Origin of the sequence: Bacillus sp. FSL W7-1582 (assembly GCF_038593325.1) — a bacterium.
In the GTDB taxonomy this organism is placed as follows: Bacteria; Bacillota; Bacilli; order Bacillales; family Bacillaceae; genus Bacillus; species Bacillus altitudinis.
The window spans coordinates 991,030-1,106,372 of sequence record NZ_CP151987.1; the positions used below are offsets into that span (position 1 = coordinate 991,030).

Below are 115,343 nucleotides of genomic sequence, written 5' to 3' on the forward strand. Positions count from 1 at the left end.
TTTCATTGTTATCTGCTTGTTTTTGATCAAGCAGTTCTTTTTTCAAGTCTGCTTTCATGTCATCGTATTTACCGCGTTCTTCGGTCTTTTTAATGATATGGTAACCAAATTGAGATTTTACTGGTTTGCTGATTTCATTTACTTTTAGTTTGAAGGCAGCTTTACTGAAGTTCTCATCCATTTGGCCATCTTTTGCGAACCAGCCTACATCGCCGCCTTGTGCTGCTGAAGCAGTGTCAGTTGAATATTCAGATACAAGGTCATCCCATTTTTCGCCTTTATCTAATTTCTTTTCTACTTCATCTGCTGTTTTCTTGTCAGCAACTAAAATGTGGCTTGCACGGATTTTCCCTTTTAGGTCATCATAATACGCTTTTACTTCTTTGTCAGTGATTTTGATGTTAGCTTTGGCAGCCTTTTGAGTCAGCAGCTCATATTTTACTTGATCTTTGATGTAATCTTTTCCGAATTCATCTTGAAGTTGTTTTAAACGATCTTCACCAAGTGTCTTTTTATATTCTTCCAATTTCTTATCAATTTCTTTATCTGATACTTTGTATTTGTCAGCAAGAACCTTTTGTTGAACAAGTAGGTTTAAAGCATCTCCACCTGCTTGTTTTTTAAGTGTTGTGTAAAGCTCTTCTTTTGTGACATCTCCTGATTTTGTTGTTGCGATCACTTCTTTGTCACCGCTACTGCATGCGCCAAGAGTTAAAACACTTACTGCTGTTACAGCTGCTAAAGCCATTTTTTTCATTCAAAAAACACTCCTAATCTTTCCAATTTATTTATCATTGCTTGTATCATAACATATTGTGACATGCTGTAAAAAGAAATGCAAATGGGAGGGCATTCGTCTAGTCAAATTTTTGCGACCAACATACACATATATTGATCACAAAAAGGAGGCTGAATTATATGGGAGCAGGATATTCTAATGGGTTTGCTTTATTGGTCGTGCTATTCATTTTGCTGATCATCGTTGGTGCAGCATATCTTTATTAATTAAATCGCTGTTACAGAAAGGAGCCGTCCTGCCATGCGTGCGGGCGGTTCTTTTTTAAAACGATGACAAGTGCCTAAACGTTTTAAAATTTTCTGCATACACTGAGCTTAGAACAGAGGAAGAACTGGCAGGAGGTGTTTTCACATGGGAGGAGAAGTCTTTGCTGGCGGTTTTGCACTAGTCGTCGTATTATTCATCTTATTGATCATTATCGGTGCATCTTGGATTTGCTAATAGATCATCATACACAAAAAGCTGCCATCAAACAGGCAGCTTTTGCTTTGATCTTAAATAGATATGGTAATTTCAACAAATGATGAGATCAGTAAGATCAGTATCGATACATTGATAAAGCGAAACACCTTATCTTGCCGTTCTTCAGGAATCTCTCTGACAAGGCATAATGTATTAGTAAGCCTGTTTATTGAATACACAATAAACGCGGCAAAGACGATGAAGTAAAATAAAACTATCGGAGATCCCCCCTCTCTATGCTATTCCCATACTACATTACCAAATTTTTTATGAAAAAGATAGAAGTTGGCTTTAAAAACCTCATGATGAGGAAGTTGGGTCAACTAAAATATCAAACTCGTCTTGGGCTTGATCAATGATGCATGATTTTGGCGCTTTTAGCAGTTTCCAAGCAAATAAAAAGTCAGGCAAACAATAGCCTGCATGAATACTTGCGATCATAATAAAATAGTGTGCGTACATTGGAAATGCCATTCCTAAAACAAAGTAAACAGGTGAGATGACACAAAACGGGCTGAGCAGTGAGAAAAGCATCACTCTCTTAGGCACGCGCTGCCAGCAATTTCGTTTAAATAACGTCATTTTTTTCTTATGTTTCATGACTGGGATCAAGTGAACCACGCGGTGGACAAGCAATGTCGCAAGTAAAAGCACGACAAAAAGTGGTGCATTGTGACTGCTGAGTCTCGTTTCAGGATGAGTCAGTTGAAAACATAAAAATGCCATAATGAAAAAAAATACAGTAAGACATATGGCTGAAATCATCATTCTCGTATAACCATAATCCTTTTCAAGATTAATGGTCTTCCAACAATTCATTTTTCATCCTTCCAATCTCAAAAAAACTAATTGAATATCTCAAGATAATTTACTCTTCCTGAGGATAAAAATCAATGGTTTTCATGAAAAAAAATAAATTGTTACATTCATATGGAATAAAGAGAGGAAACTTTGGGTTTTTCAAGAAAAAAAGACATAAGAGGGAGGTTCGTCTCTTTCGTCAATGAGTAATTTCGGCTAAAATAGAGTGACTAAGAGAAAGAGGGAACGTACATGAGTATTGAGGAACGAATGAGCCAGCTCGAATATTATATGGAACTGTTACTGACGGCAACAGATATGAGCCGTTATCCATATTATGCGCTATTGATCCGGCAGCGTGTATCGAAAGAAGAGGCAAAGGACATTGAGCGTATTTGTGCTGAGCTCTCAGATGAAATGGACAAGCAAAAAGCACAAGGCTACGTCATGTTCGACGATCTCCTTGCGCTGTTTGCGGGACAGTTAATTGAAAAGCTGGATGTTCATGAGACGATTTTTGCTTTGCATGATCAAGGGCTGTTTCAGCCGTTAATGAATGAATTTATAAAGATCATTAAACAATTTGATTTGCTTTAGAAGCTTTTTCCTCTGCTGAGTCTTCAAGTTCTTCAGGCTTTTTCGTGACTTTCCCACGTTCATTCAAAAAGTCCTTCTCAATGTTTGAAAACGATTTCTCAAAAATCTCCATGAAATCCTCACCATAAATGTTTCGGATAATACACATCATTTCTAAAATTTCAGGGAACTTTCCGTAAATGTCATGAAGCGGCTGTGCGCCTTTGACAATACCAGTTCGGGCCGGGTCGTAATCTTCGAGTAGTTTATGGAATGTCTCTTCGCCTTTTGGCGTTAGTTCAATATACGTATTGCGTTTATCGTTTAACTTTTTAGAAAATTTTAAAAATCCTCTTTCCTCTAATTTTTTAGAGAAGTTAAACGCCGTTGATACATGCATGACGCCAAACTTTGCAATTTCTGATATTGAAGCTCCTTTTAATTGATACGCAATCCACAAAATATGATGTTCATTGATATTTAGGTTATACGGTTTGATCCACTGCTGCCAGTCCTTTTCAATGGATTTCCAAAGAGCTTTGCTCAATTGGGCCATTCTTTGACTGAATAAAAGTGCTTCTTTTACATCGAAAGGCTGTTCCGAATGATTCATCCATTTCACCTACTTCTCTTTTTCTTGTAATTCTATTATGCCAATAAAATAAAGATTAATAAAGCTGAAAATTCAAGAATTTTTAAAAGTCATGAAAAACATTGACAAAATAACCTTTTTTCAACAAAAAAAGTGCGGGATACGCACCCCGCACACTTTTGTAAACGAATATTTTTTTGTGAGTATATTAGTTTTGTAAGGTTTTCTCCAGTTGTTTGAGCTTTTCCTCAATTTCCTGAATTTCCTTTTGTAAGTCCTGCTGATGAGGTTTGATTTCCTCGCGCCATTGCTGTATCGATGTTTGTAATTCAGTTCCGACCTCTTTAATGACTTCAGCACTTTCTTTTGCGGTTTCAACAATCTGCTCTTTTAAAGCTTGTCCATCTCTTTTTAATCTTGTCAGCGTATCTTCGAATTTGTCATAGCCGTCTTTCATCTTTCCGCGTACATCTCTGCCAGAAGAGGGAGTCGTCAGGAGCACTGCCGCACCTCCGAGGAGACCGCCTACAAATAATCCTGTTAATAAAGAACGTCCACTAGCCATTCCAATCACCTCTAGTCAAATTTTACACATTCGCATGTTCTCTCTGAGCTGACGATCAGCTTCATTGAACTTCCATACATAGCTTGCTTTATTTTAGCATACTTTTGAAGAAAAGGGAGGGGAGAAGGTTGTCTGTCTTTCTGTTCGTTTTTACGTGTATGTGTGTGATTTTCGCAGGTGGTTCTATTCATTATGTAAGGCAGCTTGGGTATGCAGGGTCTTATCCGCCAAAACATGTATTAAGACAAAAAGCAATTGTGTGTGCAGCAGGTGCAGGGATTTCGCTCTCCATTTTGCTGCTTACCCTTTTTCTTTTATAGAAGCATGAAAAAAAACTCTTCATCTAATGAAGAGGTTCCAGCATGTAGACAAACCCTCGCATTCGTTGTCAGTCCTGCGTGCAGGTGCTCACGAATGTCAAATTCGCTCCGCGCCAGTACTCGTCCTTCCTAGACTTCAAGGGCTTTCAATCATGCTGAAAAGAAGACAAAGGGCTAAAATAAAGAATCATTTTAGCCCTTTGTCAACAATATGAAAAAAACCTCTTCATCTAATGAAGAGGTTCAGTTATTCGTTAAGCGACTTCAATCATTCTTGCGCGCTTTAATATGGACTGAGCAATCGGGAAGACAAATACCATAGCTATCGTATTGATCACAGTTGCTGGCAGGACAACACCTACAAGAAGTGCTGGTAACGCAGCCGGCAGTCCAGTAATCAGTAAAGCGGCAGATAGGAAAATCACGCCCGATACGACGGTCCCAACAGCGGTGAGTACAGCGGTCAGAACGACTTTGTTCTTGATCTTCAGGCAAGATAAGAAAAGGGCTAAGAAGATAAAGGCTGTCACCGGTTTATCAATCATATTTGGAATTTGTCCGCCTGGAAAACCTGTTGTCAAAGCGGAAATGACCCCAGTGACTAGGGCGATCACAACGACATGCTGTACCTTCGGAAAAAGGATGATGCTTAAAAACATCATAACCAGCATCATATCAGGTTTCATTCCGAAAAAGATGGGCGGGAAAATCGTATGCAAAACAGCTCCCATTGCTGCAAGCAATGACATAATCACTAATTCTTTTGTTTTCATTTCTATGCTCTCCTCTGCTAAGCTCTTAGAACTCTCCAATAATATGGCTGATCATTTATTGCAAGAGTCATGACTTTATATTTCTCGTTATTATAACAAATTTATTTCACGATAGAAAAGCCTTTTTACTCATTTTCTTGCTGGAACTTTTTCATAAAGTCCGCAAGCTTTTGGCAGTCTTCTATAGAGACGGCGTTGTAAATCGAGGCTCTGCATCCGCCAACAGAACGGTGGCCGGCGAGTCCAACCATTTGTTCTTGTTTTGCTTTCTCCACAAAGGATGCAGTGAGTGCATCATCACGCAGGGTAAACGTGACATTCATATGCGAACGGCTGTCAGCACGTGCATGTCCTTTGTAAAAACCGCCGCTTTGATCAATCGTATCATACAGAAGTGCTGCTTTTTGTTCATTGCGTTTTTCTGCTGCTTCTACACCGCCCGCCTGTTTCACTTGCTCCAGGACAAGGGACAGCATATAAATCGCAAAAGTCGGTGGTGTGTGATAAAGAGAATTGGCTTTGGCATGTGTTGAATATTTTAAAATTTTAGGTGTGCCGCTTTTTTCTTTCTCTAATAAACGTTTGCGCGCGATCACAATCGTGATACCAGAAGGCCCTAGATTTTTTTGTGCCCCGGCATAAATGAAATCAAATGAAGACACGTCTATTTTTTTGCTGAGAATATCACTGGACATGTCGGCAATAAGCGGGAGTGACGTGTTCGGGAACGTTTTCCACTGAGTACCGAAAATGGTATTGTTCGATGTGATGTGCAAGTAAGCACCGTCATTTAAAACGGACGCATCTACATCTGGAATATACGAATAGTTGTCGTCTTCACTTGAGGCAAACACTGATGTTTCACCAAACCCTTTTGCTTCTGACAAGGCTTTCTCTGACCAAGCACCTGTTTGGATGAAATGAGCCGTTTCGCCTTCATGTAAGAAGTTCATCGGAATCATTGCAAATTGAAGACTTGCCCCGCCTTGTAAAAAGAGGACCTCATAATCTTCTGGAATGTCCATCAATTCTACCAAGAGTGCTTTCGCTTTATTGTGGACTTCTTCATACTCACCGCTGCGATGAGAAAGTTCCATCACAGACATCCCGGTTTGTTTAAAATCAACAAGTTCTTCCTGTGCTTTTTGAAGCACTTCTAGCGGCAGCGCCGCCGGACCAGCATTAAAATTCGTCGTTCGCTTCATCACAATCTCTCCCTATTTCTCGCGTTAATGGATCAAAAGATAAAACCATCCTATCACAAATTTGAAGCATTTGGACAAAAAATTTGAATCGTCCTAAATATCTTACGATTCAGAGGATAAGCTCAGAAAAGAGGCGAAAAAAAGAAAAACCTCATCAATTAAGATGAGGTAAGGCGCGTATGGATGGCAGAAGAAATGTCTTTTAAATCCTCTGATGTATATTGATCTTGGTGTGATTTCCATACGGCACCAAAGCCGTCGCCTTTGCCATAACGCGGAATAATATGCATATGGTAATGGAACACAGATTGTCCAGCTTTTTCACCGTTGTTGTTCAGAAGGTTTAAACCAATTGGTTCAAATTCTTGTTTGATGGCTCTAGCAATTTTCGGAATCGCTTGGAAGTAATGATTAGACACTTCTGGTGTCATGTCATAAATGTTTTCTTTATGTATTTTCGGGATTACAAGGGTATGTCCTTTTGTTACTTGGCTGATATCAAGAAAAGCCAATACATGCTCGTCTTCATATACTTTTGCACATGGAATGTCTCCATCAATGATCTTGCAAAAAATGCAGTCGCTCACGCCATGTCACTCCTCATTATTTTTCCTTTATCGTATCACAAAAAGAAGCAAAAAAGAAAACAGGACAAGCGAACTCCTTTGGTCGCTCATCCTGCTCCTGCAGAAGAAATGCTGATGCTTTCATTTGATATGCCTTTTGAATTCTCTATTTACTGAAATAAAGAATTCATATGCCTGCTATTTCTGCCGTAAACACCTCATTTGACGTTTTGGTTCGTCGTATACATATTTGTATAGGACACAAAAATCAAGAATCAGTGAAGCAAAACAGAAGCTAAGGTTTTTAGATGAAAAACCAACTTGTCATGCGGTTATTGCCTTTAACAAACACCTCATTTACGTATTGGTCATCAAGTTCATTTCTTCTACATACATTATGATGACCAGTATGCCGATGTTTTATTCATGAGTTGTCTATAGGTAAACATTTCAAATTGTCTTTCGTTTTTGGTACTATAAAGGAAAAAAGAAAGAAAGGAACGAACTGATGTCCCTTCTAACTGTAAAAGATGTAACGGGTGGATATACAAAGAATCCCGTTCTGAAAAATATTTCATTTGAATTAGAAAGAAACCAAATCGTTGGTCTCATTGGCTTAAACGGGGCGGGAAAAAGTACAACCATTCGTCATATTATTGGATTAATGAAACCTCATAAAGGGGTCATTGAGCTGAACGGACGAACCCTTCAAGAAGATCAAGAGGCGTATCGTTCACAATTTACGTTTATTCCAGAGACACCTGTCTTATATGAAGAATTAACGTTAAAAGAGCATTTAGAGCTGACAGCGATGGCTTACGGCCTTTCAAAAGAACAATTAGAAGAACGTCTGCCGTCTTTGCTGAAGGAATTCCGAATGGAGAAGCGATTGAAATGGTTCCCTGCTCATTTTTCTAAAGGGATGAAGCAGAAGGTGATGATTATGTGTGCGTTTCTTGTGGAGCCAGAGTTGTATATTATCGATGAGCCGTTTTTAGGGCTTGATCCGCTTGCGATCAACGCATTATTAGAACGGATGAATGCGGCGAAACAAAACGGTGCAAGTGTTCTGATGTCAACGCATATTTTAGCCACAGCGGAACGTTATTGTGATTCCTTTATTATTTTGCATGAAGGGGAAATTAGAGCGAAAGGAACACTGACAGAACTAAGAGAGCAGTTCAACATGAGAGATGCGACACTCGATGATCTTTATTTGGAATTAACAAAGGAAGAAAGCTATGAGTAAAACAACGCAAACCATTTGGAAATCACGATTAGAAGAACACGTACAAGAAACAAGAAAATATTTAAAATATATGTTCAACGATCATCTTGTGATTGTGCTCATTTTTTTCCTTGCAGGCGGGGCGAGCTGGTACAGTAATTGGCTGAAGCATATTCCAGCTCACTTCCCATCCTATTGGGTCATGGCAGTTGTTTTCTCATTGGTCCTGACTAGTTCTTACGTGCGAACGTTGATCAAAGAGGCAGATCTTGTGTTTATGCTTCCTTTGGAAGCTAAGATGGACCCTTATTTAAAACAAGCGTTTAACTTTAGCTTCATTTCTCAGTTATTTCCTTTGATTGCCGTGTCCATTATTGCACTTCCGCTATATTCGGCTGTCTCCTCAGGCGATCTGATGCTATATGTGCTCATTTTGGCGCAAATGATCTTAATAAAAGGTCTGAATACAGCGATTCAGTGGAGAATCACTTATTTTCAAGGGAAACATGTCAGATGGATTGATGCAGTGATTCGTTTTCTGCTCAATACAATGTTAATGTATACCGTTTTACAAGCAGCTTATGCCATTGCCATCGTTTTTTATCTTTTATATGCTGTCTATCTCATTTACTTAACAAATGCAGTAAAAAAACAGCCTTTTCAATGGGAATTGCATATTTCTGATGAGTTAAAACGAAAACAGCGTTTTTATCGCTTGGCAAACTTATTTACGGATGTCCCTCATTTAAAGAAACAAGTGAAAAGAAGGGCGTATATGGACTGGGTCTTGCAGTTTGTCCCTTATGAACAGCGTAAAGCTTTTTCTTATATGTATGTGAGGGCGTTTTTACGTTCAAATGACTATTTTGGTCTTGTGTTTAGGTTAACGGTCGTGTTTGTGCTCATCCTCTTGTATACAGGTGCAGCAGGCTGGGTGGGGGCATTACTTGTCTTGTTTACAGTCTTTATCACAGGTGTACAGCTTGTCCCTTTAACAAAGCACTTTGCTCATCTGTCGTTACAGGCACTTTATCCTGTGTCTCAGCAAGAAAAAGATCGAAGCTTTTTTGTTCTCGTACGAAATGTACTCATCATCCAGTCAATTGTACTGAGCTCCGCCGTTTTCCCAGCAGGTGGATGGAAGGGAAGCGGACTTGCTCTTCTCATTTCATTGGTATTTGTGCTTGTCCTCTTCAAGCCTTACGTACAAAGCAGATTAAAAAAGATGAGATAAGCGGAGAATTGTTTTTTACAGCGAGCGAATGATGTCACCAAGGAGGGAACTGGGATGAATGCAGCTGAACGGGAACTGTATGAAGAGGCCATTTTTTTTCAAATGCGTTTTTTAAGAAAACCATCCAAGATCGAGCGGTTTTCAAAAGGCGTTCAGCAGCAAGTGAATCGCCGAATCCCTGCTCGATTTCATCAAGTCATCACAAGTGCGGTGAAAAAAATGGTTGAATCCACCGTATCAGGAAGCCATTTTACTTCATTTACAGTCATTGATGAACAATTGTCTATTGTAGAGCGAAATGAGCTGGCAAAGGAAAAGGTGACATATTATCAAAAGGCCGCTGCGATTGAAGGAATTGGCACAGGTGCGGGTGGATTGTTTCTCGGAATGGCGGATTTCCCTCTCCTTTTGAGTATTAAAATGAAATGTCTATATGAGCTTGCTTGTATATATGGATTCGATTTGTCTCAAAAAGAGGAAAGACTCTTTTTGCTTTGTATTTTTCAACTCGCCTTTTCAAGCAGTACACACCGTCAAAAAATGATGAAACTCATTGAAGAATGGGAAACAACCCGGGAAGAGATGGATTGGTATAGCTTTCAGCAGGAATATCGAGATTATATTGACCTTGTGAAGCTGTTTCAATTAATGCCTGTGGTCGGTGCCGCTGTTGGTGGGGTGGCAAATCATCAGCTGACAGGACAGCTTGGTGAAGTCGCACGCCATGTGTTTCACTTGCGTGTGTTGAAGGAATTGAAATAGAAAAGCCGCTGTTGGGCAGCGGCTTTTTTTCATTCATCGTAGGAAAGGACGGCATGAGCGAGTACCTTTGCTGCGACAGGCATTGCGTTTTCGTTAATATCAAATTTCGGATGGTGGTGTGGATACACATCTTGGCTGTTTTCTGGCATAGCGCCTGTGTAGAAGAAAGTACCAGGAACATGCTGAAGGTAGTAAGCAAAGTCTTCTCCGCCCATTTGGGTTTCTGCTTCTTTTACTTCTGTGACTCCTTCTGTCTGTTTGGCTATTTCTGCTATATATTCAGTTGGTGCAGGGTGATTTTTGACTGCAGGATAGCCTCTTACATATTCATAAGTATAAGAGGCATCGTGCATGTGGCAGACACCTTTCACTACCTGTTCAATTTCACGTTCAATGATATGGCGTGCACTCTCTTCAAAGGAACGTGCAGTACCTGTTAGCACGGCCGAATCTGCAATGACGTTAAAGGCATTTTCAGCGACAAATCCCCCTACAGATACCACCGCAGAATCAATCGGGTTGACTTTACGGGCCACGACCTGCTGAAGATTGGCTACAATTTGTGAACCGATGAGTACGGCATCTTTCGTCAGGTGCGGCTGTGCGCCATGTCCGCCTTTCCCTTGCACTTGAATAGAGAAACGATCGGCGGCTGCCATAAAGTTCCCGCTTTTATAAAGAACAGTGCCGCATGGCTCTGAGGACCAAAGGTGGGTGCCGAAAATGACGTCAACACCGTCTAAACAGCCATCTTCAATCATTGGTTTCGCACCGCCGGGGGCATATTCTTCAGCGTGTTGATGAATGAGGACGATTTTTCCTTTTAATTGATCTCGGTGCTCATGTAAGATCTTCGCTAAGACGAGAAGTGTTGCTGTGTGGCCATCATGACCGCATGCGTGCATGACGCCAGGTTTTGTTGAACGGTAAGGTACATCCTTTTCATCATGAATGGGAAGTGCATCAAAATCAGCTCTCAATGCAATGGTCGGTCCAGGGGAAGCTCCTTCAATAAAAGCGAGTACACCATGTCCGCCTACATGTGTGCGTGTTGGGATATGTAATCTGTCATAATATTGAGCGATGTAAGCAGCTGTTTCCTCTTCCTGAAAAGAAAGTTCTGGATTCATATGGAGATGGCGTCTAATTTCAACCATTTCCTCATAATGTTCATCAAGACGTTCATTGATCCTTTTGTGTAAAGTGGATACTGTCATTGATCCGAAAACCTCCTTTAAGCTCTTTTACTGATTGTATGGTAATTGTTAGAATCTTTCAACAGAAGAGGATGTCGAGAATGACAGAAAAGGTCATTTTACATAAAAGTCGAAGGTTAAGTATGAAGCTTGAAAAGGGGGAGTGGCATTGGGAAGCTGTCCAAATTGTTCAAAAGCATTTTCTTTCGTCGAAAAATTTCATTTATCGCATACGAGAATGATGCTTTGTCCAAGCTGCCGGCATCAAATCAAAGAAACGTTCGTTTCGAAGATGAGCTTTTTGATGATTTGTTTGATTCCACTGTTGGTACTACTTATTCAGATGAAAGGTGCTTCACCTATGCTCAAATGGCCCATCTTATTAGGATGGATCTTGCTGAATTTTTATGTACTTCAGCCAATCATTCATCGGTACGAGCTTAGAGATAAGCGTTGAAAGCCCAGCAGAAGGGCTTTTTTTTATGAAAAAAAGAAGTGCGAAGAGCAGCACTTCTTTAATGGTCTATGACGGCATGATAGGATGTCAGATAGGCAGGACGAGAGAAGATGGAGCCAGTATCCTCGTGCGGCTGAAAGAAGGCTTCTGACTCTTGAAAGTCTTGAAATAAGTCTTCAGATTCCCAAAGGGTCAAAATTAAGTACACTTCTTCATCCTTTTTTGGTCTTAACACACGAAGCGCCTGAAAGCCGCGCTGGTGTTCTGACATATTTGTTTTTTTCTGAAAGGTGGATTCAAAAAGTGCTCTGCTTTCGAGCTTTACAGGGATATGATTCAGCGTGACAAAGCCAGATTGGACGAGCTCACCTTTTGTATAAATCACATCATAGGCATGGGGTGCTTTAAAGACTGTCTCACCCTCCGTTTCATGAAAAAGAGCCGCTTGTTCCTTACCGACCGTATAAAGCAGATTTTCAAGATGATGTTTTTTTGCGATTTTTTGCAAAAAGTCTGCTGTTCCATATGTAATATAGAAATTCATCTAAACCGCCTCCTGCTTGATAGTATAACAAAAGAATGATATATAATTCTTTGGTAGTCAATCCATAAAACATATTATGAAGCAATACATCCCATACTATCCGTATAAAGGAATGAGGTGACCTAATTTGAAGAAAAAGAAGATAATCATTCCATTAGTCATTGCAGGAAGTACAATCGTGCTTTCATTTATTGGCTATCTGACCATTTTATTTTTAGGACATTATGTCATAGACGAAAAGAAGCTCGTTTTTCACGCTTCCTCGAAAATCATTGATCAGAATGGAAAAGAACTCACAAGCATGTATTCAGAAAATCGGGACCCTGTGTCATTAAAAGAGGTCCCAGATAAAGTGGCGAAAGCTTTTGTTGCTGTAGAGGACAAGCGCTTTTATGAGCACCACGGAATTGATGCACAATCGATTTCAAGGGCGGTTTATCGAGATATATTAGCAGGTGGAAAGGTAGAAGGCGGCAGTACCATCACCCAGCAGCTCGCCAAAAATATCTTTCTCACAAATGATAAAACGTTTCTTCGAAAAACAAAAGAAGTCATTATTGCGATCAATTTAGAAAGAGATTATTCAAAGGACAAGCTGCTTGAAATGTATTTGAATCAGCTTTACTTTGGTCATGGCGTCTATGGGATCCAAGCAGCGGCCAATTACTATTTTAGTAAAGATGTAAAAGATCTCACTGTCAGTGAAGGAGCTACACTTGCTGCCATGCCAAAGGCACCTTCAACGTATTCCCCTGTTCTACACCCAGATAAAAATAAACAAAGACGGGATACCATCCTGAATTTAATGAATGAACAAGGATATTTGTCTTCTACAGAAACAGTTGAAGCAAAAGGAAGAACACTTGGTATTCATTTAAAAAAGAAATCAGAAACCCCTTGGGTGGACAGTTATGTAGATCTCATGATTAAAGAAGCAGAATCACAGTATTCGATTTCGCATGAACAATTGCTTCAAGGCGGCTATACTATTACCGTACCAATCGATATGAATTTGCAAAAAGTTGCCTATGATGCGATGAAAAACAATCGTTATTTCCCGGGAAAAAGCGGGTCACCTGAAGGCAGCGCTGTGTTTATTGACAACGCATCTGGTGGTGTAAAAGCAGCAATAGGCGGACGAGAATATCAGGCAAGAGGCTATAACAGAGTCACAGCTGTTAGACAGCCTGGTTCTGTCTTTAAGCCGATCGCAGTATATGGTCCAGCGATGCAGGAGAAAAAATTCAGACCGTATTCACTGCTTGAGGACAAGGAAAAAAGCTATGACGGCTATTCTCCAAAGAACTACGATGGACAGTACGAAGGCAGGGTCACGATGGTAGAGGCTCTCATGAAAAGTAAAAATACATCTGCCGTATGGACGTTAAGCCAGCTTGGCATCGATACGTCTAAATCCTATCTTGAGAAAATGGGAATGGATATTTCGGATAAAGGACTTGCCATAGCGCTTGGCGGTTTAGAAAAAGGGGTTTCTCCGTTGCAGATAGCTGGAGCATTTCATACATTTGCAAATGAAGGCGTCTATAAAAAGCCGTTCTTCATTCAGAAAATCACGAATGATGATGGTGAAACCGTTGAAAAAAATCGAAACAAAGAAGAACGAGTGTTTAGCGTACAAAATGCTTGGAATATGACAAGAATGCTTCAACAGGTCGTCAAAGGCGGAACCGCTCAGAGCGGATCATACGCTGGAGATTTGGCTGGTAAAACAGGCACAACTACGTATGCCGGTGTCAAAGGGGCAACGAAAGATGCTTGGTTTGCTGGCTACACGCCTAGTACAACAGGGGCAATCTGGATGGGGTATGACAAAACGGATAACAGTCATTATTTAACTGGCGGCAGTCAGTATCCAGTGCAGTTAATGAAAGATATTTTAACGACAGCCCAAATAACCAATGAAACATTCCAAAAACCAGAGGGAATTAAAGAACTTCAATCGCCAATCCATTTAGAAGGACTGTCAGGCTTTGAAGCACGTTATGCATTTAAAATCAAAGGGCTCTTTACATTGGAGCTGTCATGGGATGAACAGGAAGACAAACGCGTTGAATATCGTATTTATGAAAAGAGAAATGGAAGCGAGACCCTGATCGATTCTGTAACGGGAACAAACAGCTACACAATGCCGTATGCAAATGTGTTTTCAGATGTGCAGTATAAGGTTGTTCCATACAATACTCAAACACAAGAAGAAGGCGAAGGTAGTGCTTATATCAAGCCAGAGGCTTTTGGACGTTAATATTCGGCGATTTTTTGAACATTGAGCCGCTTTAGTATACCGAGCCTTGAAAAAGCGGTATAGTAAAAGCAGTGTTTGAGCCTTATACAAAGAGAGTGTGAGGCGAAAGGTGGAATGAAAGGTAATGGGAAAAACGAAGGCTTTTAATGACACGTTCTTAAAGGCGTGCAAAGGGGAAAAAACAGACCATGTACCGGTTTGGTATATGAGACAGGCAGGACGCTCGCAGCCTGAATATCGTGCCCTTAAAGAAAAATACGGGCTATTTGAAATTACGCATCAGCCAGAGCTATGTGCTTACGTAACAAGACTTCCTGTAGAACAATATGGTGTAGATGCCGCTATTTTATATAAAGATATTATGACTCCGCTTCCAGCTATTGGAGTGGATGTTGAAATTAAAAATGGAATTGGACCAGTGATTGACTCGCCTATTCGGACAAAGGCAGATATCCAGCGTCTTGGAGAGCTTCATCCTGAAGAAGACCTGCCATATGTGCTTGATACGATCAAGCTGTTAACAGAGGAGCAGTTGAATGTTCCGCTGATTGGTTTCGCAGGTGCACCTTTTACGATGGCAAGCTATATGATCGAAGGCGGTCCATCTAAAAATTATCATAAAACAAAGGCGCTCATGTACAGTGAGCCAGAGACATGGATGCTTTTGATGAATAAATTAGCCGATATGACGATCACATACATACGCGCTCAGGTAAAAGCAGGCGTCCGAGCATTTCAAATCTTCGACTCTTGGGTTGGCGCTTTAAATGCAGCAGATTACCGGACCTTCATTAAGCCTGTCATGCAGCGTATTTTCACAGAGCTGAAGTCTGAAAACGTACCAATGATTATGTATGGTGTCGGTGCGAGCCATCTGGCGAAAGATTGGCATGACTTGCCGCTTGATGTCGTTGGACTGGATTGGCGTATGAGTATAGACGAAGCGCGAAAAGAAGGCTTAACAAAAACGTTACAAGGAAACCTTGATCCAACGATTTTACTTTCTCCTTGGGAAGTGATTGAAGAAAGAGCAAAAGCGATTTTAGATCAAGGAATGAAATCTGATCAATTCATCTTTAACTTAGGTCACGGGGTATTTCCTGATGTCTCACCAGACACGTTAAAGAAGCTGACTGATTTTATTCACGATTATTCAGCTAAACATAAAAAGACATCCATCTAAATGATTTCAAATGATCCGAAGGAGTGTTGGTTGTGGAGAAAAAGAAAATGGGGCTACTTGTCATGGCATATGGCACCCCATATAAAGAAGAAGACATTGAACGTTACTATACACATATCCGCAGAGGCAGAAAGCCAGAGCCGGAGATGCTGCAAGATTTAAAGGACCGCTACAAGGCAATTGGCGGCATTTCTCCTTTATCAAAAATTACAGAACAGCAGGCAAATGGTTTGTGTGAACATTTGAATGAGATCCAAGACGAGATTGAATTTCATGTATACATTGGGTTAAAACACATCGAGCCTTTCATTGAAGATGCTGTCGCTGACATGCACCGAGATGGTATCACAGAAGCGGTGAGTATTGTCCTAGCACCGCACTTCTCCACATTTAGTGTGAAATCGTATAACAAACGTGCACAAGATGAAGCAGAAAAGATTGGCCATCTGAACATTACTTCTGTTGAAAGCTGGTACGATGAGCCGAAGTTTGTGGACTATTGGGTGAAACAAGTGAAAGAGACGTATGCATCCATGAGTCAGGAAGAGAGAGATTCAGCAGTGCTGATTGTGTCTGCACACAGTCTTCCTGAAAAAATTATTGCAGCAGGGGACCCATACCCTGATCAGCTTGCACAATCTGCAAAAATGATTGCTGAAGGTGCAGGAATTGAGCATTATGAAATTGGCTGGCAAAGTGAAGGCAATACGCCTGATCCGTGGCTTGGACCAGACGTACAGGATCTCACGCGTGACCTATTTGAGCAAAAAGGCTATAAAACATTTGTATACGTGCCTGTTGGTTTTGTCGCTGATCACCTTGAAGTGTTATACGACAATGATTATGAATGTAAAGTCGTCACGGATGAAATTGGTGCAGCTTACTATCGTCCAGAAATGCCAAATGCGAAACCAGCATTTATTGATGCACTGGCAGCAGTCGTATTAAAGAAGCTTAATGAAAGCAAGTAATCATATAAAAGAAGGCGATCCTATGCATGACAATCAAAAACACCTTGTCATCATTGGCGGTGGCATCACAGGTTTGGCCGCCGCCTTCTATTTGGAAAAGGAAATTGAAGAAAAAGGCCTTCCTATCCAAATATCTCTTATTGAAGCGAGTCCTAGGCTAGGTGGAAAAATTCAAACATTATATAAAGACGGTTATATCATTGAACGTGGACCCGATTCATTTTTAGAAAGAAAGGTCAGTGGACCCCAGCTGGCAAAAGATGTTGGCCTATCTGATCAGCTCGTCAATAATGAAACAGGGCAAGCGTATGTATTAGTCAATGAAACCCTTCATCCGATGCCAAAGGGCGCTGTCATGGGCATTCCAACTCAAATCAGTCCTTTCATTACAACTGGGCTTTTTTCAGTTGCCGGAAAAGCACGTGCAGCGATGGATTTCGTTTTGCCAAAAAGCAAACAGACAGAAGATCAGTCTCTGGGGGAATTTTTTAGAAGACGTGTGGGTGATGAAGTGGTGGAGAATTTAATTGAACCGCTACTATCAGGCATTTATGCTGGTGACATTGATCGCCTGAGCTTAATGTCTACCTTCCCGCAGTTCTATCAAACAGAACAGAAGCATCGCAGTTTGATTCTTGGGATGAAAAAATCACAGCAGCATGCAAAAGCGCAACAAGTGACAGCGAAAAAGCAAGGACAGTTCCAGACAATCAATCAAGGGCTGCAAGCACTTGTTGAAGCGGTCGAAAGTAAACTCAAGCTGACGAAGATTTACAAAGGGACAAAAGTGACCCAGATCGAAAAAGCAGAGGGAGGCTATGGCGTTCAATTAGACAGCGGTCAAACGCTTTTTGCAGATTCTGCCATTGTGACAACTCCTCACCAATCGATCTATTCCATGTTTCCAAAAGAAGCAGGGCTTGAGTACTTGCATGACATGACATCGACTTCTGTTGCAACAGTTGCACTCGGATTTAAAGAAGAAGATGTTCACAATGAATATGATGGTACTGGTTTTGTCATCTCAAGAAATAGTGATTTCTCCATTACAGCATGTACGTGGACAAATAAGAAATGGCCTCACACTGCACCTAAAGGAAAAACATTGCTCCGTGCATACGTTGGGAAAGCTGGCGATGAATCAATTGTTGAACAGTCTGATCATCAAATCGTGAGCATCGTGCTGGAGGATTTGAAGAAAATCATGGATATTAAAGCAGATCCAGAGCTGACGACAGTGACTCGCTGGAAAACAAGCATGCCGCAATATCATGTGGGTCATCAAAAAGAGATTTCGACGATGAGAGAAACGTTTAAGCAATCATATCCTGGTATTTATATCACGGGTGCTGCATTTGAAGGTGTTGGGATTCCTGATTGTATTGATCAAGGAAAAGCTGCCATCTCAGAAGCTGTATCTTATCTATTTTCATAAAAAACAAACTCCCTTTTCTGTCATGGAAAGGGAGTTTTTCATGTTCGTATGTTTAGAAAAGAGTGGTGAATAATAAAATTGAACAAAGTTGTTGCATCTGACGAAAAAGATGTGGTATATTACTTTCTGTACTTAATGACCGAAACGTTCAAATAGTCATTTTGGGAGTGAGATCATGAGTGTTGATAGGAGACAAATGATTTTAGATGGAGCAACAAAGGCGTTTACCCAGTTCGGGTATAAAGCCACGACAATGGACCTTGTAGCAAAGCTTGCTAACGTCGGAAAAGGAACGATTTATACCTTTTTTAAAAACAAAGAAGAGCTGTTCGATGAAATTTTCACATCACTGTTAATGGAGATGAGGAAAATTGCAGATGAAGCAATAGATGAGAAGAATAGTTTCTCAGAAAATCTTCACTTAGCACTCTTTGCAATATTAGAATTTCGAAAAAACCACCAACTTACAATTAAAATCTTTCAGGAAAATGCGGAGCTTGGCACATCAGCAGTGAAAGAAATGATTGAAAAAATGGAGCAGATGATCATTCGCTATATTAAAACAAAAGTAAAAGAAGCGATTGAAAAAGGCGATATCAAGCCCTGTGATCCTGAATTGACGGCATTTGTGATGGTGAAACTATATATTGCACTTATTTTTGACTGGGAAAAGCGATATGAGCCTTTAACAAAAGAAGAGGTCGCTGAATCGCTCGAGCTTTATGTACTAAAAGGACTGTCTGCAACAACATAATTTTTTTTAAGTTCAAATGACCGAATTCTTAATTTAGTCATTCATCAATGGGAGGAAAACAGCAATGAATGTAATTCGGAATCAATGGAAAGACATTGTGACGAGCAAAAAACTACTGATCCCGATTTTAGCTGTCTTATTTATTCCACTGATTTATAGTGGTGTATTTTTAAAAGCTTACTGGGATCCATATGGTACAGTTGATCAATTACCTGTAGCGGTTGTCAACTTGGATGAAGGTAGTCATTATGACGGCAAAACCCTTCAAGTGGGCGATGATTTAGTGAAGGAATTGAAGAAAAACGATAGTTTCAAATGGCATTTTGTTGATAGTGAAGAAAAGGCCATCAAAGGGTTAAATAACGAAGACTATTATCTCGTCGTCGAGATTCCGAAAGATTTCTCGAAAAATGCGAGTACAGTACTAGACAAACATCCGAAAAAATCGAATCTGAAATATTATACGAATCCAGGCGCAAACTATGCTGCGTCTCAAATTGCGAATAACGCCATTATCAAATTAAAAGATTCGGTTTCAAAGGAAGTCACAGAAAATTATGCAGAGGTCATCTTTGATAACTTCAAAACGATTGCAAAAGGATTAGATCAAGCAAGCGATGGAGCGAAGAAAATTGATGACGGAACAAAAAGCGCAAAAGACGGTAGCCAAAAGTTAAAAGACAATTTGGCGAAATTGGCAGAAGGAACGTTAACGTATAGCGAAGGTGTTCATCAGTTTGCAGGAAAAATGGGTGAACTGAACACTGGAATTCAATCTCTTGATAGCGGTCTTGGTCAGCTCTTAACAGGCTATCAAACGATTGATCAGAAATTTGGTGAGCTTGGCACAGGAATTGATACATTGACCGAAGGGTTAAACACAAGCCGTGAAGGACATGAGCAGCTTTCTTCTAAAATGCCGCAATTCACAGCAGGCATTGAGCAGCTGAACAATAAAGCACAGTCATTTTCAGAAAAAATCGCTGCTGTGGAGAAAGTATTGTCTTCACCTGAATTAGCGAATCTTGAAAAGATGGCGCCTAAGATTGATCAGGTGAAAAAAGATGCAAAAACGTTTAGTAACAAACTTGCTTCTTTAAAAGAAGCATTATCTAATCGAGATGCAAAAGTAAAAAGTATTATTCAAAACAGCTCGATGACAGATGAAGAGAAAAAGGCGGCAATGGATCAACTAGACAGTCTTCCTACAATCGAACTGCCTGATTTGTCTGGGCTTGAGCAAAGTTTAGCGGCGCTGCAGGAACTGCCTGACGCAAGTGAAGTTCAGTCTGCGGTTGCATCTGCAAAAGCACAGTTACAGCAAGTCAAGCAGCTGCCAGAGAAAACAGAACAGCTGTATACATCAACAGTCGCCATACAAAATGCGATTGATCAAATGACATCTGGTACGAATAAATTGTATCAAGGTGCACTGAAGCTTCAAACGGGTCAAGGGAAATTACAAGATGGCCTGCAAACAGCAAATGGAAAGCTTGATACAGCGAAAAGTGGTGCGGATAAACTGGCAAATGGTTCAAGCCAGCTTAGTGCAGCATTGAATAAACTAGAAAGTGGATCAGCGAGTATCCAAAGCAACTCATCTAAACTGGCTGAAGGGTCAAAATCCCTTGATAAAGGATTAGGTGACTTAAAAAGTGGGACTGGAAAGCTTTCTGATAAGCTAAAAAGCGCTGCAGATGAAACAGGAGACATTGATGCGGGGCAGGACAACTACAATATGATTGCAAGCCCAGTCAAAACAGAGAATGATACAGCGAAAAAAATTGATAACTATGGAACAGGGCTCACACCATATATTTTATCAATGGGACTCTTTGTTGGAGCTCTTATGCTGACTGTTGTATTCCCAATGAAAGATCCTGCAGGACGCCCTAGAAATGCGTTTGAATGGTTTGTCAGCAAATATAGTGTGCTTCTCTTAGTCGGTATCTTGCAGGCAGTGATTGCAAGCTCCATGCTCATCTTTGGACTTGGACTTGAAGTGGAAAGCCTCTGGCGCTTCTATCTCTTTGCGATCATCGTCAGTCTGACATTCCTAGCGATCATTCAGCTTCTTGCGACGACGATGGGGAACCCAGGACGCTTTATTGCCGTCATTATCTTGGTTCTTCAGCTTGCAGCAAGTGCTGGTACATTCCCGCTAGAGCTTGTACCAAAATTCTTCCAAGTCATTCACAGTCTGCTTCCAATGACGTATACCATCAACGGATTTAGAACGATCATTGCCAGCGGTGATAACAGTTATTTATGGCACCAAGCAGCGATTCTTGGAACAGTAGCCATCATCATGATGGCTGCAACAACAGCATACTTTGCTTGGAACATAAGAAAAATGAAACAAGAAGAAGCTTAATCAAAAAAACCTTTCTCTTCCATGAGAAAGGTTTTCAGCGTGTAGACAAACCCTCGCATGCGGTGTCAGTCCTGCGCTTCGGTGCTCACGAATGTTAAATTCGCTCCGCCCCGATGCTCGTCCTTCCTAGCATGCAAAGGTTTTCTATCACGCTGAAAAGAAGACAAAGGGCTAAAATCAAGTTCATTTTAGCCCTTTGTCAACAATCTGAAACCTTTCTCTTCCATGAGAAAGGTTTTTTTGATTAGAAATTAGACATCAGGAACCCGAAGCGATATATTTTAAGAAGGATGCTGAAAAAAGGCATGCTTGGAAAGAATTTCTTTTAGATGAAGGAGGATATGCCGAATGACAACGGAAGTAAATGAAACGGTTCAGCTTATTCAAAAGCTTGTGTCAATCCCAAGTCCATCAGGAAATACTGAGAAAGTGATTGGCTTTGTCGAACGTTTTTTACAAGATTTACATATTGAAACGAAGCGAAATCGAAAAGGCGGATTAATTGCCACCCTAAAAGGAACAGATGACAAGGAACACCGCATGCTGACAGCACATGTCGATACGCTCGGTGCGATGGTCAAAGAAATTAAATCAAATGGCCGGCTGCGTCTTGCACTCATTGGAGGCTTTCAATATAACTCGATAGAAGGCGAGTATTGTGAAATTGAAACAGTAACAGGCCGTACATACACAGGTACCATTCTGATGCATCAAACGTCCGTTCACGTATATGAGGATGCTGGAAAAGCGAAGCGAAATCAAGAAAATATGGAGATTCGCTTAGATGAGAAAGTGAAAAATGCAGACGATGTGCAAGCACTCGGCATTCAAGTAGGAGACTTTATCTCATTTGATCCTAGAGTGGAAGTGACGTCTTCAGGTTTTATTAAATCAAGACACCTTGATGATAAGGCAAGTGTGGCGTTGTTGCTGAGATTGATTCACCGCATTCAAACAGAGAACATCACATTGCCGCATACGACACATTTCTTAATTTCAAATAATGAAGAAATCGGATACGGTGGGAACTCGAATATCCCGGAAGAAACGGTGGAATATTTGGCTGTTGATATGGGAGCCATCGGTGACGGTCAATCAACCGATGAATACAGTGTGTCGATATGTGTGAAGGATTCTAGCGGTCCTTATCACTATGGTCTCCGCAAACATTTAGCAGCATTAGCTGAGGCAAATAAGATCGATTACCGCCTTGATATATACCCTTATTATGGCTCAGATGCGTCGGCAGCGATTCGAGCAGGGCATGATATCATTCATGGACTGATTGGACCTGGCATTGACTCTTCGCATGCCTTTGAAAGAACCCATGAAGACTCATTGATTCATACAGCCAATCTTCTGTACCACTATGTTCAAAGCAAATTAATCACAGCATAAAAAAAGAACCCCGCGATCGGGGTTCTTTTTGATTAGCTTGAAAGTTGTGTTGGCTCAGGTACATCTTGTCCAGTCATCACGCGGTGTCCTTTTTCAGGGTCATATTGCCCTTCCCATTTAGACATCACGACAGCTGCAAGTGCATTACCAGTTAAGTTGACAACGGTTCTTGCCATATCCATGATACGATCAACACCTGCAATAAAGGCTAGACCTTCAGCAGGAACACCGATCGTTCCAAGTGTTGCAAGTAATACAACAAATGATGTACCAGGAACGGCAGCCATTCCTTTTGATGTCACCATCAGTACAAGGATTAGTGTGAGCTGCTGTACGATTGTGAGGTCAATGCCATATACCTGCGCTAAGAAAAGCGCCGCAATGGCTTGATACAAGACGGAGCCGTCCAGATTAAACGTATAACCAATTGGGATAACAAAAGAAACAATTCCTTTTGGACACCCGATGCGCTCCATTTTATCCATGACTCTCGGTAAAACTGTTTCAGAGCTGGATGTACTAAAGGCGAGAAGCATTTCGTCTTTCATGTAAGCAAGAAATCTGAAAATATTGACGCCAATCATCTTTCCAATAATTCCGAATACAACGATAAGGAAGAGAGCGAGCGCAAAATAAACAAGACCTACGAGCTTACCTAATGAAACAAGAGATTCAAGACCAAATTTTGATACTGTCACACCAATGAGCGCGAACACACCAAATGGTGCAGCTTTCATCACAACATTGACGACATGGAACATCGCATGTGACACACCTTCAAAGAAGGCGAGAACTGGTTTGCCGCGTTCACCAATCGCTGAAACGCCAAGTGCGAATAATACAGTGAAGAAAATAATCGCAAGCAAATCACCTTCCGCCAATGATTGGAAGAAGTTCGTCGGAACGATATGAAGGAACGTATCAGCAACTGATTTACTGCTTTGTTCTTTTTCCGTTTCAACATACTGGCTAATATCCTGTTTTTCTGTATGTCCAAAGTCAACGCCTGCACCTGGTTGAACAAAGTTCGCAAGCACAAGACCAAGGATGATCGCAAACGTTGTGATAATTTCAAAATAAAGAATGGTTCTAAAACCAAGCTTCCCTACTTTTTTACCATCACCCGCACCTGCAACACCTAAAATTAAGCTAGATACGACAATCGGAATGACAATCATCTTAATGAGTCGTAAGAAGAAGTCTCCAATTGGTTTTAAATATGTCTCAACACCAGGGTTACCGAAAAAGATCGCACCAACCACGACACCGAGAATAAGACCGATTAGGATTTGAGTAGCTAATCCAAATTTTAATTTTTTCATAGATTTCCTCCCTAACTTATTCATTAAAGGAATATTCCCATTATATTAAGTTTTAATATATGAATTAAAGTATAACTAAAATTAAAGAGGTTCGTCCACGATTAAATTATATTAAGAAAATACAAAATTATTTGAAAAAATGGACACTTCGAACCCCCTTCGTTGTTTTAAGTCAATAAAAAGTGCCTTCCGAACTAAAAGTCATCATATGAAAATACTAAAAAACCCTTCTGTACCAAGGGTTTTACCTTTTTACCTATTTTTCAGAAAAAATAAAAAGCACTTTTGACTCCAACTGACGACGGAGGAAAAAAGTGCTTTTTTATTCTATTTATTTCCTTATTTAAGATAACTTACTTGTGAGCATTCCTCACATTCATTACCGTAACACTCGTGCTGTTCCATTAAATCATTTCCACATTTTGTGCATTTTTTTGAAGGCAAATTTCTAAAAAACTCAGTGATTTTTCCTAGCATTTGTCATCCTCCAATACGTTTTATTGCTATCATTGTATTATAACAGATTAATAATTGTCAATCTGTTTTGTAACAATAGGCAAGAAGAATGCTTTTTTTATGAAAAATGGGTATATTGTAAGAAGGGGATTTTTTGAAAAGGAGGAAATATGACGATGAAATTAACCGTGATTGGCTGCTACGGAGGATTTCCAGCAGCTGGTGAAGCCACATCAGGTTATCTTTTTGAATCAGATGGTTTTCGTCTGCTTGTCGACTGCGGGAGCGGAGTTCTGTCAAAGCTTCAGCAATACATTGATATAGAAGAACTAGATGCTGTACTCCTTTCTCATTATCATCACGATCATATTGCAGATATCGGACCTCTCCAATATGCGAAGCTAGTGGGTTATCATTTAGGAAAAAGCAGTGGTCCGCTGACGATCTACGGACACACCGGGGATCAAGCAGCATTTCAGCGGCTCTCTGATGATGTACATACAAAGACAAAACCTTATCACCCGGAAGAGGGCATTCAAATCGGACCATTTCAAATTGATTTTTTGAAAACGGTTCATCCGGCAGAATGCTATGCGATGAGAATTCAGGCAAATGAGGCTGTGGTGGTGTATACAGCTGATTCCAGCTATCAAGATGCATTTATCCCTTTTAGCAAGGATGCAGACTTACTTATTGCCGAAAGCAACTTTTACGCCGGACAAGACGGATCGGGTGCAGGACATATGAACAGCACTGAAGTAGGGAAGCTGGCAAGTGAAGCAAATGTTGGAGAGCTCATCATCACCCATCTGCCTCATTTCGGTCGGCATAAAGACCTAGTCAATGAAGCACAGGCGTTATATACTGGCAATATACAGCTTGCCCATTCAGGGCTTATATGGAACAAGGAAGGAAGATAGAGATGCTGTTTATCGATAACGAGCAACATTATGACCCAATGATTAATTTAGCCATTGAAGAGTATTGCTTAAAATATTTAGATCCAGAAGAAACGTATTTGCTGTTTTACATCAACCAGCCGTCCATTATTATTGGAAAGAACCAAAATACAATAGAAGAAATCAATACAAAATATGTCGAAGACAATGGCATCAAAGTCGTTCGCCGGTTATCTGGCGGTGGTGCGGTTTACCATGACAAAGGAAACTTGAACTTCAGTTTTATTACAAAAGACGATGGGGACAGCTTTCATAACTTTAAAAAATTCACCGAGCCAGTCATCAAAGCGCTTGAAAAGCTTGGCGTCAAAGCGGAATTAAGCGGCAGAAATGACATCATGGCAGATGGGCGTAAAATTTCGGGGAATGCTCAATTTGCTACACGAGGACGTATCTTCAGTCATGGCACCCTATTATTTGATTCAGAAATTGAACATGTTGTCTCGGCATTAAATGTGAAGAAAGAAAAGATCGAATCAAAAGGGATTAAATCCATTAGAAGCAGGGTCGCCAACATTAGTGAACTGATGGATCAAAAAATGACAACAGAAGAATTTAGAAAAATTCTTTTAAGCTATATTTTTGACACGAACGGAGACGTGCCTGAGTATCAGCTGACAGAAAAAGATTGGGAGAAGATTCATGAGATTTCTCGTGATCGATACCAAAAATGGGAATGGAACTACGGCCGTTCTCCTAAGTTTAACTTGCAGCACTCTAAGCGTTTTCCAGCTGGATCGATTGATCTTCGATTAGAAGTGAAAAAAGGCATCATTCAAGACTGCAAAATTTTTGGTGACTTCTTCGGTGTAGGAGATATTGCTGATATTGAGAAACGACTCATTGGGCAGCAATATGATCGCAAAACCATTAGTGATGTATTAGAAGACATGGATATGCGCCATTATTTTGGTAACGTATCAAAAGAAGATTTTCTGGATTTGATTTATTAAGCAAGGACAAGCACGGCTAGAGATAGCGGTGCTTTTTTCTAATGATAGGGATGAAAGCGGTTTACATTTGATCTTGTGAATTTTTTCGATTGTCTATTATAATAGAAAGGAGGAATGTTTGGTCATAAAATGAATGGCTATTCATTCATTGATGAAGTATAAGGGGTGGGAGAATGGATTTGATCAAAAATCTTGAGCAGACTGCGATGACCAAGGGAGAGAACGTCGCACTGATCTTTGAAGGGAACAAGTGGACCTATCAAGAACTGATGACAAGTATCGAACGTTTCGCAGATGGTTTAGTGAGCGAAGGGTTTCAAGCGGGAGATCATATCGCGCTGATTTTAGGAAATTCACCGCATTTTGTGATTTCATTTTTTGGTGCATTAAAGGCAGGGCTTGTTGTTGTACCTGTCAATCCAACATATACGCCAAGTGAAATCGGCTACATGCTGGTCACTGGTGATGTAAAAGGGATTGTTGCACCGGATCAGCTTCTGCCGATATACGAGCAGGTGTATGAACAGCTTCCAGCGATTGAACGAGTCATTATTTGTGCTCAAAATGAATCTGCGTGCAGGTCAAGTTTAAAAGAAGTATCTGATCGTCTTGTTTTCTTCGGAAAGCTTGTGTCTGGAGATGCACCAGAAGCTGAGCATCCTGCCATACAACCTGACGATACGGCCGTTATTTTATTTACATCTGGCACAACAGGAAAACCAAAAGGGGCAATGCTCACTCATGTTAACCTTTATTCAAATGCAAGAGACATTGCGGAGTACCTGTCAATTGATGAGAAGGACAAGGTGATTGCTGCTTTGCCGATGTTCCATGTGTTTTGTTTGACCGTCTGTATGAATGCCCCTTTGATTCATGGAGCGACCATCTATGTCCTGCCGCATTTCAGCCCATCAGAGCTTTTACGAATGATGGAGAAAGAAAAACCAACGCTATTTGTTGGTGTTCCAACCATGTATAACTATTTATACCGCCAGGACGGTCATGAGGAAGCGATGAAGTCGGTGAGGATTTGTATATCAGGCGGTGCGTCCATGCCTGTTGCTTTACTTCACGGTTTTGAAGAAAAGTTCGGTGTCACGGTGCTAGAGGGTTACGGATTATCAGAGGCTTCCCCAGTGACGGCATTCAATCCCCTTGATGGAAAAAGAAAACCAGGCTCGGTCGGCACTGATATTATGAATGTGAAAAATAAGATTGTGAATGAACTTGGAGAGGAAGTTGGACCAAACGAAGTCGGAGAACTCATCGCAAAAGGGCCAAACATTATGAAAGGCTATTATCAAATGCCAGAAGACACAGAGGCGGCCCTGAAAGACGGCTGGCTGTACACAGGAGATTTGGCGAGAAGAGATGAAGACGGATATATTTATATCGTCGATCGAAAAAAGGATATGATTCTCGTTGGTGGGTATAATGTCTATCCAAGAGAAGTAGAAGAAGTGCTTTATCAACATGAAGCTGTAGCAGAAGCCGTTGTCATCGGTGTGCCAGATCCAAACACAGGAGAGGCTGTTGTCTGTTACATTTCCCCTAAGAAACATGCTCACATCAATCAAGAAGACATCATCACACATTGTTCACGCTATTTGGCGAAATATAAGCAGCCCCAAACGATCCATTTCATTGATGATATTCCAAAAAACACGACTGGTAAAATTTTAAGAAGAGCGCTAAAAGACAAGTACCAAGCAGAAACAAGTAAATAAAAAGGGAGCCTCTTGAAGAGGCTCCTCAGATTGTTGACAAAGGGCTAAAATGTTGTTTATTTTAGCCCTTTGTCTTCTTTTCAGTGTGATAGAAAACCTTTGAAGTTTAGGAAGGACGAGTACTGGCGCGGAGCGAATTTCACATTCGTGAGCACCAGCACGCAGGACTGACAAAGAATGCGAGGGTTTGTCTACACGCTGGGGAGTCTCCTATGAAGAGTCTCCTTTTTGAATCGCTTCTTGTACCTGTTTTCGAAAGGAATTTGACTGTTTTTGATTTAATTCATAATAGGTGCCGTCTACTAAAAAAACAACTTGAGAGCGGTTGGTCCATAGCTGAAAAGAAGTGCCATTTGTCCGTCCGAACATGACCTTGGCGATATAATCTGGCTTCTTTACATTCTTTTTGAGATGGCTGCTTGTTTGTTTCCCTTTGTTTAATTGTTCAATTAGATCCTCAGTTGTATCTTTATCATCTATTTCATAAGAAATAGACTGGTTCGTCGGTGAAAGCAATAATTTCTCTGCTCGATTTTCATCGAAGATGTCACTTGTCCGGCTGAACACATAAAAGAAGGTAATCAGTAAAAGCCCAAAGATCACAATTCCTGCAAGGATTTTCTTCATGATGAACCTCCAACTCACTTTTTTATGGTTAGTTTCTCCGATTTTTGAACAGCATAATCATTTTTTTCACTCAAGCTTTTTCAGATAGGGCATGCTATGATGGAGCCACATGAGACAGGTTCTAAACAAAAACGTGCGTGATTACAATAGAGAGAGAAATGGAAAGGAGGCTGACCAGTGCGAGTACGCAAATGGGTAGCTCTTGCAACGGTAGCATACATATTGTACGGTCTTTTTATTTATTCTTACTTATTTCTAATGGGGGATTCATCTGTCCCTGACAGTGTGAAAGGGACAAGTGCAGACCCGCATACATTTATGACAAGCCATGAGCTTGTGATTAGTGGAAGTTACTCGAACATTCGTAACCTGTTGTACTTTATGACAATTCCTTTAGATTGGTATGTCTTTTTCCTTTTGCTCATTTCAGGGTTTTCAAGGAAATTAGCAGATTGGAGCTTGGCAGCAGCTCGTTTTCATCTTTTGAGCAAACTTGTGTATGTGTTTGTGCTGTCATTTTTGACGATGCTGATCACATTGCCGGTCAAGTGGGTGAGCTACCAGTTGTCCTTGAACTACGGTGTTTCAGCACAAAGCACGGCAAGTTGGCTAAAAGACCAAACGCTTGATTTTTGGATTCAATATCCACTGCTTGTTCTATGCGCGATTGTGTTCTTTTGGCTCATTCAAAAGAAAAGGAAGTATTGGTGGCTGTATGCTTGGTGTTTAACCGTTCCAGTTACTCTATTTCTCTTCTTTATACAGCCGGTCGTTATTGATCCACTCTACAATGATTTTTACCCATTGAAGGATCAAGCGCTTGAGAAAAAGATATTAACTCTTGCAGAGAAAGCACACATTCCAGCAGATCATGTATATGAAGTCAACATGTCAGAGAAAACAAACACGATGAATGCTTACGTCACAGGAATTGGTGAAAATAAGCGTATTGTTTTGTGGGATACGACACTTCAAAAGCTGAAAGACCGTGAAATCTTATTTATCATGGCGCATGAGATGGGACATTACGTGATGAAGCATGTGTATATCGGTTTAGCAGGATATTTAGTGCTGTCTCTGGTTGGATTTTTTGCCATTGACCGTCTTTATTTTTACCTTTACCAAAAAGGCGCTTCTCCATTTCGTCTGAAGGCACCACATGACGTTGCTGCTCTTCCGCTTCTGTTGATCATTGTATCTATGCTGTCATTTGTTGCTTCTCCTTTTACAAATGCTGTGTCAAGGCATCAAGAACGTGCAGCTGATGAATACGCCGTGAACTTGACGAAAGATGGAGAGGCGGGGGTGACGTCATTTCAAAAGCTTGCAAAATCAGGGCTTTCCCAAGTCAATCCGCCACTTTTAGTGAAAATCTTCCGCTATGGACACCCGACGATGATGGAGAGAATCTTCGATATGGAAAAAGCCGCAAAAAAAGAGGAAACATCGAAAAAGCAATAAATAAAAAATCCGGCTCAGTTCGCCGGATTTTTTTGTCACACTTATTTTAGTTAGAAGCCGCTTGAACGTTAATTAATCCTTTTCCATAATAGAACGAATTACCAAGCGGTGTTGCCGTATTTTCTAAGCGCTGACGAACCTGAGACGTTGATAGATTCGGATACTTAGAAAGGATAAGCGCTGCTGCTCCTGCTACATGAGGAGATGCCATTGATGTTCCCGTATAAGACGTATATCCACTGCTTGGTACTGTACTTAAAATCGATGTACCAGGTGCAGAAACATCTAATTCAGGACCTGCGCTAGAAGACGAGTTTCTGACATTGTTGCTGTTCACGTTGGCAACAGCAATTGTAGAGTCGTATTTTGCAGGATACCCTACGGTGCTAGTAGAGCCAGTTGAACCTGAATTCCCTGCTGCGGCAACGACAACTACTCCGCGGTTATTCGCTGTGTCTACAGCATTTTTAAGCGCTGTGGAGCCGTTTGGTCCGCCTAAGCTCATATTGATGACATCCATGTTATTGGCAACAGCCCATTCAATACCGCTGATAATCCAGCTGTATTGTCCATCGCCGTAACGATCTAATACTTTAACGGCATACAAGGAGGCGCTTGGCGCAACCCCAAGAACACCAATCGTGTTATCAAGGGCAGCAATGGTTCCGGCTACATGAGTTCCGTGTGATTGAAAGTCTTGTGTGGCATTTGGCTCTGAAGGGACGAAGCTAGCACCGCCTGCAACATTTAAGTCAGGGTGTGCGGCGTGGATTCCAGTATCAAGGACAGCTACTTTGACGTTAGCACCTTTATAACCTTGAGCGTGTACGGCTGGAGCTTTGATTTGAGGGATACCATAAGGGACGGTTTGGGCATATGCTTCTGCTTTGTGGTCTTCTTCTACATAAGCAATGCTAGGGTCGTGTTCAAGTTTTTTTGCGGCTTGTTCAGACATCTTCACTTGTGCAGCATTAATGAGGCGGTATTGTTTTTCTAATTTCCCACCATTTTGTGTCACTGCCTGTTTCTTAGAGCTGTTTGTGGTGGCAGAAGCTTTAAAGCCAACGATATAGCTTTTTTCGCTTTCTGACTTTGAGGCAGTTTCGGCATTTGCCATCGAGCCTCCAAACCCTGCTGAAAACAGAAGAGGGACAGCCAATAAAACACTTGTCATCACATTTTTCTTTTTCACGCACATTCCACATCCCTTTTTCTTATTTCAGAATAATCATCCGTAGTCTATTAGAATGATCCGTTTGATTATTCTGTATTTTCAGTTTAATAGAGATAGGCAAATAAGAGTAGACCTGAATTTTTGTGGAAGTCCTAGCGAAAAATAGGGAATTAAGTCACTTGGAAATGATGGTAAAATATGTTTATTTTATATTTCCAACGGTTTTCTATTAAAAAGGAATCGTGCTTTTTTTCTCATGATCCATTTGAGGATAAACATTCGATACCCGAAATGCCATAAAATAGGTAGAAAAGGCTATCATCTATTTCGAATTTCGATATAAAAAAATATTATTTTATCATTGTTTTTGACATGAAAAAGAACCTGCTATGAAAACAGGTTCTTTAAGAAGGGGCAGATTGTGTTAAATGGCTGACCACGTTGTAATCGTTCACCTTCCATTCACCATCTGTCCATTCCACATAATTTAAGCAGGCATTCTCAAGTCTTGTATCCTTAATACCCATATGTTTGTCAGCTAGTGAGGTGAGTAAGGCATGGATGGCAGCACCGTGTGCTACGATTAGTACCCGTTGATCTGGGTAGGTTGCTCTCACTTTTTCAATACCTTCTAGCATTCGATCTTGAAGTGCCGATAGTGGTTCCATATTTGGATACTGTTTATTTGGAAACAGTTTCTGACGTTCCTCAAATGACATGCCTTCAGCGTCGCCATAGTCACGTTCAATAAAATCGTCCATGATCACGAGCGGTGCATGTACATGCTGTAAAATCAAATGAGCTGTTTCTTTTGCCCTTGATAGCGGACTGGAAATGACAACATCCCAGTGGGCATTTTTTAAGTAAAGACCGGTTTGTTCCGCTTGCCATTTACCAGTGTCATTTAAAGGGATATCTGTTCGTCCTTGAATTCGTTTTGCTGCATTCCAATCGGTTTCTCCGTGTCTGACTAGGCAAATTGCTGTCAATCAAATCCCGCCTTTTCTATCTTTTCCTCTATTATACTAAAACAGAAGAAGAATGACTGGATCAGTGATTTGTCAGACTCGTTAAAGACTCGACCGAACTTGCCACTTGGGACACTGTTTGTTTGACTTCTTTCAATTCGTTTAGGAATGTTTGCAAATCTATTTCAATTTTTCCGTTTTGGTTTTTGCTTAAGTTCATGCTGCTGACGATATCATCGAATAGCGAGTTGATTTGGGTCATTTTTTCTTTACTGTCTGTCACAAGTAAATTCACATCAGCAATATGCTGTGACACAATGGAGATTTGTGAATTTGTGTTGTTGACGAGCTCAGATACAGTTGAAACCGTTTTCTTTGTATCCTCTGATAATTTGCGAACCTCATTTGCAACGACAGCAAAGCCTTTGCCATGTTCACCTGCTCGAGCTGATTCGATTGAAGCGTTTAAAGAGAGTAAATTCGTTTGCTCCGCAATACCTGTGACGATCCCAAAAATTTGTTCAATTTGTTTTGCAATTTCTTCTAAGCGTTTAATTTCTGTTTCAATCTTTGTCATACTGCCGTCAATTTGGTTCATTTGCGTCTGCTGAATTTCTAACTCTTTTTTACCGCCAATTGATTTCTCTTCAACTTGTGCTGAAATCTTTGTGCCAGCCTGTGACATATCCGCCATCTCATCAGATTTTGATACAAGTTTGTCCACTGCATTTGTTGTGTTTGAGAAGAGAGAAGCAAGTGAATTAGATGTTTCTGTAATTTTTGTATGAAGCTCTTTTTGCTGTAGTTCTGCTTCATCACGAACTTTAGAGTATTCATTTTGGAACGTATCTAGGACAAGCTGCTGTTCTAGATTTAAAATTTTCGTCGTCGCTTTCACTGCCGTCTGATATTCTTTGAAATCTTGGATATGCTGGGCAAATAAATCCATAATGGATAGCAATAGGTCTTGGAAGGCTGCCATATACCATTTAGGTTGAAGTCCAATTCTTAAATGAACTTGTGCAATTTTAATTCTTTTGGCCACATAAGATTCGTCAATCACACCAGCAAACATTTCACTAATATGAATGCGTAGTGTTTTCTTTAGACGCTCGACTGAGCTGTTATCTTGAATGATGTGCATCAAGGAAGACTCGACTTCTAGGTTTTTATAAAATTTATCGACGATATGTTCAATTTCATCTTGAACGATTGGATTCAGCTGTTTCAAGATAAAAAGGTCTTGCTGCGTCAAATCAATCATTTTAATTTGTTTGGCAATGTCCGTATTCTCCGGAAAATTGATTCGTTTTATCCCATCATCCTGCTGTGTGAAAAAAGCAGTGTTTTTCTTTTTACTCTCTTTTTTAAATAACAATGTGTTTGTCCCCCCATGATCATCAAAAATATCAGACTTTATGTTTTTTATCGGATAATATTGGATTTTTTAAAGGGGAAACAGTGAAATTTTACTGTTCTTTATATGACCTTTTTAGTGGTTTTTTCGCCGGACCTTCTACTACTTCTCCCGTAATGGAGAAACGAGACCCGTGACAAGGACAGTCCCACGTGCGGTCACTATTATTCCACGCGACTTCACAGCCTAAGTGAGTACAGGTTGTATCGACAAGAAAGAGATCGCCGTCCTCTGACTTAAAAGCGCCACATTTTTTATGCTCATAAGACACAATCCCGCCTTCACCCGGTTTTAAATCATCAATTGTTTGATCAGCTCGCTTTAATTTACCGCTGATCAGCTTCGCTGCAACATTGGTGTTTTCTTTGATAAAGTCTTTTACGAATGCGTCTGACACGAGTCTTGATGGAGTAAAGATGGATTCGTAAGGATTCGATTTTCCTTCGATCAAATCTCCGATCAGTGTTGCTGCTACGTGGCTAGTGGTCATGCCCCATTTTCTAAAGCCTGTTGCCACAAAAATATTCGAATGATGTGATGTCAGGCGGCCAATGTATGGGATTTGATCCATTGTGACCATATCATGCGTGGACCAGCGGTAAAGGACTTCCGTTATGCCAAGGGTCGCTTCACCAAACTTTTCTAGTGCTTCATAGTGTGCGGATTCATCTCCGCCTTGTCCGGTTTTATGGCCTTGTCCACCGATGAGCACGACGTCTTCTCCATGGAATTTTGCTGTTCTTAATGAATGGGCAGGCTGATCAATTCCTAAGTACATGCCGTCTGGAAGCGGTTTTTTTGTTTTGGCTGCGACGACATAAGATTGCTCAGGATGGATTCGCGTGAAATACAGTCCTTTGCCATCGTAAAAAGGAAAGTGTGAGCATGAAATGATAGAGCGCCCCATCAGATGATGGCCACTTTTTGTGATGACAGCAGGGTGTTTTCCTTCTTTTACATCGACTGCCGTTGTCTGTTCAAATATGCGCACGCCTCTGTCAATGAGCTGATCGATCAGTGCATGAAGATAATGAAGAGGATGAAATTGTGCCTGCTGCGTCATGGCGAGGGCTGCCTTGATGCCAGCATCAAACGGGAGCGCTGTTTTCCATTCGCGATCGATACCGAGCTGTTTGTACGCATCTAATTCCTTCTTTAACTTTTTGACGCCGTTTTCTTCTGTTGTATAAAGATAAGCATCTTTTACCTCAAGATGACAATCAATGTCATACTCTTTCACACGTGCTTGGATGAGTTCCTTAGCTTTTTCATTTGCTTCTACATATAAACGGGCTTTCGGCATACCAATATGTTGAATCAGATCATGATAGTACACATCATGCTGGGAGGTAATTTTCGCTGTTGTATGTCCGGTGGTTCCTTGCAATACTTGATCAGCATCTATGATGATGACATCCAGTCCGCGTTCTGTCATTTCAAATGCAGTAGCGATACCGGTAATACCAGCACCGACAATGATGACATCTGCTGTAAGATCTTCGCTGACAGTAGGAAAAGAGGGCTTCTCACTATCAGCTAGCCATAATGACTTTGCTTGTTCCGATCCTTTATGTTCTTGTTCCATGTTGTCGCCTCCAGTCACTTGTTGTGTATAATTTTTCCACGATGCTGAAAATCATACATTTTAATGAAAACAAGAGCGAAATACATAAAAAAATGAGCAACACATAAAAATAAACGAGATAAAAAGGAAGGAGTGGTCTGACGTGTCAACAAAGCAGCCAAAGAAAACGTTACCGCCTCAGCATCAGAACGAACGTCCAGGACTTGAATATAAAATGAACCCTAGACCTATCTTTGATCGAGAGGTGCAAGGCAAAAAGCTGACAGGGAAAACGGCGATTGTCACAGGTGGAGACAGCGGGATTGGAAGAGCAGTATCTGTCTTATTTGCGAAAGAAGGAGCCAATGTAGCGATTGTTTATTTGAATGAACATCGTGATGCGGAAGAAACGAAGGACTATATTGAAAAAATGGGAGGTCGCGTTATCTTAATAGCAGGCGATCTAGGCGATGAAGCTTTTTCACACGAGGTCGTCAAACAAACAAAAGATGCTTTCGGTTCGATTGATATTTTGGTCAACAATGCAGGTGAACAGCATCCGCAAAAAAGCATTGAACAGATTACCTCTCACCAGCTTCTTCGGACATTTCAAACGAATATATTTGCCATGTTCTATTTAACAAAAGCGGTGCTCCCTCATTTAAAAAAAGGAAGCAGTATTATTAATACAGCATCGGTCACTGCTTATAAAGGTCATGAAACCTTAATTGATTATGCATCGACAAAAGGGGCGGTTGTAACGTTTACAAGATCATTATCTCTATCTCTTATCAAACAAGGGATTCGGGTAAATGGGGTAGCGCCTGGACCGATTTGGACACCGCTGATTCCATCCACATTTACGGAAAAGGAAGTGTCTGAATTTGGTGGTGATGTCCCAATGGAGCGGCCTGGTGAGCCAGTAGAGTTAGCACCGAGTTATTTATTTTTAGCGAGCGAAGACTCTTCTTATATGAATGGACAAATGATTCATGTGAATGGCGGAACCATATTAAATGGATAAAAACAAAAAACTTGCGGTAAAGAGACAAGTTTCTGTCTCTCTGCCGCAAGTAAAATCATCATGATTGATGTAAGCAATGTTCTGCATATTGAGCTGACAGGTCATTAAAACGCTTTTCATCACGCTGATCTAGCGCCTTGTCAATCTCTTCTCTAAGGAAGGTTAAGCGCTGTTTATAAAGCGCCTCATCTAAAACCATTTGAATATAAATGTCTAAAATAGTAACGCCATTCTCTTCGGTTTTTTGGGTGTTGCGGGACTTCATGAGCTCAGCATACGTTTTTTTCTCTTTCATAAAGAATCCCCCCGATGCCTTTTTTATAGTATATGGATTGGCGGAGAAAAAATCAACAAGAATTTATAATTTTTAGACAATTTATTTTTGAGCCATATCGACACCACTTGTCCAGTCGACAAGATGCGATATATCTTTAAAAATGGCTTTTAGATAGATCGAATGTACTAAAAAACATGATAAAAAGATAATTTTAAATAAATATTGAAAAAATCCTGTCGTTTCTTATACGTTGGTGATAGATTAATAGTATCTAAAATAACCAAAAATTAACACAGGAGGAAATGAAGTGTCAGGAATTAGTGAAACACCATTAGATTCATACGTCATTAATCAAACAACAATGGCGGTCCTTCCGGTTGAAGAAGGAAAACGAGTATATTCAAAAGTGATCGAAAGAGAGACAAGCTTTTACGTTGAATTAAAGCCGCTGCAAATTATAGAACGCAGTTGCAGGTTCTTTGGCTCAAGCTATGCAGGCAGAAAAGCGGGAACATACGAAGTAACAGGTATTTCCCACAAGCCTCCCATCGTGATTGACTCATCCAATCATCTGTATTTCTTCCCAACCTATTCATCCAACCGCCCTCAATGCGGATGGATCTCCCACAAATACATTCATATCTTTCAGGAATCATCCCTCGGAGACACGGTTGTTACTTTTACAAATGAGCAATCGGTCAAATTAGATGTCTCATATAAGTCATTTGAGAGTCAGGTACACCGAACAGCGTATCTCCGAACGAAATTTCAAGATCGACTTGATGGAGGTCTTCCTAAGAAACAAGAATTTATGCTGTATCCAAAGGAACAGCAGCTCAACCTTGTGTATGATTTTATCTTAAGAGAACTTCGTAATCGTTATTAGTGAGAGACCAGCGGCAGACAGCCGCTGGACTGCTTACTCATCGTCATCACTTTTTTGCAGAAAAAACCATTGATTATCGTATAAAAAAATATATAATTTATCTATATCATATAATTTTTTATATAACGAAAGGGGTCATGGGGATGATGTATGAAGAACTGGATACGCCGGCACTACTCATTGATAAAAGGGTGATGATGGAGAATGTAGTGGCGATGCAGCAATACGCAGACCGTCAGCATGTCAAATTGCGCCCTCATACGAAAACTCATAAAACGCCTGCACTTGCCAAGCTGCAGGAAGAGAAAGGTGCATCTGGCATTACGGTGGCGAAAGTAGGAGAGGCTGAAGTAATGGCAGCCCATGGGCTCAAGGATATTTTTATCGCCAATCAAATTGTAGGTGAGATTAAACTCAAGCGGATTCGTAAACTGGCAGAGTTGATACAGATTTCATTCGGTATAGATTGTGTTGAGCATGTGAAGCAGATTGAGCAAGTCTTTTGTGAATCAGAGAAAAAAGCGGAGGTTTTAATTGAGATAGAGGTTGGAGAGGGAAGGTCTGGTGTCATTGAAGAACATGATTTCTGCCACATATTAGAGGCGATTCAAACAAGTGATGCCGTTCATTTAAAGGGGATTTTTTCTCATGATGGTCATACGTATCAAGCGGAAAGTAAAGCACATTGCCGGACATTATACAAGGAGGCTGTAAATCGAACGCTCCGTTTTGCGCAGATTGCAGAAGAAGCTGGTATGCCGCTAGAGGTCGTCAGTATTGGATCAACACCGCCATTTTTATTTCAATTTGATATTCCAAAAGGAGTCACAGAAATACGGCCAGGCACATACATCTTGATGGACGCTTCCCAGTCCAATGTAATCGGCACATATTCACATTGTGCAGCATCTGTGCTGACAACGGTCATTAGTAAACCGACAGAGCGCCGGGTGATTACAGATGTAGGGGCCAAGGGGCTGACGGCACAAACACGTACAAAAGGGCTGACCAAAACAGAGGGCTTAGGCAAAGTGAAAGAATATGATGATGTATTTGTTTCAAGCGTATTTGACGAGCATGCCATTATCTATCATGAAGGCTTTCGTCAAAGTGTACAGATCGGTGAGAAGGTGCAAATTATTCCGAATCACATCTGTCCTGCTGTGAATCTTCATGAAAAAGCATACCTCATTCAAGATGGCGAAGTGGTAGAAGAGCTGGAGATTGCTTGTAAAGGAAAGCTGCAATAAATGGGTAGGATCATAAAAGGCGCCGAAAGGGGTCTTTTTTATTGGAGAAAAAATGGCGAAGATGAATTAGATTGAAACCAAATGTGCCTTTCTCGTCGTCTATTGACTGTATCATCATGAAATGGCAGGGAAATGTGAACCATTAGAAGGATTTTCATTCATTTCCGCATAAATCACAGAAGTGATACATGCGGTCTGTTACAATAAAAATAAGTCATTTCTTGCAAGGTGTTCGTATGAGGTAAAAGTTGATCATATTTGACCGATATGAACAAATGGGAAAGAGAAATGGGGGCCGTGTATGAAAAAACGATGGCATTTGATGCTGCTATTTACCGTGACAGTGACACTACTCACAGCCTGCAATCAAGCAGGTCAGCCGCCTTCAAAACAAAACACAAAAGAAGCTGCGTATGAACAATGGGTTCAGCGTTATATGGATGAGTTAAATGAAGCATATGAAAACATGACCGATCAATTTATTTCAGATGGACACGGAAAAATTCAAGTGAATGAAAAATTGACAAAAGCGACGAAAGCATTCGACCGTGTCATTCAAAAAGGGCTTACTCATCAAGAAGTGCCAGCTGTGTATCAAAAGGCAGACAAACAATTAAAGACAGGTCTTGCTTCATTTGAAAAAGGAATGAGCAAGGTAGAGCAGCTGTTGAAGCGTCCTGATCAAGAAAAGCTGTTTATGTCAGCCACTCAATATTTTCAAGATGGATTGCAAGAGACAGCCTCTTTCATTGAAGAAGTGGGAAACGTTCAGCAATCACAATGAAAAGCCTGGAAGAGAGACTTCCAGGCTTTTTTAGATGTGCAGTGTTTGCTTTAATCGGCGTACACCTTCTTGAATCATGGCTTCATCCGTACAGGCAAAACCAAGCAGCAACCCTTTCCTTTTGCTTTCATAACAATAGGGGCTTAATGGATAAATGCCGACACCTGCCGCTTTTGCGGCCTCAATCGTACCTTGTTCATCAAAGTCTGATGTTCCTTCCAAAAAGACGTGAAGGCCTGTATCGGTTCCATATAAACGGAAGTGTTTGTCAAAGTGATGTGTCAAAAGAGCATCCATCATCGCTGCCTGCCGTTTTTTATACACCTGTCTCATCCGCCTGACATATCGCGTAAACTCGCCTTCTCTGAAAAAAGAGGCAAGAGTGATTTGCTCCATGATCGGCAGCTGTCTTTGAATAAGTGATTGCAGTGCAGCGATTTCTTTGATGACTGCTTTGGAGCCGATGATGGCAGCAAGGCGGATGCCTGGTGCAAGCACCTTGGAAAAACTGACAATATAGATCACATGATCGGGTGCTTCTGAAAATAAAGAAGGAAGCGGTCCGCCATGATAACGATAATCCCCATCAAAATCATCTTCTAATATGTAAGATTGAGCCTTCGCAGCAAACTGCAACAGCTCCCGTCTTCTATTGACGCTCATACAGACACCGGTTGGCCGCTGATGAGAGGGCGTTACAGCGATCAGCTTTGTACGTTCTGGCAATGTATTCACCATCATTCCTTCTTCATCGACTGGTGCGGGGTAAATAGTCATTTCGCGATGTAAAAAGGACAACCTAGCTCCAGGAAAACCAGGATCTTCAACAGCGACTGTATCTCCTTTTTTGAGCATGACTTGTGAAATTAAGTCAATGGCTTGCTGTGTGCCCCCTGTTAACACCATTTGGTCTTCTTCTATATCAATGCCGCGTTCAACCGATAAGTATTGGCGAATTTCTGAACGCACTTCCCATAATCCATGCGGAGAAGAATAGCCCCAATCCTTCATATTTAAGCGCTGTAGTGCTTTTAGAAGCGAGCGTTTCCATATGTTTTGAAAATGGTCGTCGATGGCTGGTTCTTGATGGCGGAAATCAATCTCAAGTGTGTCATGAAATTGATTGGCCGAGAGCCAGTGATCCATTTGTTTTTCAGCCTCGTCAAAGTGAGGTCTTGTCGGAAGTGCAAAAGGCGGTTCGTTTTGATGTGGGGGAGAAGCAGCATAGTGATTACTTGAAATGACCTTTGTCCCGCCTCTTCTAGAGGTGCTGACATAGCCTCTTGCTAGCAGTTCATCATAGGCAAGCTGTACGGTGGATCGAGATACGTTGAGCTCTTGTGCTAATACTCTTGTCGGAGTCAACTGATCATCAGGATTCAGTGTGTTTGTATGAATTTTTTGAATGATGCCATTGACGATTTGCTGCCAGAGCGGGGTAGAGCTGGAACGGTCTAAATGAATGTACACAGTGCACCTTCTTTCCTTTGTCATGTCATCATTGATGATGACATGGAATTATGGACTGGTCAATAGCTTCATTTTTGGATGTGGGAAGAAATCCAAATGATGTGTACACTGGTTCATATCATTTACACAGAGGAGAGAGTCCCATGATTCCTGCATCAAAAGAAGAAACAGCACAGCTATCCATGATTCCGTTTGTGTTCGTTTTATTTAGCCTTTTTATGATTACAACAGCAGTGAACCTGCAAGTCCCTCTTTATACGGAATATGCAGAGCAGGCAGGATACGGAAAGGCGTCAACAGCCCTTGTGTTTGCTGCGTATGTTTTCGGACTGATTCCAGTATTACTGTTACTTGGCGGCATGTCTGACCGGGCTGGACGAAAACCGATTTTATTGATCGCTCTTTGCTTTTCATTATGTGCCACCCTGCTCATGATCGTGCATCCGACCATACAAATGCTCTTTGTCGCCCGGCTGCTGCAAGGAGTGGGACTTGGGTTAAGTGTTGGCACATGTACTGCCTACTTGATTGCTTTATATCCAGAGAAATCGGGCTGGATCCCAACGTTTATCGCATTATGCAGTTCAATTGGATTTGGTGGAGGTGCTCTTTTTACAGCGATTCTTTCTTTTGAGCAAGTGTCACTGACGCCTCTTAGCTATTGGATTGTGTTGGTCTTGATTATGTTGACGATTGTTGCTGTATTCTTTTTGGTGCCGCCTGTACAAGGGGATGCAAGTAAACCGCTCATGAACATGCCGAGGTTTCCAAAAGGGACAATGCCTGCGAACATAGCCATTGCTATCGCATGGTCTGTGTGCGGTCTTGTCATTTCGATTTTGCCAGCACAGCTTAAATTAAATGGCTATGAATTGTGGGTAGGCCCGGCGCTGTTTTTTATTAATATGGCAGGTGTTCTGATGCAGCCTTTTGTCCGAAAGATGAATAGCAGTGCAGCGCTTCGTATCGGTTTTATTTGTCTTCCGTGCGGATATGGCCTGCTGTTATTCGGTGCTAATAGCGGGTCTATATTCCTTGTCCTTGCTGGAACTCTTTTAGCGGGCACAGCTTGCTATGGATTTACTTACTTAGGCGGTCTCCAGCTGATTGTTGAGAAAGGGAAGAAGGAAGCGGCTAGAGCCGTTGCTGGATATTACTTGTTTGCGTATCTAGGTCTTGGCATACCAAGTGTGTTCGTTGGTCTCTTTGCTGATATGTACGGTACTCAGACAGTGTTAACGATCTTTTTCATGCTCGTGCTGGCAGCCTGTCTGATCTTGTTTAGTTTAAGTTTCAGAGAGAGGCAAAAGTGAAATGGATTCTTTCTCTTTCCTCTCCAATTCGTTTAAAATAAAGACAGAAGAGGGGGAGGGAAATGAAAAAAGTACAGCTAAATGGAGCGATGTGCAGATCACAAGAGGAGCTTCATGATCAACTAAAAACAGTGTTACAACTTCCTGATCATTACGGGAAAAATCTTGATGCCCTTTGGGACTGTTTAACAGGAGAAGTGAGCTTGCCTGTAGAGCTTACATGGATTCATTATCAAGCAAGCAAAGACGAGCTTGGTGATTATGCAGAGAATTTGCGGCAGTTATTTCAAGAGGCTGAAGAGGAACTGCAAGGGCAGTTTCAATTGAATATTGAAGTGTAAAAAAGCAGCTGATCCCAAAAGCTGTTTTTTTATGCAGTTTTCACCCTTTCTCATTCTACTATTGAATATTTCACTAAATATGATAATATATGAACTGCCGTTAATTGATAATGATAATCATTTGTGGCAGAGAGCTTGATAGAAAGTGTGAACCCTGTATGAAGTTGTACCAATTAAGTTTGTTGTTTGTGTGTTTGGCATGTGCGTCGCTGTTTGTCGGAGTACAGGACCTGTCTCTTTTACAGTTGTTTCATCTATCAGATGAACAAATGAACACTTTATTTTCAAGTCGCATCCCGCGGCTGATGAGTATTGTGCTTGCTGGCATGAGCCTGAGCTTATGCGGTTTTATCATGCAAAGCATGACGAGAAATAAATTTGTCTCTCCAACGACTGCAGGAACAATGGATTGGGCCAAGCTGGGTATTTTAACCGCTATGCTTGTTTTTACACAGGCAAGCCCGCTGATGAAAATGGCGATTGCGTTTTTATTTACGTTAGCTGGCAATCTATTATTCTTAAAAATTCTACGCCATATTAAGGTGAACGATACGATCTACGTACCGTTAGTCGGCTTAATGTTTGGCGGAATTGTTAGTTCAATTTCCACGTTTATAGCCTATAAATATGATTTGATCCAAAACGTATCCGCATGGCTGCAAGGGGATTTTTCTCTTATTGTTCAGGGGCGTTATGAACTGCTCTATGTGAGTGTTCCTCTATTGATCATCGCGTATTTATATGCTGACCGCTTTACAGTGGCTGGTATGGGTGAGAGCTTTGCCGTCAATTTAGGTTTAACGTATAAACGTGTCATGGCAGTTGGTTTGGTGATTGTTTCGATGATTACTTCTGTAACGATTTTGACTGTTGGCATGCTGCCATTCCTTGGCTTAATCATTCCGAATATTGTATCGATCTACCGAGGGGATCACTTGAAAAAGAGCCTGCCGCATACGGCTTTATTAGGGGCCATTTTTGTGCTCATATGTGACGTGCTCGGACGGGTGATTATTTATCCATATGAAATATCTGTCGGGCTTATGGTCGGCATTATTGGAAGTGCGATCTTCCTGTACATGTTATTAAGGAGGAAGCGCTATGCATAAGAAACGAACATTATTTCTCATTGCAGCCATTGCAGCCGTATTCGTTGTCATCTTCGTCACCTTTCAAATGGGGTACTGGGAGTACACAGTGCCGAGCCGTTTAAAAAAGGTGCTTGCCATGACTTTGACAGGAGGCGCGATTGCCTTTTCCTCTGTTGTGTTTCAAACATTGACCAATAACCGAATCTTAACGCCAAGCATTTTAGGGTTAGACGCGCTTTACTTGTTTTTGCAAACGGCGATTATTTATCTTTTTGGTTCGACCAACTTGATGATCGCGAATAAGAACCTGAATTTCTTTCTCTGCGTTGGATTAATGATTCTGTTTTCTGTGCTTCTCTATACGGTCATGTTCAAGCGCAAAAACAAGCATATTTTCTTACTCCTGCTTGTCGGGATTGTGTTTGGAACATTGTTCAAAAGTCTTTCTTCCTTTATGGAAATGCTCATTGACCCGAATGAATACCAAGTCGTACAGGACAAGTCCTTTGCCAGCTTTAATCACATGAACACAGATATTTTACTCTTCGCTTCTCTTTTATTTGCGGCGCTTTGTCTTTATATTTGGACCTTCCGCGCGAAATTAGATGTCATGTCGTTAGGAAAGGAACAGGCTGTGAATCTCGGGATTGACTATGACGGGATCACAAAAAAGATGCTGATCGTCATTGCCGTCCTTGTTTCTATTGCGACGGCCCTCGTCGGCCCGATTACGTTTCTTGGCTTACTCGTTGTAAATGTGGCAAGAGAGCTGTTTCGTACATATCGGCACACGTACTTGCTATTAGGCTCGTTTTTCATTAGTGTCATTGCGCTTGTAGGCGGGGAATTTCTTGTGGAAAAGGTATTTACGTTTCAAACACCGCTTAGTGTGCTGATTGATTTAGTCGGCGGACTGTATTTTATTTATCTACTTTTAAAGGAGAGTCGTTCATGGTCGTGATGAAGGGAGTTAGTAAGACATATAACGGAAAAACAGTGCTTCACGAAACAACTGTCAGTGTAAAAAAAGGACAGCTGACCTCTCTCATTGGTCCAAATGGCGCAGGCAAAAGTACGCTTTTGTCCATCATGAGCCGCCTGATTCAACCTGATACTGGGGAAGCTTATTTAGAGGACAAACCTTATCGTGCGTACTCTCCTCAGGAGCTTGCGAAAAAAATGAGCATCTTGAAGCAGTCGAACCACATGAGTGTGCGTCTGACCGTTCGTGAGCTTGTCAGCTTTGGCCGCTTTCCTTACTCTCAAGGCCGCTTGACAAAAGAAGATGAGAACATGATTGATGTGTCGCTTCAATACATGAGACTCGTCGAAATCCAGCATCAATATTTAGATGAACTAAGCGGCGGACAAAGGCAGAGAGCCTTTATTGCCATGGTGCTGGCTCAGGATACGGATTATATTTTCTTAGATGAGCCTTTAAATAATTTAGATATGAACCATTCAGTTGAAATGATGAAGCTGTTTCAGCAGCTCGTGAAAGATCTTGGAAAAACGATTGTTGTTGTTCTCCATGATATTAACTTTGCATCTGTCTATTCAGATCACATCGTCGCCTTAAAAGAGGGTCAGGTAATCAAAGAAGGAAGCGTTGATGAAGTGATTCAAACAGAAGCACTTGAACACATTTATGACATGCGCATACCGATCGAAGTCATTCGTGGTGAGCGTATTTGCTTATATTTTTCTTGAAAAAATGAAGAGGTGATCAATCATGAAAAAATGGATTTGGATGATAACAGTATTAACAGCGATTGCTGTCCTTGCTGCCTGTGGTAACCAAGGAAAAACAGCGGGAACGAATGAGGAAACCGTAACAGTAAAGGATATGTTGAATAAAGACGGTGTGAAGATCAAGAAAAACCCGAAAAAAGTCGTCGTTTTTGATATGGGAAGTCTCGATACACTTGATAAGCTTGGTGTCAACGTGACAGCCTTACCAAAACAAGTGATTCCTCACTATTTATCTAAATATGAAAGTGACAAATATGAGAATGTCGGCGGGTTAAAAGAGCCAAACTTTGAGAAAATTGCAGAGATGAAGCCTGACTTGATCATTATTCAGCACCGTCAAGCAGATGCATTTGATGAATTTTCTAAAATTGCTCCGACGATTTATATGGATGTAGATAATGCAAACTATATGGATTCATTTAAAAAGAATGCTGAAACATTAGGGAAGATTTTTGATAAGGAAGACAAAGTCAAAAAAGAACTTTCTGCCATTGACCAAAAAGTGGCTTCATTAAAGAAACAAGCCAAAGAGTTAAAGAAAAATGGTCTCGTCATCATGGCGAACGACAGCAAAATGACGGCATTTGGTCCTAAGTCAAGATATGGTCTGATCCATGATGTATTTGGGATCACACCAGCAGATCAAAAGCTAGAGCCATCTGATAAACACGGACAAAGCATTTCGTATGAGTATATGGTCAAAACGAACCCAGATTACTTATTTGTCGTGGATCGCGGCGCGGCGATTGGAGAAGAAACGTCTGCGAAACAGCTTGTTGAAAATGATTATGTGAAATCAGTCAAAGCGGTTAAAAACAATCATGTGGTGTATTTAAACTCTGACATGTGGTATTTAGCAGGCGGCGGCCTTGAATCATTGAATGCGATGATTGATGAAGTGAAAAAAGGAATTGAACAAAAGTAATGGATGAAAAGCTGCTCATTTTGAGCAGCTTTTTTATTGTGGATACATAAAAATATGTTGCATGCAGGAAACTTTCATCAAAATATGTTATAGTGGAACCTACATTGTGAGACTAAGATAGAGTGAGGGTTCGGAAAGGATGAAGGAGAAAACAAGATCAAAAAGAAGGCTAAGACCTTGGGTGAAAGTCGTGCTGTTTATCATGGCATTTGTCATGATCATGGCAGTATCTGTCACAGGATACGCATACTATAAAATTTCAAAAGCGTCGAATAAAGCGCAAGTATCTTTAGAAAGAGGAGAGACCTCGCAAAAGCGTGTGAAAGCTTTTGATCCAGGAAAGGATAGCTTTTCGGTGCTGCTCTTAGGGATTGACAGCCGTCCAGGTGAAACGGTAGACGAAGCAAGAAGTGATGCGGTCTTACTGGCGACGGTGAATCGAACAGACAAAACGATCAAGCTCCTAAGTATTCCTCGTGATTCTTATGTTGATATACCGGGGAGAGGATATGATAAAATTGCTCACGCCCATGCGTTTGGGAGTGCAGATTTATCAGTCAAAACGGTAGAGAATTTGTTAAACATCCCGGTAGACTATGTGATTGCAGGAAACTTTAAGGCGTTTCAAGACATTGTCGATGAGCTAAATGGAATTGACGTAACGATTGAAGATGAAGGCATTGCAAAACAAATGGAAAAGGATTCAAAAGGAAAAGTTCATGTGGAAACAGGCACGCATACGCTCAGTGGTGAAGAAGCATTAGCGTTTGTGAGAACGAGAAAGGCAGATAGTGATCTCATGCGCGGAAAGCGCCAAATGGAAGCACTTCAAGCCATCTTTGAAAAATCCAAATCCATTTCTTCCATACCGTCTTATGACAACATCATTGATACACTTGGGGATAACGTCTCCACCAATTTATCCATGAAGCAGTTGATCGGTCTATTCCCTTTACTGAGTTCATTAAAATCAGTGGATACCATTCAGTTAAAAGGGCACGATTACCAGCCTGGGAATGTGTATTACTTTGAGTTAGATGGACCAGGATTAGAAGAAGTGAGACAAGAGCTGAGAAAACAGCTCGAATTGTCATAATGGAGAAAGAGCCTGCCGCTATGGCAGGCTTTTTTTAATAGTAGAGGGTTGCAGGCATCGTTGGGTACCACACACCATTTAAAGCAAGCGCCCAGCCATACACCTTTTGACCTGATTCAATCTTGTCCTTTACCGAAGTGAGCGCTTCGTATGAAAAGACTTGATAAGCCTGTCCGGTTTTTTTAGCGACAATGACCGATAGAATATTGTCATTGAATACACTTGGCTCTTCGTCCGTACTCGTCCAAGCAATTCGATTATAGTAATTCATGTTGAAAGGATTTTCGAGTGCTTTCACTTCAAACTTTACTCGTTTTCCAACGATAGAAACCGTTGTATAGGCTACACTTGTTATTTGTGTAGATGCTGCTGGGGCTTGTTTTCCTGTTTGCAGTGGTTCTAATGCTGACACTGTGCTTGGCACAAGTAATCCTGCTGCTAAGGTAAGTGCTGTTATTTTTTTGAACATGAGTTGGAACCTCCTAATTTTTGGTATAATAATCAATTCGCCAAAAAGTGAAGAGTTCCTTCTATAAATGTAAAATATAACCATATTATTTTCCTGAATGGAGGAAATAATGGGTGAGCATTTCCTCTACACGATGACGTATACGGGGATTAAAATATTTATGCTTTTCTTCATAGCCATTGATCAGAAATAAATATGTCGTAAATCCTTCATCGTGTTCAATTTGCTGTACGTTCATTTTTTCTTTACGTAACTGTTGTTTCAGTTGATAAAGGGCTTTTTGTGCTTCTTTTAATGAAGAGGTGACTAGCTGAATATATGGTTCATTTAGTTTGAATGTTTGATGTTTTTTAAGGTGCGTCAAATCACGATTGAGGATGGAGATGACCATTGGAAGAAAGATGGCTTGTTCCATCATCTGAAGTTGTACGCTTGATAATCTCGTCATGTCCATGCCTGCTTTCTTTATATATAGAACATTTGTTCTTATTTATTATATCGGATGAGTTAAAAAATCTCAAGGGGGGGCTGAGAGGGATTCATTTGTATATTTTTATGTTTTCCATGTAAAATGAAAGATAGACAAACCTTGAAGGAGTCAAACAAGTTGCCATTATTTCTTTCTATATTTACTCATGAAAATATCACATCATTTTTTGAAAGCTACAAGGCTTTTGGACCCATTGTGGCTATATTACTCCCTTTAATAGAAGCATTTCTACCGTTTTTACCTCTCGTGGCATTTGCGGTGGCCAATGCAAATGCTTTTGGGCTATGGGAAGGCTTTTTATTGACCTGGATTGGTGCAAGTGCAGGATCTATCCTTGTCTTTTTACTGATCAGAAAATTTGGACAGATGAGGATGCTGAACTTTATTAGCAGACACCCTTCTATTCAAAAGCTAATGCTTTGGGTTGAAAAGCGGGGATTTGGTCCGTTGTTTATTTTACTCTGCTTTCCTTTTACACCGTCTGCTGCCGTTAATGTCGTAGCAGGTCTATCAAGAATCAGCGTCTGGCAGTTCTCATTAGCCGCTTTATCAGGGAAGTGTGTCATGCTCTTTATTATTAGTTTTATCGGCTATGACATTTCAGCTTTAGTAAAGAATCCGTTAAGAAGTGTTTTTGCGGTTCTAGTCATTGCTTTATTATGGTATGTTGGAAAGAGAGTAGAAAATAGGTTGAATATTCGGATGAGTCAGCGTGAGGACAAAGGAGGCTCTTAATGAAAAAGAAGCCATTGCTATGGTTCATGATTATTACATGCATCGTCTTGTTGTTCCAAGTAAAGAATTTCATGTTTGTCACGTACAAAGTAGAAGGGGTTAGTATGGACCCTACATTTACAGATGGAACAGAATTATTAATTAACAAGTTCTCGCCAAAACTCACGAAAATTAGCCGGTTTGACTATGTATTATTTCATGGCCCTAAAAATCAAATCTTGATCAAACGGGTCATTGGACTTCCAGGAGAAACAATCAAATATGAAGATGATCAACTGTTTGTTGATGGTGTAAAATGGAAAGAGCCGTATTTAAAAGAGCAGAAAAAACATAAAATGGGCAACGTCCTAACAGGTGATTTTCAGCTGAAAGCCATCACCGGTCGTCAGAACATACAAAACAATCATTACTTCGTGATCGGAGATAATCGAATACATAGCTTTGACAGCCGGCATTTTGGAACGATCTCAAAGGATCAAGTAGTCGGTGTAAAAAGGAATCATGATGAATAAAAAAGAGCCGCTCTGGATAAGTAGAGCGGCTCTTTCTATTTAGCGGTTTTATAATCAGTCTGTCTTTTTGCCCAGACATGATGTAAGAATCGAAAAAACGGTGGTAACATGGCGATGACCAAAATAATTCTAACGACTTGTACAGCCACAACAAAGGTGGAATCCTCATGAAGTGTAACAGCTGTTGTGGCCATTTCTGCAATACCGCCAGGCGAAAAAGCAAGAATGGCTGTAATGACAGAAATACCTGTTATTTCTGCAATGGCAATTGAACTGAGAACGGTCGCAGCAATCAATCCGGCTGAGCTGACGACTGCCACAATCAAGGTATTTTTTAACCCGACAAACATTTGTTTATTCATTTTTGACCCGATGGTTGCCCCTAGAAATACCTGTGACGCAATGTTTGCTTGGGCTGGCCAGTAAGGAATAAAATCATGACCTGTCAAGGCGCCTGCCCCTACTTGGAGAGCTGCCACACCTAACATACTGCCGATGAGCCAAGGGGCGGGAAAGTGAAGACGCACGGCTAGGCGAGACATCAGCCATGCCCCTAAAATGAGTGCAGCAGTCCAAGAAATGTTTGATATTGTGAAAACGCCTGATGAGAAGGCGCTGCCTTGGGCGACTACCACATCTGATTGGCTTTTTGTATTTAAATAAAATACCGTAAATGGAATGGTCAGTACGACCATTAACACACGTATCGTTTGTACAAGACTCACTACAGCTGTATTTGCTCCAACCTCTTGGGCGATGCCCGGCATAGCGGAAAGACCGCCGGGGGCAGTGCCGACAAAGCTGGTCAGCATATCTGTTTTACTCAGCTTCCATAAGACAAACCCGGAGAGCATGGCTAATAAAATAGAAAAGACGAGCATGAAACTCACGGGAAGCCAATTTTCAGCGAAAATGTGAAGGACTTTCATGTTCATTTTTTGTCCTAGTTCGATTCCGAGAATGAATTGACCAAGGAGTAGCCATCTACTGTGAATACGTAAGGTATTCTTTCCTTTACGCTGAAACAGGGCGGGACGGCGCAGGGCAATAAATGCAGCTGTCATTAATGTGCCAATCATCCAGCCGATAGACATCCCTGTTAGAGACAAAAGGAATCCACCTAAACCGCTTACCGCAATCAAAATGAGATCGGTTCGAAGGCTGTTTCCTTGCTTCATCACATATAAACCTTCTTCCTGTATATTTGTTCAGTAAGTGAAATGTTGTTATCTTCACTATAATACAAAAGTCTCTATAAATAAAATACGAATTTTTTTAGTATTTTCATAAGATTATCTTATGGTTAACTCTGTTAGAAAAAAGATTGTTTTTGATATAAATGACATATAATTTTTGCCAAAAACAAATACAATATACAACGATTTTCCCCTATTTTTGTTATCAGTTGACTATCATTTTCAATTACACTACACTACATAGTGTGAGGTGATGACATGAAAATTCCTTCTTTTAAATATAACGAAAAGGGATTGAACCGCTTTTTCGGTCCTTTAGAAGGAAGGATTATGGAGATCCTTTATCAAGGTGAGGATATGCCGATTAAAGAGGTACAGCAGAAGCTGTCAGATGAGAAGCCAATTAATTTCAACACGGTCATGACGGTACTCAATCGATTAACCGAAAAAGGAATTGTGGAAAAGAAAACAAAAGGGCGTTCATCTATCTATAACCCTGTTTTAACAAAAGAAGAATTTCTAAATGAGCAAACGAAATGGATTACTCAAGGACTGATGGATGATTTCGGCCCCCTTGCAGTCAATCATATGGTGGACGCAATTGAAAGTGCTGATCCTGAATTACTGAAGGTACTCGAAGCAAGGCTTGCATCCAAAAAAGAGGAGAAACGACATGATTAAAATGAAGTCGAGTCTGCTGTTTTTAGGCGGTATATTGATTGGCTTAGTGATCTTTTACCAGATGGGCTATTATGTACTCTCAAGCTTTTTTGGCTGGAATCAAGCATATAACCTGATCCATGTATGTCAATCTGTTCTCGAATTTTATGGATTCACTCCTTTAAAGTATTTTCTGGATGCGTTCGTCTTGTATACGCTTGGTTTTGCCGTTTTCTATATGACAAAGCAGATCAGAAAGTATCTTCATTTCAAAAGAAATATGATGATGGCAGTCGATCAACATTCAACGCAAAGTCTATCAGACAAGTATAGAAATGAGATCATTGTGTTTCATTGCCATGAACCGCTTGCTTTCGCAATGGGGATGCTTCGGCCAAAAGTGTATCTCTCAACAGCGCTTATAGACATGCTGGATGAAGGAGAAATCGATGCGGTTGTCTATCACGAATTACATCACAAATACAGCTACGATCCTTTAAAGACTTTCGCTTTCTCTATGCTCACAAAAGTGATTTGGTACATTCCTGTGTTAAAGCATATGAGACAAAGTTACTCCGTTTTTCGTGAAGTCATTGCAGATGACTATGCCATTCAGCAGACAGGGACTGAGCTTGGAGTAGGGCAAGCCCTTTTGAAACTCATTAAAAATAGAACCCAGTTTCAAAAACAAACGAAATTTGCCGTGTCCTTTGGAGACCGAGCATTGAATTTAAGAATCCAAAAAATCTTAAACCCAACATACAACATACCGTTCAATGTACCACTTATCCCAATTGTGACATCAACCATCCTCATGTTGGTCTTAATGATTATGCTCAACTTAAATTACTAATTTTTTTTACGAATGAACATTACATGATGTAGTGTAAAAATGGGAGGAAATCACTATATGAAAACAAATCAAGAAATAGGAACACTTTTTGTACGCGTCATCTTAGGCATTATTTTCTTTTTACATGGGCTTCAAGCATATCAAGGTGGACTAGGAGGCACTGCTGCATTTTTTGGTCAAATTGGTGTTCCTGAATTTATGGCCTATATTGTCAAAACAATTGAACTGGTTGGTGGAATTGCCCTGATTCTAGGTTTAGGCACACGTCTTTTCGCAGCTTTATTTGTGCCAATTATGGCTGTAGCCATTATCACAGTTGGTTTTGCAAGAGGATTTGTGGGCGGTTATGAATTTGAACTTTCTTTAATGGTCATGGCGCTTTACTTGACACTTAGTGGCAGCAAGATGCTATCGATTGATGGATTGTTAAAACAACAGCAGCAAAGCAATGAAGCAAAATTTCATTAAATAACAAAAAACTCCTTCTGCGATTTGTAGCAGAGGAGTTTTTTTATGGTCAAAAGGTCGTTTTATCATTAAAAAAGGAAAAGCGAAGAGTCGTTTTGATGATGACAGCCCTTTATTTCACATATTGAATGAGCAAAAAAGCAATTTCATTTTTTGACGGAACATACGATCTCCTATTAAAATAGGGGTAACTAAGAAACATGGTGCGTTAAAAGATATAGAAACCAGACAGCATGCTGCTGTTCATCTTGAGCAATACGCTTCATTAATTCCTTTGTTCCTTGATCACGGACATAGTCTGATACCGTTAAGTAAAAATCGACTGTTTTTTGTTCGTCTTTAAAGGCAAATAAGAGACCTTCCCTAAATTGGTCTGGACAAGGCTCTGTTATGCTTGGTTTGTGGTTTTTACCAGTCAAAGAATAGTATAGCTTTGTAAATAGCTGATAATGTCTGACTTCATCCTGACGTATTTCTTGAATGATTTTTTTCGCTTCAGGATTTTTTGCTTTTTGTGCAAGTTTTTCATAGCATTGGATCGCAGAATATTCGCCATTGATGGCCTTTTCAAGGTCTGCAATGATCCTTGTGTTTTGGCGCATGTCATATGGCGAGTAGTCATAATAACCGTAATACATGATATTGCCAGCCTCCTTTTAGATCATGATGGTTTATGATATGAAAAGAGTCGGGAAAGGTGCCTATTTTCTTTTCAATTGGAGGAGAAAGGGAAGGTGATAGGAAAATAGCTATTTACCTTTATTTTCGCTAGAATATGAGTACATAAGAAAGGTGTTGTGGAACGTGGAGATTCAGTTTTTAGCAGGCAGATCGGGGAGTGGAAAAACGACTGCAATTCTAGAAGAAATCAAAGAACAACTTCGGCTTGATCCGCTGGGTCCGCCAATCATTTTTTTAGTCCCGGATCAAATGACATTTTTAATGGAATATGAGCTTGCAAAAACATCTGAAGCTGGTGGAATGATCAGGGCCAAAGTCTTTAGTTTTACTCGGCTTGCCTGGTCTATATTACAGCAGACTGGCGGTGCGAACCGTCAATTTGTCACAAGCACAGGGATTCAAATGCTCTTAAGAAAAGTAATAGAAGAACAGAAAGACAAGTTTAAGGTATTCAAAAAGGCGAGTGATAAACCGGGATTTGTTGAGCAAATAGAAAAGACGATGGCTGAATTCAAAAGGTACTGTATGATGCCAGAGGATATTGAAAAAATCTCGGCATCCAGCATGCATTCAGAGTATACAGAAGAAAGACGTGCGGCGGAAAAATTGCATGATCTTCATGTTCTTTATCAGCAGATGGAGCAGCATCTGCAAGATGAGTATGTGCATTCAGAGGATTACTTGACACTTCTGGCTCAGCAAATTCCTTTATCAGAAGAATTGAGAGGGGCACACATTTATATAGATGGTTTTTATCAGTTTACCCCCCAACAGCTTCTTGTCATTGAACAGCTTTTGCTACATGCAGAAAAAATAACAGCTGCATTCACAGTGGATCGTTCCTATCATGACACGCAGCCAAATGAACTTGATTTATTTCGCATGACAGGTAAGACATATTCCCAGCTTTATCAGCTGGCAAAAGAGTGCGGAGCGGCTATTTCTGAGAACATTTTGGAGAGAAATAAGCGGCATCTTCATACCCAAGATCTAGCTTATTTAGAAAATCAATATGAACAGAGACCTTTGCAGCCGTATCAAGAAGAAACGCCTCACCTTACCGTATCGAAAAGTGCAAATAAACGAGCTGAAATTGAGGGAGTAGCGAGAGATATTCTTGATTTAGTAAGAGGGGAAGGTCTTAGGTTACGAGATATCTCAATTGTTGCAAGACATGTAGACGACTATAAAGATACGTTAAAAGAGGTGTTTCGAGATTACGATATTCCTTTCTTTATTGATGGAAATGAATCGATGCAGTATCATCCGCTCATTGAGTTCATTCGTTCGAGCCTCGATGTCATAAAAGGGAACTGGCGGTATGAGGCGGTGTTTCGCTGTGTGAAAACGGAGTTCTTATTTCCGCTTGAACTCGCCAAAAACAAAGCAAGAGAACAGGCAGATCAGCTTGAAAACTATTGTATTGCTTACGGTGTAAAAGGTGAACGCTGGACGAATGGTTCACGATTTCATTATCGCCGCTTCCAATCACTAGATGAAGATTTTGGACAAACCGATCAAGAAATAGAAATGGAGCAAATGCTGAATGATGTAAAAGAATGGATTGTTCCACCTCTCTTTCAATTGCAAAAAAGATTGAAAAAAGCGCAAAAGCTAAGAGACATGGTGGAGGCAGTGTATGTCTTTCTAGAAGAAGCCCAAGTGCCAGAAAAGCTTGAAAAGGCAAGGCTTGAGGCAGAAGAAGCAGGCAGGTTAGCTGAAGCGATGCAGCATGGGCAAGTATGGGATGCTGTCATTCAATTAATGGATGAATTTGTTGAAATGCTGGGCGAGGAGGAGCTCTCATTTCCATTATTTCAACAGATGATGGATACAGGACTGTCCTCTCTCAAGTTCGCTTTGATTCCCCCTTCACTTGACCAAGTGTTTATCGGAAGTATGGATTTATCCAGAATGTATCAAGTAAAGTGTACGTTTCTCATTGGAGTAAATGATGGGGTTATACCTGCGCGGCCCTCTGATGAAAGTGTATTGTCTGAGGACGACCGGGAATGGTTAAAACGTGCAGGAGCAGAGCTGGCAGAGACAGGGAAGGAACGGCTGCTGGATGAACAATTTTTGATTTATCAAGCGCTGTCCAGTCCATCGCACTACCTGTATTTATCCTATTCAGCTTCAGATACGGAAGGGCGATCTCTTTTGCCTTCGACCCTCATCAAGTATTGTGAGGAACTGATGCCAAACCATCAGCAAGCCCTCTATGTGTTAGATCCAGAGCAGTTGAATGATCAGGAGCAATTAAAATTTGTAACAAACGAGCATGTCTCGTTATCCTATACCGTTTCGCAGCTGCAACAATGGCTCAATCAATATCCGATCAGCGGCGTATGGTGGAGTGTATATAATCATTTGATGACCTCGTCCAACCGCGACGTATCAAAAAAAATCATGTCCAGCTTGTTCTTTACAAATAGAGCGAAGCGTTTAAAGCCAAATGTCACAAAAGAACTTTACGGTGACCATATTCAGGGCAGTGTTTCAAGAATGGAGAAATTCAATGCATGTGCATTTTCTCATTTTGCTTCCCACGGGCTAAAACTAAAAGATCGACAATTTTACAAATTAGAAGCACCTGATATCGGCCAGCTCTTTCACTCGGCTTTAAAACTGATTTCAGATACGCTTGTTGAACAAAAAAAGGATTGGAAAAACTTAACGAAGGAAGATTGTGTGACCTACTCAAGGCATGCAATCGAACAGCTGGCTCCACGTCTGCAAAAAGAAATTTTATTAAGCTCTAATCGGCATGCTTATATAAAAGAAAAGCTCCAAAAAATCCTCATCAGGGTGTCTTCTATATTAAGCGAACATGCAAAAGTGAGCGGATTCTCTCCGGTTGGACTTGAGTTAGGTTTTGGAGGTCAAGGACCTCTGCCGCCGTTTACTTTTCAATTAAAAAACGGCTGCACGATGGAGCTTGTTGGAAGGATTGACCGAGTGGATAAAGCAGAAGGATCAAAAGGACTTCTTTTAAGAATTGTCGACTATAAGTCCAGTGAGAAGGGGCTTGATCTAGCAGAAGTTTACTACGGTTTAGCCTTGCAAATGCTCACTTATTTAGACCTGACCATTACGTATTCTAAAGAATGGCTTGGCATGGAAGCGACACCGGCAGGAATTTTATACTTCCATATTCATGACCCGCTGATTCAAGCGCCTATTCCGCTAGCAGAGGATGCAATTGAGCAGGAAATATTGAAGAAATTTAAAATGAAGGGTCTATTGCTCGAAGATGTGGAAGCAGTGAAGTTGATGGATCAAACACTCGAATCAGGAAGATCACAAGTCATCCAAGCTGGTTTGAAAAAGGATGGTTCTTTCCGATCTGACTCTGCGGTATTAAGTGAAGATCATTTTCACATTCTCACAAAACACGTTCGGCGAACCTTTGAAGAGGCAGGAGAAAGAATTACAAGCGGTGAGGTAGAGATAAACCCATATAAATTAAAGGATCAAACCCCTTGCCGTTTTTGCTCCTTTAAGTCTATTTGCCAATTTGATGAATCAATAGAAGATAATGAATTTAGGGTGCTCACCTCTGAGAAGGATGATGTCATGTTAGACCGGATCAAAAAAGAAGGGGATCAGTATGCAAATACCAAAACCGAATAACAGTACTTGGACAGATGACCAATGGAACGCCATCGTTTCAGAAGGACAAGATATTCTTGTTGCTGCGGCGGCAGGGTCAGGGAAAACAGCGGTCTTGGTTGAACGGCTCATTCGAAAAATGACTCGGCCGGAGCAGCCAGTTGATGTGGACAGGCTGCTCGTAGTGACTTTTACCAATGCTTCAGCAGCAGAAATGAAGCACCGGATCACTGAAGCACTTGAAAAAGAACTATCTAAAAACCCTGGTTCCCTTCATATGCGGAGACAGCTGTCACTTATGAATCGTGCCAATATTTCTACCTTGCACTCCTTTTGTTTGCAAGTTCTCCGTACCTTTTATTATAAGATTGACCTTGATCCAGGTTTTCGTTTGGCTGATCAAACAGAAGGAGAATTATTAGGAGATGAAGTGTTAGATGAACTGTTTGAGGATGAGTATAAGGCTGGAAAGCCGTCATTCTTTGAACTCGTTGATCGTTACACATCTGATCGGCATGATTTAGATCTTCAATGGCTTGTCAAAAGAATTTATGAGTTTTCTAGGTCACATCCAGCGCCCGAACAATGGATGCGGGCATTCCTTTCTCTTTATGATGTGGATACACAGACAAAGGTAGAAGAGTTACCCTTTTATCCATATATCAAAGAGGACCTTTCTCTCGTTTTAAGAAGCTGTCAGGAACTGCTGGAACAAGCGCTCACTTTATCAAAAGAGCCGGGCGGTCCAGCACCGAGAGCAGAGAATTTTATAGATGATTTAGAGCAAGTAAATGAATTAATAAGGCATCAAGATGATTTTGGAACACTTTATGAGCTTTTGCCAAACATCAATTTTAAAAGGTTAAAGACTTGCAAAGGGGATGACTATGACCCGGCTCTGTTAGAAAAAGCAACAGATGCACGCAATCAAGCCAAAAAACAATTAGAAAAGCTAAAAGATGAATACTTTATGCGCAGTCCCGATCAGCATTTAAAAAGCTTGGCTGAAATGAAGCCAGTTGTAGAAACACTTGTAGAGCTTGTGATTCAATATGGAGAGCGTTTCGAGAGAGCAAAACAAGAAAAATCAATCGTAGACTTTTCTGATCTAGAACATTATTGTTTGCGCATTTTAGCGAAGCAGGACGCAGAAGGAAATCTCATTGAAACAGAAGCGGCTAAGTACTATCAACAGCAATTTGAAGAAGTACTCGTGGATGAATACCAGGATACAAACCTTGTCCAAGAAACGATTTTAAAGCTCGTGTCTAAAGGAAAACATCCTGCCGAAGGCAACCGCTTTATGGTTGGTGATGTGAAGCAGTCCATTTATCGCTTTAGACTTGCAGAGCCGATGCTCTTTTTAAATAAATATAAACAATTTAAAGAAGACAGCAATGAAACAGGTAAAAGAATTGATCTAAATAAAAACTTCCGTAGCCGGGCTGATGTTTTAGACAGTACCAACTTTCTGTTCAAACAGCTGATGGGAGAAACGGTTGGAGAAATTGAATATGATGAACAAGCTGAATTAAAGCTTGGAGCGAGTTATCCGCAAAGCGAAGACACGTCGACAGAAATGCTTCTTGTTCATTTAGATCAGCACGACACAGAAAGCGATGAAGAACGAGAAGAGCTAGAGACGGTTCAATTTGAGGCGAGAGTGATTGCAAAGAAAATAAAAGAATTGGTAGAACAGCCTTTTCAAGTGTACGATGCAAAACAGCAGTTGACCCGCAACTTGCAGTATCGAGACATTGTGATCTTGCTTCGATCAATGCCGTGGGCTCCGCAAATGATGGAAGAGTTGAAGAAGCAGGGAATCCCTGTTTATGCGAATCTTTCCTCAGGTTATTTTGAAGCTACAGAAGTATCTGTCATTCTTTCTTTGTTAAAAGTGATTGATAATCCATATCAAGATATTCCGCTTGCTGCTGTTTTAAGGTCACCTCTTGTTCATTTAGACGAAAATGAGATGGCACTGATTAGAACCAGTGATAAAAAAGGCACTTATTATGACGCTGTGAAGGCATTTATGAGTGTGACACACTCTGATCATCCGACGTGCAAAAAGCTGGAGCGTTTCTTCCTTCAATTACGCAAATGGCGTGATTTTTCGATTCAGCATTCGGTAGCAGAACTGATTTGGGAAGTGTACCGAGATACACAATATCTAGATTATGTCGGCGGGATGCCAGGAGGTAAGCAAAGACAGGCAAACCTTCGGGCTTTATATGATCGAGCGAAACAGTATGAAAAGGCTGCATTTAGAGGACTGTTTCGATTTCTTCGATTTATTGAAAGAATGCAAGAGCGTGGAGATGATCTTGGAGCGGCAAAAACGTTCAGTGAAACAGAGGATGTTGTCCGCATGATGACCATTCATAGCAGTAAAGGACTCGAATTCCCTGTTGTATTTACTGCAGGACTTGGCAGGAACTTTAACATGATGGATTTAAACCAGTCCTATTTGCTCGATAAAGAATTAGGTTTTGGCAGCAAATATATTCATCCTGAGCTGAGAATTAGTTATGCAACCTTACCGCTGATCGCGATGAAAAAAAAGATGAGAAAAGAACTATTATCTGAAGAACTGAGGGTTCTATATGTGGCGCTCACAAGGGCGAAGGAAAAGTTATTTTTAGTCGGCTCTGTCAAAAATCAAGTGAAAGCTTTAAGCAAGTGGCAAAATGCCGCAAACGGAGATGACTGGCTTCTTCCTGATTTTGAACGATATCAAGCGAGAACATACTTAGATTTTATTGGCCCAGCCCTTATCCGTCATCAAGCGATGTCTTCTCTTTTAGAAGAATCGAGAGAAGTCGTTCTCTCGCATCCATCATCATTTTCTATCACCTTTCATCAAGCGTCCGATCTTCTAAAAGAAGACATGTCACTTGAAAAACAAAAACAAGACGAAGTGGTACAAGCATTAATGGAAGGTGTGCCTGTTCAAGGATATGGCGATTACGAGGAGGAAGTAAAAAAAAGACTTACATGGCGTTATCCATATTTAGCGGCCTCCCAAGTAGGGACAAAGCAGTCAGTTTCTGAGATCAAAAGAATGAAAGAAATACAGGATGAATACAGTGTGCCTTCTTCCGTTCGAAAAGCTCGTGCGACATTGTACGAACGACCGGCTTTTATGAAGAAAAAAACACTCACAGCCGCAGAACAAGGGACGGCCATGCATACAGTCATGCAGCATATCCCTCTTCCTTCAAATGAACCATATGATGAATCTCGTGTAGAAGAGCTGCTCCATTCTTTAAAAGAGAAAGACTTACTAACAGATGAACAAATCCAGTCCATCAATCGAGAAGGAATTGTGGCCTTCTTTTCTACTGCTATTGGTCAAAAACTGCGGAAAGCGGACTGGGTGAAACGAGAAGTATCGTTTAGTATGGTTTTACCGGTTAAAGAGGTATACAGCCATATTGATGCAGAAGGTGAACCTGTGCTCATTCAAGGAATGATTGATTGTTTATTTGAAGCAGATGGCAAGCTCTATTTACTTGATTATAAAACAGATCGAGTGACTGGCAGATTCTCAGGTGGATTAGAGGAAGCTGAGGCGATATTAAAAAAACGCTATGAAACGCAAATATCGTTGTATACAGCAGCGGTAGAACGTTTAACAAACAGAACATTAGAGGAGAAAATCCTTTATTTCTTTGATGGAAATCTAGAAATTTCTTTATAGGTGGAATGAATGAGAGGTGAATCACATGAGGATTCTGCATACAGCGGATTGGCATCTAGGGAAAACCCTTGAAGGCCGAAGCCGGCTTGAGGAGCAAGCGGAGTTTTTAGATGAATTAAATCAAATCGTCAAGGATGAACACATTGATGTCGTTGTGATGGCTGGAGATGCCTTTGATACAGTGAACCCTCCTGCTCGCGCAGAACAGCTTTTTTATGAAAGTCTGTCTGCATTATCTGATAAAGGAAAGCGTCAGGTGGTTGTGATCTCTGGCAACCATGATAACCCAGACCGTTTATCAGCCGCATCTCCTTTAACGAATGAGCAGGGGATTCATTTAATTGGATATCCGACAAATGATTTAATTCATGTCGATGTTCCTTCTGCAAGTGAACGTCTATCTATTGCAGCACTCGCTTACCCGTCCGAAGCAAGGCTAAACGAAGTGCTGGCTGAAACATTTGAAGAGAAACTGCTCCGTGATCAGTACAATTTAAAAATACAACAAATGTTTCAACATTTAAGCAACCAATTTCAGGCGGATACGGTTAATATCGCAACAAGTCATATTTATGTGGCAGGTGGCAGTCAAACGGATTCGGAAAGGCCGATTGAAGTGGGAGGCGCATATACCGTTGCGGCCGAAAGTCTGCCTGAGGCGGCTTGTTATGTCGCATTGGGGCATTTGCATCGCCCCCAAACCATTAAACGTGCCAAAACGATTGCCCGCTATTCTGGCTCTCCACTTGCATACAGCTTTTCTGAAGCAGGCTACGCCAAATCAGTCACCATTGTGGATGCAAAACCGAATGAAACAGCAAGCTGGAAAGAAGTGTTTTTATCAAGCGGTAAACCACTTATGAAGTGGAAGGCGACTGAAGGGCTGAGCCAAGTACACAGTTGGCTGGATGAAAAGCGGGATCTTCAAGCCTGGATTGATTTAGAGATTCACTTAACAGATCAGCTGTCGATCGAACAAATTCATCAGCTGAGAAAACAGCATAGTGGATTTGTCCATATTAGACCAAAGTTTAAAGAGTTACAGCAAAAAGAAGAACAAAAACAAGTGGAAAAGCTCTCGATTGAAGAGCGGTTTGTGAAATTTTATGAGCGTCAGACAGGTGGAGGTCTACCTGATGAAAAAACCGTCAAGCTATTTTTAGAGCTTGCCAATGACATGCAAGAGGAGGAAGCGAATTGAAGCCGATCACGCTAACCATTAAAGGACTTCATAGCTTCAGAGAAGAGCAAACCATTGACTTTAGCTCCTTATGTGATGCAGGTGTGTTTGGTATTTTTGGACCGACTGGAAGCGGAAAATCGTCCATATTAGATGCCATGACACTCGCACTCTATGGCAAGGTCGAACGTGCACTCAATAATACGCATGGTATTTTGAACCAAGCTGAAGAAAAGCTGTCTGTCTCCTTTACGTTCGCTTTGCAAAGGGAACACCATATTTCTTATAAAGTGGAACGTGCCTTTAAACGGGCAGATGAAATGAAGGTTAGAACGACGTTATGCCGATTGATTGAAATTGGTGATACGCAGACAGTTCTTGCAGATAAAGCAAGTGAGGTCAATCGTAAAATAGAAGAATTACTTGGTTTAACCATTGACGATTTTACGAGAGCGGTTGTTTTACCCCAAGGAAAGTTTGCGGAATTCCTTTCATTGAAAGGAGCCGACAGACGCCAAATGCTGCAGCGCTTGTTTAATTTGGAGAAATATGGTGATCAGCTCGTCAAACGTTTACGCGCAAAGGCTCAAAAACACTATGGACAGAAAAACGAACTGCTGGCTGAACTGACTGGATTAGGAGAAGCTGGTCCAGAGGCATTAGCGAAAGCTAAAGAAGCAGCTGCGCAGGCGCAAGCTATTTTTCTTGAGAAAAAACAAACGCGGGACGAAGCGTTCACTGCTTTTACAAAAGCGCAAGCCATCTGGCAGTATCAAAAGGAACAAGAAGCGTACGAGAAGGAACAAAACAAACTCAATCTACTGGCACCAACGATGGAAGAGAAAAAGAATCAACTTCGCATTGCAGAGCAGGCAGAGACATTAAAGCCTTATGCGGATGCATTAACAAAGGCTGAAAAGCAGCTCTCTCAAGCATCAAAAGAGAAGCAGGAAGCAGAAAAACATTTACTTCTTCAACGAACGATCTATGATCAAATGACGCAGGAGTATGAGCAAACGCGGCAAAAGAAAATGGAAAATGAGCCAGAGCTTCTTCAAAAGAAAGAGCAGCTGATTCAATTAAAAGAAATTGAACGAAAAAAAGAAACAGCTCTTCAGGAAAAGACCGTACTAGAGCAGCAAAACCATGAAAAAGCGCAGCAATTGACTCAAAAAAAAGCGGAAGCCGAAAACCTGCAATCTTTATTAGAGCGTGCGCTTGCGAAACAAACACAGTTGAAGCATGAGCTGGAACAATTACAAGTCTCTGTCAAAGAGCGGAAACTTGTACAAGACGCACTTCGTTTCAGTGAAAATGTTCAAAGAATGAATGTGAGCATTCAAAAGGAAGAACAAAAGATTGAGGAGCTAAGACAGCGTTCAGCACAGGCGACACAATCATATGAAAAGCTTCAAAAACAGCAAAAAGATCATCATGAAAAAATAAATCAATCGTTTCAAGCGATAGAACAATTGTATTTTTATGTATGTGAATTTGAACGAGGTCTTACAGAATGGAGTCATAAAGAGCAGGACAAAAAACAAGAAAAATTAAAACAGCGTGATGTTGTCAGATCGGCAGAATTAAGAAAAGAATTAGCGGCAGAGCTAGTAGACGGTGAACCATGTCCTGTTTGTGGATCGATTCATCATGATCCAAATGCTGTGATAGACAATGACCATGAAGAAACGGTTGCCCAAATTGATGAATGGATTGTAAAAATGGATAAAGAGCTCAAGCTGGCAGAGGAATATGCTAGAGACATGTTTGCTGCAAAGCAGCTGCTTGAAACGCATGCCAATCAATTAGTTAAACAGTTCTCCTTTTTATCGCAAAAAGCCCCCGATTCGGAAGTAGCTGCAGCAGTAGAAGCAGTACAGAATCCGCAGTCTTTGCACCAGCTGATTCAAGAATGGAAAGGTGTAAAACAAGATATTCAAGCAATCGAAAGCAAACGAGCTCGTTTAATGGACGTCACTTATGATCAAGCGGCAGAAATGAGCAAAGTCAAAGATCAACTGACATTTGAGCAGCAGCGCATACAAGAACTAGACATGCTGATCAAGGAGCTTCGATCTGAGCTTTCCGAACAACTGACGCAATTTGAACAGACCTTTCCTCACCTGACAATCAACCAAGTGCAGGAAATGCAGCAACAAATTGACGAAAAGGATCAACAAGCGGAAGGTTATCAAGAGCGTATTGAGAAGAGTATTTCTTTTCTAGAGGAAAAACAGCAGGCAAAAGAGCATCTGCAAACAGCCATATACGATCTAGAGAAGGAACTCGATAAGCTGGCGCATCAACTGGGAAGCCAGCAGCACCTGATCGATCAATATGAAACAGATTTACAGCGATATCCTTTAAAAGCCGCTTCTCTTTCTGATGAACTGGACGAAGTTCAACAATCTCTTGCTCATCTAAATGAAAAAGAACAGCAATCGTACGAGCAATTCAAGCATGCACAGCAATTATTTAGTGAGGCGCAAAGCCATTTCTCAAGCAGTGAACGTCAGCTCCAAGAGGCTAAGCGGCGAAAACAAGAAGCTGAGGAAGCATGGCAAAAAGAAACAGGATCTACTCCTTTTGATCAGCCGCAGGAGATTGAACCTGCTTTAATGGATCGATCTGTACGTCTTACAGTCAAACAGGAAATTGAGGAATTTGAGGATAAAAGAAAGCAATGTGCAGCAAACTTAAAGCGAATTTCGGAACTGTTAAAAGGTGAGTCGCTGGATGAAGACGAGTGGACAGATATTCAACTAAAAAAAGAAGCGGCGGAAAAAGCGCTTGAAGAAGCGACAGCGCTGAGTGGATCTGCACAGGAGCATCTGCGAGTGATTGAAGCAAACCATCAGCGCTTTGCAAGCATTCATGAGCGCCTTGAAGAACTGCAGCAAGAAATTGACCGGCTGGATAAGCTTCAAACTGTGTTTAAAGGGAATACATTTGTTGAGTTCCTAGCAGAAGAACAGCTAGAAAGTGTCAGCCGTGATGCTTCTCATCGTCTTGGGATTTTGACAAGACAAAGGTATGCCATTGAAGTCGATTCAGAGGGCGGTTTTGTGATGCGGGATGATGCCAATGGAGGTGTCAGACGTCCGGTATCCAGCTTGTCTGGGGGAGAAACTTTCCTGACGTCTTTAGCACTTGCTCTTGCTCTGTCTGCACAAATTCAGCTGAGAGGTGAGTTCCCGCTGCAATTCTTCTTCTTAGATGAAGGATTTGGTACACTCGATCAAGACTTGTTAGATACGGTGATTACGGCATTAGAGAAACTACAGTCTCAAAATTTAGCTGTTGGTGTGATCAGCCATGTGGAAGAATTAAAGATGAGACTGCCAAAGAAACTGATTGTCCACCCAGCAGATCCAAGCGGGAAAGGAACAACAGTCTCGATGGAATTAATGTAAAGTGAGGTGATCTCAGGATGGCAAAGCAAACGATTGGATTATGTGAGCTGTGCGGAAGACAAGAGGTCGTCCTTACGGAACATCACTTGACCCCAAAAGAAGAGGGAGGGGCCTTTCTACCGACTACCTTCCTGTGTATCCCTTGCCATAAACAAGTACATGCTCTTTATACAAACCAGGAGCTTGCCGCACGTTTGAATACGCTGGATGCACTAAGACAAGATGAAAAGCTTGTTCCGTACATCAAATGGATTCGAAAGCAGCCGGCAAGCAAGCTGGTCAAAACAAAGAAATCAAGACAACGTAGAAAGAAATGAGCATAAAAAAGCGCTCCTCTAAATGAAATGAGTGTAGAGGAGCCGCTTTATGCATTGCCTACCATATTCTGATCATTTAAGTCAGGATCCACATAGTTGGTGGCGCTAATGCCATTATTTAAAATCAAGAAATCTCCGGTATTCCCCGCTCCAGAGCCTAAAGCAGATTTTGAAGAACTTTTAGGCGAAAGATAAAATGAGTCACCGACGTTTACGACGCCCCCAGAAATCGAGTTAATGTAAATGGGTCCGACAATTGCTGGCATAATCGACATCCTTTATTCGAAGTCATATCACCATCATATGCGCAGGTAGGTCCAATTGTGAGTTTGGCGGCTGTTCGTCATTGTTGCTAAATAACTCTCGAATATGCTTCACTCGCGCAACGGCATTTATTCCGCACGTAGAGCCAATTTGATAGATAGAGGAGGAAGAGACCCCTTCTACATGAATGGACGACACTTTAATGAGAGGCTTTTCATGATAAAAGGCCGTTCTAACCGCTCGTTCTGGCAGCATCAATGGGATCGGCTCATAATACACTTCAAATTCTTTTGCATCTAGGTTTTCAGCTTCATTTCCATAAAACAAACTAATGGTTCGCTGAACAGCTAACACCTTCACGTTCGGACATAGCTCTTGTGTATCACCAATTTGAACAACACTCGCAATCCCGACAGAATTCACCTTCGAGAACTTCACTTGAGATGTGCGCTTAATCATTATCGAGGGGCTAGAGGAACAAACGGGCCAATAATTAATGATTCTGGCGGTGTATCGAAAATCGATGACAGCTGTACATGGTCCGTGTCCCCGATAATAAATAGGGAAGAGGACGATACCCCAACTACTTTAATGCTTCCGGTTTCGATGTTGCGGTTGACGACTGTGAAATTCATCCGTTTTCCTCTCCTTTCGTTTCATTTGGAATATGGGCTAAAAAGTGCTCGATTGCCCGTTTGACATCATGTTTCACGTATTCAGCAATTTGCTCGGAACGTTGAAGCGGGGTCATATCTTCCCTTTGTGGCAGCTGCCCCGCATAATATTTGATTCTGCTGTCTATTTGTTTTCGAATGTCCTCAATAATATGGTGTTTGTTGCTTTCATCAAGCGAGCCTTCGTATCGCTGCTCTAGTTCTTCAAGAAGCTGCGGTGCTTCTTCATTTAAGAATGCATCGACAAGCTGGCGTGTTTGATTGAAAAATTGATCAGCCATTTCTTGCTGCATCATTCCAATTCCCGGGGTTGTTGTTTGGCCCACTTCAAAATTTTGAACACTATTTGGATCAGATGGATTGAGACCGATATTTAATGTGCCTTCCAGCCGCTCGATTTTCAGTTGATCAAATTGATAATCAATCCGTTCAATCGTTGTTGTCGGTTTATCTTTGATCATTTGCATTTCCTGCTGAAGCTCGTTAAGCCTTTTTTCAAGCATCATGATTTGCTGTGTTTGCTTTTGAATGATGCCATACATTTGTGAAGCGCTGTTTTGATAGTCATACATATGCATACACCTCCGGGGATTGCAGATGAACTTATGTTGTTGGTGACTGAAGCGGTACAAAAGGTGCCGTGCTTGCGCCTTGAGACTCTTCAATTCCTTGTGTGCCTGCTGCGGCAGGTGCTGCTTCTACGTAGCTACCAGTGTTATACAGATTGGAGAGTGCTTTGATTGATCCAGCACTGCCGATTTGCAGAACGGATGAGTTACTCACAGACTCCACACGTAAGTAATTAATTTGTATCGCTTGATTAATATAGAAGTTCAACGGATTCTCACTCCTTACAAGTTACCAACAAGCGGTTGATCAATGACATCACTATCATACGTATTTGTCACACTTTTATAGTTGCTAATGCGTAATTGATCACCAGTGTTAAAACTGCCTGCGCCAGCAAACGTTTTAACCTGACTATTTGGAGAAATGGTGATGCAGTCTCCAACATGAACGACTCCGCTCGTTCCGACGGCATTTACTTTAAAGGCTCCAACAATAGCCGGCATAGCGGTGCACATCCTTTAGAAAAATAGGGCACTTCGTTTTTGGGCGTTTCACCATAGCTTATGATGGGTCTTTTAATATGTGATTGTCTTTTTGAAGAACTTTGATGAGAGGAATGAAGTGTATGGTTTACCCTTTATTCGAGCATTCTTTAGAGGTGGTTTTGATGCCTTTATTTAAGAGTGTGTCAAGCTCTTGACTGCACCTGATGGTTTCTTCGGCATTCATTCCGAATTTTTTTGCGGTCTCAATCAAATGTAATCTTTTTTGTTCAATTTCATAATTGATCATAACGGACGCCAACTCTCACATTTTTTATCAAATAGAAGGATATGGTTAGTATACCCTATTTTTCTATAAAAAAAGCTCTTTCGTCAATATGAGAACTAAAGTGACAAAATTCGAAAGTGTCTTTACAGGCGCGATGTCTCTTTTTTAATCTCAGTTTGTAAATAACGTCGTCTTTTGTTGATATACTGTCGGATTAATTCTCGCTCTGAACACAGCATGTCTTGTCGGTTTTTCGTATATGGATCCTCTCCAATTCGCTGCTCAATCGAAGCATGCCATGTCTCAATGATGGGGAGAAGTCGTTTTTCTAAAAAATGTGTATCTAGTACGTGCTGGAAAAGGGCATAATAGTCTCTTTTAAATGCAGGGATGTCTAGTAATCTAGCGGTTAATGTATTGAAACCGCTGACTGGAATATAATCAAACGCCATTTCTTCTCCGTGAATATCACGACCCCAAGTCGCATCATAATCCCAAGGCATTACTTGAAACCTTCCTTGATCATTCACATAAAGGGCATAGTTATGAACAAAGCCATCAAAATTTTGGGTACACACGACACCAATGAGCCAGCGGAAATATTGTGTCACATCAAGATACTGCTCAATCTTATTTGCAAACGTGTCGTCCCTTGCGGTGTTCAAAAAGTAAATAAATTCACTCAGCTGCTTGTCGTGTTCAGGTGTTCCTGTTTTTTTCTCATAACCGAGAAGAAGATGTTTTTTAGGCTTTTTATCAAATGAACTTAAAAGAGAGAAATTGGCGTCATCATCTACAGCATAATAAATGCCACCTCCATGAAGCTGTCGTTTTTGGAGGAACCGCTCATCTACAGATTCTATTTTTAAATAAATGCCTTCTTTTCTTCCATTAATGGTCAGAAACACATGAGAAGCGGACGGGCTGAAGACACCCATTTGTTCAAAGAAATAAAAAGACAGCCTGTTGCGAATGAAAGAAGGATCATTGTACTCTGCATTTAAGTGAAAAAGGGATTCGCCCTGTCTTTGCTTTGGTTTTCGATATTCAATTTGATATGATTTTTTCTTGAGCTTTCGAATGTGTGATCCTCGGTATGAGGCATAAATATGTGACTTGGTTTGGCCGGTTTTCAGAATGGCCTCGACGGGTTCATCGTTCCATACGTCCTTTTTTAATTCCATGAGATCTTTTGGATGAATCCAGATATCCAGTTGTTTTAAAGGTTCTGTGTCCATGCGTTCATCACCCTCCTATATCTCCTCCACTATATGAAAATGAAGGAATGTCCTGTACCTGCTGGTAGGTATTCATGGAGTTTTCTAAGAAAGAGGCATTCGCCAAGAACACTTGTCTATCGAGTCTCGTAACATAAAGCAGAGAAGATAAACAGCTTCGTCTGTTTGTTTTGTCAGAGCACAGATTGGGAGGGGAATTGTTCGTGAGCACATTTGATCATTCGCATATTGAACATGCAGTTGATTCACTTCGAAGTGAGGGGCGTGATCAACACTTAGATCGTGAACCAGAATCGGGACATTCGCACAAATCATCTCGTTCTCGTCATTCAAATCGCCGTCACTGGTTCTTTGGTGGAGGCGGCTGCCGTAAGTCACATCGCAGCAAAAAAAGCCATAAAAGCTATCGTTCTAAAAAAAGCTATCGCTCTAAAAAAAGTCGCTGCTCAAAAAAAAGTGTAAAGAGCGAGAAACCATGCAAAAGTAAAAAGTCGTATAAAAGCAAAAAGTCTTGCCGCAGCAAAAAGAGTGAACCAAAAAAATCATGCCGCAGCAAACACAGATCACATCATAAGAAAAGCTGCCGCAAATCACACCGCAGCCATCGATCTAAACGTTCTCATCACCATAAACGGAGTCACTCTTGCCGAAGATGCGGAAAGAAAAAACATCATTCCCGCCATCAAGGAAATGTTGATCGTAAATGGGATCAAGGGAATATGTGGGAGTATCGACGCTACCGCTAAATGTCAGGTCTTCATTTTTGAAACCCTTTTTAAAAGAGAGTATGATAAAAAAGGGTTTTTTTTATTTCGTAGAGAAATAAAAATGAGACATCATAATGTATTGAAATGAAGATTGTGAGGGGAAAACATGAAGTTTTTTACAGGTGAGATACATAACAGATTGTTTATCGGGGTCGTCATTGATGATGAATGGGTGATGGACGTCAAAAAGGCAGAAGCAAAACTATTTGAGCTAGAAACATTGCCAAACTCTTTATCTGAATGCATCAACATGGGGGACAAGTTTGTCGAACACGTCAAACAACTTCTTGATTGGGCGGAGAAAAAAGAAGAAGACCGCGGCTCTTATGTCTATCCGCTTTCGGACGTGACACTCCATGCACCGATTCCAAAACCAACGAAAAACATCATGTGTGTTGGGAAAAACTATCAAGATCACGTCATGGAAATGGGAAGTGCAGCAGATATTCCTAAAGACGTGATGATCTTTACAAAGGCGCCTACCTCTGTTGTAGGGCATGAAGCGGATATTCTTCTCCATGAAGATGTGACAAGTGAATTGGATTACGAAGGGGAGCTTGCCATTGTCATTGGCAAAACAGGAAAGAATATTGCTCCTGAAGAGGTCCACGATTACATTTTCGGTTACACCATTTTAAATGATATAACGGCAAGAGATTTGCAGAAAAAACACAAACAATTTTTCATCGGAAAAAGCTTAGATACAACTTGTCCAATGGGACCTTATATCGTTCACAAGTCAGTGATCGAGGATCATGGAGCACTCCATGTGGAAACAAAGGTAAACGGAGAGGTTCGTCAGTCTGCCAGTACGGAATTAATGATCTTCCCAATTGAAGACATTGTGTCAACTCTTTCAAAAGGGATGACGCTGGAAGCGGGAGACATCATTGCAACAGGTACACCTTCTGGAGTCGGCAAAGGTTTTGAACCGCCAAAATTTTTAGCCTCAGGCGATCAGGTTGAAGTAACAATTGAACCAATTGGGACGTTATCAAATCGCGTCAAATAAAGGCGTGTTGACACAGGATTGTCGCTTTGTGTTCGACTTATTTCGTGGTACGATGAGAAGGTAATTGTTCTGATAAAGGGGGAAATCACAAATGGGAACACATTTACATATTACAGCGTGGGTGCTAGGTATTATTTTATTTTTCGTTGCCTTTGCATTAGCAGGTAAAAACGATAAAGGCGCTAAAATTGTGCATATGATCGTACGCCTATTTTACTTGATTATTATTGCAACGGGTGTAGAGCTGTATGTTCGCACAGGAATGAAAATCCCGGGTTACGGGGGCGAGTATGTTGGAAAAATGATACTTGGTATTCTTGTGATTGGTTTCATGGAAATGGTCCTTGTACGCAAGAAAAAAGGAAAATCGGTGACGGGTGTATTCATTGGTTTTATCGTGGTTGCCATTGTGACCATTCTTCTCGGCTTACGTCTGCCGATCGGTTTCCATATCTTTTAAGATAAAAAGGGCATTGCTTATCAAAAGCAGTGCCCTTTTTACGTGAGATCAAACTGAGACATCAGCCGGTGACCGTCAGACGTCGTCCATTCCAAGTGAACTTGATTTGCGTCCGAATGATGGTGGCATTGAAGGGCGAGTGATTGCATGTCTCCTGAAAACTGAAAAAAAGACACGCGATGAGAAGGATGGAAGGAAGAGAAGACACAATCATAGACGGAAAAGCCAAGCTGTTCTACATAGTCAATGATCTGATAAAAGACGCTTTCCGGTACGAACATGAGCAAATCAAGCCACCCTTTAGAAAGAGACGCTGTATATTGAATGCGTTCACCGCCTTTTACCTCCATCAACTTCCCATTCTCACAAAGAACGACAGACCCGAGCAATTCTCCTTTTGTCCATCGATCCTTTTCTTTCAAACAGATCATAGAACTTTGAAGGCTTTCAGGCAGCATGATGTCTCCTTCTTCGTCTTCAATCAGACAATGACCGTTTTCCATCAGTAAGTACCCGTTACACCATTTTGGGTGGTTTTGCTGAAGATAGGTCATGCGGTTCTCCATTCGCAAAACCTCCTTTCCTCTTTCTTTTCTTACCAAATGAAGCTTGTCCTATACACAGGGGAAAAAAGGACAAATCAACTATCAAGGAGACGATGCATAAACTAAGAAAGGCTAAATGAGAACACTTGATGAAAAACGGATGGGAGCTGATGATGATGTGTGGAATAACAGGCTGGGCAGACTTTAAAAAGCAGCTCATCCAACAGGATCATGTAATCAATCAAATGACAGATACATTATCTAAACGAGGGCCGGATGATACAAATACGTGGAAAAGTGAGCACGTTCTTTTCGGCCATAAACGGTTAGCCGTTGTCGATGTTGAAGGCGGAAAGCAGCCGATGACATATACCCATCAACACCATGATTATACGGTGGTATACAATGGAGAACTCTATAACACGGAGGATATACGAAAAGAATTATTCAAAAGGGGGCACCGCTTTCTTGGGCATTCTGATACAGAGGTTCTTCTTCACGCCTATACAGAATGGAAGGAAGAGTGTGTGACCCATTTTAATGGAATTTTTGCATTTGTCATTTGGGATAGTGAGCGTGAATTATTATTTGCAGCGAGAGACCGGCTCGGTGTCAAGCCATTTTTCTATACAGAACGTCATCATTCCTTTTTGTTTGGTTCAGAAATCAAAGCACTTCTGGCTCATCCTGAGATGAAAGCCAAAGTCGATCATGAAGGCTTATCAGAAATTTTTGGCCTAGGGCCGTCTAGAACACCAGGGCAAGGCGTATTTAAAGGGGTGAAAGAGCTGAGGCCGGCACATGCCCTAACCTTTTCAAAAGATGGTTTGCGTGTGTGGAGGTACTGGAATGTCAAAAGCAAGCAGCATACAGACTCGCTTGATGACACCGCTCAGCACGTGAAGGAACTCTTTACGGATGCCGTTACAAGACAGCTCGTCTCTGATGTGCCTGTATGTACGTTTTTATCGGGCGGAGTGGATTCTAGTGCCATTACGGCCATTGCCGCCAAGCACTTTGAGAAAATAGGGAAAGCCCCGCTGCATACGTATTCCGTTGATTACGACGGAAATGATCAATTCTTTGAAGCAAGTCAATTCCAGCCCAATGCTGACGGGCCGTGGATTGATCGAATGACCAAAGCGTTTCAAACGAATCATCACAGCTGTATCATCGGGCAAAAAGAGCTGGCTTCTTATTTGAAAGAAGCGGTTGAAGTGCGAGATTTGCCGGGGATGGCAGATATTGATTCTTCCTTACTATGGTTCTGCCGAGAAATTAAAAAGGATTTTGTTGTTGGTTTATCAGGTGAATGTGCAGATGAAATTTTTGGAGGTTACCCATGGTTTCACATGGCAAGCGAAACCAATGGATTTCCGTGGATGAGATCAACGGAAGCACGCATTCAGCTTCTTCAAGACTCATGGCAAAAGAAATTATCACTGAAGGAATATGCGCAAAGCAAATATGAAGAAACCGTGGCAGAAACCCCTCTTTTAGATGGAGAAACTGGAGTAGATAAAGCCCGAAGAGAACTTTTTTACTTAAATATGATTTGGTTTATGACAACACTGCTGGATCGAAAAGATCGTATGAGCATGGGGGCGAGCCTTGAGGTACGTGTACCATTCGCAGATCATCGTCTTGTTGAGTATGTATGGAATATTCCTTGGGAAATGAAAATGTATGGAAATCGGGAAAAAGGGGTTTTGAGGAAAGCATTAGAGGGAATTTTACCGAATGAAGTGCTTTATCGCAAGAAGAGCCCTTATCCGAAAACACATCATCCTGCTTATACTCAGGCGGTAAAAGAGATGTTAACAGATTGTCTCGCGCAAAAGGATTCTGTGCTTCATGAATTTTTAGATCCACATCAATTAAAACAGCTGATTGAAACGGAAGGGGCTTCTTTCCAGGTCCCTTGGTATGGTCAGTTAATGAAAGGCCCACAGCTCATTGCCCATTTGGCACAGATTCATCATTGGTTTGAAACATATCGAATTGATATAGAAGCATAACAAAGGGTCGGCTTTCTTGCACTTGTTGAAAGGAAGTCGGCTTTTTTGCTACATAACATGAGACTTTTAGAGCACATCAAAAGTTGATCTAACCGCTTCAATTTGTATAATTAACTTAAAGTGAATTAATTTGGAGGAAAAAGGATAATGAAAATCATTGTGATCGGAGCAGGACCAGGAGGACTTGCAGCAGCTATGATGTTGAAAAGCAAAGGACATGATGTTCATATATATGAAAAACAGTCCTTTGTTGGCGGACGTAACTCTAAGTTTCAACTTGGTGATTTCACGTTTGATACAGGTCCTACTTTTCTCAGTATGATTCATATTGCAGAGGAACTGTTCACCTTTGCCGGTAAAAATCTCTATGATTATATAGATGTGATTGAATTAAAAGAAATGTATAGATTAATTTTTCAAGATGAGAAGCTTGATATGATTCGAGATCGAGACGAAATGTACAAACGGCTAGAAGCCTTTGCACCTGGTGAGGGCGAGGGGTATGTACGTTTTATGAATGATACAAAACGAAAAATGGACCGCCTAACGCCGATTCTACAAAGTAAAATGGATCGTTTCCATCATTATTTGCGTCCAAAAGTCATCAAAGCACTTCCTCAGCTCTCATTAAATAAAAGCTTATATGATGTGCTGTCGGATTATTTCTCAAATGAATCAGTGAAATATGCCTTTACATTCCAATCAAAATATTTAGGGATGTCACCTTGGGAATGCCCAGGAGCGTTCTCAATTCTTTCCTTTATGGAGCATGACACAGGCGTTTATCATCCAAAAGGCGGAGTGAATCAGCTGTCAGAAGCGATGGCAAAGGCAGCTGTTGAATCTGGGGCTACCCTTCATCTATCAACTGGAGTTGACAAGTTGCTGACGGAAGGCAGGAAAGTGAAGGGCATTCGCTTAGAAACTGGTGAAGAAATACAGGCAGATGAGGTCGTCGTAAATGGTGATTTTGCACACGTGATGACAAAGCTTGTAGAGCCGGGTCTTTTAAAGAAATATAGCGAGAAGAAACTGAAAAAGAAAAAATTCTCATGCTCCACCTTTATGCTGTACCTAGGTTTAGATACGATATATGATGAGCCGCATCATACCATCGTTTTTTCCGATGACTATGCGAAGTTCGTCAAAGAGATTACGAAAACCTTTGAGCTGCCGGATGATCCGTCCATTTATATTCAAAATGCAAGTGTGACAGATGATTCGCTTGCGCCAAAAGGCAAGTCCGCTCTTTATGTGTTAGCACCCGTTGCCAATAATCAAAGCGGTATTGACTGGGAAGCGCATCAAGAAGAATTTAGAGAGCTTGTGCTGGATACACTGGAGCGGAAAACGGGCTTTAAGAATATCAGGCAGCATATTGAAGTCGAGCGGATGATCACGCCGAAGCATTGGGAAGAAGAGCTGTATGTATATGAAGGAGCTACATTTAATCTGGGTCATCAGTTGACGCAGATGATGGTACTCAGGCCGCATAATGAATTTGATGAGTTGAAACACTGCTGGCTCGTTGGTGGAGGAACCCACCCAGGCAGTGGATTGCCAACCATTTTAGAATCAGCGCGTATTACGACAAATGCGATTCTGGCAAAAGAGAAACATACGCACAAAAGAGTGCCACATCAAGAAAAGGGGAGCGCCTCATGAAAAAACATATATTGATTGCTGGCGGCGGTATTGGCGGAATGATCTCAGCCCTCTATTTAAAAAAAGCTGGACATGATGTCACCCTTGTTGAAAAAAATGAACGGCTCGGCGGGAGACTTGCTTTTGTACGTGAGAAAGGATATAAAGTAGATGAAGGTCCGACCATTGTCCTACTTCCTGATATGTTAAGAGGCATTTTACATGACGTAGGCATTGATGAAACATCTCTTGATCTCTTGCAGCTCGATCCGCTGTATACGATCCACTATCAAGATGGAACTTCCTACACGAAATACTCTGATACACGGCGACAACTAGAAGAAATCAAACGTGTATTTCCAAAGGAAGAACAGGGATATTTAACATTTATGCAAGAAATGACGGATCGGTTTCAAGAAGGGCAGGAAGCTTTTCTAGAAAAATCATTTCATGAAAAACGAACCTTTTTTACAAAAGCGAACATGAAGATTTTAATGAAATTAAAAGCATATCGAACCGTTCAAAGTTCTCTCAAAAAATATTTTTCAGATGAGCGCCTCCGAGATGCATATGCACTTCAAACCCTCTATGTCGGAGGAAATCCGTATGAAGCATCCGCCATTTATTCGCTTGTTTCATATAGTGAGCACGCACACGGAATTTACTATTTAAAAGGCGGATATGCGAGTTTAGTAGATATATTGGAGAGACAGCTCTTAAAGACGGGTGTACACATAAGAAAAAGTGAAGAAGTCGCACAATTTGAGTTTGAGGGGAAACGTGTGGTCAAGGCAAAAATAAATGATGAGCACATAGCAGCTGATGCATTTGTGATGAACGGAGATTATCCAGCGGCGTTAAAACAGCTTGGTTTAGGTGAACAAGACCGGCGTAAATACGTTCCATCCTCCGGCTGCGTGATGGTGTATCTAGGGTTAAACAAAGTATACGATGAAGCACCTGTTCATCAATTTTTCATGGGAGAACACTTTGATCAGCATATGAGAGAGGTGTTCCAAACGAAAACGATACCTCAAGATCCATCATTTTATACGTTTAATCCATCGACCATCGATCCATCCCTTGCCCCAGAAGGCAGCAGTGTCCTATATATGCTCATTCCTGTTCCATCAGGAGATCACATCAACTGGGAACAAGAGACAGACTTTGTGGATAAAATGGTGGAGCGTCTTGAAAAAAGAGGCTTTCCACAGCTGCGAGAGGCGGTTGTCTGGCATAAGGTGAGAACACCGAATGATTCAATGCGAGAAGGATTGTTTGAAGGCGGCAGCTTTGGACTCGCTCCTAATTTGTTTCAATCAGGTGTGTTTCGCCCGCAAGTAAAGGTTGCAGATGTAGACAATCTATATGCGGTAGGTGCTTCCATCCATCCCGGCGGCGGGGTACCGATCGTGATGCAAAGTGCAAAGCTCATGGCTTCTGTACTGCTTAAAGATCTGAACAACAGAAAGGAAGTGAAGCTAAGTGGTTGATGTGCAAACAGCATTGAAAATATGTGAAGAGACCATTCAAACTCATTCAAAAACGTTTTATCGTGCCTTTTCCATGCTGCCTAAAAAGAAAAGACAGGCTGTTTGGGCTGTTTATTCCTTTTGTAGGAGAGCGGATGACATTGTAGATGAGTCTCCTTCACCAAAGGAAGAACTGACGTCTTTTCAGGAGGCATTTGATCGTTTCTTGCAAGGAAAAGTAGATCGTGATGATCCAATGTGGGTGGCGCTGGAGTATACATTTCAACAGTTTCGTATGGATGAAGCCCCATTCCGTGACCTGCTGCGAGGACAGGAGATGGATTTAGAGCAGCATCGATATGAAACGTTAGATGAACTGCTCATCTATTCCTATCATGTCGCAAGTACAGTTGGATTAATGCTGCTTCCGATCATTGCACCGCGTAAAAAAGAACAGCTAAAAGAAGCAGCGATTTCCCTTGGGATTGGCATGCAGTTGACCAATATTCTTCGAGACATTGGTGAGGATAAGGCGGAAAGGAACCGCATTTATTTGCCAAAACAAGTCATGGATCAATTTGGGTATACAGAGCAAGAATTACAAGAAGGGATCGTCAATCAAGCCTTCCAGCACGTATGGGAATATATTGCGTTTGAGGCAGAGGCGTACTATGAGGAATTTTTTGACCATCTACATGAATTCCCACTTTATTCAAGGATACCGGTGAAAGCAGCTGCTCACTTTTATAAGGCTATTTTAGATAAAACTAGAGAAAACGAATACCGCGTCTTTACGAAGCGGTCATATATTTCAACACAAGAAAAAGCACTTATTTTAGAAGATATTACGTAATGAAAAGAAGACAAAGGGGTAAAATAAAGTTCGTTTTAGCCCTTTCAGCGTGTAGACAAACCCTCGCATTCGGTGTCAGTCCTGCGCTTCGGTGCTCACGAATGTCAAATTCGCTCCGCGCCGATGCTCGTCCTTCCTAGGGCTGCAAAGGTTTTCTATCACGCTGAAAAGAAGACAAAGGGCTAAAATAAAGTTCGTTTTAGCCCTTTGTCAACAATCTGAAAGGACTGCACCCGCAGTCCTTTTTATGTGGAAGTAAACCGGTACTCCGTCCACACTCTTGAACGCCACCGCCTATACATGAAGATACCTCTTACCCATTCATCCACGATAAAAGAAATCCAAACCCCGATCAGGCCCATTTCAAGTTGAATGCCTAATAAATAAGCGATCGGAAGGCCGATGCCCCACATTGAAATCATCGCCATATAGACTGGAAACTTCGCGTCACCAGCTGCCCGCAAGGAGTTGATGATGACCATATTAAAAGAACGTCCAGGCTCTAAAATAATCGTCAATATGAGGAGGACGCTCGCGATTTGAATGATCTCACTGTTGCTAGTGAAAAAAGTAAGTAAATGCGTCGATGATAAAGATAAAGCAGTCGAAGAAAGAAGCGAGATGGCAATGGCCCAGTATAAGCTTTTCATGCATCTTCGATAGGCCGCATCAAATTCTTTCGCCCCGATCAGGCGCCCAATTAAGATTTGCGTTCCTTGGCTAATGGCGGCACCAAATAACATAATGAACATCATCAAATTCTGGGTATAGACTTTTGCTGCCAGTGCTTGCGTGCCCATAAATGTGATAAACAGCGTAATAATCATTTGAGAGCCATTATAAGAAAGCTGTTCTCCAGCAGAAGGAATGCCGATTTTTAGCAGTTTTTTTAAATGCGTTCGCTGGATGTAAAACATTCGCTTGAATGAAAACCGCAATCCAATGCGGTGTCGAACAATGAGGATCATGGCTGTTAGACCGATCAACCGTGCAAATGATGTGGAAAGAGCAACACCCATGACACCTAATACAGGGAAGCCAAATGGTCCAAAGATGACCAAATAATTACCAGCAACGTTTAACAGATTCATACCGATGGTGACATACATCGTATCTCTCGTGAATCCATAGCTTTTTAAAATAGCACTATAGGTCATAATGAGCGCCTGTATAAAAGACAGCAGGCCGACAATCTGTAAAAAGACGGTTGCATCTGGCATGAGCTCGCTTGATAATCCCATCATATGCAGGATGGGCACAGCTAACACAAACATAAGAAGACTGATCACAAAGCTAATGAGGAAGTTGGTGCCTAGTGATACATAGGCAACTAGGGTCGCTTCCTGATTGCGGCCCGCTCCTAAAAGTTGCGCAATGACAATCGTCGTCCCAGTCGTAATGAAGCTGAACATCACAATCAATAGATTTAGTAGCTGATTGCTTACCCCTACTGCGGCAACACTATTGTCAGAATACTGGCTGAGCATCAGTGTATCTGCGCTCCCCATCAGCATATATAAAGAGATTTCGATAAAAATAGGCCAAGTTAATGCAAATAATGAAGGGTGGGATTTTTCACTTTTGGCTTGAACCTTTTGTATTGTCAGTGCTTGTGGTTTCATCACATCACCTTCTTTCGTATAAATCCGATTTATAGTGTACCTTGCATCGACTATAATAAGAAGAGATGAAACCGAAACTTATTGGAGAAATCCGACTTCATAAGGGGATGAATATGGGTCCGTTTATTACATTTACTGTACCGCCATTTCCAGTCTATATTGCTTCAGGCAAAGGTGTATTCCACCCAGGAGAACGACATATCTCCAGAATTTTCACCGTATTTGATCTTCTTTATGTCACAAAAGGTGAACTGTGGATCACAGAAGACGAGGTGCCTCATCACGTAAAAGAGGGAGAATATATCATCTTATCACCGGGACTTGCCCATGGTGGACATCTGCCATGCAAAGAAGAAACACTTTATGAGTGGCTGCATTTTTCAATTGATTCATTTGAGTTTACAGATCGGCCGAGAGAACACTGGTTTGACATGAAGCAAAATCAAGCCACTTTTGAAAAAGCAGCAAGCTATGAATTTCGTCTGCCCCGAAAAGGAAAAGTGAAAGGGGGAAGCGTGCTACAGAAGCATCTTTCAGCGATGCGCGTTTTAAATGATGATGCGTCTGAACTTCAGCTCAAAAAGCAGCTTCAATTTGAGGAAATGCTCATTCATTTACAAAAAGAAGCATTTCATATTCCAAGTGCAAAGGAGACTGTCGCTTCAGAAGTAGTTCACTATCTTGAACGTCATTTTACGCAAAAATTACAGATGGAGAAGCTGGCAGAGATTCTTCATTATCATCCTGATTACATGACAAGGTGCATGCAGACCGTGTACGGACTGACGCCGAGCCAGTACATCAATCGACTCAAAATTGAAAAAGCCAAAAGCCTGCTTGCTTCAACGAATGAAAAAATAGCTCTCATTGCAGAACATGTAGGCATTGATGACCCTACTTATTTTTCAAAGCTGTTTCGGCAAAATGAAGGCATGACGCCTATCGAGTATCGTCATCTTGCTAAAAGAACGACAAAGTAAAGGAACGTGAACAGATGAAAGGAAAAAAAGAAGAGATTGTGAGCATACGTTCATTAGACGAAACCGATTTAGAAGTGGTATGGCATTTAAGGTTTAAAGCCCCAGACCAGGCCTATCGAAAGTGGAATGCACCGTATTTTATTGAACATGACATATCGCTTGCTGCATTTAAAAAACGCTATTTACAGGATGATTCTGTCCTGCCAAAACTATTTGGCATTGATGTCGGAGGTGAATTAAAGGGCACAGTTTCTTATTATTGGGAGAATGAACGCACACGCTGGCTGGAGTGCGGGATTCTTATTTATGACTCACGTTTTTGGAATGGGGGCGTTGGAACAAAGGCATTGCGTCTATGGATCGATGAACTCTTTTCACACATTGATATCCCACGCATCGGCCTGACCACCTGGTCTGGAAATGAACGCATGATGCGTTGCGCAGAGAAATGCGGGTTTATCCTTGAGGGAAGACTGCGTAAGGTACGTTACTATCAAGGGGAGTATTATGATTCGATGCGGTATGGAATGCTGAGAGAAGAATGGCAAAGCCTTCCGAATCATTCATTTGAATAGTTGTTTTTAAGATTAGGAAAAAAGTATAGTAAGATTCAATAAATTGAAAAAGAAGGGTGGCGGATGAATGTGAAATGGATTACAGGTTGGTTTGTATCCATCTTAGTCGCAATCTACCTATTCGTTGATGCACCAAAACACGGGAAAAATAAATGGTTATGGGCCATCTTAGGTCTTTTACTCGGGCTCTTCACACTTGGAATATATCTCATTCAAACAGGAAGAAAAGGGTTGGGCTGGACAGTACTGATTGTGTCCATTCTCATCTATGCGATTGCCATCCTCGTCTTTGTCTTGTACTTTCTCATGCTGGTCTTCGGGTACTCCAACGCAAATTAGAGAGTACGGCTGTGGCGATTTGTTTCACTTCAAGTTGCTACCGATTGATGGTTTGATTGCGCCAAAGCATCTTAGGATAAATGGTGATGGGGCTCGGGCAGGATGATCCTCATGTTTATCCATCTTATTTTATCTCATGTGGCTCACTGCTTTGGTCAAGTAAGTCCTTCATAAAGAAGGGCTTTTTTCTTTTATTTTTTGAGCAGGGACACCTGCAATGACAATCCGCTCTTCATGAAAGGAGCGATTCACTACTGCATTTGCTCCGATGGAAATATGATTCGCAATATAAATATTTCCAAACAGTTTAGCGCCAGGGCCGATCCATACATGATCTCCAATGACGGGCACATCTTTTTCATGATGGTTTTGACCGATATTCACGCCTTGATGAATATCACAAAACGATCCGATTTTGGCATGCTTGTTCACAATCAACAGCCCAGTATGGTTGATTCTGAGCCCAGGTCCAAATACACCAATTGGGATATCAAAGCCAAGCTGCATGCCTTTCTTTTTATGTAAGTAACGATAAAACCATTTGCGTAACGTAGCACCGCTATTCGTATAGTACTCATATTTTCGTAAATATCTTTGATATTTCCAAATATCATCCCCAAGCCACTTTGGTCTTTTTCGATTGATGGCAAGTGCTTTCTGATCTTGTGCCAAGTAGTGGTGAAGGTCATGCTTCGTTAAAATCATCAGATCTCCCTCGATTCCCTTTCGTTTCAGAGAAATTATACCATCATAACCATTTATATCAAGATAAAATAACGTTCATTTTTTGTTTTACTGCATTCATTTCATTCGGCCGTCCCGTATCAAACAAGGGAGCTACAACGCATAGAGCAAAAGAACCAGGAGAATTGTTTTGTAATTTTTTTCAATATTTTTCATACTCAAACGTTACATCGCCCTTATGGCTGTAGATGTTTGTAAAAAATACACGAAATTACTCGTTAAAAAGAGAATATAGCATTCATATGCTTTTAGAATCATCTTTTTGAATACAATTGACTTTCGTATCTTACATCCTCTAGGCTAGTAAATGAAAATGATAATCTTTATCAATTGGAGGAGTGTTTTATTATGTCCATCAAAACCGTTTCTAAAAATCAGCAATTTTTAGAGCAACAAAGTCAAAGAGAATCTAATGCAAGGTCTTACCCGAGACGGTTCCCATTAGCCATGCAAAAAGCCGAAGGTATGATCGTGACAGATGCAGATGGTAGAGAATTTTATGACTGCCTAGCAGGTGCAGGAACACTTGCCCTTGGTCACAATCACCCGGTTGTTATAGATGCTATTGAACGTATGCTTCATGAAAAAAGACCGTTGCATACGCTGGACATCACTTCAGAGATTAAAGAAGAATTTGTGAATGAGATTTTTTCTCACTTGCCAGAGGAGTTTGCAAAAAGAGCGAAAATTCAATTTTGCGGACCAACTGGTGGTGATGCTATAGAAGCAGCAATTAAATTAGTCAAGACAGCGACGGGAAATCGTTCCATTCTATCATTCCACGGAGCATATCATGGTGCTACGCATGGCACGATGTCATTAAGCGGCAACTTATCGCCAAAGGAAAAAGTACAAGGATTAATGCCAGATGTTCACTTCCTGCCTTATCCATATGAATACCGCTGCCCATTTGGAATCGGCGGTAAAGACTCACATCGCATTTCCAGTTCTTATATTGAGCGTGTATTAAATGATCCTGAGAGTGGAATTCTCCCGCCAGCAGGCATGATCTTTGAAGCGGTGCAAGGGGAGGGCGGCTCCATCCCGGCATCAATTGAATGGATACAAGAAATGAGACGAATCACAAAAGAAAAAGGAATTCCACTGATTATTGACGAGGTTCAATCAGGCATCGGCCGAACTGGTAAGATGTTTGCCTTTGAACATGCTGGTATTGTGCCAGATGTCATTGTGTTATCAAAAGCAATTGGGGGAAGCCTTCCGCTATCAGTTGTGATTTATGACAAAGACTTAGATCAATGGAATCCAGGTGCACACATTGGCACGTTTAGAGGAAATCAAATGGCGATGGCAGCTGGAACTGCTACGCTTAAATTTATAAAAGAAACCAATCTGCTTGATCATGTAGAAGCGCTTGGTCAGCGTATGCAGGCCAATCTAAAAGACATTCAAAAACAAGTGCCTGCTCTCGGTGATGTGCGAGGAAGAGGATTAATGATTGGTGTTGAAGTTGTGAATCCAGATGAGAAACAGGATGTGGACGGCAGTTATCCAGCAAATCCAGAGCTAGCCAGTCTCATTCAAAAGAATTGTTTTGATAAAGGCTTAATTGTGGAGACAGGAGGCCGTTTTGGAAGTGTGATTCGATTCTTACCGCCTTTGATCATGACAGAAGAACAGCTTGAAAAAGTCATCACGATTTTTAAAGAGGCAGTTTACGATGCAGTCAACTAAACCATCTGTCGATTCATTATTTATTCAACAAAGCCAGCTTGGGAGGGAGTCCTTCCAAGCGGCTCTCTACACATCCATCGACAGCTTACTGGCAGAGTGGCAAACAAGCAGAGGACCGTATAGCGGAATATTGCCTGGGAAATTAGCGACTCATGTCGAATCGTTATTCCAGATTCAACCGGCTGGTGAATCCATTGAGTCTGTTTTTCAAGATATAAAAAATCACCTTTTACCGCATTTGGTTGATGTGTCACATCCTAAATGCCTGGCACATTTGCATTGCCCACCTCTTATCCCTGCTCTGGCAGCAGAGGTGATCGTAAGTTCCTTTAACCAATCAATGGATTCCTTTGATCAAAGCGGCATTGCATCTTTGGTTGAGGAGGAAATCCTCAAGTGGTTATGTGAAAAGTTTTCTTATGGAGAACGAGCAGATGGGACCTTTACGAGCGGTGGAACCCAATCTAACTACATGGGACTGCTTTTAGCAAGAGATGCATTTTGCGAAAACACTTGGCAATGGAATGTACAGCAGAAAGGGTTGCCGAGCGAGGCAAACCGTATGCGGATTCTTTGCTCCAAGAATGCCCACTTCACTGTGAAAAAATCAGCATCTCAGCTAGGTTTAGGTGAACAGGCTGTTGTGTTAGTTGAGACAGACGAACATCATCGAATGGACCTGCATGATTTGCAGAAGAAGCTTATGGAGCTTAAGGAGCAGGATTTGCTTCCATTTGCAGTCGTGGCGACTTGCGGGACAACTGATTTTGGCAGTATTGATCCTGTACGTGACATATATGACATGGTGAAGCCTTTCGGTTTGTGGATTCATGCAGATGCTGCCTATGGAGGAGCGCTTGTATTAAGCAAAACCTTCCGAGGAAAATTAGATGGCATCGAGCTTGCTGATTCGATCACGATCGACTTTCACAAGCAATTTTATCAGCCGATCTCCTGCGGGGCATTTCTACTAAAGGATAAAAGACATTTTGGTTTGATTGATTACCATGCAGATTATCTCAATCCAAAGGAAGATGAACTGGAAGGCATTCTGCATCTCGTGAATAAATCTGTTCAGACGACGCGCCGGTTTGATGCGCTAAAACTCCTTCTCTCTCTGCGTATGATTGGAGAAGAAGGATTTGCAAGTATCATTGACCATACCATCCATTTTGCGAAAGATGTGGCTACGTTGATTGAGAAAAATGAGCATCTTGAGGTGATCAATCCTGATCCAGAAATCAATGCAGTCGTGTTCCGTTTTATAGATGATCATCAAGCAGATGACATCAATAAAATCATTCATCGCACACTTTTCCAAACAGGAACGGCTGTCGTAGCAAAAACAGTAGCCGATGGTCAAACATGCTTAAAATTCACTTTGTTAAATCCGAGAACGACTATTACACATATTGAGGAAATCCTTTCTGACATTGTTGATATCGGGATCGCTCATATTCAATCCGGGAGGGTACTACGTTGAGTCAATATAAACAAATGGCTGAAAATGCAACGATGCAAAGCTTTTTAAACTGTTTTTTACGTGAAACAGGAATTGATCGATCTGCAAAGAAAGAGACAAAAGCAGACGGCTCACTTGTATTTGTAGCAGCATTAGCAAAACAAGATCTTGAGCTTGTCATTCCGATTCGATATTTTTCGCCTGTAGGCCGTCATCTCTTTGATTTTCCCGTTCGCTTTCGCCCGCAAGGCAGTGAGCAACAGGGAACGATCGTCGATTACACCACACTTGTTGCTTTATGTTCAAAGGAACTTCTCATTGAATACGGCCGCACAGATGCAGAGGATGAGTTCATGCTTCGCATCATTTTAAGCTGCCGGAATATTGAACGATTCATCAGAGAGAGAGAAAGTGATCGAGCAGCTCTTTCTTCAGCTGATTTTGAATATATCGAAGCGGAGCAGTCACTCCTTCTTGGGCATTTAACGCATCCTACACCAAAAAGCAGACAAGGAATGACAGAAGAGGAGGAAGCTATTTATTCTCCTGAGCTGAAAGGCTCTTTCCAGCTTCATTACTTTAAAGCACATCCGTCAATTGTGCTTCAGGATTCTTCAATTTCACAGTCTGCGGCAAGCCTCATGTTTGAGGAGCTCATGCGCCAGATGCCAGAAGAAAAAGAGAGACTGACGACGTTAACAGAAGGCGGTGAATATGTCCTGATTCCGATTCATCCGCTGCAAGTCCAAGTGGTGATGGAGAAAGCGTTCGTCAAGCGTTATATAGAGGACGGAAAGCTGGCGTATTTAGGGCCGCTAGGGTCTGAATACACAGCGACATCTTCCTTTAGAACGGTCTATCAAAAAGACTCTGCGTACATGCTTAAATTCTCTGTCCCTGTAAAGATCACAAACTCTTTACGCGTTAACAAACAAAAGGAACTTGATCGTGGAGTTGAGATGTCTCGTATCTTAAAAACAGAATTAGGCGTTTCTTTATATGACAAATTTTCTGGATTCCGTGTGATTGAAGATCCTGCGTATCTATCTATTCAAGGGGATGAGGCGGAATCTGGCTTTGAAGTCGTCATTCGTCAAAATCCATTTTTGCATCATGAAAAAGGGGCAAGCTTAATTGCAGGGCTATGTCAGGATCATGCATACGGAGAAAAATCACGCCTTTCAGGCATTATTCATGAATTAGCAGACGCTGAAGGCAGATCAACAGAAGATGTCAGCCGTGATTGGTTCACACAATATTTATCGATTTCGTTAGAGCCGATGCTTTGGTTGTTTGAAACGTATGGTCTTGCCCTTGAAGCCCATCAGCAAAATGCTGTCGTACAGCTAAAGAATGGATATCCGCACACATTCTATTATCGTGACAATCAAGGCTACTATTATAGCGAATCGAAAAAGGATCAGCTTGCGAAGCTTGTTCAAAACTTAAGCGTCAGAAGTGAGACCATTTGTGCAGACGATGTAGCGGTTGAGAGACTGCGTTACTATTTCTTCTTTAATCATTTGTTTGGTCTTGTGAATGGTTTTGGTACAGAGGGGCTTGCAAAAGAAGAAGATTTATTAGCCCTGATTAGAGACACACTGCTTGCGCATGAAGAGACATATGGTGCATCTGAGCTGACGAACAGTCTTCTTCGGTCACAGGAGCTGCCTTCAAAAGCGAACTTACTCACGCGGTTTGAAGATATGGATGAGCTGACGGGTTCTTTAGAAACGCAATCCAGGTACACGTCTGTGTTGAATCCGCTCTTTTTACATAAGGAGGCGCTGATTGGATGAGGCATCGAATTGGGTTCATTCGCGCTGAATATGAACGGGACGTCCAGCTTGTCCACAAGTGGATGCAAGAAGAGTATGTCCACCCATTTTGGCATTTGAATATTCCATTTCCTGCTTTTGAAAAGCACTTTTATCAGGCCATTCATGATCCGCATCAAACCCTTTATTTAGGAACCATTGATGGCACGCCGATGAGCTATTTTGAAGCATACAATGTGAAAGGGGATATCATTGAATCGTACTATGAGCCTTCTCCGCATGATCAAGGCATTCACCTGTTAATTGGAGAGCCAGATTATGTAGGGAAAGGATTTGCGACTCCGCTGCTTCAAGCCATGACAGCATTTCAGTTTGAGCAGAACAAACGAACAGAAAAAATCGTGGCTGAGCCAGATATTCGGAACGAAAAAATGATTCATGTCTTTGAAAAGTGTGGATTCGAACGTGTGAAACCAGTCACTTTACCAGATAAAACAGGTCTTTTGATGTTTTGTCATCGAGATCCATTTGAAAGGAAGTATAACCATGACGCGGTTCAACAAGCAAAATAATGTAGTGGATGTCATTGGGATTGGCATTGGACCATTTAACCTAGGGCTTGCTGCATTATCTGAAGAAGTAGACGAAATTGACGCTTTGTTTTTTGAAAGAAGTGAAGCGTTCCACTGGCATCCAGGTATGCTCATTGAAGGGACAACACTTCAAGTCCCCTTTTTAGCAGATCTTGTCAGTATGGCAGATGTGAAAAGCAAATATAGCTTTCTCAACTATTTGCAGGAACAAAACCGTTTGTATTCATTTTACTTTCTAGAAGACTTCCATATCCCGCGCAAGGAATATAGCCATTATTGCCGCTGGGTCGCGGATCAATTAGATTCTTGTCGATTTGGCATGAATGTCGAATCTGTCTCCATCGTTGAAAAAGATGGAGAAAAACGATATGAAGTGCATGTCCGTCATGTGAAAGATCAAACGGTAGAGGTGTTTGAAAGTAAGCATCTTGTTTTAGGTATCGGTACACAGCCTGCGGTACCAGCATCTCTTCAGCCAGCTTTAGGGGATCGGGTGTTTCATTCTGCTGATTACTTGAAACGAAAGAAAGAAGGCTGTTTTAAAGGAAAATCCGTGACGGTCATCGGTTCTGGTCAAAGTGCGGCAGAAGTATTCTATGACATTTTATCAGACGATGAGGCGAAGGATATTCATTGGTTTACACGCTCTAAAGGGTTTTTCCCAATGGAATATTCAAATTTGGGTCTTGAGTATTTCTCTCCAGACTATATTGATTTCTTTTATGAGCTTCCGCAACCTAAAAAAGATGCGCTATTAAAGCAGCAAGATTTGCTGTATAAAGGCATCAGCTCAGCGATGATCCGAGATATTTATCACTTGCTTTATGAACGTTCTGCTTGCGGAGAGCAGCTGAACACCGTGCTGCAGGCGATGACGGAAGTCAATTTGATTGAGGAAACGAGGGACGGCTTATCGCTTTCATGCAATCAATGGGTCAAAGAGGAATCCTTTACGCATGAGACAGACATTGTCGTCTTGGCAACGGGCTATCAATCTGTATTACCGCCATTTATTGATCCGATTTCCCATCATATTCAGTGGGATCATCAAGGACGCTTCCAGGTTGAACGTGAATATCGATTGAAAACAAACACATTAGGTGAAAATGATATTTTTGTACAAAATGCAGAGCTTCATACACATGGAGTAGGCGCACCAGATTTAGGGCTAGGGGCGTACCGAAACAGTGTCATTATCAATGAACTGGCTCGTCGACCTGTGTATCCACTTTATCAAAAGCATGTTTTCCAGACATTCGGTACACATAAACACGCAAATACATTTGAAGAAATCAAAGGGTAAGGAGGATGAACCGATGAGTATACAAGATGAAATGAAAAAAGCGGTCAATCCTGCTGCTTGGAAAAAAGCAAACCAGCGAATGGTGGCAAAAATGCTGTCCGAATATATGTATGAGGATATGCTTCATCCCGTTCAGCTAGATCATCAGGATGGCATCGCCCAATATGAATTAATCATTCACGAACAGAAGAAATATCGTTATCTCGCAAAACCTCGTTTGTTTGATAGTTTTGATACGATTGCTGAATCGATCGAGTGCTGTCAAGACGGAACATGGACAAAGGATGTTAGTGCCATTGTGTTTTTACTAGACATTCAGCCAATCATCCCAATGTCTTCTGAAACAACTGGCCATCTGATCAAAGAGCTTCACCATACCTTGTTAGCGGATGTTCATTTGCTGTCGAAAAAAGCACTTCGTGCAGATGAGCTGACGGATACAGATTACGCATGGATTGAAGGCGAGATGACTGGTCATCCGTGGATCGTCTATAACAAAGGCCGTATTGGGTTCAGCTACGAAGATTACTTAGCCTATGCACCTGAAAGGCAGGAAAGTGTGCAGCTGTCTTGGATTGCTGTTCACCGAGAACTTGCGACATTCCATGCGGTCGATCATGAGAACTATGAGCACATCATTGCCAAAGAATTAGACGAAGTCACGATTCGTCAATTCCAACGTGTGTTAAAAGATGAAGGGCTGAATGCGGCTGATTATTATATGATGCCTGTTCATAAATGGCAGTGGACGCATATGATCATCCAGCATTTCCCCGAAGATTTGGCCATGCGCCGTATTGTGTATTTAGGAGAAGGGCTGGATCAATATATTCCACAGCAATCGATCAGAACCTTTACAAACATCTCAAATAAAGGCAAGCATCATATTAAACTGCCAATGAGTATTTTAAATACGCTAGTGTACCGGGGACTCCCATCAGAACGTACGGTGATTGCTCCTCGTATTACAGCGCATATTAAAGGAATCGCCGATCAAGACGCCTTTTTATCCGATGTATGCCGCGTGATTTTACCAGGTGAGAATGCGAGTATCAATGTTGATCATCCTTATTACAGCAAGCTACCTGGTGCGCCATATCAATACCTTGAAATGCTTGGGGTCATTTTTAGAGAAAGCATTTATACGTATTTAGATGAAGGGGAGAGCCCTGTTACGCTGGCGGCACTGACGTATGAGGATCATGAAGGCGAGCCTTATCTAAAGCAGCTCATTGAAAAATCGGGTCTGTCAGCAAAAGAATGGATGGCGTCATTCTTCCATGTTGTCATGCCGCCACTTCTGCACTTTATGTATCAATACGGCACGGTGTTTTCGCCGCACGGACAAAATACAATTCTTGTATTAAAAGATCACAAGCCGCATCGTTTGGCGATCAAAGATTTTGTGGATGACGTGAACATTAGTGATCAACCGCTGCCTGAATTGGCTTCATTAGAAGAAGATCTAAAGGAAGTGCTGCGTAGTGAGCCGCCTGAGGGTCTTGTACAATTTATTTTTACGGGTCTGTTTATTTGCAATCTTCGTTACGTGTCAAATGTGTTAGACAATCACAATCTGTTAGATGAAACGACGCTTTGGCGCTTGCTTGCAGAAGAAATTCAGCAGTATCAAAAGCAATTTCCACAGCTAAAAGATCGTTTTGCTTTATTTGATCTATTCCAGCCTCAGCTGACAAAGCTTTGCTTAAACCGTAATCGCATGATTGATTACGGCTATGGAGACGGAGATGACCGGCCGCATGCATCAGAGCATGGCAAGGTCACAAATGCACTCGCTCAAGTTCTCTCATCCGTAGGCGAAAAATAAAATCAAAAAGCTGTAGACAACATCTGTCTACAGCTTTTTGATTTTTTATGAAAATGCTTGTGAGGCCAGGAAATAGAGAAGCGCCGGATCGTTCTGCTTTTCGTTCCCGCGAATCATCATAAAATGTGCGACGTTTGTTTTCGTAAATCCTGCTTCTACAAGTGATGTATGCAGGCGTTCAGCTGTTTCTTCCTGCATATCTAAACGAAAGGCGCCAGAATAAGACGTGAGAAGTGATTGAATGAGTGATAGCGCCGTTTGTTCATCGTTTGCTGCAAGCGGGCCAATCATCAGATTAGCTGGTGTTTCCACACCAAACGCGAAGCCGGTGATTTCGTGGTGTTCATCCTTTGCGATCAGTTTAAATGCTGCTCGCTCCATTCGCTTTATTAAGAAGTTTGATCGATTGGTCCCTGCGCCTTTTTCATCCAGCCTTTCAATAGACGGGAGGTGCGTTTCATCAGCGGGAAAAAGGTGAATCTGATGTGACGGGTGAAGCGCACTAGGATTTGTTTTTTGTGCTTTGTATGTATGAATATAACCGGCTGTCTGAAAGCCGATTTTTTCATAAACTGGCTGTCCTTGTACAGTAGCCGTTAAAACGACAGGGACACTTGGATCACTATGACGAAGCAGTGTGTCAATCATTTGACGGGCAAGACCGAGGCCTCGATGTGTCTCAGATACAATGACCGCTCCAATTGATGCCACACTGTCATACTGAAAAAGTCCAGCGCATGAAATGACTTGTCCGTCAGTTGTTGTAAAACCGGTAAAGTGTCCATTTGTTAAAAGAGATGTGAGCTCTTCCGCATTGTAATCAGGCCAATCGACCTCTTTTGACAATGCGACAAGGTCTGGTATGTCATCAAGGGTTAAAGATCGTTGAATAACGTTTGGCAATACACGCAACTCCTTCTTAGCTGATTTCTCTCTATGTATCGTACCATAAGAACGCATAAGAAAAAGGAAAAGGGGATACCTTTTCCTTTTGTATAGTTTAATAATTGAGGTCACGGTTGTATTCATATTCAAAGGTGAGCTGTAAGTTCTTAATTGAGACAACGCCTACTTTGATTAACCGTCCACCGATCAATTGAGGAACCTCGGTTGCATTAAAAGAAACAAAAAAGCGGTCTTTTGCCGGCACTTGACTTGTTTTATAAGAAGAGATGTCAACTTTTTGACCGTTCCAAGGTACGTTCACTGTTCCGCCTTTTAAGGAAGAGACGGTGAATACATAATTATATGCATTTGTACTACCTTTTTCAGCTTCTAATGACAGGCCAGTGACAACGGCATCCTGCGGCAAGCTGCTTAAATCAAAAGAAGAATTGGGAGATCCGGCTTCATTGAAACTATTCAATGTGGCAGGTGATCCATATCGTTTCGTTGTGCCTTTTTCAATACTTTTATCAAAGACAATACGATACATGTTGTCCTCTTCATTTAATAATTGCTTTGGTTTGACGGCTAAATAGTAGTCAGTACTGGCGGCAATTTTCGGCATATGGATGATTTCATTTTGGTTGTTTGTTCGCACAGAGGAAGACACGAGTGACCCGCTCTGATTGTAAAGATAAAGATCGAAATCATTTCCAGCTTTCACATTGACGAGTTTGATAGAAAAGCGGCCATCTGCTCCATCAAATTTAGAGCTGGTGAACCGGTAAAAATCAATGTCATTCATAGAAGAGATACTGCCTTCGTGATATAAATAGGTCTTGTTTAGATGAAGAGAGTGCTGTAAGAATTGAGCTTTGTCCATCGTATCATTGTTTGCATAATCACTGTCTGGATACAGATGCTCCAATTCTTCTGTATAATATTTGGTTTGTTTAGTAGACGTTTCACTTGCTTGAGCAGGTGATTGGAAAAGAGGGCTAGCGATAAAGAGGCCTGTAAGCAATAAAACCCCGATCTTCTTTTTGAACATGACAAACATCTCCTTTTAAGTAAATGACTTTCATTTATAATATCGGTAAATAAACTTAATTTTTCATATTTATTCCATTTTTATTTATAAAAAGAACCTCCAATTCAGGAGGTTTTTTTAGTGAACGTTAAAATATCGAGCTTCAGGATGAGAAACGACAATGGCTGAAACGGATGCTTCAGGCTCCATCATAAACCCTTCTGTGAGATGAATCCCGATTTTTTCTGGCTGCAGCAGGTGGAATAGTTTTTCTTGGTCTTCTAGATTAGGGCACGCTGGATAACCAAAGGAATAGCGCTGACCTTGATATTTGGCTTGGAATCGTTTCTCCATCGTGAAATCGACTGGGTCTGGGAATCCCCATTTATCACGAATTACTTGGTGCGTTCGTTCAGCCAATCCTTCTGCAAGCTCAAGTGCTAAAGCTTGGACAGCATGCATTTTCAAATAGTCACCCTCTTGTTTAAATTGCTGCGCAACTTCTCGTATGCGGGCACCAGCCGTCACTGCAAATAAGGCGATATAATCTTTCTCGTTCTCTCCGGTTTTCCGCACATAATCAGAAATAGACCGGTACGGAAGTTTTTCCTGTCTTGGAAATTGGAATGTCTCAATGACGCGGTCAGGCGCTTCTGGATCATAGATATGCAGGTCATTCCCATTTGAATTGGCAGGGAAGAATTGATAGACGAATGCAGGTGCAAACCAGTTTTTCTCTCTGCCTTCTTGAAGAAGATCTGTGATCAGCTGTTTTAACTCCAATGCTTTTGGATGCTGTTCAGCCAAGAGCTTTTTGACCTTTCCTTTTAAACCGAGGTGATGGCCGATCAGCATTTGCTCATTGACATAGGGCATTATGTGGTGCAAATCAATATCCCGTACATAATGGCGTTTCGTATTTTCTGGCGTGAATATCGCTGCCTCCGGAAGTGTCGCGCGTTTTTCTAGTAATTCAATCACAGCTTTTGGCTGCGTTGTTTCTTTTTCCTTATGGAGCGTTTCTTGATCCTCTAAGGGTTTTGTTTGAAATTGAAGAGGGTTCGTTCTTAATTCATTCGCTAAAGACAGACCGTCCATTGCATCTTTGGCGTAAAGGACGGGGCCATCATATTGAGGCGAAATTTTCATCTTCGTAAACTTCCGTGAAAGCGCCGCGCCGCCCACCAAAATGGGAACAGAGATGTTTGCTTTTTGTAAATCTTGAGCGGTCAAGACCATTTGCTGTGCTGATTTGACAAGTAAACCTGATAGTCCAATCATATCTGGCTTTTCTTTTTGCACCGCTTCAATCAATGTTTGTGGGGTTACTTTGATTCCGAGATCGACGACTTGAAAGCCATTATTGCTCAAAATGATGTCGACCAGGTTTTTCCCTATATCATGGACATCTCCTTTGACGGTGGCGAGGAGAATCTTCCCTTTGCCGCTTGCGTCCTTTTTCTCCATAAATTGCTCAAGGTATGAAACAGATGCTTTCATGACCTCAGCGGATTGAAGCACTTCAGCTACAATCAATTCGTTTTGATTAAAAAGGCGCCCAACCTCTGACATTCCCTGCATTAATGGTCCATTGATGATATGAAGAGGTGATTCAAATTTCTCCAAAGCAAGGGCAAGGTCATCAATCAGGCCTTCTTTCGTCCCTTCGACGACATAGAGTGCCAGTCTTTCATCAAGCGATAAGGAGATCTTTGGTTTTTTCTCTGTTTTCTTTTTCCCGCGATAAAATTGTGTGAACTCAGCAAGGGTTTGATCATTTGTTTCATAAAGTAAAGTTTCAGCCAGCTTGATTTCTTCCTTTGGAATTGAAGCGAAGCGTTCAAGCTTTTCAGTATTCACGATCGCATAATCAAGCCCTGCTTTGACGCAGTGATACAAATAAACGGCATTCAATATTTCTCTACCAACTGGCGGGAGTCCGAAAGACACGTTACTAATGCCTAAAATGGTGAGACATTCAGGCAGTACTGCTTTGATTCGCTCAATGCCTTTAATCGTCTCTTCAGCAGCACCAATATACTGTTCGTCTCCAGTACCTACTGGAAAGACAAGCGGGTCAAAAATGATATCACTCGCAGGGATTCCATATTTTTTCGTGAGCAGGTCATGGGATCTTACGGCAATTTCAAGTTTTCGATCTGCTGTGACGGCCATCCCTGTTTCATCGATTGTTCCAACAACAAGTGCGCCGCCATATAGCTTGACAAGCGGAAGAATCTCTTCAAAGCGCTCTTCTCCATCCTCTAAATTAATAGAATTAATAATGGCTTTTCCTTGAGAATACATGAGTGCTTTTTCGATGACATGTTTATCGGTTGAATCAATGACAAAAGGAGCTTTCACTTTTTTCATGGCTTCTTTTAAAAAGCCTTCCATGTCTGCTATCTCATCACGATCAGGGTCTGCTAAACACACATCAATGACGTGAGCGCCATTTTTCACTTGAGCACGGGCAATTTCTGCTGCCTCTTCAAACTTTTGTTCTGCGATGAGCCGTTTGAATTTGCGTGAACCAATGACATTTGTGCGCTCACCAACAAAGAGGGGGCGCATCGCTTCTTCATAAATGAGGGGCTCGATTCCTGATACGGTATGCGGTGATGACTCATGCGACATGCTGCGGGGCTGAAGCGGACGTACTTCATCTGATAATGCCTTAATATGTGCAGGCGTTGTACCGCAGCAGCCGCCAACGATATTTAACCAGCCTTCTTTTGCAAAAGCGGCGATTTTTTTAGCAAGCGAAGCAGGGGATTCGTGATATTGTCCTTCTTCATCAGGGAGACCAGCGTTTGGATAGCAGCTGACAGCCGACTTTGAGATGGAGGAAAGTGTACGGATATGGTCTGTCATAAATTCTGGACCAGTTGCACAGTTTAGTCCGACGCTGATTGGTTTCATATGCTCAAGTGAGATATAAAAGGCTTCAATATCTTGACCGGCAAGGGTGGTGCCCATTGGTTCGATCGTCCCTGACACCATCAGTGGTAGCTCAATACCGGTTGCGTGAAAGGCTTCTTGAATGCCTTTAAATCCAGCTTTGACATTCAGCATGTCTTGACTCGTTTCTAAAAGAAGAGCATCACATTTCCCATCAATCAGGGCGCGGGCTTGTTCTTCATAATTTGCAACGAGCTCTTCAAACGTTGTGCCGCCTGTCACGGATAATGTTTTTGTAGTGGGCCCCATTGCGCCTACTACAAAGCGGGGCCAGTCTGGCGTCGACAAACGGTCTGCTTCACGCTTTGCCAGCTGAGCTGCTTTTACGTTCAATTCATAGGCGAGATGGCCAAGTCCATATTCATCGAGAACGAGCTTCGTCGCACCGAATGTATTTGTTTCAATGAGGTCAGCACTTGCCTCTAGGTATTGCCGGTGAATCGTGGAGATAATGTGAGGGGCTGTGACGTTTAAATATTCGTTACAGCCCTCATACTCTTCTCCGCCGAAATCCTCTGCTGTGAGATCGGCGTTTTGAATCATTGTGCCCATTGCACCGTCAAGGACGAGGATGCGTTTTTTGAGCTGTTCAGTGATAGTTGGCATGGATGTTTGGCTCCTTTTCTTTCTGATGGATGTAAGTTGTCAGTTCTGCTGTTAAATCTGATCGAAGGAAAGGGGTAATTAAATAGATACCATTAAACAATTCGCAAGCTGTATCTAATAAAGAGCGGGCAATCGCTAACCCTTCTGTCCGCTGCTTTTCTTTATTTTCGCCTGCCTTGGCCATAATCTCACGAATCGAGTCAGACAATTTAATGCCGGGAATTTCATGATGAATAAACTCTGCGTTTCGGCTGCTTGTTAGCGGCATAATACCGATGTAAATCGGTTTATCCAAATGTCGGCTTTCTTCATGAATCTTCACAAGCTGTTCCTCAGAGTATACAGGTTGTGAAATAAAATAATCGGCACCGTATTCGATTTTCTTCTCGAGGCGTTTGACCGCTTTATCAATATGACGGACATTTGGATTAAACGCGCCAGCCACTGAAAAATTGGTCTTTTTCCCGAGCGGCTTCCCAGAGAAAGATAGTCCCTCGTTAAATTGTTTGATCAGACGGATCAAATCAAAGGAGGTTAAATCATACACAGATGTCGCACCTGGGAAGTCTCCAATTTTAGACGGATCGCCTGTGATGGCTAAAATATCGGTTAGTCCAAGCGTGTCCAGCCCCATTAAGTGGGATTGGAGTCCAATCAAATTGCGATCACGACATGTGATATGGACAAGTGAACGCATATCAAGCTGCTGTTTTAATAAAGCGCCGCATGCCACATTGCTAATACGCGGGGTAGCTAGAGAGTTATCGGCCAGCGTGAGGGCATCAATGCCAGCACTTTTTAATTCGTTCGCTGCGACAAGGAATTTTTCAAAGTTCAGCTTCTTCGGCGGGTCCAGCTCGACGATAATCGAACGTTTTTTCACAGCCAGCTCGTCAAGACCTGGTTCTGTCCGTTGATCTTGGATGGAAATGATTTCTTCTTTTAATACTTTCACTTCTTTTTCGGTGATAGGTGCTAAATCTTTGACCGCCTCTGCCATGGCGCTTATATGCTGAGGGGTTGTTCCGCAGCAGCCTCCAATGATTCGTGCGCCCTGATTTCTAAACTCAAGTGCACTTTTTCGGAAATAATCATTATCTGTATCATAGACGAGTCTGCCTTCTTCAAGGGAGGGGAGACTGCTGTTTGGATAGACAGATAAATGAGAATTTTCCAAAAGTGGAACACCTTCAAGTGCCTGAATCATATGATAAGGGCCCAGCCGGCAGTTAATGCCGACGACATCAGCGCCAAGTGAGGATAATTCAGATAAACCGTCTTTTAGCGGTGTCCCGTCCTGCAATACACCTTGCTCATGCATGGAGACGTTCATGACAATCGGAAGCGCTGTTTCTTTGCGAGCAATCTCAAGAACGGCTTTTGCTTCTTCAATATCGTAATATGTTTCAAGCAGTAATCCATCAGGCTCTTCATTTAAAAGGATATAGAGCTGTTCTCTAAAGCTCCGTTTAATCTCGTCTAAAGAGTAGGCATTTTTGTTAAATGTTCGAATGCCACCGATCGTTCCAAGGACATAAGCTGAGCCAGCGGCTGCTTTGGCAATTTGTACAGCTTTTGTGTTAATGCGTTTTGTTTCTTCTTCTAAACCGTAGCGGGATAGTTTAATATAATTCGCACCGTATGTGTTCGTTTGAATAATGTCCGCTCCAGCTTGCACATATGCCTCGTGCACTCTTTTGACTTCATCTTCTTTTGATAAATTTAATTCTTCAAAGCAACGGTCAATGCCATAAGAGTATAAAAGTGTTCCCATTGCTCCATCAGCAATCAGTACGCGATTTTGTAAGTCTTGTAATAGGCCCATTGGTTTCCTCCTTATTTCTATGTAACAAAAAAAGCCTTCTGATAAGAAGAAGACTTTTTGGCTGTATGGAAATTCTTCTTCTTATCTTCCAAGCAGTTGCTTGCTGGATTTAGCACCTTGGTCATAGAAAATAGATTTCTACTACACCGGTTGCTGAGGCTTCACAGGGCCAGTCCCTCTGCCTCTCTTGATAAGAAAGCGATATGAACATGTCAATGAATTGAACTTCCATCAACTGTATCGAAAAAATCGGAAATAATCAATGGAAAATTTTAAATTTATCGAAAATTTATAAATTGGACGTCAATCGGTAAATCTGCCTTGCGCATAAGCGCAATCACTTCTTGTAAATCATCTTTATTTTTTCCTGTCACACGCACTTGGTCATCTTGAAATTGCGACTTTACTTTTATACCAGATTGTTTGATCAAGGCATTGATCTTTTTGGCATTGTCCTTATCAATCCCGCTAATCAGCTTTGCACGCTGGCGAACGGTTCCACCTAGGGCATGTTCTGTTTTTCCGTAGTCAATGTTTTTAGTCGGTACGTTTCGTTTAATCAGTTTTGTCACAAGGACATCCTTTAGCTGCTCCAGCTTGAAGTCATCATCAGAAATGAGAACGAGTTCTTCTTTTTCTAGTGAAATATCACTTTTACTTCCTTTAAAATCATAACGGTTTTTAATTTCTTTCAGTGCTGCTTGAATGGCGTTTTGCACCTCTGGCAGCTCCACCTTCGATACAATATCAAATGAACTTTCTTTTGCCATCACATATGACCTCCAACTATAGATATTGCGTCTATTTTATCATGCCCATAGGGGAAGAAGAAACTTTATCGAAGAGAGTTCAGATGTATGCGGTATAATTCAAGTACAGTTTGTCCACTTTAGCTAACAGAACTAGAGATGTTCATGATGACAGAAGTATAGTAGAATAAAGTGAATCAAAAGATGAACGAACGCTCTTTTAAGGGCAGATAGGAAGGAAGAGAACATGAGACCAGGTGAGCAACTGACCTTGCAAATAGATAACGAGATGGAATACGGCTACTTTTTAACAGATGGCGAAGATTCTGTTCTCCTACATCGCAGTGAGATGACAGAGGATATTGGAGATCGTGATGAAGTAGAGGTCTACTTATATGTAGATCATGAAGAAAGACTGGCAGCGACGATGAAAATTCCTAAAATCAATGCACATACATACGACTGGGTAGAAGTTGTAGACGTTGTAGAAGATATGGGTGCTTTTGTCGATATAGGTTTGTCAAAGGATGCACTTGTTGCAACTGAACACCTCCCGCCTTTTGAGGAAGCGTGGCCGAAAAAAGGCGACAAACTATACTGTATGCTCAAAGTGACAAGTTACGGGAGAATGTTCGCAAAACCAGCCACTGAAGATGTGATCAGTGAATTATTTACTGAAGCGCCAGAAACGTTAATGAACAAAGAAATTACTGGAACAATCTATCGCTTAATTGCGACAGGTTCTTTTATGCTGACAGATACAGGCGTGCGTGGATTTATCCACCGCACGGAACGAAAGGAAGAGCCTAGATTGGGATCGACCGTGACAGGACGCGTCATTGCAGTGAAAGAGGACGGAACTGTAAACGTTTCTCTGCTTCCGAGAAAGCAGGATGCATTATCTGTCGATGCAGAAGAAATCTTAACTTACATGAGAACGAGAAACGGTGCAATGCCTTACGGGGATAAAAGTGATCCAGAAGATATCCGGGAAAGATTTCAAATGAGCAAAGCAGCCTTCAAACGAGCATTAGGTCATCTGATGAAAAATGATCTTGTTTACCAAAAAGAAGGATGGACATACGAGAAAAAGTGAGCATTTGCTCGCTTTTTTTATTTTTGTCATAAATAATGGTTTTTTTCAGTGAAAAAAGTCATGAAAAAAGCTGAAAATCCTTCACTTTATCATTGAAACAATGACTCTCAAATCCGATAAATAAGGGGTAAGGATGATAAAAGGAGTGTGTTTTTGGATGAAAGTGAAGATTTCATTACTTCTGATGGCAGCTATGATCATGGTACTCGCCTCATGCAGCAATCAGCAGGGAGGACCACCGGTATCAAATACGAAGCATATTGGTGTCATGCTGACGGATGATGGTCTTGGTGATCAATCATTTAACGATTCATCATTTAAGGGATTAGAAAAAGCACGTGATGAGCTTGGCATTGAATTCGATTATAGAGAAATTGCAGAAACCGATACATATGAAAAAGGGCTGACCGAGCTTGTGAAAGATGGAAATGACCTGATCATCGGTGTAGGTTTCAGTATGCAAGAAGACTTAGAAAAGGTAGCGAAAAAATATCCGAAAAAGCAATTTTTACTCATTGATGCTGTGTCTGAATTGAAAAATGTCACATCAGTGACTTTTAAAGAAGAGCAGGGCAGCTATTTAGCGGGAGCACTTGCTGCCATGACAACAAAAAGTGATGTCATTGGTTTTGTGGGCGGAGTCGATGCAGAGGTGATCCATCGATTTGAACAAGGCTATCAAAAAGGCGCAAAATTAGTGAATCCGAAAATCAAGGTCGTATCCACGTATGCTGGCACATTTAGTGATGCAGGCAAAGGCAGTAAAATAGCGAAAGACATGATCAAAAAGAAAGCAGATGTTTTATATGCCGCAGCCGGTTATACGGGTGTTGGTGTATTAAAAGAAGCGCAAACGCAAGGCAAATATGCAATCGGCGTGGACAGCGATCAGTATTATACAGCTGAAAAAGCCGTTATTTCGTCTATGGTCAAAAAAGTAGATGAAGTCGTCTATCAATTCAGCGAACAGCTCGTCAAAAGCAGCAAAATCAAAAGTGGACATATCGTTTATGACTTAAGTAATGACGGAATCGATATGGCAAGAATCCGGGTGCTCAAAGATGCTGAGAAATTGACCAAAAAATTAAATGGACTGAAGCAAACACTTCTGAAAGAAGAGGGGGCAGCATCATGAGCTTACGCATCAAAATTTTGCTCAACTCACTCATTTCACTTCTTTTAGCGGTTGGCGTAATTGCCTTTATTATTGTGAGCATGACAAAGATTCAGTCATCAAGCGAAACAGAAGTTCAAACCTTACTGAATGTACAAAAAACGAAGGCCAGCTTTGAAAGTGTCGAACAAGCCATGACCAATTATTCCATGACCCTTTCAGATGAACAGCTAGAGGTCGTTCAAAACGATATATCGACAGCGAAAAAACAGCTGCAAACGTTAAACAAAAACGCAGGAAATATGAACAAAGAAGCCCTAACACGGTTAAATTCAAAGTTTGACACATGGACGCAAGAAGCAAACAATGCCATTGGTGAAAAAAATGCCTCTGATGCCAGACGAGTGGCTGCCAGAATTGACGGTGTTTTAAACGACGTGCATACGATGAATAAAAGAGCACAAGAAGCGTATGAATACCATTTAGAGGAGGCGGCAGATAATGTGCAATGGATCATTACAAGCGCATCTGTCGCAGCCCTCACGCTGATTGTCATCGCCGTCTTTTTAAATATTGGTTTAACGAGATCCATTGTGACACCAATCAAATCCCTTTCTTACCGGGCAAAACAGATTGCCGAAGGAAACCTCGCTGTAGAGCGGATGAACATCAAGCGTAAAGATGAAATCGGCGGATTAAATGAGTCGTTCAATCAAATGACGGATCAGCTGATTAGCTTGATTCAAGAAATCAGCCATGTCTCAAGCCAAGTAGAATCATTTTCGATTCAGTTAGATGATGAAAACAAAAAGCTTATGGAATCAGCCAATCAAGTGTCTGTATCGACAGACGAAATGGCAAATGGTTCACAAGCGATTTCAGAAGACCTTCAGCATGGCGTTAGTTTGATTGAGAAAATGGATTCACATGGCCGTAAGAATTCCGAAAGATCACATACAGTCATTCGTAGTACAGAGGATGCCATTGAAGCGGTAGAAAGCGGAAAGCACACGTTAACAGAAACAAAAGCAGCCATTGAAAAAAATACACGTGCGACGAGACAAATTGAAGAGTCTGCAGGAGAATTCACTCAGTACGCAAGCGGAATCTCCGCAATGGCCAAAACGGTTTCTGATATTGCGGACCAGACAAACCTCCTCTCGCTCAATGCGGCGATTGAAGCGGCAAGAGCAGGAGAAGCTGGCAAAGGGTTTGCCGTCGTAGCGGACGAAATTCGTAAGCTGGCAGATGAATCGTCTCGTGCAACAAGACAAATTTTTGACATGGTGAGTCATATTGAAAAAGGCATTCAATCCATTAGCCAAACTGTACAAGAAGGGGTCAAGCTATCACTTCAGCAGCAAGATGCAATGGACAAAACCTCACACTCCTTTGAAGATATAGAAACAAAAGCACAACATATTAAGCAAGAAATGGCGGTCTTAAATGACCAAATTATTCAATCAACAGAGCTTGGCGGACAAGTGCTGCACTCGATTGAAAATATTAGTGCCGTTGTAGAAGAAACGGCAGCGGGCAGCGAAGAAATTTCTGCCTCGGCAAACGAACAACTGCAATCTTTCCATCAAATGAACAAACAAGTAGAAGAACTGATGAGTATGACGGCAAGGTTAAACGAAACCGTTCACCGATTTAAGTTATCATAAGAAAAGCACCCTTCCCGTGATGTTTCAGGGAAGGGTGCTTTTTATGATGGACTGCCTGTAAAGAAGATGGCAAGTGTGCTAGGGCCTGAGTGGGACCCGACAGCTGCGCCGATGACCTGGATGTCGATTTCTTTTGGATGAAATTCGGCTTCGATTAATTGTCTCATTTCTTCTGCAAGTGCAGGGTCATCTCCATGACTAATGCCAACAGTTTGGCTGGACCAGTCAGATCCGCGTTCTTTCATTAGCTCGATAATGCGTTTCAACAATTTTTTCCGGCCACGAATTTTTTCAAGGGGTATCAGTTTTCCATCCTCAACGTGTAAAATGGGTTTAATACTTAACAACCCGCCAACAAATGCGGACGCTTTACTGATTCTTCCGCCTCTTGCTAAATACGATAAATCGTCTACAGTAAAAATATGTTGTAAAGATTCACAAAAATGCTTTACAGACGTTTCAATTTCTTGTATTGTATTTCCGTCAATGGCAAGTGATTGAGCGTGTTTGACAGCTAATCCATAACCAAGTGAAGCACATTTAGAATCAATGATCCGTAAATCGAAATCAGGGTATTCTTCCTTCACTTCGTTTGCCATCATCACAGCGGTTTGGTATGTACCTGAAAGCTCTGATGAAAAGGCAACATAAATAGCCGATGTATGGGTTTGTGCTGCAGAAACAAAGGCTTCCTTTATCCGGTTCGGTGAAGCTTGTGATGTTTTTGGACTTGCACCTTGTCTCATCGCATCAAATACTTGTTTTGGTTCAATGGTAATCAAATCCTCAAATTCCTGCTCGCCGAGTAACACACGCAGCGGAATGAGTGTCATGTTTTGTTCATCATAATAAGAAAGAGGCAGATCAGCAGCACTGTCTGCTATGATATGAACGGTCATCAAAATCCCTTCTTTCTAAAAAAATCAACCATATTTTACATCTTTTTAGCCTAACTATATCATAGAAAATCATCTTTTCGTGTTCAAATTCTAAATTTTAGGGAAAACCATAGAGAGAATGGTAAGTGGAGGAATGACAACATGTTCATTGGAGAAGCAAAAAAACTCATCGTCGTCGTCATTGGTGCCTTACTCAATGCGATTGGGCTGAATTTATTTTTAATCCCTGCTGACGTATATGCAAGTGGTTTTACGGGGGTAGCCCAGCTGTTATCCAGTTTAATCGATCAATATGCACCGTTTTATTTATCAACAGGGATCCTGTTATTTATTTTAAACATTCCGGTCGGCATTTTAGGCTGGATGAAGGTTGGTCGTTCCTTTACTTTGTATAGCATTATTAGTGTGGCACTGACAACGATTTTCCTCGGCATTTTACCAGAGACAAGTGTTTCTGAAGATATTTTATTAAATGCTGTATTTGGCGGAGTCATTTCTGCACTTGGCATTGGGATTACACTGAAATATGGGGCATCTACAGGCGGCCTTGACATTATTGCGATGATTTTAGCGAAATGGAAAGACAAACCAGTCGGCACGTATTTCTTCATTTTAAACGGAATTATCATTTTTACAGCAGGATTGTTACAAGGTTGGGAGAAAGCTTTATATACCCTTGTCACATTATATGTGACGACTAGGGTAATTGATGCCATCCATACGAGACATGAAAAGCTGACCGCCATGATTGTGACAAAGAAAGCAGATGAAATCAAAGAAGCCATTTATGGAAAAATGGTCAGAGGTATTACGACTGTTCCGGCCAAAGGGGCATTTACCAATGAACAAAAAGAAATGATGGTCATTGTCATTACAAGGTATGAGCTGTATGAACTTGAACAAATTATAAAGGAAGTCGATCCAAAAGCCTTTACAAATATTGTTCAAACAACCAATATTCTTGGATTTTTCAGACGAGATTAAAAGGTGGGTAGAAGATGAAAAAAGGGTTAGTGCTTTTTCTCGTTCTATTGGTTTTAACAGCTTGTGGGCAACAAAAAAAGGATGAACCAGACAAGGAGGTATCCGGTCAAATGGGAGAAAAAACCGTTGTACTCACAGTAGACCCCGTCCAAAAAGGTTCTTCGGTTCAATTTCATATGTCACTAAAAAATGAATCAGATCGAGATATTGAATTCACGTTTAACACAAGCCAAAAATTCGAATTGAGTGTGTACGATGAAGATGGAAATGAAAAATACCGTTACTCGAAAGACCGTATGTTTACACAAGCTATCCAATCCTTTGTGCTGAAAGCAGATGAAACATATGACTTCCAAGATACGTGGTCAAACGGTGTGGAGCCGGGAACGTATGAAGCGGTCGTCACATTTAAAGGAAAAGCAGAAGGGCTAAAGCAAATCACTGAGAAGAAAACGTTCCAAGTGAAATAAGCATAAGAAAAGCTGTCCACAAAGCGGACAGCTTTTTTCGTTAAAGATCATCAAGCAGGTCTTGGAACGTATGCAGCTGGTTTCTTTCTGCATCTGTCGAATTAGCAAATGCAGATGATACGGCGTTTTTAGCTCGCTGAACTGCTTGTTGACGCTCTAAACCAGATGGAAATGAAGAAGTAAGGGCTTCCTCAGTAAATGATTTGGCTTGATCAAAAAGTTCGTTTCTCACAATGAACCTCCAGAAGCATCAGTCTTCATATTTCCCCTGTCCTCCGTAGCTTCTTCAAGTGTGGAACGATACGGAAAACGTGCGTCATGTAGACTGACTGAATCTTTACCTTGTTGTATAAAGCGTTTCGATTTGCTTCTTTTACCCATTCGGAATCCGCCCCTTTACACAAGCTGACAGGACAACCTGTCTAACGGTAGTATGCCCGCTTCGACCTGCTATGTATGAATGGAAAAATTAAAGCGAGAAGTAATTCGTTAGGAATTTTGCAATCCCATCTTGTTCATTCGTATCTGTCACTTCATTAGAGACGCGTTTCACTGCATCAATCCCGTTGCCCATTGCAACCCCGCATCCAGCAAATTCAAGCATCTCTAAATCATTGTCTTCATCTCCGAATGCCACAATCCGCTCCTGAGGCACACCGTAATAATCACTGATCTTTTGCAGTCCAACGGCTTTGTTCATACCTGTTTTAATGATTTCAATGACGTGCCACGGAGCAGCCCAGCGTCTGTGGTCAATCACTTCTGCATGAACATCTGTCAAATAGCTCCGAATCGCTCCGACGTCTTCTTCTTTTGCGTGAATTAAGACGCTTGTGACATTCTCTCCAAGATTGTTCCGAAGGTCTCCAACGGTCACTTTGTTTGCATTCATATTAAATATATCAATGAGCTTTTCATCATGATAATGGAAATACAAATCGTCTAGCACTTCAGCTAACACATTGTGTACTTTATATTCCTCACTAATATCCACAAGCTGTTTCACGACTTGAAGATCAAGTGATGTGTGAAATCTGCCCCATTTTTCATCAAGAGGATGATGGACAAACGCTCCATTAAAGTTCACAATCGGTGAATCGAGCTGCAATTGCTGATAATAAGGAGAGCTGGAACGAAATGGCCGGCCAGTTGAAATACAGACATGATGCCCGCTGTCTTTCACTTTTTGAATGACATCAAGTGTGCGCGCTGAAATCGTTTTATCGTCTTTTAATAACGTGCCATCCAGGTCAAGTGCGATTAGATAAGGTTTAGTCTCCATAAAATCTCCTTTGATCTGTAAGTAATAGGAGGCAGCTGGTGCGGGTGCCTCCACCTATAGTGTATCTTTATCACATCTTCGTTGTCTACATGTTAAAATAAACAAAGACGGGAATGATAAAGGAGGATTCATAGGCTGTGATCACCATTGATGAGCAAATGACACACGATATTCCATTTTTACATATCGTAAAAGCTGAAAATAAAGATAAACCACTGCCACTTGTATTTTTTATACATGGATTTACAAGTGCACGCGAGCACAACTTACACTTCGCCTTTCATTTGGCGGAAAAAGGCATGAGAGTCATTTTGCCTGACTGTGCTTATCATGGTGTAAGATCAGAAAACCTCAGCTTAGAGGAGCTGGCATCAAAGTTTTGGGAAATCGTCCTGAACGAAATACGTGAAATCGATATCTTAAAAACATATTTTCAAGAAAAACAATTGATTGAAGCCGATCTAATAGGTGTTGCAGGTACTTCCATGGGAGGCATCACGACCTTTGGTGCACTCGCAAAACATGATTGGATTAAAGCGGCAGTCAGCTTGATGGGCAGTCCGAAATATACGACATTCCTACAAGCACAAATTATGGACATGCGGCACAAAGGGTTGATGAAAGAGATTACAGATGAAGAGGTTCATCAGCAATTAGACGCGCTGCGTCCTTATGATTTAACGCTACAAACAGATCGATTAAACAAAAGACCGCTGTTATTCTGGCATGCAGAAAACGATCCAGTTGTCCCTTACAGACATGCAAAAGCTCTTTATGACGAGTTAGCAGAAACCCAATATAAAGAAGATCCGCACCTGATTCGTTTTATTACAGATGGACAGGCTGGCCATAAGGTCTCAAGACAAGCGATGTTTGAAACCATTGACTGGTTTGTGACACACCTGAAAAGCACAAACGTTTAGCCAAAAGGAAAAGTACGTTATACTAGTTGAAAAAGGAGTGGATATCATGGATGAAGCATTGAAAGAAAATATTTTAGGCGCCCTAGAACAGGTGATTGACCCTGAGTTAAACGTAGACATCGTCAACCTTGGACTTGTCTATGATGTCGATCTTGATGAGAATGGAAAAGCGGATATCACAATGACTTTAACATCAATGGGCTGTCCCCTTGCACCAGTTATCGTCGATGAAGTCAAAAAAGCATTAAGCGACTTGCCTGAAGTGAAAGAAACAGAAGTTCACATCGTATGGAATCCACCTTGGACACGTGACAAAATGTCAAGATACGCTAAAATTGCGCTTGGTATTCAATAAGTAAATACGACCTGGTATGAGTAGAACTCGTACCAGGTTTTTTTATGAAAAATTAAGGTAGAGGAGGAGTATGGCTTGATATAATGGATGTAATTTTATAGAACGGAGTACCTATAATGAAACGAAAGTGGATATGGATCGTCCTTTTGATGGGATATGGTGCTGCCTTTTTTGCATCAGTCTCTATACGTGAAGATCAAGCACACAAAAGACAAGGACTTGAGGCGTTTACAGATGTGAGTCACCTCATGCCGGTCAAAATAAAAAAAGTCGTGCAAGGAAAAGAAATAGAATCTTTAAAAGAAGTATTAGAAGAAGCAAAAGAGAAGAATCTGCCCATTTCAATCGCCGGAAAGCAGCATAGTATGGGCGGCCACACGTATTATGAAAATGGCATTGTACTAGACATGACGAAATTTCGCCGAATCGTATCATTTAATGAAAAAAAGAAGACCATTCGGGTCCAGAGCGGCGCCACATGGGATGATATTCAAACATATGTGAACCCATATGGTCTTGCAGTAAAGGTGATGCAATCTCAAAACATCTTTACGATTGGTGGCTCGTTAAGTGCAAATGCACATGGACGTGACATTCGCTACGGCTCACTTATTGACACTGTGCGCTCTTTCACACTGTTAAAAGCAGATGGAGAGATCATCACAGTAAAGCCTAGCGATGATTTATTTACTGCCGTGATTGGAGGATACGGCTTATTCGGTGTCATTTTAGATGTTGAGCTTTCCTTAACAAAGGATGAATTATATAAAATGGAGACAACCTCTCTACACTTCGATGAATACACTGATTATTTTCAAAAGCATGTAAAGAACAATAAAGAAGTGCGCATGCATCTCGCAAGAATCTCTACAGCGAAAACAAATTTTTTGAAAGAGATGTATGTGACGAATTATTCACTTACTTCTGATCAACAGATCGATCCATACCGCGAGCTCAAAGAAGATCAGCTCGTCATCCCTTTAAAATTTATGCTCGGCCTTTCGAGAAGATTTGATATGGGGAAAGATTTGCTATGGAACTTGCAAAAGAAGTATTTTCAAAGTCAAAATGACCAGCTGATCACAAGAAATAACGTGATGCGGTCTGATTCTGCTTTTTTAGAATATGAAAATGAGTCAGATACCGATGTGCTTCAAGAATACTTTGTTCCAGTTGATCGTTTTCGTGCGTATATCGATGACATGAGAGGGTTTTTACAACAGGAAGAATTGAATTTAATGAACATCACGATCCGCTACGTACAAAAAAATGAAAAAGCGGATCTCTCATATGCGAAAGAAGATATGTTTGCACTTGTTTTGTTAGTGAATTATGGTTTTGAGAAAGAAGAGAAGGCAGAAGCAGAGCGGGTCATCCGGCAAATGACAGATATCACCTTGCGGCACCATGGAAGCTATTACTTACCATACATGCCTTATCAAACGAAAGCACAAATGAAACAAGCGTATCCAAAAACCGATCTATTCTTTCAAAAGAAAAAGCAAGCAGATCCAGATGGCAGATTTATCAACTACTTTTATGAAAGGTACAATACACAATGAATGCTAAAGCAATGAAATGGTTCGTCTATTCACAAAGTCTACTGTTTTTCGCCAGTAGTCTCATTTTCCCTTTTTATATTCTTTTTATTAAAAATGTTGGGTCGAGCTATTCTCAATTTGGTCTTGCTTATGGTCTGTTTGGTTTGAGCGGTGCGTTCATTCATTTATTATTAGGAAAACTTCCTGAAACGACCGACAGGCGTCTCTTTTTAATCATTCATTCGTTTGGTATGGCGTTTCTTCTTCTCCTTTTTCCACATATCACAGAAGTAGAGCAAGTTTATATGATTCAGATTGCCTTAGGTGTGCTAGGTGGTGTTCAGAAGCACGGAGAGAAACTGCTCGTCACCGAACTCACAAATGAGAAGAAGCGAATGAAAGAAGTTGGGCACTATCATTTTTGGACAGCGCTTTTTTCATCTATCGCCATCATGCTTGGCGGCCTGTTTGCTGATTTTTTCACCATTCATTTGATTTTTTATGCAAGTTCCCTATTATATTTATGCAGTGCGCTTTTGGTTCTCAATATGAAGAACAATAGATAAAATCCGCATGTCTCACGAAGATATGTGGATTTTTTTATGAAAAAAAATGAAAACAAATATTAAATATACAATTGAATTAATTTTTATACATGTTATAATGTTAAATAATTTCACAAAGATCAAGAGGGTGTATTGACGTTGAAAATAGGTATTATAGGTGCTACAGGGTACGGTGGTGCGGAATTAGTTCGTATCTTTAAGCAGCATCCACATGTGGAGGAATGTATATTGTATTCATCAAGTGGTGATGGGCAATTATACAGTCAATCTTATCCGCATCTGACAACGATTACTGACCAAACATTAAAAGCCATTGATCCGGCTGCCATTGTGCAAGAAACAGATGCTGTGTTTTTAGCGACACCAGCAGGCGTTTCAAGTGAACTCACACCGAAGCTCATGAATCAAGGGGTGCCAATTATTGATTTATCAGGTGACTTGCGCATTCAAGATGGGGCCGTTTATGAAGCGTGGTATAAACGAAGGGCAGCGGATGATGCATCGGTTCAACAAGCTGTATACGGATTATCTGAATTGAATCGTGATACCATTAAGCAAGCGGAAGTCATTGCAAACCCAGGCTGCTTTCCTACTGCAGTTCTTCTAGGTTTAGCACCGCTGATGAAACAGAATTTAATCGATGAATCTATGATCATAATAGATGCAAAAACCGGGGTGTCCGGTGCAGGACGATCAGCCTCACTTGGCACACATTTTTCAGAGCTGAACGATAACTTTAAAATTTATAAGGTGAATGAACATCAGCACACACCTGAAATAGAACAAGTACTTAGAGAATGGAACCCGCAAACGGCGAACATCACATTTTCAACACATCTTGTCCCGATGACAAGAGGGATTATGGCGACGATGTATACACAATTGAAAGCAGATGTCACAAAAGTAGAATTAATGAAACGGATGAAGGACTTTTATGAAGATTCCTATTTTGTAAGAGTGAGAGATCATGGGATATATCCGCAAACAAAAGAAGTATACGGCAGTAACTTCTGTGACATTGGTTTTCATTTAGATGAGCGAACAGGCAGACTGACGATTGTATCTGTCATAGATAATCTCATGAAAGGCGCAGCCGGCCAAGCGGTTCAAAACTTCAATATCATCAAAGGCTTACATGAAGAGGCGGGCCTCACAATGACACCTCTCTATCCATAAGAACAGGGGAGACAACAAACATGATCGAATTGAATGAAAAAAGTATTGTCAAAATAGACGGGGACGTATCATCACCAAAAGGTTTTGAAGCAAAGGGGATTCATATAGGATTACGCTATTCAAAAAAAGACCTTGGCTTGATCATCAGTGAAGTACCAGCAGCGAGTGCAGCGGTATACACTCAAAGTCACTTTCAAGCTGCGCCTCTTCAAGTCACACAAAAAAGCTTGAAAAAGACGGGCAAACTAAAAGGTGTCATTGTCAATAGTGCGATCGCCAACGCATGTACAGGTGAGCAGGGATTAAAAGATGCATACGACATGCAGGCAGCCTGTGCAGACATGTTAGGGACAGAGCCTGATTACATTGCTGTTTCTTCTACTGGTGTCATTGGAGAGTGTCTGGATATGGATAAAATCAAAACAGGCATCGCTCAGCTAAAAGAAGCAAAAGCAGGAAATGGCCACTTTGAAGAAGCGATTCTAACAACAGATACAGTCATTAAAAATACGACATACTCCTTGACGATAGACGGGAAAGAGATTCTCATTTCTGGTGCAGCAAAGGGCTCTGGTATGATTCATCCGAACATGGCAACAATGCTCGGGTTTGTCACAACCGATGCAAATGTCGAACAAGAAGCTTTGCAAAATGCTCTTCGTGACATTACAGATGTGACGTTTAATCAAATTACCGTCGATGGAGAAACATCAACTAACGATATGGTGCTTGTGATGGCAAATGGAATGGCAGAAAACCAGGCACTGAATGAAGAACATCCAGAATGGCCATTGTTTAAAGAAGGATTAAAACTAGCCTGCGAAGATCTAGCAAAAGAGATTGCAAGAGACGGAGAAGGCGCAACTAAATTAATCGAAGCGAAAGTTGTTGGTGCAAAAAACAACTTAGAAGCTGGTATTATTGCAAAAAAAATCGTAGGTTCAAGTCTTGTGAAAACAGCCGTATACGGTACGGACGCCAACTGGGGCCGGATTGTCGGAGCAATCGGTCATAGCGCAGCTTCTGTCACGCCAGAAGAGGTGGAAGTTTACTTAGGCGGGCAATGTCTGTTTAAACATAATGAACCCCAGTCTTTCTCAGAAGAGGAAGCAAAAGCGTATCTAGAGCAGGATGAGATTACGATTTTCATTCAAATGAATGAAGGAAATGGTGAAGCGGCCGCATGGGGCTGTGACCTTACCTATGATTATGTGAAAATTAACGCGAGCTATCGCACATAATGAAGGAGATAGACATGGATAAAACGATCGTGTTCAAGTGTGGAGGCAGTGTCATTCGAGAACTTTCCGATACCTTTTATGAAAATGTCCGCTCACTTCAAGCTGCTGGATTTAAACTGGCTATCGTACATGGCGGAGGTCCTGAAATCACGAGCATGCTGCAAAAATTAGAAGTGAAAACGGAATTTGTAGATGGACAGCGCAAAACAACAAAGCCGGTGTTAGAGGTAGCCGAAATGGTCCTTTCAGGAACGGTGAATAAATACTTTGTTTCAGAGCTGGCAAAGCATGATATATCATCTGTCGGTGTATCTGGTAAAGATGGACAGATGCTTGTCGCCGATTTTCTCGATCAAGATGTATATGGGTACGTTGGCGAAATCAAAGAAGTCAATCCAGAGATGGCAGAAGCACTAATGGAGAAACAATTCATTCCCGTCATTGCGCCGCTATCTATGACCGAAGAATGCCAAACGTTAAATGTAAATGCTGATCTTGCAGCATCAGCAGTCGCAGGAGCTATGAAAGCTGATAAGCTCATGTTTGTCACAGATGTGGAAGGAATTTTAAAAAATGGTGAGCTGTTAGACGTTGTCACCGAACAAGAAGCGCTCAAGCTCATCGATGAAGGTATTATTTCCGGGGGAATGATTCCAAAAGTGCAATCTGCGCTAAGTGCTTTATCAGGAGATGTGGATGAAGTCATGATTGTGAATGGAAAAGGCAGTATTTTTACAGGAGATACCTTTAAAGGAACTCGAATTGTAAAACAAAAGGAGGCGGTCCTGTGAGTCATCTCTTTCAAACGTACGGACGGTGGAATGTTGAAATTAAAGAGGCAGAAGGTTCTTGGGCAGTTGATACAACTGGGAAAAAATATTTAGACTTTATACAAGGCATTGCGGTCACGAATTTAGGTCACAATCATCCAAAGGTCAATCAAGCCATCAAGAAGCAGCTTGACGAGGTCTGGCACGTATCAAATCTATTTGAAAATGGACTGCAAGAAAAAGCAGCGGAAAAGCTGGCAGCAAACAGTTCAGGAGATCTCGTATTTTTCTGCAACAGCGGGGCTGAAGCGAATGAAGGGGCTATCAAATTGGCCCGAAAAGCAACAGGTAAAACAAATATTGTGACGTTTTTGCACTCTTTCCATGGGCGCACGTATGCTGGTATGGCTGCCACAGGTCAAGATAAAATCAAAACTGGTTTTGGACCGATGCTGGAAGGCTTTCATTATATACCGTTTAATGACCCTGAAGCGATCACAGCGTGTGAAATCGATGATGTCGCAGCTGTCATGCTGGAAGTGGTGCAAGGTGAAGGTGGAGTGAATCCAGCTACAGCTGAATTTCTAGAAGCCGTTCAAACGTTTTGCAAAAAACATCAAGCACTTCTGATTGTAGATGAAATCCAAACGGGTATTGGGCGAACAGGGACAGCATTTGCCTATGAGCAATCGGGACTTGATCCTGATATTATTTCAGCCGCAAAAGGTTTAGGAAATGGGTTTCCAGTCGGTGCAGTGATAGGGAAAAAAGCTTTAGGGGATGCATTTTCTCCAGGCTCTCATGGCACAACATTTGGTGGGAATATGCTCGCTATGTCAGCTGTGAACGCAACCCTTGATGTGATATTCAAAGAAGACTTTCTTTCAGAAGTGAAAGAAAAGGGTGCGTATCTCTTAAAGAGACTGCAAGAAGTCAAACAGCTGAATATCGTGAAAGAAGTACGGGGCAAAGGATTAATGGCAGGGATTGAGTGTCACCAGCCAGTAGGTGATTACATCACAGCCCTTCGAGCGCAAGGTTTGCTGGTGCTTCCAGCTGGTCCGAATGTCATTCGTTTATTACCTCCACTGAATGTCAAAAAAGTTGAATTGGATCAAGCAATAGAAGTGGTCATTCAAGTGTTAGCAAATGAAGCAGTAACGGTCTAAATTTTTTTACACTAGAACGCATAAACATGCATTTATATTATTAATTATTCAATATGGGGTGACACAAGCATGAAAGGTTATTTAAATTTAGAAGATGGAGCCTCTTTTGAAGGAGATCTGACAGGAGAAGCTGGCATGACAGGTGAAGTGGTCTTTTTTACAGGGATGACAGGTTATCAAGAGGTGCTCACAGATCCTTCTTATAAAGGACAAATCATTGTCTTCACATATCCGCTCATCGGAAATTACGGCATCAATCATGAAGACTTTGAGAGCAAAAAACCACAAGTAAAAGCGGTCGTTGTCTATGAGGCAGCTGACCATTTTTCTCATCACCTTGCAGCCGTAAGCTTAAAAGATTATTTACAGAAGTGGAACATTCCGCTTCTTACACATACAGATACTCGCGCAGTCGTGCAGAACATTCGAGCCAATGGAACGATGAATGCAGTGCTTAGTTTAGACGAAAATGAAACGCCACCTGCAATGAAGCAAGACAATGTGGTTGAGCAGGTCACAGAAGATGAAGTATACACACAAGGCAGCGGCGAGGATCATGTAGCGCTCATTGATTTTGGCTTTAAAAAATCAATTGCGGACTCACTCGAAGCGCGCGGCTGTAAAGTCACAGTGATTCCGTACAAACAAATGGAAAAGGTATTTGATATCAAGCCAGATGCGATCCTTTTGTCAAATGGACCTGGAGATCCAAAAACAATGAAGCCATATTTAAAAACCATTCATGACATCATGATGACCTTCCCGACACTAGGCATTTGCTTAGGTCATCAATTAATTGCTCTTGCGCTTGGCGGGGATACGTATAAGCTTCCTTTTGGCCACCGCGGAGCGAATCATCCGGTACAAGATACAGAATCAAAACGTGTCTTTATGACAAGCCAAAATCATAGCTATGTGGTCAATGAAAAAAGCATGAATGACAAAGAAGTGGACGTCAAATTCCTCCACGTGAATGACGGATCTGTTGAAGGATTCATTCATAAAGAGAAGCTGATAATGTCCGTTCAATTTCATCCAGAAGCACATCCAGGCCCTGCAGAAAGTGAATGGGTATTCGATGATTTTATTGAGAAAGTGAAACAAGCAAGGAGAGAAGTCGCACATGCCTAAAGATCAAAGCATACAAACCATTCTAGTCATCGGGTCCGGTCCAATCATCATTGGTCAGGCAGCAGAATTTGATTACTCAGGGACACAAGGTTGTATGGCCTTAAAAGAAGAA

The 115,343-nt window shown here is 41.3% G+C and carries 113 protein-coding genes and 1 riboswitch (2 of these 114 only partly in view); of the genes, 70 read left to right on the forward strand and 43 right to left on the reverse strand.

Annotated elements, in window-relative coordinates:
• Positions 1-757, reverse strand: partial view of a peptidylprolyl isomerase gene (locus tag NSQ11_RS05010; protein ID WP_007497153.1) — the 5' portion only. 119 nt of this gene lie to the left of the window's left edge; 757 of the gene's 876 nt are visible here — the first part of the coding sequence; it begins with the start codon at positions 755-757; its stop codon lies beyond the left edge, outside the window.
• 161 nt (positions 758-918) lie between these two features.
• Here NSQ11_RS05010 and NSQ11_RS05015 point away from each other — a divergent pair, with 161 nt between their 5' ends.
• Both NSQ11_RS05015 and NSQ11_RS05020 read left to right on the forward strand, forming a co-directional pair.
• Positions 919-1,005: a YjcZ family sporulation protein gene (locus NSQ11_RS05015; protein ID WP_008361129.1), complete on the forward strand. Its 87-nt coding sequence runs from the start codon at positions 919-921 to the stop codon at positions 1,003-1,005.
• A 145-nt stretch (positions 1,006-1,150) separates the two neighbouring features.
• Positions 1,151-1,240, forward strand: coding sequence for a YjcZ family sporulation protein (locus tag NSQ11_RS05020; RefSeq protein WP_017360317.1), 90 nt, complete (start codon positions 1,151-1,153; stop codon positions 1,238-1,240).
• 53 nt (positions 1,241-1,293) lie between these two features.
• Here the strand turns inward: NSQ11_RS05020 and NSQ11_RS05025 are convergent, their stop codons facing one another.
• Together NSQ11_RS05025 and NSQ11_RS05030 are read right to left on the reverse strand one after the other, a co-directional pair.
• Entirely contained in the window at positions 1,294-1,479 is a 186-nt protein-coding gene (locus NSQ11_RS05025; RefSeq protein WP_072368131.1) for a hypothetical protein, read from the reverse strand.
• 82 nt (positions 1,480-1,561) lie between these two features.
• Complete coding sequence (locus NSQ11_RS05030; protein WP_007497155.1) at positions 1,562-2,080, reverse strand: DUF3267 domain-containing protein; 519 nt, start codon at positions 2,078-2,080, stop codon at positions 1,562-1,564.
• Positions 2,081-2,314: 234 nt separating this feature from the next.
• Between NSQ11_RS05030 and NSQ11_RS05035 the strand changes: the two genes are divergently transcribed.
• On the forward strand, positions 2,315-2,659 hold the full coding sequence (locus tag NSQ11_RS05035) for a YhaI family protein (RefSeq protein ID WP_007497157.1): 345 nt from the start codon (positions 2,315-2,317) through the stop codon (positions 2,657-2,659).
• On the opposite strand, the gene NSQ11_RS05040 is transcribed toward NSQ11_RS05035, so the two are convergent.
• Together NSQ11_RS05040 and NSQ11_RS05045 are read right to left on the reverse strand one after the other, a co-directional pair.
• Complete coding sequence (locus NSQ11_RS05040; RefSeq protein WP_007497158.1) at positions 2,637-3,251, reverse strand: HTH-type transcriptional regulator Hpr; 615 nt, start codon at positions 3,249-3,251, stop codon at positions 2,637-2,639. The two genes, NSQ11_RS05035 and NSQ11_RS05040, sit on opposite strands and share 23 nt — an antisense overlap.
• Before the next feature lie 187 nt (positions 3,252-3,438).
• Entirely contained in the window at positions 3,439-3,795 is a 357-nt protein-coding gene (locus NSQ11_RS05045) for a YtxH domain-containing protein (RefSeq protein ID WP_007497160.1), read from the reverse strand.
• Positions 3,796-3,923: 128 nt separating this feature from the next.
• Between NSQ11_RS05045 and NSQ11_RS05050 the strand changes: the two genes are divergently transcribed.
• Positions 3,924-4,115, forward strand: coding sequence for a hypothetical protein (locus tag NSQ11_RS05050; RefSeq protein WP_008348888.1), 192 nt, complete (start codon positions 3,924-3,926; stop codon positions 4,113-4,115).
• Between the two features lie 254 nt (positions 4,116-4,369).
• Here NSQ11_RS05050 and NSQ11_RS05055 read toward each other — a convergent pair whose 3' ends face one another.
• The 3 genes from NSQ11_RS05055 to NSQ11_RS05065 all read right to left on the reverse strand — a co-directional run bounded on the left by NSQ11_RS05055 (position 4,370) and on the right by NSQ11_RS05065 (position 6,680).
• A complete protein-coding gene (locus NSQ11_RS05055) occupies positions 4,370-4,888 on the reverse strand; it encodes a tryptophan transporter (protein WP_017360314.1) in 519 nt (172 codons plus the stop codon).
• Positions 4,889-5,013: 125 nt separating this feature from the next.
• A complete protein-coding gene (gene serC / locus NSQ11_RS05060; RefSeq protein ID WP_017360313.1) occupies positions 5,014-6,093 on the reverse strand; it encodes a 3-phosphoserine/phosphohydroxythreonine transaminase in 1,080 nt (359 codons plus the stop codon).
• 158 nt (positions 6,094-6,251) lie between these two features.
• Positions 6,252-6,680, reverse strand: coding sequence for an HIT family protein (locus tag NSQ11_RS05065; protein WP_008348883.1), 429 nt, complete (start codon positions 6,678-6,680; stop codon positions 6,252-6,254).
• 487 nt (positions 6,681-7,167) lie between these two features.
• Here NSQ11_RS05065 and NSQ11_RS05070 point away from each other — a divergent pair, with 487 nt between their 5' ends.
• The 3 genes from NSQ11_RS05070 to NSQ11_RS05080 are packed head-to-tail and all read left to right on the forward strand — an operon-like array spanning position 7,168 to position 9,883.
• Positions 7,168-7,908, forward strand: a complete 741-nt coding sequence (locus NSQ11_RS05070) for an ABC transporter ATP-binding protein (RefSeq protein WP_008348877.1) — start codon at positions 7,168-7,170, stop codon at positions 7,906-7,908.
• Complete coding sequence (locus NSQ11_RS05075) at positions 7,901-9,121, forward strand: ABC transporter permease (protein WP_007497169.1); 1,221 nt, start codon at positions 7,901-7,903, stop codon at positions 9,119-9,121. Before NSQ11_RS05070 ends, NSQ11_RS05075 begins: the two co-directional genes overlap by 8 nt.
• A gap of 54 nt (positions 9,122-9,175) precedes the next feature.
• Entirely contained in the window at positions 9,176-9,883 is a 708-nt protein-coding gene (locus NSQ11_RS05080) for an EcsC family protein (RefSeq protein WP_048001729.1), read from the forward strand.
• 29 nt (positions 9,884-9,912) lie between these two features.
• On the opposite strand, the gene NSQ11_RS05085 is transcribed toward NSQ11_RS05080, so the two are convergent.
• The gene (locus NSQ11_RS05085; RefSeq protein WP_008348870.1) at positions 9,913-11,100 is read right to left on the reverse strand and encodes a M20 family metallopeptidase; all 1,188 of its coding nucleotides are present in this window, start codon (positions 11,098-11,100) and stop codon (positions 9,913-9,915) included.
• Between the two features lie 494 nt (positions 11,101-11,594).
• On the reverse strand, positions 11,595-12,080 hold the full coding sequence (locus NSQ11_RS05090; RefSeq protein WP_007497177.1) for an antibiotic biosynthesis monooxygenase: 486 nt from the start codon (positions 12,078-12,080) through the stop codon (positions 11,595-11,597).
• Positions 12,081-12,207: 127 nt separating this feature from the next.
• Between NSQ11_RS05090 and NSQ11_RS05095 the strand changes: the two genes are divergently transcribed.
• From NSQ11_RS05095 to NSQ11_RS05125, 7 genes are all read left to right on the forward strand, one after another.
• A complete protein-coding gene (locus NSQ11_RS05095; protein ID WP_335357815.1) occupies positions 12,208-14,343 on the forward strand; it encodes a transglycosylase domain-containing protein in 2,136 nt (711 codons plus the stop codon).
• Between the two features lie 124 nt (positions 14,344-14,467).
• A complete protein-coding gene (gene hemE, locus NSQ11_RS05100) occupies positions 14,468-15,526 on the forward strand; it encodes a uroporphyrinogen decarboxylase (RefSeq protein WP_007497181.1) in 1,059 nt (352 codons plus the stop codon).
• A 32-nt stretch (positions 15,527-15,558) separates the two neighbouring features.
• Positions 15,559-16,497 (forward strand): ferrochelatase, encoded by a 939-nt coding sequence (hemH, locus tag NSQ11_RS05105; RefSeq protein WP_265154020.1) that lies wholly within the window; start codon positions 15,559-15,561, stop codon positions 16,495-16,497.
• Between the two features lie 22 nt (positions 16,498-16,519).
• Positions 16,520-17,932 (forward strand): protoporphyrinogen oxidase, encoded by a 1,413-nt coding sequence (gene hemY / locus NSQ11_RS05110; RefSeq protein WP_025207039.1) that lies wholly within the window; start codon positions 16,520-16,522, stop codon positions 17,930-17,932.
• Positions 17,933-18,107: 175 nt separating this feature from the next.
• Positions 18,108-18,686 (forward strand): TetR/AcrR family transcriptional regulator, encoded by a 579-nt coding sequence (locus tag NSQ11_RS05115; RefSeq protein WP_007497184.1) that lies wholly within the window; start codon positions 18,108-18,110, stop codon positions 18,684-18,686.
• Positions 18,687-18,750: 64 nt separating this feature from the next.
• A complete protein-coding gene (locus tag NSQ11_RS05120; RefSeq protein ID WP_048001728.1) occupies positions 18,751-21,060 on the forward strand; it encodes a YhgE/Pip domain-containing protein in 2,310 nt (769 codons plus the stop codon).
• A gap of 348 nt (positions 21,061-21,408) precedes the next feature.
• Positions 21,409-22,458: a M42 family metallopeptidase gene (locus tag NSQ11_RS05125; protein ID WP_035703473.1), complete on the forward strand. Its 1,050-nt coding sequence runs from the start codon at positions 21,409-21,411 to the stop codon at positions 22,456-22,458.
• A gap of 32 nt (positions 22,459-22,490) precedes the next feature.
• On the opposite strand, the gene NSQ11_RS05130 is transcribed toward NSQ11_RS05125, so the two are convergent.
• Entirely contained in the window at positions 22,491-23,780 is a 1,290-nt protein-coding gene (locus tag NSQ11_RS05130) for a cation:dicarboxylase symporter family transporter (protein WP_008348850.1), read from the reverse strand.
• Positions 23,781-24,119: 339 nt separating this feature from the next.
• Positions 24,120-24,257, reverse strand: a complete 138-nt coding sequence (yhfH, locus tag NSQ11_RS05135; RefSeq protein ID WP_008359029.1) for a protein YhfH — start codon at positions 24,255-24,257, stop codon at positions 24,120-24,122.
• 155 nt (positions 24,258-24,412) lie between these two features.
• Here yhfH and NSQ11_RS05140 point away from each other — a divergent pair, with 155 nt between their 5' ends.
• From NSQ11_RS05140 to NSQ11_RS05150, 3 genes are all read left to right on the forward strand, one after another.
• Positions 24,413-25,156, forward strand: a complete 744-nt coding sequence (locus NSQ11_RS05140; RefSeq protein WP_025207043.1) for an MBL fold metallo-hydrolase — start codon at positions 24,413-24,415, stop codon at positions 25,154-25,156.
• 2 nt (positions 25,157-25,158) lie between these two features.
• On the forward strand, positions 25,159-26,148 hold the full coding sequence (locus NSQ11_RS05145) for a lipoate--protein ligase (protein ID WP_008348846.1): 990 nt from the start codon (positions 25,159-25,161) through the stop codon (positions 26,146-26,148).
• Positions 26,149-26,321: 173 nt separating this feature from the next.
• Positions 26,322-27,875: a fatty acid--CoA ligase family protein gene (locus NSQ11_RS05150; RefSeq protein ID WP_025207044.1), complete on the forward strand. Its 1,554-nt coding sequence runs from the start codon at positions 26,322-26,324 to the stop codon at positions 27,873-27,875.
• Between the two features lie 210 nt (positions 27,876-28,085).
• Here NSQ11_RS05150 and NSQ11_RS05155 read toward each other — a convergent pair whose 3' ends face one another.
• Complete coding sequence (locus NSQ11_RS05155) at positions 28,086-28,502, reverse strand: hypothetical protein (protein ID WP_008348821.1); 417 nt, start codon at positions 28,500-28,502, stop codon at positions 28,086-28,088.
• Between the two features lie 177 nt (positions 28,503-28,679).
• Between NSQ11_RS05155 and NSQ11_RS05160 the strand changes: the two genes are divergently transcribed.
• A complete protein-coding gene (locus NSQ11_RS05160; RefSeq protein ID WP_335358130.1) occupies positions 28,680-29,963 on the forward strand; it encodes a M48 family metallopeptidase in 1,284 nt (427 codons plus the stop codon).
• 46 nt (positions 29,964-30,009) lie between these two features.
• Here the strand turns inward: NSQ11_RS05160 and NSQ11_RS05165 are convergent, their stop codons facing one another.
• From NSQ11_RS05165 to NSQ11_RS05180, 4 genes are all read right to left on the reverse strand, one after another.
• On the reverse strand, positions 30,010-31,155 hold the full coding sequence (locus tag NSQ11_RS05165; protein WP_008348814.1) for a S8 family peptidase: 1,146 nt from the start codon (positions 31,153-31,155) through the stop codon (positions 30,010-30,012).
• 386 nt (positions 31,156-31,541) lie between these two features.
• On the reverse strand, positions 31,542-32,126 hold the full coding sequence (locus NSQ11_RS05170; RefSeq protein ID WP_008348812.1) for a histidine phosphatase family protein: 585 nt from the start codon (positions 32,124-32,126) through the stop codon (positions 31,542-31,544).
• A gap of 61 nt (positions 32,127-32,187) precedes the next feature.
• Complete coding sequence (locus NSQ11_RS05175) at positions 32,188-33,483, reverse strand: globin-coupled sensor protein (protein ID WP_035700157.1); 1,296 nt, start codon at positions 33,481-33,483, stop codon at positions 32,188-32,190.
• A gap of 91 nt (positions 33,484-33,574) precedes the next feature.
• Complete coding sequence (locus NSQ11_RS05180; protein ID WP_025207048.1) at positions 33,575-35,107, reverse strand: FAD-dependent oxidoreductase; 1,533 nt, start codon at positions 35,105-35,107, stop codon at positions 33,575-33,577.
• A 142-nt stretch (positions 35,108-35,249) separates the two neighbouring features.
• On the opposite strand from NSQ11_RS05180, the gene NSQ11_RS05185 reads away from it, so the two are divergent.
• A complete protein-coding gene (locus NSQ11_RS05185; RefSeq protein ID WP_008348806.1) occupies positions 35,250-36,110 on the forward strand; it encodes an SDR family oxidoreductase in 861 nt (286 codons plus the stop codon).
• Between the two features lie 58 nt (positions 36,111-36,168).
• On the opposite strand, the gene NSQ11_RS05190 is transcribed toward NSQ11_RS05185, so the two are convergent.
• A complete protein-coding gene (locus tag NSQ11_RS05190) occupies positions 36,169-36,405 on the reverse strand; it encodes an IDEAL domain-containing protein (RefSeq protein ID WP_008348804.1) in 237 nt (78 codons plus the stop codon).
• A 289-nt stretch (positions 36,406-36,694) separates the two neighbouring features.
• On the opposite strand from NSQ11_RS05190, the gene NSQ11_RS05195 reads away from it, so the two are divergent.
• From NSQ11_RS05195 to NSQ11_RS05205, 3 genes are all read left to right on the forward strand, one after another.
• Positions 36,695-37,273: a competence protein ComK gene (locus tag NSQ11_RS05195; RefSeq protein WP_017366958.1), complete on the forward strand. Its 579-nt coding sequence runs from the start codon at positions 36,695-36,697 to the stop codon at positions 37,271-37,273.
• Between the two features lie 143 nt (positions 37,274-37,416).
• Positions 37,417-38,523 (forward strand): D-TA family PLP-dependent enzyme, encoded by a 1,107-nt coding sequence (locus tag NSQ11_RS05200; RefSeq protein WP_144626466.1) that lies wholly within the window; start codon positions 37,417-37,419, stop codon positions 38,521-38,523.
• A 301-nt stretch (positions 38,524-38,824) separates the two neighbouring features.
• Entirely contained in the window at positions 38,825-39,307 is a 483-nt protein-coding gene (locus tag NSQ11_RS05205) for a hypothetical protein (RefSeq protein WP_046343108.1), read from the forward strand.
• Between the two features lie 30 nt (positions 39,308-39,337).
• Here the strand turns inward: NSQ11_RS05205 and NSQ11_RS05210 are convergent, their stop codons facing one another.
• A complete protein-coding gene (locus NSQ11_RS05210) occupies positions 39,338-40,777 on the reverse strand; it encodes a PLP-dependent aminotransferase family protein (protein WP_025207099.1) in 1,440 nt (479 codons plus the stop codon).
• Positions 40,778-40,920: 143 nt separating this feature from the next.
• On the opposite strand from NSQ11_RS05210, the gene NSQ11_RS05215 reads away from it, so the two are divergent.
• From NSQ11_RS05215 to NSQ11_RS05245, 7 genes are all read left to right on the forward strand, one after another.
• On the forward strand, positions 40,921-42,090 hold the full coding sequence (locus tag NSQ11_RS05215) for an MFS transporter (protein WP_342501288.1): 1,170 nt from the start codon (positions 40,921-40,923) through the stop codon (positions 42,088-42,090).
• Between the two features lie 62 nt (positions 42,091-42,152).
• Positions 42,153-42,431, forward strand: coding sequence for a barstar family protein (locus NSQ11_RS05220; RefSeq protein WP_025207101.1), 279 nt, complete (start codon positions 42,153-42,155; stop codon positions 42,429-42,431).
• A 158-nt stretch (positions 42,432-42,589) separates the two neighbouring features.
• Entirely contained in the window at positions 42,590-43,540 is a 951-nt protein-coding gene (locus NSQ11_RS05225; RefSeq protein WP_017366964.1) for an ABC transporter permease, read from the forward strand.
• A complete protein-coding gene (locus tag NSQ11_RS05230; RefSeq protein WP_019743340.1) occupies positions 43,533-44,483 on the forward strand; it encodes an iron chelate uptake ABC transporter family permease subunit in 951 nt (316 codons plus the stop codon). The genes NSQ11_RS05225 and NSQ11_RS05230 overlap by 8 nt, the downstream gene beginning before the upstream one ends.
• Positions 44,474-45,232 (forward strand): ATP-binding cassette domain-containing protein, encoded by a 759-nt coding sequence (locus NSQ11_RS05235; protein WP_019743341.1) that lies wholly within the window; start codon positions 44,474-44,476, stop codon positions 45,230-45,232. The genes NSQ11_RS05230 and NSQ11_RS05235 overlap by 10 nt, the downstream gene beginning before the upstream one ends.
• Before the next feature lie 22 nt (positions 45,233-45,254).
• The gene (locus NSQ11_RS05240; protein ID WP_079919113.1) at positions 45,255-46,199 is read left to right on the forward strand and encodes a siderophore ABC transporter substrate-binding protein; all 945 of its coding nucleotides are present in this window, start codon (positions 45,255-45,257) and stop codon (positions 46,197-46,199) included.
• A gap of 139 nt (positions 46,200-46,338) precedes the next feature.
• The gene (locus NSQ11_RS05245) at positions 46,339-47,295 is read left to right on the forward strand and encodes an LCP family protein (protein WP_007499147.1); all 957 of its coding nucleotides are present in this window, start codon (positions 46,339-46,341) and stop codon (positions 47,293-47,295) included.
• Positions 47,296-47,329: 34 nt separating this feature from the next.
• Here the strand turns inward: NSQ11_RS05245 and NSQ11_RS05250 are convergent, their stop codons facing one another.
• Together NSQ11_RS05250 and NSQ11_RS05255 are read right to left on the reverse strand one after the other, a co-directional pair.
• Positions 47,330-47,764 (reverse strand): enoyl-CoA hydratase, encoded by a 435-nt coding sequence (locus NSQ11_RS05250; protein ID WP_116306680.1) that lies wholly within the window; start codon positions 47,762-47,764, stop codon positions 47,330-47,332.
• An 85-nt stretch (positions 47,765-47,849) separates the two neighbouring features.
• Positions 47,850-48,212 carry a hypothetical protein gene (locus NSQ11_RS05255; protein WP_008348633.1) on the reverse strand — a complete coding sequence of 121 codons (363 nt, stop codon included), beginning with the start codon at positions 48,210-48,212 and terminating at the stop codon, positions 47,850-47,852.
• Positions 48,213-48,371: 159 nt separating this feature from the next.
• Between NSQ11_RS05255 and NSQ11_RS05260 the strand changes: the two genes are divergently transcribed.
• Positions 48,372-48,989: a TVP38/TMEM64 family protein gene (locus tag NSQ11_RS05260; RefSeq protein ID WP_017366969.1), complete on the forward strand. Its 618-nt coding sequence runs from the start codon at positions 48,372-48,374 to the stop codon at positions 48,987-48,989.
• Positions 48,989-49,501 (forward strand): signal peptidase I, encoded by a 513-nt coding sequence (gene lepB, locus NSQ11_RS05265; protein WP_007499139.1) that lies wholly within the window; start codon positions 48,989-48,991, stop codon positions 49,499-49,501. The genes NSQ11_RS05260 and lepB overlap by 1 nt, the downstream gene beginning before the upstream one ends.
• Positions 49,502-49,536: 35 nt before the next feature.
• Here lepB and NSQ11_RS05270 read toward each other — a convergent pair whose 3' ends face one another.
• Entirely contained in the window at positions 49,537-50,679 is a 1,143-nt protein-coding gene (locus NSQ11_RS05270; protein WP_335357734.1) for an AbrB family transcriptional regulator, read from the reverse strand.
• Between the two features lie 276 nt (positions 50,680-50,955).
• Here NSQ11_RS05270 and NSQ11_RS05275 point away from each other — a divergent pair, with 276 nt between their 5' ends.
• Genes NSQ11_RS05275 through NSQ11_RS05285 form a run of 3 tightly spaced genes read left to right on the forward strand, consistent with a single transcriptional unit; the run spans position 50,956 to position 52,678 of the window.
• The gene (locus NSQ11_RS05275; RefSeq protein WP_007499135.1) at positions 50,956-51,378 is read left to right on the forward strand and encodes a BlaI/MecI/CopY family transcriptional regulator; all 423 of its coding nucleotides are present in this window, start codon (positions 50,956-50,958) and stop codon (positions 51,376-51,378) included.
• Positions 51,371-52,210: a M56 family metallopeptidase gene (locus tag NSQ11_RS05280; protein ID WP_212338930.1), complete on the forward strand. Its 840-nt coding sequence runs from the start codon at positions 51,371-51,373 to the stop codon at positions 52,208-52,210. The genes NSQ11_RS05275 and NSQ11_RS05280 overlap by 8 nt, the downstream gene beginning before the upstream one ends.
• A gap of 57 nt (positions 52,211-52,267) precedes the next feature.
• Entirely contained in the window at positions 52,268-52,678 is a 411-nt protein-coding gene (locus NSQ11_RS05285) for a DoxX family protein (protein ID WP_008348626.1), read from the forward strand.
• A gap of 191 nt (positions 52,679-52,869) precedes the next feature.
• Here the strand turns inward: NSQ11_RS05285 and NSQ11_RS05290 are convergent, their stop codons facing one another.
• Positions 52,870-53,316: a ferritin-like domain-containing protein gene (locus tag NSQ11_RS05290; protein ID WP_007499129.1), complete on the reverse strand. Its 447-nt coding sequence runs from the start codon at positions 53,314-53,316 to the stop codon at positions 52,870-52,872.
• Positions 53,317-53,482: 166 nt separating this feature from the next.
• On the opposite strand from NSQ11_RS05290, the gene addB reads away from it, so the two are divergent.
• From addB to NSQ11_RS05315, 5 genes are read left to right on the forward strand one after another with little or no spacing between them, the layout of a single operon-like run.
• Entirely contained in the window at positions 53,483-56,992 is a 3,510-nt protein-coding gene (addB, locus tag NSQ11_RS05295) for a helicase-exonuclease AddAB subunit AddB (protein ID WP_048001717.1), read from the forward strand.
• Positions 56,970-60,674: a helicase-exonuclease AddAB subunit AddA gene (gene addA, locus NSQ11_RS05300; protein ID WP_326114221.1), complete on the forward strand. Its 3,705-nt coding sequence runs from the start codon at positions 56,970-56,972 to the stop codon at positions 60,672-60,674. The genes addB and addA overlap by 23 nt, the downstream gene beginning before the upstream one ends.
• A 25-nt stretch (positions 60,675-60,699) precedes the next feature.
• A complete protein-coding gene (gene sbcD, locus NSQ11_RS05305) occupies positions 60,700-61,875 on the forward strand; it encodes an exonuclease subunit SbcD (protein ID WP_052320664.1) in 1,176 nt (391 codons plus the stop codon).
• Positions 61,872-65,267 (forward strand): exonuclease subunit SbcC, encoded by a 3,396-nt coding sequence (gene sbcC / locus NSQ11_RS05310; protein ID WP_342501289.1) that lies wholly within the window; start codon positions 61,872-61,874, stop codon positions 65,265-65,267. The genes sbcD and sbcC overlap by 4 nt, the downstream gene beginning before the upstream one ends.
• Before the next feature lie 17 nt (positions 65,268-65,284).
• Positions 65,285-65,584, forward strand: coding sequence for a hypothetical protein (locus NSQ11_RS05315; protein ID WP_035700204.1), 300 nt, complete (start codon positions 65,285-65,287; stop codon positions 65,582-65,584).
• 47 nt (positions 65,585-65,631) lie between these two features.
• Here NSQ11_RS05315 and NSQ11_RS05320 read toward each other — a convergent pair whose 3' ends face one another.
• The 8 genes from NSQ11_RS05320 to NSQ11_RS05355 all read right to left on the reverse strand — a co-directional run bounded on the left by NSQ11_RS05320 (position 65,632) and on the right by NSQ11_RS05355 (position 69,101).
• A complete protein-coding gene (locus NSQ11_RS05320) occupies positions 65,632-65,850 on the reverse strand; it encodes a spore germination protein (protein WP_003211468.1) in 219 nt (72 codons plus the stop codon).
• A gap of 22 nt (positions 65,851-65,872) precedes the next feature.
• Positions 65,873-66,307 carry a spore germination protein GerPE gene (locus tag NSQ11_RS05325; RefSeq protein WP_191218906.1) on the reverse strand — a complete coding sequence of 145 codons (435 nt, stop codon included), beginning with the start codon at positions 66,305-66,307 and terminating at the stop codon, positions 65,873-65,875.
• Positions 66,307-66,483 (reverse strand): germination protein GerPD, encoded by a 177-nt coding sequence (locus tag NSQ11_RS05330; RefSeq protein WP_003210893.1) that lies wholly within the window; start codon positions 66,481-66,483, stop codon positions 66,307-66,309. Before NSQ11_RS05330 ends, NSQ11_RS05325 begins: the two co-directional genes overlap by 1 nt.
• Positions 66,480-67,094 carry a spore germination protein GerPC gene (locus NSQ11_RS05335; RefSeq protein WP_008348607.1) on the reverse strand — a complete coding sequence of 205 codons (615 nt, stop codon included), beginning with the start codon at positions 67,092-67,094 and terminating at the stop codon, positions 66,480-66,482. Before NSQ11_RS05335 ends, NSQ11_RS05330 begins: the two co-directional genes overlap by 4 nt.
• 31 nt (positions 67,095-67,125) lie before the next feature.
• Entirely contained in the window at positions 67,126-67,359 is a 234-nt protein-coding gene (locus NSQ11_RS05340; protein ID WP_003210877.1) for a spore germination protein GerPB, read from the reverse strand.
• Positions 67,360-67,373: 14 nt separating this feature from the next.
• Positions 67,374-67,595, reverse strand: coding sequence for a spore germination protein (locus tag NSQ11_RS05345; RefSeq protein WP_003211745.1), 222 nt, complete (start codon positions 67,593-67,595; stop codon positions 67,374-67,376).
• Between the two features lie 127 nt (positions 67,596-67,722).
• A complete protein-coding gene (locus tag NSQ11_RS05350; protein WP_008348605.1) occupies positions 67,723-67,884 on the reverse strand; it encodes an aspartyl-phosphate phosphatase Spo0E family protein in 162 nt (53 codons plus the stop codon).
• 122 nt (positions 67,885-68,006) lie between these two features.
• Positions 68,007-69,101 (reverse strand): CotH kinase family protein, encoded by a 1,095-nt coding sequence (locus NSQ11_RS05355; RefSeq protein WP_236810366.1) that lies wholly within the window; start codon positions 69,099-69,101, stop codon positions 68,007-68,009.
• Positions 69,102-69,629: 528 nt separating this feature from the next.
• On the opposite strand from NSQ11_RS05355, the gene NSQ11_RS05360 reads away from it, so the two are divergent.
• The 3 genes from NSQ11_RS05360 to NSQ11_RS05370 all read left to right on the forward strand — a co-directional run bounded on the left by NSQ11_RS05360 (position 69,630) and on the right by NSQ11_RS05370 (position 71,340).
• Positions 69,630-69,956 carry a hypothetical protein gene (locus NSQ11_RS05360; RefSeq protein WP_017360211.1) on the forward strand — a complete coding sequence of 109 codons (327 nt, stop codon included), beginning with the start codon at positions 69,630-69,632 and terminating at the stop codon, positions 69,954-69,956.
• A gap of 18 nt (positions 69,957-69,974) precedes the next feature.
• Positions 69,975-70,880, forward strand: coding sequence for a fumarylacetoacetate hydrolase family protein (locus tag NSQ11_RS05365; RefSeq protein WP_007499116.1), 906 nt, complete (start codon positions 69,975-69,977; stop codon positions 70,878-70,880).
• A 91-nt stretch (positions 70,881-70,971) separates the two neighbouring features.
• Positions 70,972-71,340, forward strand: coding sequence for a YisL family protein (locus tag NSQ11_RS05370; protein WP_007499115.1), 369 nt, complete (start codon positions 70,972-70,974; stop codon positions 71,338-71,340).
• 38 nt (positions 71,341-71,378) lie between these two features.
• Here the strand turns inward: NSQ11_RS05370 and NSQ11_RS05375 are convergent, their stop codons facing one another.
• The gene (locus tag NSQ11_RS05375; RefSeq protein ID WP_017360210.1) at positions 71,379-71,906 is read right to left on the reverse strand and encodes a DUF2777 family protein; all 528 of its coding nucleotides are present in this window, start codon (positions 71,904-71,906) and stop codon (positions 71,379-71,381) included.
• 155 nt (positions 71,907-72,061) lie between these two features.
• On the opposite strand from NSQ11_RS05375, the gene asnB reads away from it, so the two are divergent.
• The 4 genes from asnB to NSQ11_RS05395 all read left to right on the forward strand — a co-directional run bounded on the left by asnB (position 72,062) and on the right by NSQ11_RS05395 (position 77,872).
• A complete protein-coding gene (asnB, locus tag NSQ11_RS05380; RefSeq protein ID WP_024720029.1) occupies positions 72,062-73,903 on the forward strand; it encodes an asparagine synthase (glutamine-hydrolyzing) in 1,842 nt (613 codons plus the stop codon).
• Between the two features lie 147 nt (positions 73,904-74,050).
• Entirely contained in the window at positions 74,051-75,568 is a 1,518-nt protein-coding gene (crtI, locus tag NSQ11_RS05385) for a phytoene desaturase family protein (protein ID WP_025207118.1), read from the forward strand.
• Positions 75,565-77,040 (forward strand): phytoene desaturase family protein, encoded by a 1,476-nt coding sequence (gene crtI, locus NSQ11_RS05390; protein WP_046526629.1) that lies wholly within the window; start codon positions 75,565-75,567, stop codon positions 77,038-77,040. Before crtI (NSQ11_RS05385) ends, crtI (NSQ11_RS05390) begins: the two co-directional genes overlap by 4 nt.
• Positions 77,033-77,872, forward strand: a complete 840-nt coding sequence (locus NSQ11_RS05395; RefSeq protein ID WP_008348588.1) for a phytoene/squalene synthase family protein — start codon at positions 77,033-77,035, stop codon at positions 77,870-77,872. The genes crtI (NSQ11_RS05390) and NSQ11_RS05395 overlap by 8 nt, the downstream gene beginning before the upstream one ends.
• Positions 77,873-78,117: 245 nt before the next feature.
• Here the strand turns inward: NSQ11_RS05395 and NSQ11_RS05400 are convergent, their stop codons facing one another.
• Positions 78,118-79,494: an MATE family efflux transporter gene (locus NSQ11_RS05400; RefSeq protein WP_342501290.1), complete on the reverse strand. Its 1,377-nt coding sequence runs from the start codon at positions 79,492-79,494 to the stop codon at positions 78,118-78,120.
• A gap of 113 nt (positions 79,495-79,607) precedes the next feature.
• Between NSQ11_RS05400 and NSQ11_RS05405 the strand changes: the two genes are divergently transcribed.
• The 3 genes from NSQ11_RS05405 to NSQ11_RS05415 all read left to right on the forward strand — a co-directional run bounded on the left by NSQ11_RS05405 (position 79,608) and on the right by NSQ11_RS05415 (position 81,388).
• The gene (locus NSQ11_RS05405; protein ID WP_035700225.1) at positions 79,608-80,474 is read left to right on the forward strand and encodes an AraC family transcriptional regulator; all 867 of its coding nucleotides are present in this window, start codon (positions 79,608-79,610) and stop codon (positions 80,472-80,474) included.
• Positions 80,475-80,488: 14 nt separating this feature from the next.
• Positions 80,489-81,049, forward strand: a complete 561-nt coding sequence (locus NSQ11_RS05410) for a GNAT family protein (RefSeq protein WP_342501291.1) — start codon at positions 80,489-80,491, stop codon at positions 81,047-81,049.
• Positions 81,050-81,112: 63 nt separating this feature from the next.
• The gene (locus NSQ11_RS05415; protein WP_008348576.1) at positions 81,113-81,388 is read left to right on the forward strand and encodes a hypothetical protein; all 276 of its coding nucleotides are present in this window, start codon (positions 81,113-81,115) and stop codon (positions 81,386-81,388) included.
• 168 nt (positions 81,389-81,556) lie between these two features.
• On the opposite strand, the gene NSQ11_RS05420 is transcribed toward NSQ11_RS05415, so the two are convergent.
• Positions 81,557-82,093: a serine O-acetyltransferase gene (locus NSQ11_RS05420; RefSeq protein WP_008348575.1), complete on the reverse strand. Its 537-nt coding sequence runs from the start codon at positions 82,091-82,093 to the stop codon at positions 81,557-81,559.
• A gap of 387 nt (positions 82,094-82,480) precedes the next feature.
• Between NSQ11_RS05420 and NSQ11_RS05425 the strand changes: the two genes are divergently transcribed.
• The 6 genes from NSQ11_RS05425 to NSQ11_RS05450 are packed head-to-tail and all read left to right on the forward strand — an operon-like array spanning position 82,481 to position 90,791.
• A complete protein-coding gene (locus NSQ11_RS05425) occupies positions 82,481-83,827 on the forward strand; it encodes an aspartate aminotransferase family protein (protein ID WP_008348573.1) in 1,347 nt (448 codons plus the stop codon).
• Positions 83,814-85,310, forward strand: a complete 1,497-nt coding sequence (locus tag NSQ11_RS05430) for an aspartate aminotransferase family protein (protein ID WP_008348571.1) — start codon at positions 83,814-83,816, stop codon at positions 85,308-85,310. The genes NSQ11_RS05425 and NSQ11_RS05430 overlap by 14 nt, the downstream gene beginning before the upstream one ends.
• Positions 85,307-87,088, forward strand: coding sequence for an IucA/IucC family protein (locus tag NSQ11_RS05435; RefSeq protein ID WP_165378822.1), 1,782 nt, complete (start codon positions 85,307-85,309; stop codon positions 87,086-87,088). Before NSQ11_RS05430 ends, NSQ11_RS05435 begins: the two co-directional genes overlap by 4 nt.
• Positions 87,085-87,639 carry a GNAT family N-acetyltransferase gene (locus NSQ11_RS05440; protein WP_046343153.1) on the forward strand — a complete coding sequence of 185 codons (555 nt, stop codon included), beginning with the start codon at positions 87,085-87,087 and terminating at the stop codon, positions 87,637-87,639. Before NSQ11_RS05435 ends, NSQ11_RS05440 begins: the two co-directional genes overlap by 4 nt.
• Positions 87,614-88,963, forward strand: coding sequence for a lysine N(6)-hydroxylase/L-ornithine N(5)-oxygenase family protein (locus NSQ11_RS05445; RefSeq protein WP_046343155.1), 1,350 nt, complete (start codon positions 87,614-87,616; stop codon positions 88,961-88,963). The genes NSQ11_RS05440 and NSQ11_RS05445 overlap by 26 nt, the downstream gene beginning before the upstream one ends.
• A gap of 13 nt (positions 88,964-88,976) precedes the next feature.
• Complete coding sequence (locus NSQ11_RS05450; protein WP_046343156.1) at positions 88,977-90,791, forward strand: IucA/IucC family siderophore biosynthesis protein; 1,815 nt, start codon at positions 88,977-88,979, stop codon at positions 90,789-90,791.
• 45 nt (positions 90,792-90,836) lie between these two features.
• Here the strand turns inward: NSQ11_RS05450 and NSQ11_RS05455 are convergent, their stop codons facing one another.
• The 5 genes from NSQ11_RS05455 to NSQ11_RS05475 all read right to left on the reverse strand — a co-directional run bounded on the left by NSQ11_RS05455 (position 90,837) and on the right by NSQ11_RS05475 (position 98,868).
• On the reverse strand, positions 90,837-91,694 hold the full coding sequence (locus NSQ11_RS05455; protein ID WP_046343157.1) for a GNAT family N-acetyltransferase: 858 nt from the start codon (positions 91,692-91,694) through the stop codon (positions 90,837-90,839).
• 97 nt (positions 91,695-91,791) lie between these two features.
• Complete coding sequence (locus tag NSQ11_RS05460; protein ID WP_008348558.1) at positions 91,792-92,727, reverse strand: hypothetical protein; 936 nt, start codon at positions 92,725-92,727, stop codon at positions 91,792-91,794.
• Between the two features lie 117 nt (positions 92,728-92,844).
• Positions 92,845-96,273 (reverse strand): methionine synthase, encoded by a 3,429-nt coding sequence (metH, locus tag NSQ11_RS05465; protein ID WP_046527337.1) that lies wholly within the window; start codon positions 96,271-96,273, stop codon positions 92,845-92,847.
• Positions 96,257-98,098 (reverse strand): bifunctional homocysteine S-methyltransferase/methylenetetrahydrofolate reductase, encoded by a 1,842-nt coding sequence (locus tag NSQ11_RS05470; RefSeq protein WP_035392459.1) that lies wholly within the window; start codon positions 98,096-98,098, stop codon positions 96,257-96,259. Before NSQ11_RS05470 ends, metH begins: the two co-directional genes overlap by 17 nt.
• 78 nt (positions 98,099-98,176) lie before the next feature.
• A riboswitch (SAM riboswitch) is annotated at positions 98,177-98,295 on the reverse strand.
• A gap of 81 nt (positions 98,296-98,376) precedes the next feature.
• Positions 98,377-98,868, reverse strand: coding sequence for a YajQ family cyclic di-GMP-binding protein (locus NSQ11_RS05475; protein WP_007499076.1), 492 nt, complete (start codon positions 98,866-98,868; stop codon positions 98,377-98,379).
• Between the two features lie 226 nt (positions 98,869-99,094).
• On the opposite strand from NSQ11_RS05475, the gene NSQ11_RS05480 reads away from it, so the two are divergent.
• From NSQ11_RS05480 to NSQ11_RS05490, 3 genes are all read left to right on the forward strand, one after another.
• A complete protein-coding gene (locus tag NSQ11_RS05480; RefSeq protein WP_017360190.1) occupies positions 99,095-99,943 on the forward strand; it encodes a S1 RNA-binding domain-containing protein in 849 nt (282 codons plus the stop codon).
• 157 nt (positions 99,944-100,100) lie between these two features.
• On the forward strand, positions 100,101-101,078 hold the full coding sequence (locus NSQ11_RS05485; RefSeq protein ID WP_035392456.1) for a BMP family ABC transporter substrate-binding protein: 978 nt from the start codon (positions 100,101-100,103) through the stop codon (positions 101,076-101,078).
• A complete protein-coding gene (locus NSQ11_RS05490; protein ID WP_060780959.1) occupies positions 101,075-102,724 on the forward strand; it encodes a methyl-accepting chemotaxis protein in 1,650 nt (549 codons plus the stop codon). Before NSQ11_RS05485 ends, NSQ11_RS05490 begins: the two co-directional genes overlap by 4 nt.
• 41 nt (positions 102,725-102,765) lie before the next feature.
• Here NSQ11_RS05490 and NSQ11_RS05495 read toward each other — a convergent pair whose 3' ends face one another.
• Positions 102,766-103,623: a DegV family protein gene (locus NSQ11_RS05495; protein WP_008348544.1), complete on the reverse strand. Its 858-nt coding sequence runs from the start codon at positions 103,621-103,623 to the stop codon at positions 102,766-102,768.
• A 141-nt stretch (positions 103,624-103,764) separates the two neighbouring features.
• On the opposite strand from NSQ11_RS05495, the gene NSQ11_RS05500 reads away from it, so the two are divergent.
• Positions 103,765-104,607, forward strand: a complete 843-nt coding sequence (locus NSQ11_RS05500; RefSeq protein ID WP_025207135.1) for a YitT family protein — start codon at positions 103,765-103,767, stop codon at positions 104,605-104,607.
• Between the two features lie 14 nt (positions 104,608-104,621).
• Entirely contained in the window at positions 104,622-105,077 is a 456-nt protein-coding gene (locus NSQ11_RS05505) for a BsuPI-related putative proteinase inhibitor (RefSeq protein WP_008348542.1), read from the forward strand.
• Positions 105,078-105,117: 40 nt separating this feature from the next.
• On the opposite strand, the gene NSQ11_RS05510 is transcribed toward NSQ11_RS05505, so the two are convergent.
• From NSQ11_RS05510 to NSQ11_RS05520, 3 genes are all read right to left on the reverse strand, one after another.
• Positions 105,118-105,309, reverse strand: coding sequence for a DUF3813 domain-containing protein (locus NSQ11_RS05510; RefSeq protein WP_008348541.1), 192 nt, complete (start codon positions 105,307-105,309; stop codon positions 105,118-105,120).
• Positions 105,306-105,458: a hypothetical protein gene (locus NSQ11_RS05515; protein ID WP_025207136.1), complete on the reverse strand. Its 153-nt coding sequence runs from the start codon at positions 105,456-105,458 to the stop codon at positions 105,306-105,308. Before NSQ11_RS05515 ends, NSQ11_RS05510 begins: the two co-directional genes overlap by 4 nt.
• An 88-nt stretch (positions 105,459-105,546) precedes the next feature.
• Positions 105,547-106,359, reverse strand: a complete 813-nt coding sequence (locus NSQ11_RS05520; protein WP_007499065.1) for a Cof-type HAD-IIB family hydrolase — start codon at positions 106,357-106,359, stop codon at positions 105,547-105,549.
• 137 nt (positions 106,360-106,496) lie between these two features.
• Here NSQ11_RS05520 and NSQ11_RS05525 point away from each other — a divergent pair, with 137 nt between their 5' ends.
• From NSQ11_RS05525 to NSQ11_RS05570, 10 genes are all read left to right on the forward strand, one after another.
• Positions 106,497-107,282: an alpha/beta fold hydrolase gene (locus NSQ11_RS05525; protein WP_041093094.1), complete on the forward strand. Its 786-nt coding sequence runs from the start codon at positions 106,497-106,499 to the stop codon at positions 107,280-107,282.
• A 46-nt stretch (positions 107,283-107,328) separates the two neighbouring features.
• Positions 107,329-107,637 carry a metal-sulfur cluster assembly factor gene (locus NSQ11_RS05530; RefSeq protein ID WP_003211530.1) on the forward strand — a complete coding sequence of 103 codons (309 nt, stop codon included), beginning with the start codon at positions 107,329-107,331 and terminating at the stop codon, positions 107,635-107,637.
• 116 nt (positions 107,638-107,753) lie between these two features.
• A complete protein-coding gene (locus NSQ11_RS05535) occupies positions 107,754-109,199 on the forward strand; it encodes an FAD-binding oxidoreductase (protein WP_048001696.1) in 1,446 nt (481 codons plus the stop codon).
• Complete coding sequence (locus NSQ11_RS05540; RefSeq protein WP_048001695.1) at positions 109,196-109,744, forward strand: MFS transporter; 549 nt, start codon at positions 109,196-109,198, stop codon at positions 109,742-109,744. The genes NSQ11_RS05535 and NSQ11_RS05540 overlap by 4 nt, the downstream gene beginning before the upstream one ends.
• Positions 109,745-109,882: 138 nt before the next feature.
• Positions 109,883-110,920: an N-acetyl-gamma-glutamyl-phosphate reductase gene (gene argC / locus NSQ11_RS05545; RefSeq protein WP_048001745.1), complete on the forward strand. Its 1,038-nt coding sequence runs from the start codon at positions 109,883-109,885 to the stop codon at positions 110,918-110,920.
• Between the two features lie 20 nt (positions 110,921-110,940).
• Positions 110,941-112,161: a bifunctional ornithine acetyltransferase/N-acetylglutamate synthase gene (gene argJ, locus NSQ11_RS05550; protein WP_007499060.1), complete on the forward strand. Its 1,221-nt coding sequence runs from the start codon at positions 110,941-110,943 to the stop codon at positions 112,159-112,161.
• Positions 112,162-112,175: 14 nt separating this feature from the next.
• Complete coding sequence (argB, locus tag NSQ11_RS05555) at positions 112,176-112,952, forward strand: acetylglutamate kinase (protein ID WP_017360181.1); 777 nt, start codon at positions 112,176-112,178, stop codon at positions 112,950-112,952.
• Positions 112,949-114,100, forward strand: coding sequence for an acetylornithine transaminase (locus NSQ11_RS05560; protein WP_050827143.1), 1,152 nt, complete (start codon positions 112,949-112,951; stop codon positions 114,098-114,100). Before argB ends, NSQ11_RS05560 begins: the two co-directional genes overlap by 4 nt.
• Before the next feature lie 69 nt (positions 114,101-114,169).
• Positions 114,170-115,231 (forward strand): carbamoyl phosphate synthase small subunit, encoded by a 1,062-nt coding sequence (locus NSQ11_RS05565; protein ID WP_017367005.1) that lies wholly within the window; start codon positions 114,170-114,172, stop codon positions 115,229-115,231.
• Positions 115,224-115,343: the start of a carbamoyl phosphate synthase large subunit gene (locus NSQ11_RS05570; protein ID WP_050827144.1), read on the forward strand. 2,961 nt of this gene lie beyond the right edge of the window; 120 of the gene's 3,081 nt are visible here — the first part of the coding sequence; its start codon is at positions 115,224-115,226; its stop codon lies off the right edge, out of view. The genes NSQ11_RS05565 and NSQ11_RS05570 overlap by 8 nt, the downstream gene beginning before the upstream one ends.

Excerpts from the sequence above, each read along its gene's own strand:
- NSQ11_RS05015 (WP_008361129.1), top strand. The coding sequence starts at position 919 with ATGGGAGCAGGATATTCTAATGGGTTTGCTTTATTGGTCGTGCTATTC.
- NSQ11_RS05020 (WP_017360317.1), top strand. The coding sequence starts at position 1,151 with ATGGGAGGAGAAGTCTTTGCTGGCGGTTTTGCACTAGTCGTCGTATTA.
- NSQ11_RS05030 (WP_007497155.1), bottom strand. The coding sequence starts at position 2,080 with ATGAATTGTTGGAAGACCATTAATCTTGAAAAGGATTATGGTTATACG.
- NSQ11_RS05035 (WP_007497157.1), top strand. The coding sequence starts at position 2,315 with ATGAGTATTGAGGAACGAATGAGCCAGCTCGAATATTATATGGAACTG.
- NSQ11_RS05040 (WP_007497158.1), bottom strand. The coding sequence starts at position 3,251 with ATGAATCATTCGGAACAGCCTTTCGATGTAAAAGAAGCACTTTTATTC.
- NSQ11_RS05045 (WP_007497160.1), bottom strand. The coding sequence starts at position 3,795 with ATGGCTAGTGGACGTTCTTTATTAACAGGATTATTTGTAGGCGGTCTC.
- NSQ11_RS05055 (WP_017360314.1), bottom strand. The coding sequence starts at position 4,888 with ATGAAAACAAAAGAATTAGTGATTATGTCATTGCTTGCAGCAATGGGA.
- serC (WP_017360313.1), bottom strand. The coding sequence starts at position 6,093 with ATGAAGCGAACGACGAATTTTAATGCTGGTCCGGCGGCGCTGCCGCTA.
- NSQ11_RS05070 (WP_008348877.1), top strand. The coding sequence starts at position 7,168 with ATGTCCCTTCTAACTGTAAAAGATGTAACGGGTGGATATACAAAGAAT.
- NSQ11_RS05075 (WP_007497169.1), top strand. The coding sequence starts at position 7,901 with ATGAGTAAAACAACGCAAACCATTTGGAAATCACGATTAGAAGAACAC.
- NSQ11_RS05080 (WP_048001729.1), top strand. The coding sequence starts at position 9,176 with ATGAATGCAGCTGAACGGGAACTGTATGAAGAGGCCATTTTTTTTCAA.
- NSQ11_RS05085 (WP_008348870.1), bottom strand. The coding sequence starts at position 11,100 with ATGACAGTATCCACTTTACACAAAAGGATCAATGAACGTCTTGATGAA.
- NSQ11_RS05090 (WP_007497177.1), bottom strand. The coding sequence starts at position 12,080 with ATGAATTTCTATATTACATATGGAACAGCAGACTTTTTGCAAAAAATC.
- hemE (WP_007497181.1), top strand. The coding sequence starts at position 14,468 with ATGGGAAAAACGAAGGCTTTTAATGACACGTTCTTAAAGGCGTGCAAA.
- hemY (WP_025207039.1), top strand. The coding sequence starts at position 16,520 with ATGCATGACAATCAAAAACACCTTGTCATCATTGGCGGTGGCATCACA.
- NSQ11_RS05115 (WP_007497184.1), top strand. The coding sequence starts at position 18,108 with ATGAGTGTTGATAGGAGACAAATGATTTTAGATGGAGCAACAAAGGCG.
- NSQ11_RS05120 (WP_048001728.1), top strand. The coding sequence starts at position 18,751 with ATGAATGTAATTCGGAATCAATGGAAAGACATTGTGACGAGCAAAAAA.
- NSQ11_RS05125 (WP_035703473.1), top strand. The coding sequence starts at position 21,409 with ATGACAACGGAAGTAAATGAAACGGTTCAGCTTATTCAAAAGCTTGTG.
- NSQ11_RS05130 (WP_008348850.1), bottom strand. The coding sequence starts at position 23,780 with ATGAAAAAATTAAAATTTGGATTAGCTACTCAAATCCTAATCGGTCTT.
- yhfH (WP_008359029.1), bottom strand. The coding sequence starts at position 24,257 with ATGCTAGGAAAAATCACTGAGTTTTTTAGAAATTTGCCTTCAAAAAAA.
- NSQ11_RS05140 (WP_025207043.1), top strand. The coding sequence starts at position 24,413 with ATGAAATTAACCGTGATTGGCTGCTACGGAGGATTTCCAGCAGCTGGT.
- NSQ11_RS05145 (WP_008348846.1), top strand. The coding sequence starts at position 25,159 with ATGCTGTTTATCGATAACGAGCAACATTATGACCCAATGATTAATTTA.
- NSQ11_RS05150 (WP_025207044.1), top strand. The coding sequence starts at position 26,322 with ATGGATTTGATCAAAAATCTTGAGCAGACTGCGATGACCAAGGGAGAG.
- NSQ11_RS05155 (WP_008348821.1), bottom strand. The coding sequence starts at position 28,502 with ATGAAGAAAATCCTTGCAGGAATTGTGATCTTTGGGCTTTTACTGATT.
- NSQ11_RS05180 (WP_025207048.1), bottom strand. The coding sequence starts at position 35,107 with ATGGAACAAGAACATAAAGGATCGGAACAAGCAAAGTCATTATGGCTA.
- NSQ11_RS05190 (WP_008348804.1), bottom strand. The coding sequence starts at position 36,405 with ATGAAAGAGAAAAAAACGTATGCTGAGCTCATGAAGTCCCGCAACACC.
- NSQ11_RS05200 (WP_144626466.1), top strand. The coding sequence starts at position 37,417 with ATGATGTATGAAGAACTGGATACGCCGGCACTACTCATTGATAAAAGG.
- NSQ11_RS05205 (WP_046343108.1), top strand. The coding sequence starts at position 38,825 with ATGAAAAAACGATGGCATTTGATGCTGCTATTTACCGTGACAGTGACA.
- NSQ11_RS05215 (WP_342501288.1), top strand. The coding sequence starts at position 40,921 with ATGATTCCTGCATCAAAAGAAGAAACAGCACAGCTATCCATGATTCCG.
- NSQ11_RS05220 (WP_025207101.1), top strand. The coding sequence starts at position 42,153 with ATGAAAAAAGTACAGCTAAATGGAGCGATGTGCAGATCACAAGAGGAG.
- NSQ11_RS05225 (WP_017366964.1), top strand. The coding sequence starts at position 42,590 with ATGAAGTTGTACCAATTAAGTTTGTTGTTTGTGTGTTTGGCATGTGCG.
- NSQ11_RS05230 (WP_019743340.1), top strand. The coding sequence starts at position 43,533 with ATGCATAAGAAACGAACATTATTTCTCATTGCAGCCATTGCAGCCGTA.
- NSQ11_RS05235 (WP_019743341.1), top strand. The coding sequence starts at position 44,474 with ATGGTCGTGATGAAGGGAGTTAGTAAGACATATAACGGAAAAACAGTG.
- NSQ11_RS05240 (WP_079919113.1), top strand. The coding sequence starts at position 45,255 with ATGAAAAAATGGATTTGGATGATAACAGTATTAACAGCGATTGCTGTC.
- NSQ11_RS05245 (WP_007499147.1), top strand. The coding sequence starts at position 46,339 with ATGAAGGAGAAAACAAGATCAAAAAGAAGGCTAAGACCTTGGGTGAAA.
- NSQ11_RS05250 (WP_116306680.1), bottom strand. The coding sequence starts at position 47,764 with ATGTTCAAAAAAATAACAGCACTTACCTTAGCAGCAGGATTACTTGTG.
- NSQ11_RS05255 (WP_008348633.1), bottom strand. The coding sequence starts at position 48,212 with ATGACGAGATTATCAAGCGTACAACTTCAGATGATGGAACAAGCCATC.
- lepB (WP_007499139.1), top strand. The coding sequence starts at position 48,989 with ATGAAAAAGAAGCCATTGCTATGGTTCATGATTATTACATGCATCGTC.
- NSQ11_RS05270 (WP_335357734.1), bottom strand. The coding sequence starts at position 50,679 with ATGAAGCAAGGAAACAGCCTTCGAACCGATCTCATTTTGATTGCGGTA.
- NSQ11_RS05275 (WP_007499135.1), top strand. The coding sequence starts at position 50,956 with ATGAAAATTCCTTCTTTTAAATATAACGAAAAGGGATTGAACCGCTTT.
- NSQ11_RS05280 (WP_212338930.1), top strand. The coding sequence starts at position 51,371 with ATGATTAAAATGAAGTCGAGTCTGCTGTTTTTAGGCGGTATATTGATT.
- NSQ11_RS05285 (WP_008348626.1), top strand. The coding sequence starts at position 52,268 with ATGAAAACAAATCAAGAAATAGGAACACTTTTTGTACGCGTCATCTTA.
- NSQ11_RS05290 (WP_007499129.1), bottom strand. The coding sequence starts at position 53,316 with ATGTATTACGGTTATTATGACTACTCGCCATATGACATGCGCCAAAAC.
- addA (WP_326114221.1), top strand. The coding sequence starts at position 56,970 with ATGCAAATACCAAAACCGAATAACAGTACTTGGACAGATGACCAATGG.
- sbcD (WP_052320664.1), top strand. The coding sequence starts at position 60,700 with ATGAGGATTCTGCATACAGCGGATTGGCATCTAGGGAAAACCCTTGAA.
- NSQ11_RS05315 (WP_035700204.1), top strand. The coding sequence starts at position 65,285 with ATGGCAAAGCAAACGATTGGATTATGTGAGCTGTGCGGAAGACAAGAG.
- NSQ11_RS05320 (WP_003211468.1), bottom strand. The coding sequence starts at position 65,850 with ATGCCAGCAATTGTCGGACCCATTTACATTAACTCGATTTCTGGGGGC.
- NSQ11_RS05325 (WP_191218906.1), bottom strand. The coding sequence starts at position 66,307 with ATGATTAAGCGCACATCTCAAGTGAAGTTCTCGAAGGTGAATTCTGTC.
- NSQ11_RS05330 (WP_003210893.1), bottom strand. The coding sequence starts at position 66,483 with ATGAATTTCACAGTCGTCAACCGCAACATCGAAACCGGAAGCATTAAA.
- NSQ11_RS05335 (WP_008348607.1), bottom strand. The coding sequence starts at position 67,094 with ATGTATGACTATCAAAACAGCGCTTCACAAATGTATGGCATCATTCAA.
- NSQ11_RS05345 (WP_003211745.1), bottom strand. The coding sequence starts at position 67,595 with ATGCCGGCTATTGTTGGAGCCTTTAAAGTAAATGCCGTCGGAACGAGC.
- NSQ11_RS05350 (WP_008348605.1), bottom strand. The coding sequence starts at position 67,884 with ATGATCAATTATGAAATTGAACAAAAAAGATTACATTTGATTGAGACC.
- NSQ11_RS05355 (WP_236810366.1), bottom strand. The coding sequence starts at position 69,101 with ATGGACACAGAACCTTTAAAACAACTGGATATCTGGATTCATCCAAAA.
- NSQ11_RS05365 (WP_007499116.1), top strand. The coding sequence starts at position 69,975 with ATGAAGTTTTTTACAGGTGAGATACATAACAGATTGTTTATCGGGGTC.
- NSQ11_RS05370 (WP_007499115.1), top strand. The coding sequence starts at position 70,972 with ATGGGAACACATTTACATATTACAGCGTGGGTGCTAGGTATTATTTTA.
- NSQ11_RS05375 (WP_017360210.1), bottom strand. The coding sequence starts at position 71,906 with ATGGAGAACCGCATGACCTATCTTCAGCAAAACCACCCAAAATGGTGT.
- asnB (WP_024720029.1), top strand. The coding sequence starts at position 72,062 with ATGTGTGGAATAACAGGCTGGGCAGACTTTAAAAAGCAGCTCATCCAA.
- crtI (WP_025207118.1), top strand. The coding sequence starts at position 74,051 with ATGAAAATCATTGTGATCGGAGCAGGACCAGGAGGACTTGCAGCAGCT.
- crtI (WP_046526629.1), top strand. The coding sequence starts at position 75,565 with ATGAAAAAACATATATTGATTGCTGGCGGCGGTATTGGCGGAATGATC.
- NSQ11_RS05400 (WP_342501290.1), bottom strand. The coding sequence starts at position 79,494 with ATGAAACCACAAGCACTGACAATACAAAAGGTTCAAGCCAAAAGTGAA.
- NSQ11_RS05405 (WP_035700225.1), top strand. The coding sequence starts at position 79,608 with ATGGGTCCGTTTATTACATTTACTGTACCGCCATTTCCAGTCTATATT.
- NSQ11_RS05410 (WP_342501291.1), top strand. The coding sequence starts at position 80,489 with ATGAAAGGAAAAAAAGAAGAGATTGTGAGCATACGTTCATTAGACGAA.
- NSQ11_RS05415 (WP_008348576.1), top strand. The coding sequence starts at position 81,113 with ATGAATGTGAAATGGATTACAGGTTGGTTTGTATCCATCTTAGTCGCA.
- NSQ11_RS05420 (WP_008348575.1), bottom strand. The coding sequence starts at position 82,093 with ATGATTTTAACGAAGCATGACCTTCACCACTACTTGGCACAAGATCAG.
- NSQ11_RS05425 (WP_008348573.1), top strand. The coding sequence starts at position 82,481 with ATGTCCATCAAAACCGTTTCTAAAAATCAGCAATTTTTAGAGCAACAA.
- NSQ11_RS05430 (WP_008348571.1), top strand. The coding sequence starts at position 83,814 with ATGCAGTCAACTAAACCATCTGTCGATTCATTATTTATTCAACAAAGC.
- NSQ11_RS05440 (WP_046343153.1), top strand. The coding sequence starts at position 87,085 with ATGAGGCATCGAATTGGGTTCATTCGCGCTGAATATGAACGGGACGTC.
- NSQ11_RS05445 (WP_046343155.1), top strand. The coding sequence starts at position 87,614 with ATGACGCGGTTCAACAAGCAAAATAATGTAGTGGATGTCATTGGGATT.
- NSQ11_RS05450 (WP_046343156.1), top strand. The coding sequence starts at position 88,977 with ATGAGTATACAAGATGAAATGAAAAAAGCGGTCAATCCTGCTGCTTGG.
- NSQ11_RS05460 (WP_008348558.1), bottom strand. The coding sequence starts at position 92,727 with ATGTTCAAAAAGAAGATCGGGGTTTTATTGCTTACAGGCCTCTTTATC.
- metH (WP_046527337.1), bottom strand. The coding sequence starts at position 96,273 with ATGCCAACTATCACTGAACAGCTCAAAAAACGCATCCTCGTCCTTGAC.
- NSQ11_RS05470 (WP_035392459.1), bottom strand. The coding sequence starts at position 98,098 with ATGGGCCTATTACAAGACTTACAAAATCGCGTACTGATTGCTGATGGA.
- NSQ11_RS05475 (WP_007499076.1), bottom strand. The coding sequence starts at position 98,868 with ATGGCAAAAGAAAGTTCATTTGATATTGTATCGAAGGTGGAGCTGCCA.
- NSQ11_RS05480 (WP_017360190.1), top strand. The coding sequence starts at position 99,095 with ATGAGACCAGGTGAGCAACTGACCTTGCAAATAGATAACGAGATGGAA.
- NSQ11_RS05485 (WP_035392456.1), top strand. The coding sequence starts at position 100,101 with ATGAAAGTGAAGATTTCATTACTTCTGATGGCAGCTATGATCATGGTA.
- NSQ11_RS05490 (WP_060780959.1), top strand. The coding sequence starts at position 101,075 with ATGAGCTTACGCATCAAAATTTTGCTCAACTCACTCATTTCACTTCTT.
- NSQ11_RS05495 (WP_008348544.1), bottom strand. The coding sequence starts at position 103,623 with ATGACCGTTCATATCATAGCAGACAGTGCTGCTGATCTGCCTCTTTCT.
- NSQ11_RS05500 (WP_025207135.1), top strand. The coding sequence starts at position 103,765 with ATGTTCATTGGAGAAGCAAAAAAACTCATCGTCGTCGTCATTGGTGCC.
- NSQ11_RS05505 (WP_008348542.1), top strand. The coding sequence starts at position 104,622 with ATGAAAAAAGGGTTAGTGCTTTTTCTCGTTCTATTGGTTTTAACAGCT.
- NSQ11_RS05515 (WP_025207136.1), bottom strand. The coding sequence starts at position 105,458 with ATGGGTAAAAGAAGCAAATCGAAACGCTTTATACAACAAGGTAAAGAT.
- NSQ11_RS05520 (WP_007499065.1), bottom strand. The coding sequence starts at position 106,359 with ATGGAGACTAAACCTTATCTAATCGCACTTGACCTGGATGGCACGTTA.
- NSQ11_RS05530 (WP_003211530.1), top strand. The coding sequence starts at position 107,329 with ATGGATGAAGCATTGAAAGAAAATATTTTAGGCGCCCTAGAACAGGTG.
- NSQ11_RS05535 (WP_048001696.1), top strand. The coding sequence starts at position 107,754 with ATGAAACGAAAGTGGATATGGATCGTCCTTTTGATGGGATATGGTGCT.
- NSQ11_RS05540 (WP_048001695.1), top strand. The coding sequence starts at position 109,196 with ATGAATGCTAAAGCAATGAAATGGTTCGTCTATTCACAAAGTCTACTG.
- argJ (WP_007499060.1), top strand. The coding sequence starts at position 110,941 with ATGATCGAATTGAATGAAAAAAGTATTGTCAAAATAGACGGGGACGTA.
- argB (WP_017360181.1), top strand. The coding sequence starts at position 112,176 with ATGGATAAAACGATCGTGTTCAAGTGTGGAGGCAGTGTCATTCGAGAA.
- NSQ11_RS05565 (WP_017367005.1), top strand. The coding sequence starts at position 114,170 with ATGAAAGGTTATTTAAATTTAGAAGATGGAGCCTCTTTTGAAGGAGAT.